This window comes from Brevundimonas sp. SL161, assembly GCF_049896985.1.
Taxonomy (GTDB): domain Bacteria; phylum Pseudomonadota; class Alphaproteobacteria; order Caulobacterales; family Caulobacteraceae; genus Brevundimonas.
In genome coordinates this window covers 53,891-164,220 of sequence record NZ_JAFCVJ010000002.1, presented here as the reverse complement: position 1 = coordinate 164,220, position 110,330 = coordinate 53,891, and the positions used below count along the sequence as shown (strand labels likewise).

Here is a 110,330-nt window from a genome sequence, read left to right as displayed (position 1 = left end):
AGAGGGAGCGGACGCGGATTCGTTCGTTGAGGCCGTGGGCGCCGCCGCCGTCGGGATCGCCGAACATGCCGGTGACGCCATAGGTCGGGATGCCCGCCGCATTGGTGAAGCGGCCGTCGGTGGCCCCCGTCGCCATGGTCGGCAGGATCGGCACGTTGGGCCACATCTCACCCGCGACCTCGCGGATCGGACCCATGACGGCGTCGGACAGCGCCGGCGGCGGGGCGGTCGGGCTGGGGCGGCCGACGGGGGTGATGGAGATGGCGGCATTGTCCATCAGCCGGGTCAGTTCCGCCTGGGTCTCGGCCACCGTATGGCCGGGCAGGATGCGGCAGTTGATGTTGGCGGTGACCTTCTGTGGCTGGGCGTTCGGGGCGTGGCCGCCGTCGATCAGGGTCGGGATACAGGTGGTGCGCAGGGTCGCGTTCCAAGACGGATTGGCGGCCGAGACGCGGGCGGCGGCCTCCGCATCGGGACCGGCGGGGGCGCTGATGGCGCGCATGTCGGCGGCGTGTTGCGGCTGGGTCCCGGCCAGAGCCGCGAAATAGGCGCGGGTGACCGGGTTCAGCTCGAGCGGAAAATCAAAGCCGCCGACGCGGGCGAGACCCGCCGCCATGGCGACGATGGCGTTATCCTTCCTCGGGCGCGAGGAGTGGCCGCCGGGGTTGGTCAGCTCGAGCGTATAGTCCTGATAGATCTTTTCGCCCGCCTGGACGGCGAGGGCGAGGCGATTGCCCTGATCGTCGAGCAGACCGCCGGCGCCTTCGTTCAGGGCGAAACCGGCCTGAAGGGTCTCGGGGTGTTCGGCCAGCAGCCATTCGACGCCGTTGTGGACGTCGGCGGTCTCCTCGCCGCAGGTCAGGGCGATCCTGATGTCACGGGCGGGGGCGAACCCCTCCTGCCTGAGCCGCACCAGGGTATCGACCCAGACCGAGGCCTGGGCTTTGTCGTCCGAGGCGCCGCGCGCGTAGAAATAGCCGCCCTCCTCGACCAGGGTGAAGGGATCGCGGGTCCAGTCGGCGGGATTGGCCTCGACCGCGTCGATGTGGGCGAGCAGCAGGAGGGCGGGCGCGTCGGGGTTCGAGCCGTGCAGGGTGGCGACCAGATTGCCGTCCTTCGGCCGGTCCGCCGGGGCGAGGACGCGGACGTCGGCGGCCGGATAACCGGCGGCGGTCAGGCGGGCGCCCATCCGCTCGGCGGCCATGGTGCAGCTGCCTTCGGACAGGGTCGTGTTGGTCTCGACCAGTTCCTCGTAGAGGGCGCGGAAGGCGAGCTGGTCGGGGCGGGGCGCCGGCGCGGTCTGGGCCTTGCTGGAGGTGGCGATGGCGAGGGCCACGCCGAAGACGACGGCGATGACGCCCACGCCGATCAGCAGGCGCTGGCGGCTCTTGCGGACCGCCGCATAGACGGGCTCATCGAGGTAGTAGAGGCCGGCCCGGGCCTGACGGATGGCGTTCTGGCGCAGCAGGCCGCGCAGGGCGAGTCTGGCCAGGTTCCTGTCGGGCGCCAGGGGGATGGCCCTGTCGGGCGAGAAGGCCTCGGCGGCCCGCAGCGCCTCGATCATCCGGCGCTCTGCCCGCATCCTCTGGGCCGCGATGACGGCGCCGGCTGTGTTCGACATGATGGATCCCTCTCGTTCGGCGTCGAAGCTAGCGTGAAGCCGCGCCCTTGTCCCGCTCCGGATCACGGCGGACTTGCATGCGGCGACATCAGGGGACTAGCGTGAAGATTCGTCAGTTCCCGGAGCGTATTTGGTGTTCGATCTGAATCTTCTGTGGCCCGTCGCTGCGGCGATGACGGCGGGCGACCTTATCGGCGTGGAGCGGACCTATCACGGCCACCCGGCCGGGTTCCGGACCCATATCCTGGTCTGTCTGACCTCGTGCCTGCTGATGCTGGCGGCGATGCACCAGTCGACCTGGGCGTTTACGGCCTTGCCGGGCCAGACGGTCGTCATCGACCCGACCCGGATGTCGCACGGCCTGCTGACCGGCATCGGCTTCCTGTGCGCCGGGGTGATCTTCCGCGAGGGGTTTTCCGTGCACGGCCTGACCACGGCGGCGTCGCTGTGGGTGACCTCGGCCATCGGGGTGCTGTTCGGAGTGGGGATGCTGGACCTGGCCCTGCTGGGGTCGGGCGCCACCCTGGGCGTGCTGGGGATCCTGCGGGTGCTGGACGCGAAGCTGCCGCATGTCGGGGTGATGGACGTAACCCTGCGCTGGAAGCGTGGCGAAGCGCCCAACGGCGTGGCCGTGCGCGAGTTGCTGCGCTTCAGGGGGGTCAAGGTGGTGCGTCTGGGGCATGTGATGAGCCACGACGGAGCCATCCATGAGCATCATCTCAAGGTGAAGGGGCATGTGCCTATCGACATCGACGGCCTGGTGACCCAGCTCAGCGCCGAGGACGGCCTGGCCGGCTTCTCGATCCTGCCGCGCGAGGAGTGACGGCGGTCATTGTCCGTCAACCTTGTTTGGGGCATGACTGGAACGAATGACGAACAGCATGATTCATCAAGGCGGGGGGACTCGAATTCTGGGACTGGACCCCGGCCTGCGCCGCACCGGCTGGGGTGTGATCGTGGCCGAGGGCTCGCGGCTGCGCTGGATCGCGCACGGGGTGGTCGCCCCGCCGGAGGGGGCGCCGCTGTCGGAACGGTTGCTGTGGCTTCTCGAGAAAGTGGGTGAGGTCTGCGCCGCCTATTCCTGCGACGAGGCGGCGATCGAGGAGGTGTTCGTCAATGTGAACCCGTCCTCGACCCTGAAGCTGGGTCATGCGCGGGCGGCGGTGATGCTGGCCCCGGCGCAGGCCGGGCTGTCGGTGGCGGAGTATTCGCCCAATCTCATCAAGAAGGCGGTGGTCGGGGCCGGCCACGCCGACAAGAGCCAGATCGCCTTCATGGTGAAGCGGCTGTTGCCCCAGTCCTGCCAAGGGGCCGCCGGGGACGTGAAGGCAGACGCCGCCGATGCGCTGGCGGTGGCCATCACCCATGCGCAGCTGCGCAAGCGGGCCCTGCTGGAGGCCCTGGCATGATCGGCCGTATCGAACTGTCTCCTCCCCGTAGCGCAGCGATGGGGAGGTGGCTCGGAGCGCAGCGGAGAGACGGAGGGGTTCTTCGTCGGCGGCAAGACCCCCTCCGTCAGCTCGCGAGGGGCTCGCTGCCACCTCCCCACGCCTGGGGCGCAGGGAGGGGACGAGGATGATCGGGCGGCTGAGAGGGGTTCTGGCCGAAGTCGAGGAGGGGCATTGCCTGATCGACTGCGCGGGGGTGGGCTATGTGGTGACGTGCGGGGCGCGGACGCTGCAGCGACTGCCGGCGCCGGGCGACGAGGCGACCCTGCATATCGAATCAAGCTGGTCGGCGGAGAACGGGCCGCGCCTGTACGGCTTCCTGACGCGGGACGAGCGGCGGGCCTTCACGACCCTGACCGGGATTCAGGGGGTTGGGCCGAAGGCGGCGCTGTCGGTGCTGGACGTCCTGCCGCCGGGCGAACTGGCGAGCGCGGTCGCGCGGGACGACAAGGCGGCGATCGGGCGAGCGAACGGGGTGGGTCCGAAACTGGCGCTGAGAATCGTGACCGAGCTGAAAGGCAAGTCGCTGGGGGATGTGTCGTTCACGCCGAGCGCGGCGGGCATGCATGCCGAGATCGCGCCGCCGGTTCCGAGCGTGACGGGCGAGGCCGTGTCGGCCCTGCTGGGGCTGGGCGTGGCCGAGGTCAATGCACGCCGGGCCGTGGATCAGGCGCTGATCCGGCTGGGCGATGACGCCGAACTGTCGGCCGTGATCCGGGCCGCGTTACAGGAGCTGGGGCGGTGAGGGACATCAACATCCCTTCTCCCCTTGCGGGAGAAGGTGGCAGCCGAAGGCTGACGGATGAGGGGTCACGCGGGCGGCTGGAGTGGGCTCGGCCAATGCAGAGGGTTGAGGTCAGCGTGACCCCTCATCCGACCTCGCTTCGCTCGGCCACCTTCTCCCGCAAGGGGAGAAGGGCAGTATGACTGACGACCGCATTATCTCGCCCGAGCCCGCCCCCGGCGAGGCCTATGACCGCGCCCTGCGGCCCCAGACCCTGTCGGAGTTCGTGGGCCAGGAGCAGGCCAAGGGCAATCTGAAGATCTTCATCGACGCGGCGCGGGGGCGGGGCGAGGCGCTGGACCATGTGCTGCTGTTCGGGCCGCCGGGACTGGGCAAGACGACCCTGGCGCAGATCGTGTCGCGGGAGCTGGGCGTGGGGTTCCGGGCGACGAGCGGCCCGATCCTGGCCAAGGCGGGGGATCTGGCGGCCATACTGACCAATCTCGAACCGCGCGACGTCCTGTTCATCGACGAGATCCACCGGCTGGCCCCGACGGTGGAGGAGATCCTCTATCCGGCGATGGAGGACCATGTGCTGGATCTGATCATCGGCGAGGGACCGTCGGCGCGGTCGGTGCGGATCGATCTGGCGCCCTTCACCCTGGTGGGAGCCACGACGCGGGCGGGTCTTCTGGCGACGCCGCTGCGCGACCGGTTCGGGATTCCGCTGCGGCTCGAATTCTACACGCCCGAGGAACTGGTGAGGGTCATCACCGGGGCCGCCCGGAAGATGGGAACGGGGATCAATGACGAGGGCGCGCGCGAGATCGCTTCACGGGCGCGAGGCACGCCGCGCGTGGCGGGGCGGCTGCTGCGCCGGGTGCGGGACTTCGCCGAGGCGGAGGGGGCGGCGGTGATCGACAGCATCGTGGCGGCGCGGGCGCTGTCGCGGCTGGAGATCGACGAGGCGGGGCTCGATGCGAACGACCGTCGCTTCCTGAAGGCCCTGATCGAGAATTACGGCGGCGGACCGGTCGGGATGGACACGCTGGCGGCGGCGATCGCCGAGGCGCGCGACGCGGTCGAGGATGTGATCGAGCCCTATCTGCTGCAACAGGGCTTCATCCAGCGCACGCCGCGCGGACGGATGGCCTGCGCGAAAGCCTATGCGCATCTGGGCCTGACAGAGCCGCCGAAGCCTCCGACGGCGCAGGGCGTGGGGCAGGGCGGCCTGTTCGAGTGAGCATCGACTTTGATCCGGCCAAGGACGCCCGCCGAAGAGGGCGACGACTGGCGTGAGCGCATGGCCGAAGCCCTGAACGAAGCAGCCCGTAAGAAACACGCCGCCTGACGGATCAGGGCGCGTTCGGGATCAGGCGGTAGTTCAGGGCCTGGATCGACCACGGCGTGGTTGTGGCCAGCAGGACCCGGCCCGAGATACGGCCGTTGGCGCAGGTCCAGTCGAAGACACCGGACACGGCGTCCTCGTCGCGTAGCTTCGGGAGGGCCAGGGCGGCGACGGTGGCGGTCAGGCTGCGATGCATGGCGTTTCCCTCCAACGGCGCACAGCTAACGCTTCGCTCGCATGGCGCGCCAGATAACTTTTGCGAGCGGCTTGCCAAGCGCCGGGCGCGGGACTTTGGTGTCGGCGAACCGGAGACAGCCCATGATCCTTCGCGCGCTTGCCGCCTTGTCCGTCATCCTCGGCGCAGGCCTGACGGCCGAACCCGCCCTCGCCGCCGATCCGGTGTTCACCGACACCGCCTGCCCGGCCGAGTGGCCGACCGGGGTGCGCGAGGTTCGCTGCGGCACGCTGACGGTCGACGAGGCGCGTGACGGGTCGAGCGAGCGGCGGATCGACGTCGCGGTGGTGATCGTCAAGGCGTCGACGCCGTATCGCGACGCGTCGGGGCATCGGCTGCCGCCGGTGGTGAATTTCCACGGCGGGCCGGGCGGGGCCTCGACGCCGGGGGTCGGGCGGATGCTGCAGGCCGCGCAGCAGAACCCGGACGCCCTGGCGGTCGATCAGGACATGATCTTCTTCGACCAGAGGGGCGGCGGGCGGGGCAAGCCATCGATGGACTGTCCGGGCGTCGAACTGACCGACGCCGGGCCGCCCTCGGACGAGGATCGCGACGGGCTGATCGCCTGTCTGCGCGACTATCAGGCTCAGGGGATCGATCTGAACTGGTACAACGCCGCCGCCATCGCCGACGATGTGCGCGACCTGGTCCAGGTGCTGGGGCTGGAGAAGATCGACCTGCGCGGCGGATCCTACGGGCCCCGGATCGAGGCCGCCGTCATCACCCATCAGCCGCAGATGGTGCGCGCCGTGGTGATGGACAGCCCGTGGCCGCCCGAGGGCAACTGGGCCGTGGGCACGCCGGAGCAGGTGTCCACGGCCGTGCGGATCATCCTCGCGAAGTGCGCGGCCCAGGCGGAATGCAGCGCCCGCTATCCCGACATGCAGGCCCGGTTCGAGACCGAGGCGCGACGCTGGCTGAGCGGGCCGGTGACCGGCAAGGACGGGCGGACCTTCAATGTCGACGATCTGTCCGCCTTCCTGATGGACACGACCTACAGCCGTGTCGGCGTGCGTCGCCTGCCGGCCGATCTGGACAGGATCATCGCCGGCGACCTGACACCCGTCGCCGAGAGCGCCGGGAACCGGACCTATTATTTCGAAGGCCAGCACATGGCCCACCTGTGCAAGGAGGAGCTGCCGTTCGAGTCGAGGGCGCGGCTGGCGGCCGGAGCGGCGGGGGATCCGGTTGCGGAGGTTCTCGTTCCATCCCTGTCGCGGCTGTTCGACGTTTGCGACGCCATCGGCGAGCGGCCGGCCGACCCGATCGAGAATGCGCCGGTCGTGACCGACATCGCGACCCTGTTCGTCGCCGCCGAGATCGATCCCGGCTGCCCGCCGGCCCTGACCGAGGCCGCCGCACGCGGCTACGCCAACAGCCAGGTCGTCATCGTGACCAACGCCACCCACGGGGTGATCAACGCCAGCCCCTGTACGCGCAGGATGGCGCGGGACTTCCTGCGCGACCCGTCGGCGCCGGTGGACCGCAGCTGTCTGCCGGCCGCCGACACGCCGCTGGACTTCACCCTGGGCCTGCCGGCCGCATGACCGACCTTCCCACCGCCGGCCGCTTCGAGGGCCGCGCGCACCTGTTGCCGCTGCGGGTCTATTACGAGGACACCGACTTCACCGGGGTGGTCTATCACGCCAACTATGTGCGGTATTTCGAGCGCGGGCGGTCGGATTTCCTGAGGCTGGCGGGCATCGGCCATGCGCAGCTGCTGGAGATCGATCCGCCGCTGGCCTTCGTGATCGCAGAGATGAAACTGCAGTTCGTCAAATCGGCGCGGATCGACGACGCCCTGGTGGTGCGCACCACCTATGACGCGATCAAGGGCGTGCGGCTGATGATCTCCCAGGTGGTCGAGCGGGACGGGCAGGCGCTGTGCCGGGCCGATGTCACCGCCGTCTGCATCCACCTGAACGGTCGGCCGCGACGTCCGACCAGGGCGCTGGTCGAGGCGGTGACGCCCTGGCTGGCGCAACCGGGCGACGCTGGCTAGACTCCGTCGGCGCCCGTTTCCGTGGCTGTCCAGCCGCAGACCGGCGGTCGTCAGGAATCGACGGCCACTCCATCGGCCCTTCGGCCATAGAACCGCCACGCCACGTGGCTCGATAGAATCCGACCGTTCTCCCCAGGATCCGCCCATGACTGTCGCCGCCACTGTCGCCTCCGAGGCCTCGATGCTTAACCCGGTGACCCTGTTCCTGACCGCCGACTGGGTGGTGAAGAGCGTCATGGTCGGGCTGGCCGTCGCCTCGGTGTGGTCGTGGACGGTCATCATCGACAAGGCGTTCCGCTTCACCGCCCTGAACACCCAGGCGAACGCCTTCGAAAAGGCTATCGCCTCGGGCCGGTCGCTGGAAGATGTGGCGGCCCAGGCGGGACCGGAGCCCGCCCACGCCCTGCCGCGCATGCTGGTGATCGCCCTGTCGGACTGGCGCGAGACGCGTCGCAAGGGTCCGATGACAGATACAGAGGGCAATCTCCTGATCTCGCGCATCGACCGCAGCCTCGATTCCCTGATCGCGCGCGAGGGCCAGCGGATCGAGGAAGGCCTGGGCGTACTGTCAGTGGTCGCCACGGCCTCGCCCTTCATCGGCCTGTTCGGCACGGTCTGGGGCATCATGAACGCCTTCGGGCGGATCGCGGCGGCGGGAAACACCAATTTGACGACGGTCGCACCGGCCATCGCCGAGGCCCTGTTCGCTACGGCCGTGGGTCTGGCGGCGGCCATCCCGGCCTATATCGCCTACAACAAGTTCTCGATCGACGCGGGCAAGTTCACCGGCCGGCTTGAGAGCTTCGCCGACGACCTGCAGGCCGCCGTGGCGCGCCGTCTGGGCGGAGGCTCGGCCCCGGTCGCTCCGCCGCCCCCGCCGCCGTCCGCTCCCGACCTGTCCTTCCGCCGGAGCGTCTGAGCCATGGCGATGGGTGGAGGCGGCGGCGGCGGCCACGTTCGGGGCCGACGCCGCGCCCGCAAGCGGCCGCTGAGCGAGATCAATGTCACGCCGCTGGTGGATGTGATGCTGGTGCTGCTGATCATCTTCATGATCTCGGCGCCGCTGCTGACCGTCGGCGTTCCGGTGGAGCTGCCCAAGACCGAGGCCAGCGCGGTCGAGACCGACAAGCCGCCGGTGACGGTGTCGATCGACCGGGAGGGCGCGATCTTCGTCCAGCGCGACGAGACGGCCTATGACGCCCTGACCGACCGGGTCGCGGATGCGGCCGATGGCGTGGACCGCAAGGAGCTGTCGATCTTCGTCCGGGCCGACGGACGCGCGCCTTACCAGGCCGTGGCGCGGGTCATGGCGCGGCTGTCGGCGGCCGGCTTCACCAAGCTGAACCTGATCACCGACACGGCGGAACCGGCTCCGGGCGGGGGAGGCTGAGCCATGGCGGCCTCGCGTCCGTCACCGGCGATCCTGGGCGCCATCCTGCTGCACGCGGGCGTGGCGGCGATGTTCCTGATCCGCTGGCCCGAGAGCGAGACCGAGATCCTGCCGACGGTGTCGTCGGTGCCGGTGTCGATCGTCTCGTCTGAAGTGATCGAGGCCGCGGCCCCCGACAATCCATCCGAGGAGCTGGTCACGGACGACGCGGCGACGGCCCCGGTCGAGGCTCCGCCCGAACCGACGCCACCCGCGCCCACGCCGCCGGCCCCGAGCCGGCCCGCGCCGCGCCCGACGCCCGCGCCGACACCGCGTCCGACGCCGCCCCGGCCCACGCCGACCCCCACGCCGCCGCGTCCGGCGCCGCCTCGTCCGACCCCGCCTCGCACGGCGCCGACCCCGCCGCGGCCAGCGCCGCCGAGTCGCACCGAGCCGTCGCTGGATCTGGATTCCCTCGCGGGTCCGCGCCGTCCCGCGCCGACTCCGGGACCCCGCGCGCCCACGGGCCAACAGGGCGCCGGCCGCGCGCCCCAGGCCACCGGGCCTCAGCTGACCGCCATCTTCAACCAAGTCTATCCGAACTGGACCCTGCCCTGCGACATCCCGGGCGCGAACCAGTTGCGGATCGAGATGGACCTGACCCTGTCGGCCGACGGGCGGATCACGGCGGGGCCGACGTTGCGCAATCCGCGCTCCGATTCCGTCTATCGCGCCGCCGCCGACGGCGCCCTGCGCGCCATTCGTCAGACCGCGCCCTTCGACGTGCCCGCAGGTTTCCCCGGCGGCGCCTATCGCCCGGTGTTCGTCACCGAACGGGCGTGCCGGAACCGCTGATTGCGATCCTGACCATCCCTGACGCTTCGCCCGGCAAAGGTTGCCGTCCCGAAAGTCGCCCCATTCGCCGCCATGCTGGCGTTTGTCACACGGTCTGGCGATAAGGACCGGGACATTCCCGCTGCGCCTGGAGACATCGATGCGTCTGAACCTGCTTCTGAGCACCGTCGCGGCTATCGGCATCGCGGCGACCTCTTTCGCGCAGGCCCAGTCCGCCCGTGACCTAAACGGTCCGTCGCGCCAGCAGACCCAGGCCCAGCCGGCCCAGACCGGGGAACCGATCGAGGTCGAGATCGACCAGGGGGTGCTGCGTCCGTTCCAGATCGCGGTCGCGCCGTTCAGCGGCCAGAACGGCACGTCGATCGCCGACGTCCTGTCGGGAGACCTGCGGCGCTCGGGCTTCTTCGAGCCGATCAACCCGGCCAGCTTCATCGAGACCGGCCTGACCCTGGCCAATGCGCCGAACTTCCAGCAGTGGACCCAGATCGGCGCCCAGGCGGTGCTTTACGGCTCGGTCACGCCGCGCCCGGACGGCCGCAACGACTTCGGCTTCCGCCTCTACGACCCCTACCGTCAGTGCCAACTGGTCAGCTACAACTTCACCGCCACGCCGGAGCAGTGGCGCCGGATCGCGCACAAGATCGCCGATGTCGTCTATGCCCGGATGACCGGCGAGACCGGCATTTTCGACACCCGAATCATCTATGTCGCCGAGAGCGGCACCGAGCTGAACCGCCTGTCGCGCCTCGCGATCGTGGACCAGGATGGGTACAACCCCGTCTTCCTGACCGATGGCTCGGAGATCATCCTGACGCCGCGCTTTTCGTCCAACCCGGACGAGATCACCTATATGGCGCTGGGCGAGGACTACAGCCGCATCTACCTCTACAACCTGACCACGGGCCGTCGTGAAAGCCTCGGCGAGTTCGACGGTCAGGCCTTCGCGCCGCGCTATTCGCCCGATGGGTCGAAGGTCGCGTTCTCGATCATCCGTGGCGGCAATACCGATGTCTATGTGATGAACCTGCGGACGCGCCAGCTGTCGCGCCTGACCAATGATCCCGGCATCGACACCTCGCCGTCGTTTTCGCCCGACGCCTCGCGCATCGTGTTCAACTCCGACCGGACGGGGACTCCGCGGCTCTATGTCATGAACGCCGACGGGTCGAACCAGCGTCCGATCTCGCGCGGCGGCGGCAGCTATACGGCCCCGGCCTGGAGCCCGCGCGGCGACCTGATCGCCTTCACCAAGTCCGGCGGCGGCCAGTTCGGCATCGGGGTAATGGGCGTCGACGGCTCCGGCGAGCGGATGCTGAGCCGGTCCTATTTCGAGGAAGGCCCGTCCTGGGCCCCCAACGGCCGCTATCTGATGTTCTCGCGCCAGACGCGCGGCGGGAACACCAACCTGTGGATGGTTGATCTGTCCGGCCGCGTCATCGCCCAGTCTGGCTACCAGGGGCGGGGGTCCGATCCCGCCTGGTCGCCTTTGCTGGACGACAGCCCCAACAACCTCGGCGTCGGTCAGGGGGCCGACAGCTGCTCTTCGTAAAAGCCGTTCGGGGGACCCGCCCGAACAACAGTGCGTTATCGCCGGAGACGGCACAGACAAAAGTCACGGTTCGCGACCTATGCTCAAGCTTCGCAGGACCGCCAATGAGGAGATGACCCGATGATGACCGCATCCAACTTGACCAGGTTCGCATTGGTCGGTCTGGTCGCCCTTTCGATGGCCGCCTGCGCGCCCCGTCGCCCGGTGACCGGCGTGGCTGACGGCACGGGCGCACCGGCGATCGACAACCCCGCCTACCCGGGTCCCGGCAACGGCGGCATCGACGGCGGCAATATCGGTTCGGGCGCGCCCGGCTCGGAACAGGACTTTGTCGTCAACGTAGGCGACCGGATCTATTTCGACCTCGATTCCTATTCGGTCAGCCCCGAGGCCTATCCGCGCCTGGACGCCCAGGCGTCCTGGCTGGCCCGCTATCCGCAGATCACGGTCCGCATCGAGGGCAACGCCGACGAACGCGGCACGCGCGAATACAATCTGGCCCTGGGCGCCCGCCGCGCCGAATCGGTCCGCAACTATCTGATAGGTCGCGGCGTTTCGGCCGGCCGGATCGACACGATCAGCTTCGGCAAGGAGCGCCCGATCGCGGAAGGGGCCAGCGAGGACTCGTGGGCCCGCAACCGTAACGGCCACACGGCGATCGTTTCAGGCGCTCAGTAAGAAGCCTGTCTCCTCCCCGTGCGCCCGTGCGCATGGGGAGGTGTCGGCGAGCCCCTTTGCGAGCTGAAGGAGGGGTTCTGAGGAGCGGCAAGAACCCCTCCGTCTCCTTCGCTTCGCTACGGATCCACCTCCCCATGGTTCGCACGGGGAGGAGACAGATCCGCCCTTGCTCGCTCCTCCGCTGCACTGCACATAGGGTGCAGCGTGCGTGGAGGGGGCGATGGTGGATATCGATGCGGCGGGCGGTCTGGCGACCGGCGCCCTGATCGCGGGGGCGGTCGAGAAGCCGGGCGGCGTCGCAGGCGACGAGCACGCCGGGACCTGCAGCGACTGCGGCGAGCCGACCACGGCCAATTTCTGCGCCAACTGCGGCCAGCCGACCCATGTGCACCGGACCCTGCTGCACCTCGGCGAAGAGCTGTTGCACGGGGTCATGCATTTTGACGCTCGCATCTGGCGCACCCTGCCGCTGCTGGTCGCCAATCCCGGTCGGCTGACGCGCGAGTGGATCGAGGGCAAGCGGACCCGCTACGTCTCGCCCCTGGCCATCTTCCTGTTCACCGTCTTCCTGATGTTCTTCGCCCTGAGCTTCGGCGGGGCCGCCCTCATGCCGACCGAGACGCGCAGCGTGGACGAGCGGATCGCCGGCACGGAGACTGCGATCACCAACCTGCGGGCCCAGATCGCCGAGGCTGAAACCAGAAACGCAGCGGACAGCCCGGGCGCAGAGGGGGCACGGGCCGGTCTGCAGGCCGGCTTGGCGGGGGCGGAAGCCGAGCTTCAGGCGCTCAAGGAGGCGAAGGCGAGCGGCCCGCGCGCCGATGGCCTGACCGTCGGCAGCTGGCAGGCGAGCATGGCCGACATGGCCCACAACGGGAACATCCGCATCGGGCTCGGCGACAAGACAATGCAGGAGAAGATCCTGCACAAGCTCGCGAACCCCGACCTGGCCGTCTACAAATTCCAGCAGACCACCTACAAGTTCGCCTTTCTGCTGGTGCCGATGTCGATCCCGTTCCTCTGGCTGTTGTTCGCCTGGAAACGGGGGTTCACCTGGTACGACCACGGGGTGTTCGTGCTGTATTCCCTGACCTTTATGTCCATCCTGTTCATGCTGCTGGGCGTTCTGGGGCGGATGAACGGCTGGTTGGCCGGGTTTCTGGGCCTTGTCGGCGCCTTGGCGGTTCCGGCGCATATGTTCGCCCAGTTGAAGGGGACCTATGGGCTGTCGATCTGGTCGGCGCTGTGGCGGACATGCTTCCTGCTGGTCTTCTGCCTGCTGGTCTCGACCCTGTTCCTCGTGGCCATTGTCGCGCTAGGCCTCGGGGCCTGACGCCTTGCGGGCGCCGCAAAACGATGAAAGCTGTAGCGTCATGAACAGCCCATTCTCCTTCCGGAACATCGCCCTCGCGACCGTGGCCCTCGGGCTTGTCGGCGGCGCGGTCATCGCCCAGACCCAGCCCCTGCCGGCCATCCAGTGGGATGTGCGCCGCCTCGACACTCTGGACCGCAACGTCCGCCGGCTCGAGCGCGCCCTGACGCAGCGCAACAGTCAGGGCGAGCCCCTGCTGGTCGAGTCCGATCCCGAACTGATCGCCCTGCAGGGACGCGTGTCCCAGATGGATCGCCGACTGCAGGACATGGAGGCGACCGTCCAGCGCGTGAACGGCGACATCGAGCGACTGACCTTCCAGCTCGACGAGAGCGACCGTGACAATGCCGCCCTGCGCGGCCGGCTGAACGATGCGGACGCCCGCGTCGAACGGATCGAGAGCGCTGCCGAGGACGCCGCCCGAGCCGCCGCCGCCGCCGCCGAGGAGGCCGCGCGCGGGCCGCGATCGCCGACCGGGGACGCGGTTTCCGACCTGGCCGCCGCCCGCGCCGTGACCGACCCGGCCGCCTCGCGCGCCGCTCTGGAGGCCGTGGCGACCAACTGGCCGGATACGCCGTCGGGCAAGGAAGCCGTCTGGCGCATCGGCGACATCATCCGCGCCACGGGAGACCAGGCCGGCGCGGTGCAGCAGTACGCCACCGCCCTCTCGGGCTGGCCGACCCTGCCGTGGGCCGGAGAAGTGACGTTGAAGCTCGCGCGCGGGCTGGAAGCGACGAACCGGGACGCGCAGGCCTGTGCGGCCCTGGGCGAATACGTCCGGCGCTATCAGGCGACCTCGACGCCGGCCCTGCGCGCCATAGCCACCGATACCCGCACGCGGGCAGGCTGCCGCTGAACCCGACCGAACCGACCGGGCTGGAAGGGCGGGTCGCGGCGCGGCTGGAGGCGCGGCTTCAGAAGGACGTCGATCATCCCGTGGCCCTGGCCCTGTCCGGCGGCGGGGACTCCATGGCGCTGCTGCGGATCGCGGCGGCCTGGGCCCGGGCGTCAGGCCGACGGCTGCTGGCGATCACTGTCGATCATCGGCTGAACCCCGACAGCTGCGACTGGAGCCGGCGCTGCGAGGCCGTGGCCCGGGCGTCGGGGGCGGACTGGATCGAGCGTCGCTGGGAGGGGGCGAAGCCGTCGACCGGCCTGCCCGCCGCCGCCCGCCGGGCCCGGCATGCCCTGATTGCGGAGGCCGCGCGCGAGGCGGGGGCGAAGGTCCTGCTGTTCGCCCACACCGCCGATGACATCGCCGAGGGCGACTGGATGCGGGAACGGGGCACGCCCCTGGGCCGGTTGCGGGAATGGTCGCCATCGCCAGCCTGGCCGGAGGGGCGGGGGCTGATGCTGCTGCGTCCGATGCTGGAGGAGGGGCGCGAGGCGCTGCGTGCCATTCTGCGCGAGGCCGGGGAGGACTGGATCGAGGACCCGGGGAATGCGGCGTTCGGGCGAGGGCAGGCGCGTGCAGCATTGAACCCTCTCCCGGGGGGAGAGGGCTTGAGGCTCGCAGAGCGTAGCGATGCGTCTTCAGCCGAAAGGGTGAGGGGCAGCCTTCGGCGGTTAGCGCCAACCCCTCACCCTTTCGCGCAAGAACGACGACCAGCCGTCGTGCGCTCAAGCCCTCTCCCTCTGGGAGAGGGAATTGAGATCGATCGATCGATTGATGCAGCAGAGCTCGCAGCGGTGTTGCTGTGCGCATCCGGTGGCGAGGTGCCCCCGCGCGGGGATCGGCTCGAGAGGCTGGCGGAACGGTTGAATGCAGGCGAAGACTTCATCGCCACCCTCGCCGGCGCGCGGGTCGAGGCGCTGGGGGAGACGGTTATCGTCGGCCGCGAGGCGGGCGAGATGCGCCGTCGGCCAGTCGCCGAGCTCGCCCTGCACCCGGGGGTGTCCGTTGTCTGGGACGGTCGCTATGAGATCACCGGACGCGAACCCGGCTGGATCGCTGCTGCCGCGCTGGGTCGTCTGAACGCCCTGTCGAAAGCGGATCGCTCTGTCGTGGCCGCCGTCCCCGCCTGGGCGCGGGCCGCCCTGCCGGTCCTGATCCGGGACGGCGGGGGTGCGCCGGTTCTTGCATGGAGAAAGGCCGAGGTTCGCACCCTGGGACCGCGCCGTCTGAGCCTCGCCCAGTGGGCGTCCTCGGGCGAAACGACGCAGGAAAGCGACCTTGCAGGAACCATCCATGGCGAAACGCCGCCGCCTGACCTATTTTGACGACAATGACGTAACATCTGCCGGCTCACGAGGTCGGCGACGAGGATTTCAGACGAATGAACCTGCGTAACCTGGCGATCTGGGGCGTGATCATACTGGGCCTGCTGGCCGTCTATGCCGCCATCAGCCAGAATGGCGGCGCGACGATGCCCGGCCAGGCCCCCGGCGCCCAGGCGCGGGGCCGGCCCGATGCGATCACCTATTCGGAACTGGTCACTGCGGTCGAAGGCCGTCAGATCAAGGACGTTTCGGTTCGCGGCGATCAGGTCACCGGGACCTATCGCAATGACACCCGCTTCGTGACCACCACCCCCTATCCGAACGAGGGTCTGGTCGAGGCCATCCGCGCCTCGGGCGCCGAGGTGGATGTGAAGACCACGCGCCAGTCGTGGTGGCAGGGGCTGCTGATCGGCCTGCTGCCGATCCTGCTGCTGGTCGGCGTCTGGATCTTCTTCATGCGCCAGATGCAGGGCGGCGCGCGGGGGGCCATGGGCTTCGGCAAGTCCAAGGCCAAGCTGCTGACCGAGCACAAGGGTCGCAAGACCTTTGACGACGTCGCCGGCGTGGACGAGGCCAAGGAGGAGCTGCAGGAGGTCGTCGACTTCCTCAAGGACCCGGCCAAGTTCCAGAAACTTGGCGGCAAGATCCCCAAGGGCGCCCTGCTGGTGGGCCCTCCGGGTACGGGTAAGACGCTTCTGGCCCGCGCCGTCGCGGGTGAGGCGGGCGTGCCCTTCTTCTCGATCTCGGGTTCGGACTTCGTGGAGATGTTCGTCGGCGTCGGCGCCAGCCGCGTGCGCGACATGTTTGAACAGGCCAAGAAGAACGCGCCCTGCATCATCTTCATCGACGAGATCGACGCTGTCGGTCGTCACCGGGGCGCGGGTCTCGGCGGCGGCAACGACGAGCGCGAGCAGACGCTGAACCAGCTGCTGGTCGAGATGGACGGGTTCGAGGCCAACGAAGGCATCATCCTGATCGCCGCCACCAACCGTCCCGACGTGCTGGACCCGGCCCTGCTGCGTCCCGGCCGCTTCGACCGTCAGGTCGTGGTGCCGAACCCGGACGTCGCCGGTCGCGAGCGAATTCTCCGCGTGCACATGAAGGACGTGCCCCTGGCCGCCGACGTGAACACCAAGACCATCGCGCGCGGCACGCCCGGCTTCTCCGGCGCCGACCTGGCCAATCTGGTCAATGAGGCGGCCCTGATGGCGGCCCGCAAGGACCGGCGCATGGTCACCCAGCGAGACTTCGAGGACGCCAAGGACAAGGTCATGATGGGCGCCGAGCGCAAATCCATGGCCATGAACGAGGAAGAGCGCCGCCTGACCGCCTATCACGAGGGCGGCCACGCCCTGGTGGCGATGAGCGTCAAGATGGCCGACCCGGTGCACAAGGCGACCATCGTCCCGCGCGGGCAGGCGCTGGGCATGGTGATGCAGCTGCCGGAAGGCGACCGCTATTCCATGAAATACCAGCAGATGATCGATCGCATCGCCATCCTGGCCGGCGGCCGCGTCGCCGAGGAGATCATCTTCGGCAAGGACAACATCACCTCCGGCGCCTCTTCGGACATCCAGCAGGCCACCAAGCTGGCGCGCCGGATGGTGACCCAATGGGGCTTCTCCGACGTCCTGGGCACCGTGGCCTACGGCGAGAACGAGCAGGAGGTCTTCCTGGGGCACTCGGTCGCCCGCAGCCAGAACATCAGTGAAGAGACCGCGCGCACCATCGACGCCGAGGTCCGCAAACTGGTCACCTCGGGCTGGGACGAGGCGCGCCAGATCCTGACGGACCGGGCTGCCGACCTGGAGACCCTGGCCCAGGCCCTGCTGGAGTACGAGACCCTGTCGGGCGAGGAGATCAAGGATCTGCTGGAGAAGGGCGCCGCGCCGAACCGCGACGAGAACAATTTCCCCAACGCCGGTCCCTCGGTCTCCGTGCCGGTTACCCCTGTGTCGGACGGCGTCAGTGTCGTGGCCTCGGAACAGCACCCGACCGTCCACTAGGCCTCCGGAACCCCGCCTTGAGAGATCAAGGCGGGGTTCTTTCTGATGAACTAGTTTGCGATCCAAACAAGTCTGTGAGAAACGGTTTCCCAACCCGAGGGGAGATCCATCATGACCACCGACATCGACCGGCCCGAGCGGCTGCACGGCCTGGACGCCCTGAGGGCGGGCGCGCTGCTTCTGGGTGTCGTCCTGCACGCCAGCCTGGCCTTCTTTCCGCAGCAGATCTGGATCGTCGCCGACGACAGCCGGTCCATCGCCGCGGCGGGGCTGTTCTTCGCCATCCACCTGTTCCGGATGACCGCCTTATTCCTGATCGCTGGCCTGTTCGCCCACATGATGCTGGCGCGTCGGGGGTGGCTGAGCTTTGCGAAGGACCGGGTGCTGCGGATCACGGGACCGCTGACTGCCTTCTGGTTCCCGGTCATGGTCGGCATCGTCGGAGCCCTGATCTGGACGTCCTACGTCAACGGCCTGGTCGTGCCGGGCGCTCCGCCGCCTCCGCCGCCGACCTACGACTGGACCAACGTCCCGCTGACCCATCTCTGGTTCCTATACGTGTTGACGCTGTTCTACGCGGCGGTCCTGATCCTGCGCGCGCCGTTCGCGATCCTGGACAAGGACGGCGGCTGGGGGCGGGTCGTGGACGGGGTCACCGGAGCCTTGATCGGCCCATGGACCCCGGCCGTTCTGGCCGCGCCGCTGGCCCTGGCCCTGTATCTGGACCCGAAATGGATCGCCTTCTTCGCCGTGCCGACGCCGGATGCGGGACTGGTTCCCCATACGGCGTCGCTGGTCGGGTTCGGCATGGCGTTCGGCCTGGGCTTCCTGCTGGACCGTCGGCGCGACCTGCTGAACCGGATCGCCGCCTGGACGCCGCTGTTCCTGGCCATCGCCGTGGTGTCGGGCGCCGCCGCCTACAGTCTGGCCGGCGGGCCGAAGATCACCCCCATGGTCGAGCTGACGGACGAGAAGGCGATCGCGGCAGCGGTGACGGCCCTGGCGGTCTATGCCTCGGCCTTCGCGGCCATGGGGCTGTGCCTTCGCTTCCTGTCGGGGCAAAGCGCGATCCGGCGCTATCTCGCCGACGCCTCCTACTGGGTCTACATCCTGCACCTGCCGCTGGTCATGCTGGCCCAGGTCTGGGTGCAGGACTGGGCGGGGCCGTGGTGGCTCAAGCTGGGCGGCGTGTCGCTGGGCGTCTTCGCCGTCTGCCTGATCACCTATGAGCTGCTGATCCGCCACAGCTTCATGGGCCGGTGGCTGAACGGGCGGCGCGTGCCGTGGCGCAAGGCTCGGCCCGTCGCGGCCGTTCCCGCCGAATAGCTTGCCAAGACGGACCGGCTCGTCCACCCCGGGCGCGCCGGTCGCAGATGAGAATCGCCCATGCCCTCCAAGCCCGCCAGCTCCACGAAGCCGTCCGCCGAGGCCGACCTCGCCTTCCTGCGCTCGATCGTCGAGGGCGGCGGCAAGCCGTCGATCACCATGGCCATCTGCTATCTGGCAGGGGGCTTGCTCTACGGGATCCAGTGTCTGTTCCACATCGGCCAGATCTTCGGCGTGATCCGCTGGCCGGACCTGGCCAACCTGGCCTTCGTTATCGGCATCACCATCGCGGTCTGCGCCACGATCGCCTGGGCCTCGATCCGTGACATGCGCAAGGGCGGCGGCAATCGCGGGCCGCTCGCGACGCGGACGCTGAACGCGGGCTTCTCCAGCGCGGGCATGGTCAATCTGGCCATGATCATCATCTTCGGCGTCGGGGCGTGGCGGGACAACGACTTCGCCCTCTGGCTCTACTATCCGGCCGTGGTGTTCGGGCTGCAGGCTGCGGCGTGGTCGGTCGCCTGGGTGCTGAAGAAGAAGGCGTGGATGCTGGCGACGGCGGCGGGCGGTTGGCTGACGGCGGTGGCGCTGGGGCTGCTGGTGCGCCAGCCGGACCAGTATCTCTATGTCTGCACAGCCGCCCTGTTCCTGCTGTTCGCCCTGCCGGGCTGGATCATGATGCGGGAAGCCCAGAGCAAGGCCGCCTGACTCCATGGCCCTGACCGATCTTGGCCGGATCGACGAGGTCATCCACGGCCGCATGCGGCTGGGGATCATGGTCTATCTGGCCGACGTAGAGACCGCCGACTTCACCGAGCTGAAGACGGTGCTGGAGGCGACCCAGGGCAATCTGTCGGTCCATCTGAAGAAGCTGGATGAGGCCGGCTATGTCGCGATTGACAAGAGCTTCCAGAACAACAAGCCCTTGACCCGCGTCACCCTGACCCCCTCTGGCCGAAAGGCTTTCGCCGCCTATCTTGAAGCCCTGGGCGGACTGATCGGAAAGAGGGACTGATGGCACCGCAGAAAAGGGCCGGGAACAGCGCATGAGTTCGATCCGGCCCCGTGTCATGGGCATCCTGAACGTCACTCCGGACAGTTTCTCCGACGGGGGCCTGCACGCCTCGGTCGAAGGCGGCCTGGCCCAGGCGATGCGGCTGATCGGCGACGGGGCGGACATCCTCGACATCGGCGGAGAATCCACGCGGCCGGGGGCCGAACCGGTCGCTGTGCACGAGGAGATCGCGCGGACGGCGCCGGTGATCGCGGCGGTGCACGCGCGCTGGCACGGGCCGATCTCGATCGACACGATGAAGCCCGAGGCGGCCCGGGCGGCGGTCGCGGCGGGGGCGACGATCTGGAACGACGTGACGGCGCTGACGTATTCCCCTGATGCGCCGGAGGTCGCGGCGGAACTGGGCTGCGACGTCGTCCTGATGCACATGCTGGGCGAACCGCGCAGCATGCAGGTCGAGCCGCGCTATGCCGACGTAGTCGCCGAGGTGCGCGACTATCTGGCCGGCCGGGCCGAGGCGGCGATGGCGGCGGGGGTGGGGCGCGAGAAGATCACGCTCGATCCCGGCATCGGCTTCGGCAAGACGATCGAGCACAATCTGGCGCTGATCGCCGGATTGGGAACGCTGGCGGAGCTGGGGTTCCCGGTGCTGCTGGGGGCCAGTCGCAAGCGCATGATCCGGAACATCGACCCGTCGGCGACGGAGGCGGGCGACCGGCTGGGCGGCTCGATCGCCCTCGCGCTGGAAGGCGCCCGTCGCGGTGCGTCGGTGATCCGAGTCCACGATGTGCGTGAAACGGTGCAGGCCCTGGCGGTTCAGGCAGCGGTGGCGGCCGCCGCCTGGTAGAGGGCGGGCCTTGCCGATTCCGCGCCGGTGACGCATCCAGCCGCCATGTCACAATCATCTTCCTTCCTCGGCCGCGTCCTGATCATCGCAGGTTCGGATTCCGGCGGCGGGGCGGGAATTCAGGCCGACATCAAGGCCGTGACCGCCATGGGCGGCTATGCGGCGACATCGATCACCGCAATCACGGTGCAGAACACGCTCGGCGTACACGGCGTGCACCCCTTGCCGCTGGATCTGATCGAAGCGCAGGCGCGGGCGGTGCTGGACGACATCGGGGCCGACGCGATCAAGACCGGCATGCTGGGCTCGGTGGCGGTGGTCGAGCGGGTCGCAGCCATTCTCGATACGTCGCGTGCGCCGGTCGTGGTCGATCCGGTCATGGTGGCCAAGGGCGGCGCGGCCCTGCTGGACAACGACGCGGTGCAGGCGGTGCGAAGCCTGATGATCCCGCGCGCGACCCTGCTGACCCCCAATGCGCCGGAGGCCGAGGCCCTGACCGGGATCGCGGTTGAGGACCTGGAGGGGCAGCGTCGGGCAGGGGCGGCGCTGCTGGAGCTCGGAGCCCGGGCGGTGCTGATGAAGGGGGGCCATGTGCCGGGGGAGACCGTCGTCGATCTGCTGGTCACGCCATCGGGTGAGACCCTGCTGGAGGGGCCCCGCCTCGAAACGACCTCGACCCACGGCACCGGCTGCAGCCTGGCCAGCGCGATCGCGGCGGGTCTGGCTCAGGGCCGGCCGCTGGAGGTCGCGGTGGCCGAGGCCTGGGCCTATGTCTCCGAGGCGATCCGGCGCGCCCCCGGCCTGGGCCATGGCCACGGCCCGCTGGATCATGGCTGGCCCCTGAGGGACGCGCGATGAGCGATCTTGAGACGCGGCTGGTCGAGATCGTCCGGGCGGACGCCGACCTGATGCATGTGCTGACGACTGTGCGCGGGCTGGACCTGCCTGACTGGCGTGTCTTTTCCGGCGCGGTCTATCAGTCGGTGTGGAACGCACTGACGGGCCGGCCCGTGGGGTATGGCCGCAAGGATTTCGACCTCGGCTATTTCGATCCAAACACATCGTGGGACGCGGAGGACGGGGTCATAAAGCGGGTCGCGGCGGCCTTCGACGAGCCCTTCCGCAGTGATGTCGAGGTGCGGAACCAGGCGCGGGTGCATCTGTGGTTCCATGACCGGTTCGGCGAGGACTATGAGCCGCTGCCGAATACCGACGCGGCCCTGGAGCGGTTCGTGGCGCCGGCCTTCGGGATCGGGGTGCGGCTGGAGGACGACGATACGATCAGCGTCGCCGCGCCGTTCGGGCTTCAGGACGTGTTCGACATGGTCATCCGGCCCAATCCGAACCGGCCGCTGGCCCGGGGTTGGGGCAAGGTCGTCGCCAGCGCCCGCTCGCGCTGGCCCGAGCTTCAGGTCGCCGGCGACAACACCGGATAGATATCCCGGTCGACGCGCTCCATATGCCGCAGAGGGTCCGCGGCTTCGAAGCCGTATTGCGAATAGAGGCCGTGGGCGTCAGCGGTGGCGAGGCCCCAGCGACGCAGATCCTGCAGTCGGGAATCGCCGAGAATCTCCTGCATCAGCTGCTTGCCCAGACCCCGGCCGCGCGCCCGCTCGTCGACGAATACGTCGCACAGCCAGGCGAAGGTGGCCTGATCCGTGATGACGCGGGCGAAGGCGAGCAGGTCTCCGTCCTCGACCAGACCAAAGCAGAGCGAACCGACAGGCCCGCTCGAACGTGGTCCACGGAATGCGGGCGCCCCAGTAGCTTTCCTCGGCGATCCAACGCCAGGCCGTGCGCAGGCGGGCCTCGTTGAAATCAGTGGTCAGGGCGGCGGTCATGGGCGGGTCCGTCTGGTCTCACCTCGCGTCCTAGCTTAAGCCCGGCGGTATGCGCCAGTGGACCGTCGACGCCTTCGCCGAACGCCCGTTCATGGGCAACCCTGCCGCCGTGCTTCAGCCGCTGGACACCTGGCCTGACACCGGGTGGATGCAGTCGCTGGCGGCGGAGAACAATCACTCGGAGACCGCCTTTCTGCGCAGCACGGCCGATCGGGCGCGTTTCGACCTGCGCTGGTTCACTCCGACAGTGGAGGTGTCCCTGTGCGGTCACGCCACCCTGGCGGCGGCGCATGTGCTGTGGCGCGAGCTGGGTGTGGAGGCGCGTCAACTGACCTTCGACACCGCGTCGGGCCCGCTGACTGTGGGGCGGTTCGGCGAGGGTTACGAAATGAACTTTCCGGCTGATCCGCTGACCCGGGTAGAGACGCCGGTGGGGCTGGCCAAGGCCCTCGGCGCCGCGCCGGTCGAGGTCTGGGCCAGTCGATACCTGATCGCGGTCATGGCGGATGCGGCGACGGTGCGCGGCCTGACCCCGGACATTCCGGCCCTGCTGACGTTCGGCGACGGGGCGATGGAGCGGGGACAGGTGATCGCTGCGGCCCTGTCGGATGACGGGGTCGATGTCGTGGATCGGTTTTTCGGACCCGGCTGCGGAATCGACGAGGATCCGGCGACCGGCTCTGCCCGGTGCGGCCTGGCGCCCCTGTTCGCGATGAAGCTCGATCGGAGCAACGTCACCTTCGAACAGGCCTATCCCGGGCGGGGCGCGCGGTTCGAGACCGAGCTTGCGGGCGACCGGGTGCTGATCCGCGGGCATGCCGTGACCGTCATGGGGTCGGTGTTGCGATTCTGATCCACGTACGGAAAGGGGGCGCGACCCTTTCGGACCACGCCCCCCGCCTTGCGAGCGACCGTGTCTTCGGCACAGCCGCCCGAAGCTCACGAACCGTTAGTGGCGACGATTGTCGCGGTCGCGGCGTTGCTCGCGGATCGAGGCCGACAGACGGTCAAAACGACGATCAAGGTCGGTCCGTTCCCAGGCCGTCAGGCCGCCGCGACGGTAATTGGCCTCCAGGCGCAGCAGGGCGTTGAACTCGCTGCGGACGCGGGTCGCCTCGCGGCGGCTCAACTGGCCGTTGCGGACGCCCTGATCGATGCGGCGGTCCAGATTGGCCTGACGCACGTTGATCGACTGCCAGCCGCCGTAGGCGCCGCGATTGTCGTTCTGGTGCTGGCCGGGACGATTGTAGTTCTGGGCCGCAGCCGGCAGGGCGGCGGCCGAGACCGCGGCGAGGACGAGGGCGGGAACAAGCATCTTCTTCATCATCGGATCTCTCCATCTCAGATCGCCACAACCGCGATCGGCTGCGTTGACCTGATGAAAGCTGATCGCCACTGAGCCGATCCTGAACGGACCGGGTCAGGTTCCGTTCATCCCCTGCGAGAGGCCCGTTTCCCCGGAAGTTAAACGTCCCTAAGCTTCGTGTTCAGCCGCCGTTCAGAGCGCCGGCCTCATAAGACGCCCCATGACCCGCCTGTCCGTCCTCCTTCTGTCCGTCCTGATCGCCGCAGCGCCGCTGAGCGCCGCGAACGCGCAGGACCGTGGCAACCGTGGCGATCGCGATCGCGGTGGGGACAGGAGCGGGCAGGAGTTCCAGCGTGAGCCGCGTCGCATCAGCGAGGCGGAGGCCCAGGGGATTGCCCAGTCGCGCGCCAGAGGCGCCCGCTTCGTCGGCTCGCTGGGCCTGCGCGGCAACAGCTACGTCTTCCGCTTCGAGCGCGACGGTCAGATCATCGACATCTCAGTCGACTCGCGCGGCTGACGGACACGAGGGACCAACACGATGCGAGTTCTCCTGGTCGAAGACGACGCCGACCTGTCGCGCCAGCTGAAGCAGGCGCTGGGCGACGCCGGCTATGCGGTCGATCACGCCGCCGACGGCGAGGAAGCCCATTTCCTGGGCGACACTGAACCCTATGACGTGGTGGTACTGGACCTGGGCCTGCCGAAGATCGACGGCGTGTCGGTGCTGGAACGCTGGCGTCGCGACGGCAAGGCGACGCCGGTCCTGATCCTGACCGCGCGCGGCGCCTGGTCGGACAAGGTTGCGGGCTTCGACGCCGGGGCCGACGACTATCTGACCAAGCCCTTCCATACCGAGGAACTGCTGGCGCGCCTGAGGGCCCTGCTGCGGCGGTCTGCAGGAATCGCCTCGGCGACCCTGGCCTGCGGCGGGCTGCGGCTGGATCCGCGCGCGGCGCGTGCGACAGTCAACGGCGAGCCCTTGCGGCTGACGTCGCTTGAGTACCGGCTGCTTCACTACATGATGATGCACCAGGGTCGGGTGATCAGCCGCACCGAACTGGTGGAGCACCTTTACGACCAGGACTTTGACCGGGATTCCAACACCATAGAGGTCTTCATCGGCCGGCTGCGCAAGAAGGTCGGGGCGGACCGGATCGAGACCGTGCGCGGCCTCGGCTATCGCCTGACGCCGCTCGCCGGGGAGTCCGAGGCGGCGTGACAGAGACGCCGGCGGTTCCAAAACCGTCCTGGGGACGCTGGTTCGGCCGGCCGGGCCGCAGCCTCACGCGCCGTCTGATCTGGCTCGCCTCGGCCTGGATCATCGTCGCCCTGATGTTAACCGGCTGGATGCTGACCAGCCAGTATCGCGAGAGCGCCCTTCGCCGTCTGGACAATCAGCTGAGCGCCGTGATCGACGACGTGGTCATCGCCAGCGTCATGACGCCCGACGGCCTGAGAGTCGCCGAAATCAAGGACGCCCCGACGCTGCGCGGCCTGTCCGGAAAATACTGGATGGTCGGAGAGGTGGACGCCGAGGGCGGCTTCGCCGTGCTGGCGAAGTCTCCGTCCCTGGCGGGTGAGAGCCTGTACGTCGATCCGGAATTGCCCGAGCGGCTGCGGGCGGCGATGGGGGCGACCCTCAGCTACAACGATCCCGGCATCCTGGCGGACGGGACCCAGCCATTGCAGATCGCGTCCAGCATGAAGTCGCTGAACGGACGGCCGTTCGTTTTCATGGCGGGTCTCGACCGGTCCGAGATCGATGTCGATACCCGCCAGTTCGCGACCTTCACCTGGACTGCGCTGCTGATCCTGGGGATCGGCCTGGTCATCGCCGTCTTCCTGCAGGTCCAGATCGGGCTGAGGCCGCTGTTCGATCTGCGCGTCGAGATCGCCAATGTACGCAAGGGCAAGGCCGCCCGGATCGAGAAGGACTATCCGACCGAGATCCAGCCCCTGGCCGAACAGGTCAACCGCCTGCTGGACCACAATCAGGAAGTCGTCGAGCGCCAGCGCACCCACGTCGGCAACCTGGCCCATGCGCTGAAGACGCCGCTATCGGTCATGCTGGCCGAGGCCGGGACCGACGCAGGGCCATTGGCCGATATAGTCCGGCGTCAGTCCGAGGTGATGAAGGGCCAGGTCGACCACCACCTGCGCCGCGCCCGCGCCGCCGCCCGCGCCGCCCACGGCCTGGGCGAAAAGACGCCGGTGGGCGAGGTGATCGACGAACTGGCGGTCATGCTGGAGCGGGTGTTCCAGTCGAAGGACGTGGAGATCGACTGGCGCGCACCCGACGACCTGGCCTTCCTCGGTGAGCGTCAGGACCTGCAGGAGATCCTCGGCAATCTGATGGAGAATGCCTGCAAATGGTCGACGCGCCGGGTGCGGGTCTCCGCCGGCGCCAGCGGCCTGGGCCAGATGATCGCCGTGGTCGAGGACGATGGACCGGGTGTCCCGGCCGATCAGCGCGACGGCATGCTGAAGCGGGGCGCCCGTCTGGACGAGGATGCGCCGGGGTCGGGTCTGGGACTGGCCATCGTCGACGACCTTACCCGCGCCTATGGCGGCCGGCTGACGCTGGCGGCCAGCGATCTGGGCGGGCTCAAGGCCGTGCTTGAACTGCCCGCAGCCGAGTCCTGAGACTGCGGGGCCGGAATCTCCGCTTCCGGAATCTTAACCTCGCGCCTTCACCGTGTTTCCTGGCCGCCGTTTCGCGGTTGACGGAGTGTGGCATGGCCGAGCTTTCGGTCGCGCAGCGTGCAGTGCTCGCCCAGATGCTGGAGCGTGTGCCCGACCGCGTGTTGACGATCCTTTCGGGCGCCGTCGCCCAGATGCCCGGAGAGCGTGCCGCCGCGCTCAGCATCATGCTGGCTGACGAAAGCATCGACCGCCGCCGCCGCGCCATCGCCTTCGCCCCCCTGTTGCCGATGTTTCAGCGGCGCCCCGACGGTGTCGAATCTCTGACCTTCCCGGCCGGCGTGCTGCCTCGCCTGTGGAAGGCGGCCTCGAGCGTGGAGCCAGAGCTGCTGCTGGCGCTCGACGACTATCGTCCGATCGAGGAAAATCCGAAGATGTGCGCGGTCGCCGACCGCATCTGCGTGGCCGCCGCTGCCGCCGTGCGCGACAAGCCGGAGGTCGTCTGGCCGTCGAACGGCAGCGACGATGCGGCCCGCATCAAGGGGCTGGACGAACTGGCCCTGTGCTTTGACCTGGCGGCCATGGCCCGGCGCGGCCTGCTGAACCTGCCCGACCTGATCCTGAGACCGACGGGCGACCAACTGGCGGAGCTGCGGCTGTTGATCCGGGACTGCGCCGAGATCACCGTCGATGGCGGGCCGCGCATGCTGGAGATCATGTTCGCCCACCTGGGCGACGCCTCCCTGATCCTGCGGCTGGTGGTGCATTCGTCTCATGCGGCGGCCAAGGAAGGCTTCCTTTCGGAATCGGAAATGGCCGGTTTCGTCAATCGCCTGATCGCCGAGGTCGAGGCTCGCATCACCCGCATCGCCTCCTACAAGCCGGGCGCCAAGGCAGACCCCGGCCCCGGGGTGCGCACCGACATCGCCTGGTGCGCCGAGACCCTGGGCGAGCTGGACGCCACGCTGAAACTGGATCCCGAGGGGGACTGGGGCAAGCAGGCGCGGGAGGCCCGTGACCGGATCAACGGCGCCCTGTCCAAGTCGCTCCGATCTCTGGACAAGGCGCTGGACCGGCTGATGCCGTCCAAGGCGGTCAAGACCACGGGCCGCATGACCCGTCAGGCACCCGATCTGGAGGCCGAGGCGCCGCCGCTGGAGGCCGTTCAGGCCGCGATCGTCCTGCTGACCCTGCTGGGCGCTATCCGCACGGCGGCCCAGGTCTTCGGCTGCGAATCCTTGCGCTATCAGCTGGTGCAGTCGGTGACCGAGCGGGTCACCGTCTATGTCGATCAGGTCGTCGAGGCGGTGAACGCCGGCGATGCGCCGGATCAGCGGAAGTCGCTCGCCCTGGTCGAGACCCTGGCCAAATGCCTGTTGCTGATCGAGGCGACCGACGCGGCCCGCACCGCCCGCCGCCGTGCCGCCGCCGCCGGCGCCCGCCCGTCGTCCGCTGCGACGCAGGAGCGCTCGCCCCGGGCCGCCTGATCCGCTAATCAGGGCGGATGATCGTTTTCTGGACCCTGGCCGGACTCGCCACGGCGCTGGCCGGGCTGCTGGTGTTGAGCGTGGCCCGGCGCCGCGCGGACCATGAGCCGCCCCTGTCTGACACCGGCGCGGCCGAGCTGGCCGAGCTGGATCGCCTCAAATCGCGAGGTGTGCTGGACGAGGACGCCTGGGCCGCCGCACGGGCCGAGGCGGGACGACGGCTGCTGACGAGCGCGTCGCCGGGCGCCGCGCCTCGCGTTGGCGGGCGGGACCGGACGATCGTTCTGGTCGGGCTGGTCGGGGCGGTCGCGGCGACTCTGGGCCTGTATCTCGTCTTCGGCGACCCGGGACTGCCGGACCAGCCCTATGAGCGCCGGATCGACGAATGGGCCTCCAGCCCGGAGACCCTCGACGCGCCCCGGATCGCCGCCGTGCTCGGCCGGGCGGTCGAACGCGAGCCGGACAACCGCACCGCCCTGATCATGCTGGGCGCGGCCCGGTTCGAGGCCGGTGATCCCATCGGCGCGTCCTCGGCCTTCCGTCGGGCTCTGGCGCTGGATGCGAACGACGCCACCAGCTGGTCCCGTCTGGGCGAAAGTCTGGTGCGGGCGCAGGACGGGGAGGTCGGTGTGGACGCCGAGGCGGCCTTCACCCGCGCGCTTTCCCTCGACCCGGACCAGTTGGGCGCGCGCTATTTCGTCGGTGAAGCGGCTCTAGCCCGGGGCGATGTGGCGAAGGCGCGGGAGGTCTGGGCGCCCCTGATCGCCGTGCTGGATCCGGCCGATCCGCGCCGGACCGATCTGGTCAGTCGCCTGGACGCGGCCGCATGACCCGTTGGAGCCCGACTGTACAGGCGCTATACGGCGCAACCTCTCCGTTTCCGGAACCCGTCGTCCGCCCATGAGCTGGCTTCCCAAATCACCGAAAGCGCGTCGTCGCCTGTGGGTCGTGGCCGCCGCCGCACCGGTGTTGGCGCTCGCCGTCGGCCTGTCGCTTTGGGCCATGCAGGACAGCGTGACCTATTTCTTCTCGCCGTCGGAGGCGACGGCGGACGCCGCGCCGGCCGGTCGGGTCATCCGCCTTGGGGGACTGGTCGAGGCCGGCAGCGTCGAGCAACACGGTACGATCGTCGCCTTCTCCGTCACCGACAATGCCGCGACCAGCCAGGTGATCTTTGAGGGCGACCTGCCGGACCTGTTCCGCGAGGGGCAGGGGATCGTTGCGCAAGGCCGGTTCGGCCCCGACCGCGTGTTCCACGCCGATACCGTTCTGGCGAAGCACGACGAGAACTACATGCCGCGCGAGGTTGCCGACCGGCTGAAGGAAAAGGGCGAATGGCGGCCTGAGGGCGGCGCATCGACGGCACGGCCTGTGCAGAGCCAAGCCCTGTGATCGTCGAATTCGGCGGCTTCGCGCTGATCCTCGCCCTGATGCTGTCGGTGCTGCAGACCGGTCTGGCGGCGACCGGCCGTTGGCGTCGCAGTCCCCTGCTGGCCGGCGGAGCAGAAGGCGCGGCGATGGGCGCAGCCCTGGCCACGGCCCTGGCGTTCGGAGCCCTGATCTTCGCCTTTGCGACGTCGGACTTCTCCGTCGCCAACGTCGCCAGCAACAGCCACACCGACAAGCCGATGCTCTACAAGGTGGCCGCCGCCTGGGGCAGCCACGAGGGGTCGCTGGTCCTGTGGTGCCTGGTCATGACCGGGTTCGGCGCGGCCCTGACGCGTGCCAGGGGGCTTCCGTTCGGGCTGAAGACCTCGGCGGTCGGGGTGCAGGGCGGGCTGGGAGCCCTGTTCCTGGCCTTTGCGGTTTTCACCTCCAACCCGTTCGCGCGGATCGACCCGGCGCCGTTCCAGGGCATGTCGCTGAATCCTCTGCTGCAGGATCCGGCGCTCGCCATCCATCCGCCCCTGCTCTACGCGGGCTATGTCGGTTTCTCGGTGACCTTCTCCCTGGCCGTCGCCGCCCTGATCGAGGGCAAGGCCTTTTCCGGCTTCTGGCCCGCATGGGGACGCTGGGTGCGGCCCTGGGCCCTGGCGAGCTGGGTCTTCCTGACGGCCGGGATCACCCTGGGCGCCTTCTGGGCCTACTATGAGCTCGGCTGGGGCGGCTGGTGGTTCTGGGACCCGGTCGAGAACGCCAGCTTCATGCCGTGGCTGGCGGGCACGGCGCTTCTTCATAGTGCGGTGGTGACCGAGCGGCGCGGGGCGCTGGCGGGCTGGACCGTGTTCCTGGCGCTTCTGGCCTTCACCTTCTCCATGCTGGGCGCCTTCCTCGTGCGATCGGGCGTCCTGACCTCCGTGCACGCCTTCGCGGTCGATCCGGAGCGGGGGCTGATGCTGCTGGGCATCCTGGGCTTCACAGCCGGGTCGGCCTTCGCCCTGTTCGCCTGGCGCGCGCCCCAGCTGAAGGGCGGCGGGCTGTTCGCCCCGGTCAGCCGCGAGGGCGCCCTGGTGCTGAACAACCTGTTCCTGACGGTCGCCGCCGTGACGGTCCTGCTGGGCACCCTCTATCCGCTGATCCTGGAGGCGGCGACGGGCGCCACCATCTCGGTCGGCCCGCCCTATTTCGCCCTGACCTTCACGCCGTTGATGGCCGTGGCCTTCCTGATCCTGCCGGCCGGGCCGCTTCTGGCCTGGAAGCGCGGCGACCTGAAGGGGGCAATGCAGAGACTGGCTCTCGCCGCGGCGCTTGCTATCGCCTGCGGCTTCGTTGGCTGGCTGGCGTTCGAGCCGAGGAAGGCCTTCGCGGCCGCGGGTCTGGCCGTCGGGGCCTGGCTGATCCTCGGGGCGCTGGCCGAGGTGGTCGAACGGGTGCGCCTGTTCCGGGCTCCGCTGGCGGAGGTCGGCCGTCGGGCCAGGGGCCTGCCGCTCGGCGCCTGGGGCATGACGCTCGCTCATGCCGGTCTGGGCCTGTTCGTGCTCGGCGCCGTGGTCGAGACCGGCTTCAAGGTCGAGGCCGCCGCCCCCCTGCCCATCGGCGGGGAGGTCCATGCGGGACGCTGGGTGGTGACGCTCGACAAGGTCGAGATCGTCGAGGGCCCCAACTATCTGGCCGAACGCGGCACGCTGACGGTGGCCTCGACCGATGGCCGCGCCGTCCCGAGCACCGTCACGGCAGAGCGCCGTTTCTTCCCCGCCGGGGGGCAGACGACGACCGAGGTCGGGCTCGATTTCCGGGGCCTGGACGACGTCTATGTCGTCATGGGCGAGCGACGTAGCACCCCTGAGGCGGCCCAGGCCTGGACCGTTCGGGTCTACTACAACCCGTGGGCGCGGCTGATTTTCCTCGGGCCGTTCGTCATGGCGCTGGGAGGGGTGCTGTCGCTGTTCGATCGACGGCTGAGGCTGGCGGTGGGCGGGCGCAGGCGGGTGGCTGCATGAGCTCCCATTCTTCCGTGCATCCCCTCGAAGGCGGGGACCCAGGTTTTAGCCAAGACTGCGGCGTCTCGGTTCACGGGCAACGCGCGCTCGGCGCCGCTGATCGCCCAAAGCACTGGATCCCCGCCTTCGCGGGGATGCTCGGATTTGTATTGGTCATATTGCTGGCAGCCCTGACCCTGTCCGGCCCCGCCCTCGCCCAGGAACCCGCCGCCCCGCCGGACCGGCCGCTGGCCTCGCCGGGTCAGGAAGCCCGCGCCCAGGCGATTTTCGAGGTCGTGCGCTGCGTCGTCTGCCAGCACGAATCCATCGCCGACAGCCCGGCCGGGATCGCCGGTGACATGCGCCGTCTGATCCGTGAGCAGATCGCCACGGGCGCCACGGACCAGGCGGTCAGGGACGATCTCGTGCGCCGCTACGGCGACTATGTCCTGTTCACCCCGCCGGTGCGGACCGGGACCTGGCTGCTGTGGTTCGGACCCGCCCTGCTGGCGCTGATCGGCGGTCTCGCCCTGTTCGTTTTCGCGCGTCGCAAGGCCGTCGAAACCGCGCTGCTTTCGCCCGATGAGGAACGTCGGCTGGCCGATCTTCTCCAAAGGGAAACGGTTCGCCCCGATCCTGACGCATCCGCGCCTCACGACGGGCGTTGAGGCGGACCAAGGGTCATGGCGCAATGGTTGGCGAAAGTCGCCATAGCCCTATATCACAAGGCGAAACGGGCGCCTGTCAGTCTTCTGGCCGGGCCCATTGAAGGATCGAAAACACACCGATGATGAAGCGTAAGGAATTCATCCTGGGGGCCGCCGTCGGCCTCGTGTTCGCCGCCGCCGCGACTGCCGGAGGCGTGATCGACTGGCCGGGCGCCAATGCCGCAGAGGCGAGCGGCCGACTGATCCCCTCCGCGGGAGCCTCGGGCCTCGCCTTCGCCCCGCCCCAGGGCGCCCCGCTGAGCTTCGCCGACATCTTCGACCAGGTGGCGCCCGCCGTGGTCCAGATCGACGTCGAGACCCCGATCGAACGCCCGCGCGGCGGAATGATCCCCATTCCCGGCCTGCCCGGCTTCGGCTTCCAGGCACCGGAGACCCAGGAGCCCGGCGAGGAGGAGGAAGCGCCCACCGCCCAGGGCGCCGGCTCCGGCTTCTTTATCTCGGGCGACGGTTTCATTGTCACCAACAACCACGTCGTGGCCAATGCGACGAAGATCACGGTGCGGATGTCCGACGGCCGTGAACTGCCTGCCCGGCTGGTCGGTCGCGACGCCGACACCGACCTGGCGGTGGTCAAGGTCGAGGGCTCGGGCTTCAACTTCGTCAGCTTCGAGGAGGCCGCGGAGCCGCGCGTCGGCGACTGGGTGCTTGCCGTCGGCAACCCCTTCAGCCTGGGCGGAACGGCCACGGCCGGCATCGTCTCGGCCCGCGCCCGCGAGATCGGCGACAGTTCGACGCCCTACACCGACTATCTGCAGATCGACGCCGCCATCAACCGCGGCAACTCGGGCGGCCCGACCTTCGACATCTATGGACGGGTGATCGGCGTGAACTCGGCGATCTTCTCTCCGACGGGCGGCTCGGTCGGCATCGGCTTCGCCATCCCGGCCTCCATCGCCAAGACGGTCACGGATCGTCTGATGAGCGGTCGCGCCATCGAGCGGGGCTATCTGGGCGCTACGATCAGCACCATCACTGATGATGAGCGCACCGCCTACGGATTCCCCGCCGATTTCGAGGCGGCCTACATCGTCGACGTCACCGCCGGAGCCCCGGCCGATCGCGCCGGCCTGCAGATCGGCGACATCGTCACCTCGCTTAACGGGCGCAAGATCACCTCATCGACCGAGCTGACCCGTGCGGTCGGTCAGGCCGCTCCGGGCGACAACCTGCGCCTGGAGATCATTCGCGAGGGCCGGAATCAGGTTATCAACGTCCGCTCAGGGACGCGCCCGGCCGATATCCAGGCGGCACAGAATGGTGCGAACTCGGGCGAGCCCGAAAGCGCCCCCGATCGCCCCGCCCCGAGCGCTGGCGAGGTGGTCGAAGGCATGACCGTCACGCCGGTAAGCGAGGCCCTGCGCAGCCGCTTCAGCCTGCCTGATACGCTGAACGGTCTGGTGATCACCGCCGCCGCTCCGACGTCACGTGCGGGTCGGATGGGCTTCGAGCCGGGCATGGTCATCGTTCTGGCGGACCAGCGGCCGGTTCGGACCGCCGCCGATCTGCGTGCCGCCATCGCGCGCGTCAGGGAAGCGGGTCGCGAGGGCATCGTGTTGCTGGTCCGCACGTCGAACGGCAACCGCCCGGTCGTTCTGCCGCTGACGACGCCCGCCGCCGCCGCAGAGTAGTCCGCAGCCTGAACAAGCCTTAACTCCCTAAGTCGCCGCCGATGGGTTACCGTCGGCGGCGATTGTGATTCCGGAGGGGCTGGCCTGTGAAAATTCTTGTGGTCGAGGACGACGCCGAGGCGGCCCAGGCGATGGTGCGCGGTCTGGCCGAGGCGGGTCACGTGGCCAGTCACGCCATCGACGGCGCCTATGGGCTGCTGGAGGCGCAGAAGGGCGACTACGACGTCTATGTGGTCGACCGGATGATGCCCCGCCTGGACGGCATCGGCATGGTCGAGACTTTGCGCAAGGACGGCGACCAGACGCCGGTCCTGTTCCTGTCCGCCATGGGCGAGGTCGAGGATCGCGTCATGGGCCTGAAGGCCGGCGGCGACGACTATCTGGTCAAGCCCTACGCCTTCGCCGAACTGATCGCCCGGGTCGAGGCCCTGTCGCGCCGGCGCGAGACCGGCGGGGTCCAGACCGTCCTCAAGGTCGGCGACCTGGAGATGAACCTGATCGCCCGCACCGTGCATCGCGGGGCCTCGGAGATCGACCTGCAGCCGCGCGAGTTCCAGCTGCTGGAGTTCCTGATGCGCCACGCCGGCCAGTCGGTGACCCGCACCATGCTGCTGGAGAAGGTGTGGGAATACCATTTCGACCCCCAGACCAATGTCATCGACGTCCACATCAGCCGCCTGCGCTCCAAGATCGACAAGGGCTTCGACAAGCCGATGCTGCAGACGGTGCGCGGGGCGGGGTATCGGCTGGAGGCTTAAGCCGAAATGCTTTCTCCCTCCCCCTCGGGGGAGGGTGGCCGCGAAGCGGCCGGGTGGGGAGGGCCAGGCGACATGGCGATCATCGCTCGGGCGCGCGAGATGCGGAAGGCCCTGACACCGGCGGAAGCTCGTCTGTGGGTCGCCCTTCGTTCGCTTCGAGCCGAAGGTCTGCATTTTCGACGGCAGTGTCCGATGCGGGGCTACTATCTCGATTTCTTTTGCTGGGCGCGGGGGGTGATCGTCGAGGTGGATGGGAGCTCACATCACAACGAGGATCGTCAGCGTCAGGATCGTGTTCGAGACGCTGTTTTCGCCAGAGAAGGCCTGCTGACTTTGCGCTACGATAATCTGATGGTGCGAGATCGGCTCAACGATGTGATCGACGAGGTGCGTGCGGCCTGCCTTGCCGCCCCCACCCGGTCTCCGCTTCGCTCCGACCACCCTCCCCCGCAGGGGGAGGGAGAATAGTTCCCTGATGCGTCTCCCCTCCCTCTTCCGCCGCACGCCCTTCCGGCTGACGCTGCTGTTCCTCGCGCTGTTCGCGGCGGCGGCCAGCGCCATCCTGGCCTATGTCTATGTCGCCTCGGCTTCGGAGGCCCAGGCGCGGGCAGAGGCCGACGTGCGGGGCGAGTTGCAGACCCTGCGTGGCGTCTATGACAGCCGCGGTCTCGATGCGCTGAATGTCGCGCTGATCGACAGGACTCTGACTCGTAGCGCCTATGTCTACCAGCTGATCGACAAGGACGGGACCCGCGGCACCGGCAGTCTCAACGTGTCACCGTTCGACGCGGCTCCGGGTGCGGAGGAATGGACCACCTTCACCATCACCGACACCGATCCGGACGGTCGGGTGATCCGGCCCCAGGTGAGGGCCGTCCAGGTGCGGCTGGCGGGCGGCGAGGGGCTGATCGTCGGGGAATCCCTGGGCGATACCGAGGCCTATCTGGGCCGGCTGACCCAGGCGCTGTGGATGGCCATGGGTATGGTCCTGCTGCTCGGCCTCGGCGGAGGTCTGCTGATCAGCCGCAATCTGGAACGCTCCATGGGTCGGCTGAACGCCGTCGTCGGCTCCGTGCAGGACGGCGACCTGAAAGCGCGGGTGGCGGTGCGGGGGTCCGGCGACGAACTGGACGAGCTGGGCCAGGGGCTGAACGGAATGCTGGACCGGCTGGAGGCCTCCATGGCCTCGATCCGTCACGCCGGCGACGCCATCGCCCACGATTTGAGGTCGCCGCTGACGCGCATGCGAGCCAGGCTGGAGGTCGCCCTGATCGACGCCGAGAGCGGGCGGGTCGACGGCGTCGACGCGCTTCAGGTCGCGCTGGACGAGGCCGACACCCTGCTCAAGACCTTCAACACCGTGCTCGCCATCGCCCGACTTCAGGCCGCGGCCGGGCGCGTACCCGATGCTGCGGTGTTCGACGCCGCCGAACTGGCCGCCGACATGGCCGAGCTGTACGAGCCGGCGGCCGAGGACAAGGGGCTCGACTTCTCGGCCGAGATCGAGCGCGGCCTGATGATCGAGGGCGCCCGGCCGTTCCTGGCCCAGGCCCTGGCCAATGTCATTGACAACGCCATCAAATACACGCCTGTCGGCGGGGCGGTCATGCTGCGCGCGCGCCGGCGGTCCTCGGGCGAGATTGAATTCTCGGTCACCGACACCGGGCCGGGGGTGCCGGAAGAGGATCGCGGCCGGGTCATCGAGCGGTTCGTCCGCCTCGACAACAGTCGCACCGAGGCGGGCTCCGGCCTGGGCCTGTCTCTGGTGGGCGCAGTCATGGAGGCGCACATGGGCCGCATCCAGCTGGATGAGGGCCCCGGCGCCTATGGCGAGTCCGGGCCGGGCCTGCGCGTCGCCTTGGTCCTGCCGCCCGCGAGCGAGGAATGAGTTCGGCTCCCCTTGGCGAACGACTGGCGGCCTGCGGGCCGGTGGCCGATGCGGAGGCGGCCGCCCGTGCCCACGAACGGTTGTCCGGCAGCGCGGCGGAGGGCGGCTGGGGCACGCTGCTGGACACTGTCTGGCCGGCGTTACAGCCCGTGTTCGCCGCCTCGCCCTATCTGTTCGGTCTGGCGCGACGGTGGCCGGAGATGCTGCACGCGATCCTGACCGATGCGCCCGAGGTTCGGCTTGACGATATCGCCGCGCGCACCATCGCCTTGACCGGCGGAGCGGACGACATGCGCTCGCCGTTGCGGGGGTTGAAGGCGGAACTGCATCTTCTGACGGCCCTGGCCGATCTCGGCGGGGTCTGGGATCTGGATCAGGTCACCGGCGCGCTGAGCAAGTTCGCCGATGTCGCCTCGCGGGCGGCCCTGTCCGGCGTGGCCGAGGATCTGCGTCGACGCGGCAAGCTCCTGACCGCAGCCGACGACACACGCGGCCCCATTCCCGGCCTGTTCGGCCTCGCCATGGGCAAGCACGGCGCGTTCGAGCTGAACTATTCCTCCGACATCGACCTCAGCCTGTTCTTCGATCCCGAACGTCTGGCCCCGGTGCTGGCCGAGGGCACAGAGGCGCAAGGCCTGATGAACCGGGTGGCGCAGGGGGTGGCGTCCCTGCTGTCCGAGCGCACCGCCGACGGCTATGTCTTCCGCGTCGATCTGCGGCTGCGTCCAGATCCCTCCTCGACCCCGCCGGTCGTCACCGTGCCCATGGCGCTGGATTACTACGAGAGCGTCGGTCAGAATTGGGAGCGGGCGGCCTTCATCAAGGCCCGCGCCATCTGCGGCGATTTCGGTGCGGCGACCGAGTTCCTCAAGGCGCTGGTCCCCTTCGTCTGGCGTCGCAGCCTCGACTATCAGGCCGTGCTCGACATCCAGTCGATCAAACGCCAGATCCACGTCCACAAGACCGGCGAGGCGATGGAGGCGGCGGGCGCCAATCTGAAGCTGGGGCGCGGCGGCATTCGCGAGATCGAGTTCTACGCCCAGACCCAGCAGCTAATCCTCGGCGGCCGCGATTCGTCGCTGCGCAGTTCACGGACGGTCGATGCGCTCGCCGCCCTGGTCGCGAAAGGGCACCTGCCCGCCGAGGTCGCCGCCGAGATGACCGGGGCCTATGTCGAACTGCGGGGCCTCGAGCATCGGGTGCAGATGCTCGAAGACGAGCAGACCCATATCCTGCCTGCCGATCCGGCGCGCCGCGCGGCCGTCGCGGCCCTGGCGGGGCAGGGCGACCTGGCTGCGTTCGATGCCGGGGTCGAGGCCGTGCTGATCGGCGTGAACCGTCGCTACGGCGCCCTGTTCGAGGGCGAGGAAGAGCTGTCGTCACTGTTCGGCAGTCTCGTCTTCACCGGCGTCGACAACGACCCGGAGACCCTGGCGACCCTGGAACGGATGGGCTTTTCCGATCCGGGTGCGGTCGCCGATACCATCCGCTCCTGGCACCACGGCCGCATCCCGGCGACGCGTTCGGTGCGGGGACGCGAGCTGTTCACCCGACTGGCCCCCCGCCTGCTGACCGCCCTCGCCCGCACCGGCGCGGCCGATGCCGCCTTCAAGCGGTTCTCGGTCTTCTTCGCGGGCTTGTCGGCGGGGGTTCAGGTCCAGGCCCTGTTCCTGAACCAGCCCGAGTTGTTCAAGCGGATCGTCGGCGTCATGGCCTTCGCCCCTCGACTGGCGCGGACCCTCGGCCGCTATCCGGCGGCGCTGGACTCGATGCTCGACGCACGGTTCGACACCGAACTCGGCGTCAACACCGGCCTCTTCGATCAGATGGCGGAGGAGGCGACCGCCGCCGGGGATTTCGAAGGGGCGATGAACGCCGTGCGTCGCCTGCATCGCGAACAGGCCTTCCGCATCGGCATGCAGACCCTCAGTGGTCGGGTGGGGCCGCAAGCGGCGGGCATGGGATTCACCAACCTCGCCGACGCAGTGATGCGCACCCTGTCATCGGCGGCCCTGACGGAAACCGAGCGGCTGGGCGGAGCGATGCCGGGCGCGGTGGCTGTCATCGCCCTGGGCAAGGCCGGGTCCGGGGAGATGACCGCGGGATCGGACCTCGACCTGATGACCGTATACGGCGCGCCGTCGGACGCCGTGTCCGCCACCAAGGGTTGGTCGCCTGACGTCTTCTACGTCCGCTTCACCCAGAGACTGATCTCGGCCCTGTCGGCGCATACGGCCGAGGGGGGGCTCTACGAGGTCGATATGCGGCTCAGGCCCTCAGGGTCGAAGGGGCCCGTGGCGGTGCCGCTGTCGGGGTTCCAGACCTATTATTCAGACGAGGCTGCGACCTGGGAATTCATGGCCCTGACCCGGGCTCGCGTCGCCTGGGCCAGCGAGCCGGGGTTCGGCGCCGAGGTGACGGCGGCCATCGAGGCGGCGCTGTGCCGTCCGCGACCCGGAGTGGACACGGCCGGCGACGTGCGGGCCATGCGCGACCTGATGGACCGGGAGCGGCCGGCCAGGGGCTTCTGGGACCTGAAGCTGGTGCCCGGCGGGCTGGTCGACGCCGAGTTCGTTGGCCAGTTCCGCCAGTTGCAGACGGCCGCCGAGGGTGGACGTCTGAGCGTCTCGATCCTGGATCAGCTGGAAAGGGATCCGCCGCTGAAGGACGCCTGGGTCCTGCACCAGGCTCTTGCGCAGCTCCTCGCCTGCGCCTTTGACGACAAGGGCGATCCGGAGGCCGAGTCGGAAACCTTCCGGACCCGCCTCGCCGAGGCGGCGGGGGAGGCGGACTTCCCGGCCCTGCGCCTCCGGCTGGAGCGCGTGCGCAAGGCCGCGCGGGGGGCGTTCGAGACGGTGCTGCCCTCCCGGAGCGACGGATAGTCCGGACTGGCCCGTTACAGTTTCAAACGGGGGTCTTGCGGACGCTTGCGCGGCCGTCCTTTTCGGAGACGAACAGATGAGGAAATCCACCCTGGCCGCCGGCGCCGCCGCTCTGGCCGTCCTGACTGCCGGCGCTGCTATGGCCCAGCAGGCGCAGACGCGGGGCGCCGGTGGCGACGCCGACGGCGACGGCCGGATCAGCCGTGCCGAGTTCGTCGACGGCCGGATCGCCGGCCTGACCGCCATCGACGCCAACCGCGACGGTTCGATCAGCGCCGAGGAGCGCCGGTCGGGCATGGACACGCGCCGAAACCAGCGCGTCTCCGCCCGCTTCGAGACGCTCGACACGGACGGCAATGGCGCCGTCAGCCGCGAGGAGTTCACCGCTGCCCGCCAGATGCGCGGCGACCGCGCAGAGGGTGGGGCCCGTCACGGCATGCGCGGCCATCGCGGCGGTCGGGGGCACGGCGGCGCACGGGGTAGTGGCTCCGAGGCGCGCGGTCCCTTGGCCATCGCCGATGTCCAGACCCGTCTGACGGCCCGGTTCGACCGGGTCGACGCCAACCATGACGGCTTCATCACGGCCGAGGAACGCACGGCGGCCCGCCAGGCCATGCGCGAGCAGCGCCACGAGCGTCGCGCCGCGCGCCGGGCGTCGCCTTCGGCGCCCGCTTCGGAGTAAGAGGGTGGGGACGGTCGCACTTCCCTGGCCGTCCCGCCCCTTCGCCCGCCTGTCTGCTCGCCCGGAAAGGGACCGTTTGGCCTCTGTCGCCGACCCCGACGAGGAACTGGTGCGCCGCGTGGGTCAGGGCGACCCGGCGGCCATTCAGGCCATGGTGGCGCGGAAACTCCCGCGCATGCTGGCCTTGGCGCAGCGGATTCTGGGCGACCCTGCCGAGGCCGAGGACGTGGCGCAGGAAGCCCTGCTTAGAGCCTGGAAACAGGCGCCGCGCTGGACGCCGGGCAAGGCGAAGTTCGACACCTGGCTGCACCGGGTGGCGCTTAACCTCTGCTACGATCGGCTGCGTCGGCGACGCGAGGTTCCGACCGGGATTTCTCCGGATCGGCCCGACGAGGGGCCAGCCCCGGATCGCGGGATCATGACGGCCCAGCTGGGCGCGCAGGTGGATCGGGCCCTGATCGCCCTGCCGCAGCGCCAGCGCGAGGCCATTGTGCTGTGTCATTATCAGGAACTGACCAATATCGAGGCCGCCGGCCTGATGTCGGTCAGTATCGAGGCGCTGGAAAGCCTGCTGTCGCGGGGTCGCAGGACCCTGAGGCAGACGCTGGCGCATCTGGCCCCCGGCGCGGAGCCGGCGGTCGAAGGAGCACTACGATGACCCGCGAGGGCATGGACGAGACGCGCATCGGCGAACTGGCCGCAGCCTATGGGGGCGATGTCCGTCGCTGGCCCGAGAGCGTGCGCGACGCCGCGCGCGCATGGATCGAAACCCATCCGCTCGAGGCCGGACGTGCGCTGTTCGACGCGCGCCAGACCGACGCCGCCCTTTTCGCATCCCCCAATCCGGCCGTGTCCATGGATCTGCGGGATCGTGTCCTTGCCTCGGCCGTAGCGGCGAACCTGAAGGCGCGCGCCGGTTGGCCTTCGCTACGCAAGCTGCTTTGGATCGGGGGGGCGAGCTGGGCCGCCGCGGCCTGCGCAGGCGTGGTCTACGGCGCCAATCTGGGCGGCCATCTGGCGGCGCAGAGCCAGGCCGACGCCGTGCTCGACCAGGCCATGTTGAGCTTCGACGAGACCGAGGTGCTGGGATGAACATGCGCACCCTCGCCATCGTTCTCGGCGTCGCCCTGGCCGCCTCGGTCGCGGTGAACCTGTTTGCCGCGACCGCCGCCTACACGGCCCTGACGGGACAGGATCGAATCGAACGCCGTATGGACGGCAAGGCGGGGGACGAGTATCGCGCCTCGCCGCGCGAGCTGGTCGCTGCGCTCGATCCCGAGGTTCGCGGCCGTGTGCGTCAGGCGTTGCGGGACGCCGGCCTCGCCGCCCGGCCCGACTTCCAGCAGGCCCGCGCGGCGCGTCGGCAGGCGATCGCCGCCGCCGCCGCCGAGCCCTATGATCCGGTGCTCGTGGAACGACTGCTGGACCAGTCCCGCGCGGCCGAGATTCGCGGTCGCCGGCGTCTGGAAGCCGACACATTGACCATCCTCGGCACGCTGGAGCCGGCCGAACGCGCCGCCTTCGCCCAGATCCTCCGTCGCGGCAAGGGCGGCGGAGACGGCGGTCACGGCGAGGGTCGTGAGGGGACCAAGCCCGCGCCGCGCTAGAGTCCAATGAGCAGTCTCAGGCGGCTTGAGCCCGGATATGTTCGACCGGCGCGCCGGGGCGTTTGATCGGGATGTCGAAGCTGACCGTGGTGCCGACGCCGGGCTCGCTTTCCATCAGCATCTGCCCCTGGTGGAGCTCGATCAGGGCCTTGGTCAGGGACAGGCCGAGGCCGGTCCCTTGTGTCGTCTTGGAATGCTGCCCCTCGACCTGTTCGAAGGGATGGGCCAGGCGTTTCAGGTCCTCGGCCGCGATGCCGATGCCGGTGTCTGTCACCGAGATCCGCACCCGGTCCGCGTTCAGGGTGTCCAGCGACACGGTGATCTCGCCGCCCTCCGGCGTGAACTTCACCGCATTGGAGATCAGGTTGAGCATCACCTGTTTCAGTCCGCGATAGTCGGCGTCGATCTCGGGCAGATCATGCGCCTGCAGCGACAGGATCAGGCCCGAGTCCTGCGCCTTCCCGCGCATCAGCCTTATGGCGTCCTCGCAGATTTCGGTCAGGGACACGGGCTCGTAGTGCAGGGTCATCTTGCCCGCCTCGATCTTGGCCATGTCGAGGATATCGTTGATCAGGCTGAGCAGGTGCTGGCCGGACTTCAGGATGTCGGCGGCGTAGCCCTTGTATCTGGCGTCCCCCAGCGGCCCGAACATCTCGCCGGCCATGATCTCCGAGAAGCCGTTGATCGCGTTCAGCGGCGTGCGCAGTTCGTGGGACATGTTGGCCAGGAACTCGGACTTGGCCTGGTTGGCGGCCTCGGCCCGCGTCATGGCGATCTCGTATTTTCGCGCCAGGAGGCTGAGTTTCTCCTGGCTGGACTCCAACTGGTCGACGGTGATCCGCAGACTGTCGGCGGCGCGCTGGCGCTCCAGTTCCTGGCGTCGGATGGCGGTCACGTCGGCGGCGGTGACGACCGTGCCGCCGTCGCCGGTGAACCGCTCGGACAGCTGCAGCACCCGGCCGTCATGCAGTTCGACCTCGCGAGCGCCGGCGCGACCCTCGGCGGAGGGGCGTTCCTCCTTGATGGCGAGGGCGGCGATACGGTTCAGCTCGTCCTTCATGGCGCCCTTGCGCACCGCCTCGTCGGCGAAGCCGAATGCGTCCTTGAAGGCCTGATTCCACAGGATCAGCCGGCCGTGCTTGTCGAACAGGACGAAGGCGTCAGAGACGCTCTCGATGCCGTCGCGCAGCCGGTTCTCGGCGGCCTGGGCCTGGGCCTTGGCGCGGCGAGCCTCGGTGATGTCCAGGGCGACGCCCAGGATGATGCTGAAGCCGTCCTCGCCGCGCGACCCGCGCGCCTGGCCGCGCGCGTCGATCCAGCGGGCTCCGCCGGTCGCCAGCGGTACGGGGAAGGTCACCTCGAAGGCGCCGAAGGTCGCGGCCTGACGCAGGGCGTGTTCGACCAGATCGCGATAGCGAGGGTGAATTCGCTCCATCACGTCCTCGGCCTTGACCGCGCCGCCGGCGGGAAGGCCCAGCAACTCCGCCATGAAGTCCGACACCACGAGTTCGCCGGCGTTCAGATCCCATTCCCAGACGCCGCAACGCGCCGCCTCGACGGCGACGCGGAAACGATGTTCCGTCTCTGCCCAGGCCTTGGACGCGCGCGCCTGTCGCCAGCGCTGAAGCAAGGCGAGGCCCAGCACCAGGACCCCCAGGCCGAGCGGCGCGATCAACAGCCACAGGTCGCTGATGATGGCGGCGGCCCCGGTCGAGTCCGGCCGCCAGGCGACGACGCTGAGGCCGGTGTCGCCCACAGGGGATGCCGTGGCCCGTACCGCTTCGTTCGGTCTGGGCGAACCGTGAACGACGGTCTGCGAGGCGGTCAGGGCCGACAGCTCGAGGCCCAGTCGCTCTTTCAGTGAGGTGCCGGCAGCGCCCGCGATGAGCCCCTCCGTCGGCGAGACGACGAGGGTGCGCTCGCCGGTCGCGCCGGCGACGGGCGTGCGGGCCACCAGACCCCCGGTCCCTGGGGCGAACGACAGAAGGGCGAAGCGATCGAGGGTCGCCCGAGGCCCAGTGGACCCGGAGGCCGCCAGCGGGCGAAACTCGGCCGGGCTCGCGCCGACGGCCGCGGTGGCGACACCGCCGGCGTCGATCACGGCGAAGGCACTGGCCGGGGCGGCGGCCCGGGCGGCTTCCAGAGCATCCAGCGGACGTTTCGGATTCGTTCTCAGGGCCTCGGCGGCAACGTTTAACCCGAGGTGGGCCCTGGCCAGTTTGGCGTCCAGCAGTGCGGCTCCCAGGTCGGAGTCGCGATGCAGCACCTCGGCCTTCAGCACCGCCGCCTCGCGCGCGGGGCGCGTACTCTCCCGCGCGAACAGGACGACATAGATGGCGAGGCCGAGCGTGAGGGCGAGAACCAGCACCCGGCCCCAGGTCGGCAAGCCTTCGGGACGGTCCTGCGACCGTCGCCCCGGCTGCTGAATGCGGCGCTCTGTGCCCCGCAAGGCGCTCTCCCGGACATGATCGCTGCGGTCCCCGCCGGGGCGGCAGGGTCAGGCGCTGGGCGATTCGACGACGGCTCGGAATCTAGGCTGCGTCGCTGAATCCTGTCGAGGTTTGGTTAACGAAAGTATTCTAGGCGGCGTGCGCGCGAACAGCGGGCGCGGTGGCCTCGGGCGCGGGGGCCAGGGCCTCGGTCACGGACTTGAGGACCTCGCGCGCCTGACGGGCCAGGGCCAGGGTCTCCGGCGGGGCGTCCTCAGGACTTTCGGCGACCGTGTCGACCAGCTTTTGCGCCAGATCCATCAGGCGCGGCGCGGCGGCGATCAGGCGGGCCTGGAATTCGATCCGCTGCGGATCGCGGTCGTACTCGGCGCCCGGCACGCGCCAGCCGCCCCAGTCCGCCGGATCGGTGACCACGACGGGATAGGTGCCGGGATAGGGGTGGTGCGGCACGTCTTCGGCCAGCTGCCACTTGTTGCGCGCCCGCAGCATGCGCCATGCGCCCAGGGCGCCGCCGGCCTCGTCCTCGGCCGGCAGCATCAGTTCGGAGGCCTGGAACTCGCGGCCGAGGCCGACGTCGTAAGTGACCTTGACCGGTTCTTCGAAGCCTTTGGCCCAGACGGGCTGGACCTTTTCGATCTGGGCCCACGCGCCCACGCACTCGACCCAGACCTTCTGGCCCTTCTGGAATTGCGCACGCGCCATGGTCGTCCTCACCCGTTCCGCTCCACCCTGCGGGATCAGCCCTTGACGCCCGGTTTCGCAAGAGGGTGAAGCAGGGATGAAGATGCGACGGAATTCAGTCCGCCGCGCGCTGAACCTACCAGACCGACGCGTTCAGCGCGGGCATCAAGCGTGGCCGTTCATCAACCTGTCTGTTACACAACAGCCGGCTCAGATGCGTGTCAGCTTTAGAGTGGTTTTCTTCACCTCGCAGCCCACCCCGGGCCAGATGAAGGAAGAAGATCATGACGACCGCCCTGACGAAGAAAGCCCTGCTTTCGCTTCTGGCGGCGTCGGCGGTCGCGATCGCGACCCCGACGCTGGCCCAGGACTACGGCCGAGGCCACGGTGACCGTGGCGGCGGCCACGGCCAGAACCACGGCGGCGGCTACAATGGCGGCTGGAACGGCGGCGGCCTGAACGGCGACCAGGCCCGTCTCGCCCAGCGTATTGATCGCGCCGCCTACAACGGCCGCATCAGCCGTCGCGAGGCCCAGAACCTGCGCTGGCAGCTGGACGAGTACCAGCGGCTGGCGTGGCGCTACGGCCGTGACGGCCTGAGCCGCTGGGAGCGCCGCGATCTCCAGGACCGCCTCGACCGGATCGAGCGTAACCTGCGCGACGAACGCCGCGACCGCGACGGCCGCCGCTGGTAAGCTGATCGCAAGCTGATCGAGGGGCCGCTTCCGAAAGGAGGCGGCCCTTTCGCTTTTCCGGTCGTGCGGCTAAGCCGCCGACATGACCGCAGCCCAGAACGCCCACGCCATCCTGACCCGCCTCAGCGTTTCCGAGGCGACCTTCGATCCCTCCGGCCTGCCCACCCGCTCGCCCATCGACGGCTCGACCGGAGCGCCCGTTCGCGTCGCCGACGCCGCCGCGCTCGAGGCCGCCCTGGCCGCCGCCACCGCCGCTTTTGACGCCTGGCGTCGCATCCCCGCGCCCCGTCGCGGCGAGCTGGTCCGGCTGCTGGGCGAGGAACTGCGCGCGTCGAAGGACGACCTCGCCATGCTGGTCACGCTCGAGGCCGGCAAGGTCACGTCCGAGGGTCTGGGCGAGGTGCAGGAGATGATCGACATCTGCGACTTCGCCGTCGGTCTCTCGCGCCAACTCTACGGCCTGACCCTGCCCAGCGAACGTCCCGGCCACCACATGCGCGAGACCTGGCAGCCTGCAGGCCCGGTCGTCGTGATTTCGGCCTTCAACTTCCCGGTCGCTGTCTGGGCCTGGAACGCGGCGCTGGCGCTGGTCTGCGGCGACCCGGTGATCTGGAAGCCGTCTGAGAAGACGCCCCTGACCGCCATCGCCACCCATGCGGTGATGCAGCGCGCCCTGGCCCGATTCGGCGATGCGCCCGTCGGTCTGGTCCAGCTGCTGGTCGGCGGTCGCGAGGTCGGCGAGGCTCTGGCCGCCGATCCGCGCGTGGCGCTCGTTTCAGCCACCGGTTCCACCCGGATGGGCAAGGCCGTCGCCACGACGGTGGCCGGACGGCTCGGGCGGTCGCTGCTGGAACTGGGCGGCAACAACGCCATGATCGTCACGCCGTCCGCCGATATGGACATGGCGGTCCGCGCTATCGCCTTCTCCGCCGTCGGCACCTGCGGTCAGCGCTGCACGACCCTGCGTCGCCTGCTCGTGCATGAGGATATCGCCGACGCCCTGATCGAACGCCTGGCCAGAGCCTACGCCACCCTGCCGATCGGCGATCCGCGCGAGGACGGGGTGCTCGTCGGACCGCTGATCGACGATGACGCGGCGAAGGGCTTCGACGCCGCGCTGAAACAAGCCTTGGAGCAGGGCGGTCAGATCGTCGTCGGCGGAACCCGCGATGGCGCCTATGTCCGCCCCGCCATCGTCCGCATGCCGGCCCAGAGCGCGGTGGTGCAGCATGAGACCTTCGCCCCCATCCTCTACGTCCTGACCTGGCGTGAGTTCGACGAGGCCGTGGCGATGCAGAATGCGGTGCCGCAAGGGTTGTCGAGCTGCGTCTTCACCGACAGCGTGCGCGAGGCCGAGGCCTTCCTCTCCGCCTGGGGCTCGGACTGCGGCATAGCCAACGTCAACATCGGCCCTTCGGGCGCCGAGATCGGCGGGGCCTTCGGCGGCGAGAAGGAGACCGGCGGCGGCCGTGAGTCCGGCTCCGACGCCTGGAAGGCCTATATGCGCCGCCAGACCCAGACCGTGAATTTCTCCGCCGCCCTGCCGCTGGCCCAGGGCGTGCGGTTCGAGGTGTGAGGAAGGGGCCTGCTTCCCTCTCCCGGCGGGAGAGGGCTTGAGCGTCCAGGAGCGCAGCGATTGGAAACGCGAAAGGGTGAGGGGCTGGCGCTAACCGGTGGGGGCACGCCCCTCACCCTTTCGGCCAAGATGCATCGCCAACGCTCTGCGAGCCTCAAGCCCACTCCCACCGGGAGAGGGAAAACAGCCCATACCCATCAACGGATCGTCGGAATCGGCCCTTGAAATCAATACCCGCGTCTAACGAGAGCCCTTTTACCCATCACCCCCTGAAACGGCCCCATACTGATCCCTTTCGCGCGGAGAGGAACATCGTGGGCGAACGCTTCGAACGCTTCGAACGCATCGGACGCTTCGGACGGGGTTTTCAAGACCGGGCCGGCTGGACTCTAGGGACGATCTGGACTCTGAATTCCCGAGTCGGCCGGGCACCGTCCTCCGGCGACGCTGAAGGAGAATTGCGACGCCGTCGCGCCTCGACAGCGCCGCAACCCGTCCCCACTGTCAAGGAATGAATCGCCGCGCCCTCCTGACCCGCGCCGTGCTCGTCGCCGCCGGTCTCGGCGGGGCGTGGTGGCTGAGGGACCATGTGCTGTGGCGCGATCCCGGCGTCGCCTTCGGACCGGAGGGAAACAGCGGCTGGCTGCCCTATGACGAACGGCGCGCCTCGGTGCCTACCGTACGGGTGACCGTCGCGGGCCAGCCGGTCCGCGCCCTGGTTGATTCCGGGGCCCAGTATTCCGTCATCGACCGCAGCCTGTTCCAGCGGCTGGGCCTGACCCAGGCCTTCGATATTCCACTGGTCGCCTATGGAGTCGGCGGCGGCGCCCAGATGGGGCGGGGGGTGACACTGGACGTGGCGGTCGGTGCGATGCGGATCGAGGCGCTCCGCACCGCCATCCTGTCGTTGGGGCCGCTGGCGGTCGGCGAAGGCCTCTCGGCTCCGCTGATCCTCGGTCAGGACCTGCTGGGCGAGACGGTGCTGGAATTGGACACCGAGGAACGCCGCATGCGGTTCCTGCCGCGTGAGGGCCACGTCCTGCCGACCAACGTCGCCGCCATCCCGGTGTCGAAGGCGAGCGGCGCCCTGACGACCGAGGTGACCGTCGAGGGCGCGACGATCCAGGCCGTGGTCGATACCGGCGCCTCGGCCCTGCTGGCCCTGTCGCGAGAGGCGGCGGAGGGCGCGGGCCTGCTGGACGGTCGGCCGTCGCAGCGTGGGAGCAGTATTGTCCTCGGCGGGTCGATCGACTCGCAGATCGTCCGGTCACGGACCATCACCGTCGGCGACCAGATCTATCGCGACGCCGACACGCCCATCTATGCCGACGTGCCCCTGCCCGGCTTCCCCGCCGCCCTGGTCGGGATGGAGGCCTTCGCGGGGCGTCGGATGGTGCTCGATCTCGGCGGGGGTCGTCTGCACGCCTCGCGACCGCTGGACCTGACCATCGGCTAGGGTCGGGTCTGGCCGGTCCCGCGCACAACGTATTTGTAGCTGGTCAGCTGTTCGGCGCCGACCGGCCCGCGCGCATGCAGGCGCGAGGTCGAGATGCCGATCTCTCCGCCGAAGCCGAACTCGCCCCCGTCCGCGAACTGGGTCGAGGCGTTCCACAGCACGATGGCGCTGTCGACGCGGTTCAGGAATTCGGCCGCCGCCGCCTCGTCCCCGGCCACGATCGCGTCGGTATGGCCAGAGCCATGGGTGTGGATATGCTCGATCGCCGCGTCCGTCCCCTCGACGATCCTGACCGCCAGGATCGGCGCCAGGAATTCATGCCCCCAGTCGTCGTCGGTCGCAGAGCGCATCTGCGGCACAAGCGCCCTGGCCTCCGCATCGCCTCGCAGCTCGCAACCGGCTGCGATCAGCGCCTCGGCCACCGGCGGCAACAGCCGCGCCGCGCCCGCCCGATCAACCAGCAGGGTTTCCGTCGATCCGCACACGGACACCCGCCGCATCTTGGCGTTGACCACGACGTCGCGCGCCATCCCCACCTCCGCCGAAACGTGCAGATAGGTGTGGTTGATCCCCTCCAGATGGCCCAGCACCGGAACCCGCGCCTCGGCTTGCACCCGGGCGACCAGGCTCTTGCCGCCGCGCGGAATCAGGAGGTCGATGGCGCCTTCCAGCCCCGTCAGGAGCGCGCCCACCGCCGCCCGGTCTGGCGTATCGACCAACTGAACCGCGTCCGCGGGCAATCCCGCCGCCGCGAGCCCCGCGACAACCGCTGCATGGATGGCCAGCGAACTGTTGAGACAGTCAGACCCGCAGCGCAGGATGGCGACATTGCCCGAACGGATGCACAGGGCCGCCGCATCGGCCGTCACATTGGGCCGGCTCTCGTAGATGATGGCCAGCACCCCGATCGGCGTCCGCACCCGGGCGAAGTCGAGACCGTTCGGCCGGGTCCAGCGTACGGTCTCGACGCCCAGCGGATCGGGAAAGGTCGCGACCTCGGCGACCGCCGTCGCCATGGCCTCGATGCGCGCGGGATTCAGGGCCAGCCGGTCGATCTGCGCCTCGGCCATGCCATTCGTCCGGGCCCGGTCGATATCGCGGGCGTTGGCCGTCAGGATGTCGTCGGCTCGCGCCCTCAGTGCCATCGATATGGCCCTCAGGGCCGCCGACCGCGTGTCGGCCGGGGCCAGTCGCACAGCGTCCGCCGCCGCCCGTGCGCGCCGTCCACGCACGCGCATCGCCATGTCCAGATCGCTCATCTGTGCAGCACCAGGTCGTCGCGGTGGATGGCCACGCCCGGTCCCTTGTAGCCGACCAGATCCTCGATCTCGCCGGAGTGATGGCCCCGGATCCGGTCCATCTCGTCGGCGGCATAGGCAGCCAGCCCCACGCCCAGCACCCCGCCATCGGCCCCGATCACGCGCACGCAGTCGCCCCGGTCGAACCGGCCCTCGACGTGTTTGACGCCTGAGGCGAGGAGGCTGCGTCCGCTCGCCAGCGCCTGGGACGCGCCGTCGTCGACGGTCAGCGCCCCTGCCGGTTCCAGACTGCCCGCGATCCAGGCCTTGTAGGCTTGCAGGGGTGTGGCGGTCGCGGTGATCAGGCTGGCGCGTGCGCCTGCGGCGACCGCACTCAGCGGCCGCGCCTCCAGTCCCGAGACGATCAGGGTCGCGCACCCGGCCGACCGGGCGATGCGCGCCGCCTCCAGCTTGGTCGCCATGCCGCCGGTGCCCACGGCGGCGTCGGCATTGGCCCCGCCCGCCATGGCGAGGATTTCGGGCCCGAGGCTCTCGATGATCGGCAGGTGCCGGGCCGCCGGATCGCGACGCGGATCGGCCGTGTACAGACCATCGACGTCCGAGAGCAGGATCAGCAGGTCCGCCCGGACCAGCTGGGCCGTGCGCGCCGCCAGCCGGTCGTTGTCGCCGTAGCGGATCTCTTCCGTGGCGACGGTGTCGTTTTCGTTGACCACCGGCACGACGCCGAGCTTCAGCAGGGCCTCCAGCGTCGCCCTCGCATTGAGCCAGCGCCGCCTGCGTTCCGTGTCGTCGCGGGTCAGCAAGACCTGTCCGGGCGTCAGGCCCGCCCCGGCCAGCGCCGCCTCCCAGGCCTGCATGAGCAGGGATTGTCCGACGGCGGCGGCGGCCTGTTTCTCGTCCAGCCGTGCATTCTTCTCCAGCCCGAGCCGACCGCGCCCGAGCGCGACGGCCCCCGACGACACGATCACGACCTGTCGCCCCTGGGCCCGCAGCGCAGCGATATCAGCGGCCAGACCGGCCAGCCACAGGGTCGCCGGGGCCTTCTGGTCCACCACGAGCGAGGACCCGACCTTGACCACGATGCGTCGCGCCGCGCGCAGGCTGGCGGCGGGGGAGGCGACTTCGGGTGTGGTCAGGGCAGGGGCGGTCACGGCGCGACCATGCCGCGCCGTGTGCGATGCAACAAGCGGCCTTTAGAGGCCTTGGAACGTATCGCAGCTCGCCGGATCGCCGGTCTGATAGCCGCGTTGCAGCCATTCCATTCGCTGGGCCGACGAGCCGTGGGTGAAGTTCTCCGGGCTGACCTGTCCGCCCGAGCGACGCTGCAGGGTGTCGTCGCCGATGGCCGAGGCAGTGCGCAGGCCCTCCTCCAGGTCGCCCTGTTCGACCGCGACCTCGCCGCCGGAGACGGAGGCCGCATTGGCGGCCCAGACCCCGGCGTAGCAGTCGGCCTGGAGCTCCAGCGCCACGGAATAGCGGTTGCCCTCGGCCTCGGAAGAGGCGCTCTGCTGCGCCCGCTGAACCTGTTCAGACGCCCCGGTCAGTGTCTGGACGTGGTGGCCGATCTCGTGGGCCAGGACATAGGCGCGCGCGAAGTCGGCGCCGGAGGCCCCGAGCTGGGTCTCCATTTCCTGCCAGAAGGCGAGGTCCAGATAGACCTGGCGATCGGTCGGACAGTAGAATGGCCCCATCGCCGACTGACCGAAGCCACAGCCCGTGGGCGTGCCTTGCTCATAGATGACGATGTTGTCGGGCGGCCGGTAGCCTTCGAGCTTCGTCGCCCAGACGTCGTTGATGTTCTTGCCCACGATATCGACGAACAGACCGGCTTGATCCTCAGGCATACCCTGGACCCCCTCTTGCGAGGTTCCCGCCTGCCCGAACTGGCTGGCGACCTGGGTGGTGGTCGAGGGGTCGATGCCGAAGACGAAATAGCCGATCAGGGCCAGCACGGCGACGCCGATGCCTCCGCCCGCAACGGCTCCGCCGCCCATGCCGCGGCGATCCTCGATCCCGCCGCCTCGCTGTCCGCCCTGCCAACGCATCGCCGTCTCCCGTATGTCCCGCTCAAGCTAGGCCGGAACGCAGCCGGAGGGGAAGGGATGCAATCCTGTCGCGGCGCCCGCTATCGCGGTTGACGCGCCAGCCAGTCGTCGATCTGACCCACGCCGGACGAGACGGCTTCACGGCGCGCCGTGGCCGCTTCGCGCGCTCGCCGCTGGGCGTCGGGCGAGGCTGGGACATCGACGAGAGGCACATAGGGCTCCGGCTGGCGCTGGGCGCGGATTTCCGCCTCGGTCAGGCGGGCGCTGAGCTGCTGCTGGCGAGCATAGGCGGCCTGTTGTTCGGACTGAAGGCGCTGGGTTTCCATCCGATCGCGCAGCCGATCGGCCATGGGGTCGCCGATATAGGGCTGGCCAGGCGAATACACCTGCGCCGACGCGGTCCCGGCGGACAGGACGGACAGCAGGATGACGGCTGCGACTTTCATGTCCATCAAGATGGGGCCAGACGCCGTTTCGACCAAGCGTGGCCGCGATCAATCCAGCGAGAAGACCGAACTGCGCTTGATGGCGAAATCCTCCAGCTCGCGCGTGGTCGGCACCTGGTATTCGGCCAGATGGGTCAGGCCGTCGGTGCGGAAATAGGTCCGGTGCGGATCGCCGATGAAGACCTGCGATCCGTGTGATCGCGCCTGTCTCAGCCAGGCCATGACCCGTTCGGTCATCGGCTTTTCATAACAGACGTCGCCGGCGCAGAGGATGTCGACCTCGGGCGGAGCCGCGTCCAGCAGGTTGGCGTCGGTGAAGGACAGGGCCACGCCGTTGGCCTTGGCATTCAGCCTTACCGCCGCTTCGCAGAAGGGGTCGATATCGGCGCACAGCACGCTCGCCGCGCCCGCCTTCATCGCCGCCACCCCGACCAGTCCCGATCCGGTGGCGAAGTCGACGACGGTCTTGCCGGCGAACGTGTCTGGGTTATCCAGCACCCAGCGCGCCAGCCCCTGTCCGCCCGACCAGGCGAAGGCCCAGAACGGGGGCGGCAGGCCCAGCTCGCCCAGTTCCTCCTCCGTCAGTTTCCAGATCGGGGTGATCTCGTCGGCCAGCCACAGGGAGATCTCCGGCGCATGCGGCACTGCCTGCAGCCGGGTGTTGGCCAGGATGAAGGCGGCGGGATCGGTGATGGTCACGCGGTCTCGGCGATCCGTCCGGACGCGGCCTGACGCAGGACGCTGACATAGCCGGGCACCACCTCCATCCGCTCGCCGGGCCCGGTCGCCCGGATCGCCTTGTGCAGGCTCGGCAGGTTCCAGCAGGCGACGTGCATGAACAGATGATGCTCGGCGTGGAAATTGACCCAGTAGGGGGCGATCAAGGCGCGCTCCCACCAACTCGCGCGGGTCGTGCGGGCGGCGCGGAAGGGATCGGTCGCCGAGCCCTCGACGCAGGCGTGTTCGGCGATGTTGCGCAGGCGCGTGACCAGCGGGAACCAGGTCGCCATGGGCAGCAGCCACAGGGCGAACCAGGCCCACCAGACGCCGGCGACGATGAAGCCTGCCAGCATCACAGCATTGACCAGCAGGAAGGGCGCGACCGAGCGGCCGGTGACGATGGCGTCATAGTCATGGGCCTCCCCGGCCGCCAATCGCTTCCGCAGCACGGCCAGCGGCAGCAGGACCAGCTGCTTGAAGAAGGTCTGGCCGGTCAGGTCGCGGATCATCTTGCGCCGCAGGGAGTCGCCGGAGACGGGGAAGGGCGCCGACAGGACCAGATCGGGGTCTTCCGGCTGCTGCGCGAAGCGGTGGTGTGACAGGTGGTAGGGGCGATAGGCGTCCAGCGACGCTCCGATCGGCACGGCGCAAAGCCAGTGGCCGAGGACATCATTGAGCTTCAGGGTCTTCGCCAGCGCCCCGTGCGCCGCCTCGTGCATCAGGATGGCGAGACCCAGCTGGCGCGTGCCGATGATCATGACGCAGAGCGGGATCAGGATCGGCTGCCAGACCCCCGCCAGGACGGCCAAGGCGATGACGCCCCAGCAGTGGACGACCAGCAGCGGCCCCTTCCACGCCGAGCGCGCCTGGAAGGGCGCCCATGCGTCGGGAGCGAAGACCTCGGCGGGCGATATGCGCGGGGCGGCGGGCATGGCGGTGATGATAGGCCGCCTCCGCGCGCCCACCAAGCTGCCTCGATGCATGTCAGCATCACCTAACAAAAGTCATGTTGACCTGACAAAATCATCGTGTAAGGTGGGCCTTACAAAAGGAGTTCGCACATGGCCTCGTGGAAGACAATGGATCCGGCGCACAAGCGCTATGTGATCCGCACCAACATGTTCATGACCGGCTATGTCCTGGTCAATGTGGCGGCCATCTTCGGCGCTTTCGACGAGATCATCGGCAAGGCGGCTGGCGTGGTCCTGGGCCTGTGCGTCGCCGCGCCGATCGCGGGGCAGCTTTGGGCCACCCTGTCGTTGATGAACGAGGCCGACGAGTTCGTGCGCGCCCTGACCGCGAAACGCTTCGTCATCGCCTCCGGACTGGCCATGGCCCTGTTCAGCGGCTGGGGCTTTGCCGAGAGCTACGGCGGCGCGTGGCATGCGCCGGGCTGGCTGATCTACCCGCTGTTCTGGGGCCTGTTCGGCCTGATCTCTCCGTTCGTGAAGAGCACGGGCCGATGAAGAACACGTTGCGCGAGTTGCGCACCGGCAAGGGCTGGACCCAGGAACAGCTGGGTCAGGCGCTGGGAGTCTCTCGTCAGGCCGTCAATGCGCTCGAGACCGAAAAGCACGACCCGTCCCTCGACCTCGCCTACCGCATCGCCGCCCTGTTCGAACGCGCGGTGGAAGACGTCTTCGACAATCCCCATGCCTAATGCATAAGTCAGCATAACCTTACAAAGGAGACTATAATGTTTTCACGCGCCTTTCCTGCGTGCCGGCGCCCCCGTGCCTGGTTCGCGATCATTGTCGGCGTCTTTGTCGCCTGTATCGTGGCCAACGACCAGGCTCACGCCGAGCCCGCTGGCGCCTCGCAAACTGCGCCCTTCGCCTCCGACCGGCTTTCGGTGGAGGTGATCGGCTCCGGCCCCGACGTCATCCTGATCCCCGGCCTGGCTTCGTCGCGCGAGGTCTGGCGTCCGCTGGCCACCCGGCTCGCCGCCACCCATCGGGTGCATCTCGTTCAGCTGGCGGGCTTCGCCGGCGAACCCTGGAACCACGGCGACGGCCCGTTCGTTACGCCCGAGGTCGAGGAACTCGCCCGTTACATCGCCGTGCTCGGCCTCGATCATCCAGCGGTCATCGGCCACTCGATGGGGGGGCTCAGTGGCCTGCTGCTGGCCCAGTCGCATCCGGATCGCGTCGGCCGACTGATGATCGTCGATGCCCTGCCGTTCTACAGCGCCATGTTCGGCCCGACCGTGACCGCTGATCAGGCTCGTCCCTTCGCCGCCCAGGCCGCCGCTGGCATCCTCGCGGCAGACGAGGCCGCCTTCCGGACGCAACAGGGTCAAACTGCGGCGAGCCTCGCCCGGGATCCGGCCATGCGCGAGCACATCATCAACTGGTCAATGGCGAGCGACCGGCACGCCTTCGCCGCCGCGATGAGCGATGTGATGACCACCGACGCCCGTCCGGGCCTGGCCGCCATGACCACCCCGGTCACAGCCCTCTACGCCACCGATCCGGACGGCGGCCCGCCGCCCGCCATGGCGCAAGGCCTGTGGGAGCGGGAATACGCCGCCCTGCCGGGCGTGAAGGTGATCCGCGTCGACGCCAGCCGCCACTTCATCATGGCCGACCAGCCGGCGCGCTTCGACGCGCTGGTGGACGAGTTTCTGAAGTAGGCCGTGATGTTTTCCCTCCCCTTCATGGGGAGGGACGATCGCGCAGCGATCAGGGTGGGGTACGAATGGCGAGTTCGCACGGACGGACAGGCCACACCCGACCTCGCTTCCCTCGGCCACCCTCCCCATAGAGGTGAGGGAGAAGATTGCGTCAGGCTTCCGGCTTGGGCTGGCCGGCGAACTCGTCGGCATAGGCGGGAGCCAGCAGGGACCGGAAGGCGCTCTGCGGGACGGTCACCTCGTAGGCGCCCTCGGAATAGGGCCCGACCATGTAGGGCCCGATCAGGAAGACCAGTCCGCCCGTCTTGTCCGGCATCGTGCCCTGGGCCAGCACGAAGGGAAGGCTCGCCGCGCGCGGGCATGTCCACATATCGCCGCCGGTCAGGGACACCGTCCGGGCCTGCGGGTCGCGCTTCCTCTTTTCCGCGTTGATGGCGGCGCACAGGGCATTGTCCAGCGCCGACAGGTCGCCGGTCTTGGTGAACAGGTCTGCCGCCGCGAGCTCGCGCTTCAGCGCCTTGTCCCAGAGGATCGCGGCGAACGACGAGTTGGGGTGCGCCCCGCCTGTGTATTCCGAATCCGTGCGGATCAGGCTGAACAGCTTGCCGGTCTCGGCGCCGGGCGTGATCTCGATGGACTTGTTGTAGGCGCCCATGCCCGCGTCGCCGCCGGCCTCGGTGCGGTCGGCCTGGGCCCCTTCGGAGAACTCGCGCAGGTCGCGGATGGCGGCGGCGTAGAGGCGGGCGTGAAGGTCCGGCTGGGCCTTGATCGCGACAGGCAGGGTCAGGCTGACCTCGGCGAAGGCGGTCTTGGACTCAAAGGCCATCGGGGCGGCGGCGTCGGCCGGGGTCACGATTGCGCCGGTTCCAGCGGTGGCGGCCGGCGGGGCGGGCTCGGCCGCCTTGTCGCGGTTGCAGCCGGCCAGGGTCGCGGCGACGGCGAGGCTCAGAACGGCGAGACGAAACGGCATGGTCATGGCGATCTCCTGACTAGACGGGCAGTGATACGGCGCCGAGGGCGATGGCCGCCAGCAGGATCAGCCCCGCTTCCCGGTTCGACTTGAACAGTTTCAGCGCCAGGGCGCCGTCGGCGGGCCTCAGGGTGCGCACCTGCCAGGCCAGATGGGCGGTGTAAACGAGGAGGCCGACGTAGAAGGCCACGCCCAGTCCGGCGACCGCCCCGGCGGCTACGGCGGACAGCACGGCCAGCCCGTAGAAGGCGGCGACTCCGGTCTTAACGCCCTTGCCCAATCGGCGTGCCGAGGACTTCACCCCGACCATGGCGTCGTCCTCGATGTCCTGCAGGGCGTAGAGGGTGTCGTAGCCGAGGGTCCAGAACACGCCGCCGACGTAGAGCAGGATGGCCGCGATCGTCAGTTCTCCGTTCACGCCCGGCGCGACGGCGAAGGTCAGCCAGTCGCCTGTCACGACCTTCCATTGGCCATTGGCCCAGACGAGGAAGGACAGGGCGCCGGTCGCGGCGCCGTAGCCCATCAGCGCGCCCCAGGTAAACGTCAGCCCCAGCCAGGCCTGCGGCCACCAGGTGATCCGCTTCATGAAGGGATAGGCCGCCACCAGCGCCAGCGACCCGACGCCGAGAAGCACCGCCGTCAGGTTCAGCGTCAGCAGGATCGACAGGCTGACCAGGCTGCACCCGATCACGAACCGCCACGCCTGCCGCACGCTGATCCGTCCTGACGGGATCGGCCGCGCCGCCGTCCGCGCGACCTTCAGGTCGATCTCGCGATCGACGATGTCGTTAAACGCGCAACCCGCCGCCCGCATCAGACAGGCGCCGACGGCGAAGCCGACGAACAGCCACAGCTCATGGAGGTCGGGTATCGTCCTGTACTGGGCCAGCGCCAGGGTGATCCCCTGCCACCCGGGCAGCAACAATAGCCAGATCCCGATCGGCCGGTCGAACCGCCCCAGCTTCAGCCAGGGCTTCAGGCCTTCGGGCGCTCGGGCGTCGACCCAGTTGCGGCCGGCGTCGGGGAGGGGGGCTGACATGGCGGACGGATAGCACTCCGTCCGCCCGGCGTCAGGTCACAGGTCGAGCCGTTTCCACGCGTCTAGCGCCAGATAGACGCAGATGGCCAGAAGCCCGACGTCCTTGGTGAGGAACTGCCCGGTCGAGCCCAGGGCGGGGAAGCCGTAGCCGTCCTGCCAGATGCCGGGTGCGGTGAAGAAGAAACTCAGCGTCACGACAAAGGTCGCCACCCCCATCAGCGCGCCAGGCAGTCCCGCCCACGGGAAACGGCCGCCTAGGGCGATCAGGACGCCTGCCGTGACCTCCAGCACGCCGATCACCGCGGAGGCGCCGCCCACGCCGACCAGCGGATAGAGCCAGCTGAACAGCCAGTAGTGTTCGGCGATGCCGCGAACGCCCTCGGCCTCGTAGGGCAGGAACTTCATGTAGCCGAACCACAGCAGGATCAGGGCGATGCCGAACCGCAGGGCGGCGCGGCCGTCGAGGCGAGGCGGGGACAGGGATTCGATCATGGAGGCTCCGGTGAAGGTTCCCCTCCGGTTCGCCGCCAGGCTCGAAACGGTTACAGCGCGCCTAGCTCCGGCGCACCAGAATGACGCCGCCGATGACCAGGGCCACGCCCGCGATCCGGCCCAGATTGACCGGGGCGCGCGGCACGCCGAAGGCGCCGAAATGATCCAGCGCCAGGCTGATGATTAACTGGCCCGCCACCATCAGGGTGATGGTCATGGCCACGCCAAGCCGGGGCACGGCCCAGGTCGCGGCGACGACGAAGATCGCGCCGTACAGGCCTCCGACCCAGGCGTACCAGGGCAGACCCTTGGCCGCCGTGATGTCCGGCCGCGTGTGCAGAATGGCCGCGAGGATACCCAGCGCGGCCGTGCCGACGGCGAACGAGACGAAGGCCGCGTTGACCGGGCTGACCAAGGCTGTCGCCAGCCGGGCATTGGTCGGGGCCTGAAGCGCGGTGGCGCCGCCGGCGAGGACGACCGCCAGCATGGCGATCCAGGGTGCGAAGTTCATACGTTCAGCCTCTACCAGCGCGGATCGACGGGCGCACCGCCGAACATCTCGGCCATCCGGTCACGGGTCGACCGGTGCGCATCCTCGGGCAGGCTCCGCGGATCGAACCAGCCGGTCTCGGCGATCTCGCCATGGTGGGTCAACGCGCCCGCCTCGAAGGCGTCGAAGCGATAGACCAGGACATGATCCCCCTTGAAGAACCGCTCGTTGGAATGGACCGAGACCAGCCGGCCGGGCGTGGTCGCCCTCAGCCCCGTCTCCTCGAACAGCTCGCGCGCGGCGGCGTCCATGGTGGTCTCGCCGCGATCGACACCGCCGCCCGGAAGCCACCAGCCGGCCAGATAGGTGTGTTTCACCAGCATGACCCGCCCCTGGGCATCGACCGCCACGGACCGCACGCCTAGCGTCATGCCGCGCTGCAGGCGCGAGTAGGTAAAAAACAGCGGCCGGGTGAAGGGCTCGATTCGGACGCGCCAGTTCATGCGGCGACGCTACAGGACGACGACCTCGCCGTCCTCCTTGACGAACCGTTCGGGCCGCCGGTCCAGGACCTCGAACACCCGCTCCGACGGCCGCCCCATCACCACGCCCAGCGGCGTCTCGACGATCGGCCGGTTTACGAGGATCGGATGCTCGACCATGGCCGAGATCAGGGTCTCATCGGACACCGCCGGATCGAGCAGACCCAGCGTTTCGGCGGGCGTGCCTTTCTCGCGCAGGACGGCGCGGGCCGGAACGCCCATGCGCGCGATCAGATCGGTCAGTTGCGACGCCGTCCAGCCGCTCTCGAGATAGAGCACGACCTTCGGCGCATAGCCCTGGTCGAGAATGGCCCGGAGCACATTGCGAGACGTGCTGCAGTCCGGGTTGTGGAAGATGGTCACGGGAAAGTCGGTCATGGCCGCCTTGTCCGACAGGGACGGCCGACGATCAACGCCTGCGTCAGACCGCCGGGATCGTGCGGCCCGTTCCGCCGCCCGGATGGCCGCCCGCTCGCTGGGGCAGTAACAGGATCAGCCCCACGATCACGACGGCGAGCACGGCCGATGCGACAGGTCGGCCAAAGGCCAGTCCGCCGTGGTCCAGCGGCTTGTCGAGGAAGTCGCCCACCGTCGCGCCCAGCGGTCGCGTCAGAATGAAGGCCGCCCAGAACAGCAGCACCCGATTGACGCGCGTCCACAGCGCCAGCCCGGCCACGACCGCCAGCAGGGCTCCGAACACCGCTGCCGCGCCCAGGTAGCCCAGCCCGCCGGTGTCCGCCGTCCAGTCGCCCAGCGCCGTGCCCAGGGTCTGGGACAGAGTGATGGTCACCCAATAGAAGATCTCGGCGCGGGGCGAGCTGACGGTGTCGGACTGAATCTCGCCCTCGACCCTTCGCCAGACGAACAGCGACGCCAGCACTGCGGCCAGCAGCAAGGCCGAACCACCCGTATAGCCGATCCCCAGCGACCGCGTGGCGAAGTCGGCCAGGGTGGTCCCGGCAGTGGTCGAAGCGATGATCGTCGCCCAGTACAGGAACGGGTGAAACCGCCTCGCCCGGATCTGCGCCGCCACCAGCACCAGCAGGATCGTGGCGAAGATCGCCGTGCCGGTCAGATACCCCAGCCCCATCGACATACTGACGGTATCGCCGCCGGTCTCGCCCAGGGTCGTGGCCAGGATCTTGATCAGCCAGAAGCCGGCGGTGATGGCCGGGACCTTGCTCAGGATATCGCGTTCGCTAGGGTTCACGGCGGTCGCCTTGTTTGTTCGTCACAACGCTGATCTTCAATCGGGGCTTTGTTGCGTTCCAGGCCTTGCTCGCATCGACACCTTGAACCGTTCGACTGCGCCCTCTATTCCGGCGTCACAATCAGGAGCTCCCCATGCTGGCCCTCTACATCATCCTCGGCTTCGTCGCCGTTCTCGGCGCCATTAACCTGTTCGAGTTCGGCCGAGTTGACTGAACCCCAGCGCGGCGCGGCGCTCGTCACGGGCGGTGCGCGCCGGATCGGCCGCGCCATCGTGCTGGCTCTGGCCGCGCGCGGCCATGACGTCGCTATCCACCATCGGGATTCGGTCGCGGACGCGGAGCAGTTGGCCGAAGAGGTGCGCGCGCTCGGTCGCCGCGCCGCGGTCCTGCCCGCCGACCTGACCGACGAGGCCGGGACCCGCGCCCTGATCCCGGCGGCGGTCGAGGTGCTCGGCCCGATCTCCATCCTGGTCAACAATGCCTCAGTGTTCAAGGATGACCGCGTCGGCAGCCTGTCCCGCGAGACCTGGGACCTGCATCTGGAGACCAACCTTCGCGCCCCCCTCGTCCTGGCCGAGGCCTTCGCCGCCCAGGCTCCCGACGGCGCCTCGATCGTCAACCTGCTGGACCAGCGGGTGCTGAAGCCCGACCCGCGCTTCTTCTCCTATGCCCTGTCGCGAAACGGCCTGTGGTGGGCGACGCGGACCCTGGCCCAGGCGCTGGCCCCTCGCATTCGCGTCAATGGCGTCGGCCCCGGTCCGACCCTGGCCTCGATCCATCAGTCGGAGGCCGAGTTCGCCGCCGAACAGGCCGCCATGCTTCTGGGCCACGGCCCGTCGTCCGAGGACATCGCCGGAGCCGTCGTCTATCTCGTTGACGCCCGCTCGGTCACCGGCCAGATGATCGCCGTGGACGGCGGCCAGCACCTGGCCTGGCAGACCCCCGACATCGCCGAGTGAAACCCGCCGTGATCCAACCCCTTTCGGCCGCCCGGCGCGCCAACCTGACCGTTTTCGTCAAGGGCCTGCGGGTCGAGGCCGGTATCGGTGTCTACGACCACGAGCACGGCCGGCTGCAGACCCTGGTCATCGACGTGACCCTCGATCTTGGCCCCGCCGAGGTCCACGGCCTTTCCGACACCATCAACTACGAAACCGTCGCCGCCTCCGCCCGCCGCATCATCGCCGAGGGCCACGTTGGCCTGGTCGAGACCTTCGCCGAGCGGCTGGCCCTGCACTGTCTGGAGGATGCCCGGGTGCTCGGCGTGACCGTGCGGATCGACAAGCCGGACGCACTGGAGGCCGCCGACGGGGCCGGGTGCGAACTGACGTACAGACGCTGAAGGGTCTCGTCCGAAGGACAAGGGGGCTGCTGATTCGGCTCCAGCCTTGCCTTTGCCGGCTTTCGGCACGACATGTCGCCGCGCAATGCCCCAGGTTCGTTTCACCCGCCGTTTCTCGATGGCCCACCGCCTGCTCTCCGACCCCGCGTCGCGGTGCGCGGTGCCGCATGGCCACAACGAGTTCGTCCACGTCGTCCTGGCCACGGAGGCGGAGATGGATTTCGGCGCCTCGAACTTCGTCACTTCGTTCGAAACGCTGAAGGGGCGCTGGCACGGCTTCATCGACAAGGCCGTGGATCACGCCTTCCAGCTGAACGGCGCCGATCCCATGCTGGCCTGGTTCCAGGCGAATGAGCCTCAGCGGGTCGCCCGCCTGATGGTGTTCGACGGCGATCCGACGACCGAGGCCTTTGCGGTCGCCCTGCGTCGCAAGCTGGACGCCATCCTGGCCGACGACGGCTCCCCCTACCGCTGCGTGGAACTCACCCTGGAAGAGACTCCGACCAACGCCATCATCATCGGCGAGCACCTGAGCGCCGCCGAACGCGCCTGGGCCGCCGGAAGCTGGATCGATCGGGCGGATCTGTCGATCAACGACCTGAAGGGGTAAGGTTACGCGCGGTTCGGCTTGCCTCCGACCGGCGGCCCCGCCATTGTCCTGACCATGAACGCGAGGACCCCGATGGCCGAGCCCGGCGATCCCAATGCGCCCCAGACCTCTGATCCGGAGCTGCATGACGACGACCTGATCGGTTTTGCCTCGCCCGCCGCGCTGGAGGGTCAGATGCGCGCGCCCGCGCCGCACCCGGTCGAGCCTGAATCTGAAGCGCCGGCTCCCGAGCCCGAGCTTTTCGTCGCGAAGCCCGGCCCGGTGGACGCCCCGGTTCCCGAGATCGCCGCGCCGAAGCCGATCCCGAGTCCGCCGATCACGGCGGAACCGATGCCGCAATGGGCCCGCGAGACGCCGATGCCCGAACAACCCGTCGGCGTTTTTGCGAGTCGCCGCCAAGAGCCCGCGCCGATCGACGGCGCCATGGGCATCTATGCCGTCTATGCCCTGATCCTGTTCGCCGTGCCGACCCTGGGCGTCTCGGCCCTGATCGCTCTGCTGGCCGTCACCGGCCGTGCAGGTCCGCAAGGCGAAGTGGCCGCCAGCCATTTCATGTTCCAGCAGCGCACCCTGTGGGCCGGCGCCGTCGTCGCCCTGCTCGGCGCCATCCTGATCGCTGTGGGCCTGGGCGTCTTCGTCCTGTTCGTCCTGGCGGTGTGGTTGATCCTTCGCGGGGCCGGCGGCGTTCTGAAACTCAAGGCGGGCCGTCCGATCGAGCGACCGCGCGCCTGGCTGTTCTAGGAGAGTCCCCATGTCCGACGCGTCGCAACCTCGGCTCGAGCCCGGCCACGAGGCCGAGGGCAAGCCCGCCGCCCTGATCGCCTGGGGCCTCTACATCCTGTCGATTCCGTCGGCCAATGTGCTGGTCCTGGTCGGCTTGGTCGTCGCCTACGCCGCGCGCGGCTCCGCCACCGGTCTCCCGCGCCAGCATATCGAGGCCCAGATCGCGCTGTTCTGGTCGGTCTTCTGGTGGACCATCGCCCTGTGGGTGCTGATCGCGATCAGCATGGCGGCGTCGATCATCCTGATCGGCATCCCGTTCCTGCTGCTGTTCGGTGCCCTGTGGTTCCTGCTCAGCATCTGGTTCACGGTGAAGAGCATTCTCGGCGTCGTGAACCTGATGTCGGACAAGCCCGCCTGATCAGGCGTGACCATACGGAACGGTGCGTCGACCCAGGGGGTTTGACTGCCGTGCCGAGGGGATACTCATGACCGAGTTCTGCGACGTCGTGGCCGAGCAACGGTACGAACAGGGCTTTACCGACGCCGACGGCGAAACCCGTCGCGTCTGGGCCGATTATTCGGTTCAGGGGAACCGTCGCGCCATCCTTCACGTCGAGGCCGAGGACGAACTGCGCGGCTCCGGCGCAGCGGGCAAATTCATGCAGAGCCTCGCCGACCACGCCCGCGCCGGGAACCATAGACTGACGCCGGTGTGCAGCTATGCGGTCGCCTGGTTCAGGCGGCATCGGGACTACGCCGACGTGATCGGCTAAACCTTTCGGGGCGCTACGTCATTCGCCCGGCAACGGACCGGCAGGAGCAGGATGGACAGCATCGACCTTCAAGCCGTTCAGCAAGGGCTCGGCGCCGCTGCCGGTCCGCTCCAGACCTGGGTCCTGCCTGCCCTGCTGGGGCTCGGCCTCGCTTCGGCGACCGGGCTGCGCACCTTCCTGCCGCTGCTGATGCTGGCCCTCGCCGCGCGGTTCGGCCTGTTCGGCATCCAGTTGAACGACCAGATGGACTGGCTGGCGGACTGGCCCGCCATTGCGGCGCTTGGCGTCGCTGCGGTCGTCGAGTTCGCGGGCGACAAGATCCCCGTCGTCGATCACGGCCTCAACGTACTGGGCGCCTTCACCAGACCGGTCGCCGGAGCGGTCGCGGCGGGCAGTGTGTTCGCCGGCCTCGACCCGACCACGGCCGCCATCGCCGGGGTCATCGTCGGCGCCCCGACCGCCTTCGCCTTCAACGCCGCCCAGGGAGGAGCCCGCCTGACCTCCACCGCGACGACCGGCGGCGTCGGCAATCCGGTCCTGTCCCTGATCGAGGACGTGCTGGCCTTCTGCACGGTGATCCTGGCCTTCCTGGCCCCGATCCTCGTTCCGGTGGTGCTGATCGTCCTGGCGGTTCTGGTGTTCCGCCTCGCGAAGCGCCTGCGGCAGAGGCTTTACGCCCGTGACGGCGTCACGGCAGGCGCGACACGATCGCCTTGATGGTCTGGGCCTTGGCCGGCAGGTCCTCGGCCAGGCGCGACGCGATTTCCCTTGCCCCGACCGGATAGGCGTCGCCGCCCTTGGCGATCTCGTCGGCCAGGGTCGCCGCGTCGTTCAGGATTTTTTCCAGCGCCTCGACCTGCTCAATGGCCAGGGCGCGTGCTTCCATCTGTAGGCGCCTGACCCGCTCGCTGGTGCTTTCGGGGGCGCGCATGAGGTCATAGACCTCGGATTCGACGACGAGTCTCAGGTCGGGCTTGTTCGGCTTCTTCGTCGGCATCGGCAATCCTCTTTCACGGAGGACAATGGTGATGTGGTCAAGCTGTTCCTCGCCTTCGCGGAGCGTTGTGTTTGTCGTCCCGACTGTTGCCGGGGCGCCGCAGCAGGGGCTGACTCCCGCGGCCCAAACGGCTAGGCTTGAGCAGTCCGGAGGGAAACCATGCGTGTGTTTCAGGCGGGAGTCGGGGTGGCGCTGGGTCTGATCGCGGGGGCCGCGAGCGAGCCCGCGGCGACGCAGGAACGCGTAGTCACGGAAATTCCCTATATCACCTGTGACGGCTCGCTGTGGCGGGCGCGTCTCGACGGCGAACGGTTTCTGCATACGGCTAGAGACGCCGATGCGGGGCACGAAGACACCGTCATTTATTATCAAACCTGGGACGGAGGCTGCTGGCGTGCGAGGTGGGACGCCGATGCACGCCGGTTCGACCATTCGCCCTTCGGCGCGGGGTCGGCCCATCCCGACGCGATCCTGAACTTCCTCGACTGGGAAGGTGTGCCCTGGACCGCCCGTCGCGACGGTGACGACTGGATCGTCACGCGACCCTAGAGCCCACAGAACATCGCGCGGGTTCGGCCGGCGACCTCAGGCCTCTTCCTGTTGCCGCTCTCGCTCCTCGGCGGTCATGACCTCGGCGGCGTCCTCGTTCAGGGCCTGGGCCTCGCGCCGCGGCTTGACGTAGGGCTCCGGCTGCGGCGTCGTCGTATTGTTGCGCCACAGATTGCGGCCGGCCTGCAGCCCGCCCGAGACCTGCAGCACCAGCCTCTCCTCGTCGCGACGACGCACGTCCTCGATGGTCTCGCGCGCCTCGTCCTCGGAGAAGCCGAGGTCCTTCAAAACATGCTCGCCGAACGCGAGAGCGCTTTCGAAGGTCTCGCGGATATGGAACTCCACGCCCGCGTTGATCAGCCGGATCGAATGACCCCGATCATAGGCGCGCACGAACAATTTGGTCAGCGGGAACTCGGCCTTGACCAGTTCCACGATCCGGTCCGCCGCCTCAGGCTTGTCGACGCAGACCAGGATGGTCTCGGCCCCCTCGGCGCCCGACGCGCGCAGCACGTCCAGGCGCGAGCCGTCACCGTAATAGACCTTGAAACCGAACTTTCCGGCGGCCTGGATCATCTCCACATCCATGTCGATGATCGAGACATCGACGTCGCGGGCCAGCAGTGGCTGCGCCACGACCTGGGCGAACCGGCCGAAACCGATGATCAACACCCGCTCGCGCAGGTTCGCGGCCCGGTCCACGCCATCCGCCGTGTCCGGATCCAGCGCCTCGTCCGGTCTCAGCCTGTCGGCGATAAACAGCCGAAGCGGTGTCAGGGCCATCGACAGAATGACCATCGCCGACAGGATCGCCGCCGTGCGCGGATCGAACAGGCCGGCCGCCCCCGCCGTCGCATACAGGACGAAGGCGAACTCCCCGCCCTCGCCCATCAGGGCGGCGCGCAACAGCCCTTCGCCGTGGCTCTGTTTCAGCCGGGCGACGGCATAGACGCCGATCATCTTCAGCGCCGAGAAGGCTACGACCCCGCCCAGCACCCAGGCCCAGTCGCGCACGACCACGGCGAGGTCCAGCGACATGCCGATGGCCAGGAAGAACAGGCCGAGCAGGATGCCGCGGAACGGCTCCACATCGGCCTCCAACTGGTGCCGGAACGTCGATTCCGACAGCAGCACGCCGGCCAGAAAGGCGCCCATGGCCATGGATAGTCCGCCCAGACTGACGGCAAAGGCGGAGCCCAGCACCACGACCAGCGCGCCCATTGTCATGACCTCGCGCCCGCCGTAGCGCGCCAGAAGGCGGAACAGCGGGTTCACCAGCCAGCGCCCCGCGACATAGACCCCGGCCACGGCCGCGACCGCTGACCCGATGGTGATCCAGACCGGCCTCGCGGCCTCCACGGCCGTCCCGTAGGTCGCGGCCAGGGCGGCGACGATCGCCAGCAGCGGCACGATGGAGATGTCCTCGAACAGCAGCACCGACACGACCCGCTGGCCCGCCGGTCCGGATTTCTCGTTCCGCTCGTCAAGCAACTGCATGACGATGGCCGTGGACGACAGGGCGAAGCCGAAACCGGCGATCACCGCTGCATACCAGGGCAGACCCGCCAGCAGGGCGGCCCCGGTCAGAAGGACGGCGCAGGTCATCACCTGCACGGCGCCGAGGCCGAAGATTTCCCGCCTCAGGCTCCACAGCCGCGCCGGGCGCATCTCCAGCCCGATGATGAACAGGAACAGCACGATGCCGATCTCGGCCACATGCAGCATGGTCTCTGGCTCACGCACGACGCCCAGGGCCGACGGTCCCAGGATCAGACCGGCCGCCAGATAGCCCAGCACGGCGCCCAGGCCGAACCGCTTGAACAGGGGCACGGCGACGACCGCCGCCGCCAGCAGCGCCACCGCGTGGCCCAGACCCATTCCCGTCGGTTCCGCCATGATCCGTCCCGTGCCCCGAGCCCCTATAGTGGCGACGCTTTGCCGCGATTGCGAGGGGCTTCAGGCTTTCGCTAGCTCCACGATCCGCTTCACCAGCCCGCTCTCCGGGTCGCCCAGCGGGTCCAGGACGGTAAAGTGATTCAGGCCCGGCAGGGCCTCGAACCGCGCCTCCACTCCCTTGCCGCCCCAGTCGTCCGCCATGTCCCGCGACTGGCGCACGAACTCGCTCGTTTCGTCCGCCCCGACGACGCAATCCAGAACCGTCCCGCCCGGCGTCGATCCGTTCGGGACCGGCCAGTGAACCGGCGACAGGGCGGCCGCCTCGCGCGCGTCCAACCGCAGCGCCTCGTTGAGCGAGGTCGGGATCAGCGGCTCCAGATCGAACAGGCCCGAGATCGCGACGGCCGCCGAAGCCCGTCCCTCCGACAGCATGCAGGCCGCCAGATGCCCGCCGGCGGAATGGCCGAACACCACCGGCCGCCTGCCGGTCCGTGTGCGGATCAGCGCCACCGCATCCCGAATCTCGCCGATGATCCGCCCCAGCCGCACATCGGGGCACAGGTCATAGGACGGCACGGCCAGGCTGACGCCATGCTTCAGAATCGCCGGCGCGATCCAGCTGAACCACGATCGATCCAGCGCCTGCCAGTATCCGCCATGGATGAAGACCGCGACCGGCGCGTCCGGCCCGGCCTCGAACAGGTCCATGGCCTCACGCTTGCCGGGGCCGTAGGACAGGGCGGTCGGCGGATGGAGCACGCGCGCCGCCTCCGCATCCGCCTTCCACCGGGCCATGACGACGGGGTGATCGGGCACGGCGGCCCGGTTGTTGTATCCGGCTTCGAGATCCAAGTCTGATTGGGGGGGCTTATCGCTCACGTGCGCATCCGCTACTCAAGCCCCCGAACACCGGAGCCCACGACCATGATGACCGCCATCTTCGTCTTCATCAAATGCGAGCTGGGCCACGCCAATGACGTCGCCGCCGACATGGTCGACAATGTTGAATATGTCTCGGAGGTCTATTCCACCTCGGGCCAGTACGACCTCCTGGCCAAGTTCCAGCTGCCCCGGGAGATGGACATCGGCACCTTCGTCACGAAGTCGGTCCAGACCCGCCCCCACATCCGCGACACCTTCACCGTCATCACCTTCTCGCCCTTCCTGCCGACGAAGTGACGCCCGGCGTCTCCTCCCTGTCGCGCAGCGATGGGGAGGTGGCTCGGAGCGAAGCGGAGAGACGGAGGGGTTCTTGCCGCCGTCTGGAGCCCCTCCGTCTGCTCGCAAGAGCTAGCATCCACCTCCCCATCGCGAAGCCGCGACAGGGAGGAGACAAAACGCTCGAAGCTGACGCGGCGTCACGGTGGCTTCTCCAGACTGATCGCTGCTAACCTGTCCGTCTGAGGCGCAGGCACAGGCGTCAGGGAGCGAACCATGGCCGATCTGGAAACCTTCCGCGCGGAGACGCGCGCCTGGCTCGAGGCGAACTGCCCGGCGGAATGCCGCGGTCCGCTCGACAATGACGAGGACCGCGTCTGGGGCGGCCGCAACGCGACCTTCAAGACCCCGGCCCACAAGCGCTGGATGGACGCCATGGCCGCGCGCGGCTGGACCGCGCCCCAATGGCCGACCGAGTACGGCGGCGGCGGTCTTGACCGGGAACAGGCCAAGGTCCTCGCCTCGGAGATGCGCCGCATCGACGCCCAGATGCCCCTGTCGTCCTTCGGCATCTGGATGCTGGGCCCGGCGCTGCTGCAGTTCGGAACCGAGGAACAGAAGAAACGCTTCCTGCCCGAGATCGTGCGTGGCGAGATTCGCTGGTGCCAGGGCTATTCCGAACCCGGCGCCGGTTCCGACCTGGCCGCCGTCCAGACCCGTGCCGAGGACAGGGGCGACCACTGGATCATCAACGGCCAGAAGATCTGGACCTCCTACGCCGACAAGGCCGACTGGATCTTCTGCCTGATCCGCACCGACCCTGAGGCACCGAAACACCTCGGCATCTCCTTCGTCCTGTTCGACATGGCCACGCCCGGGGTGACGACACGGCCGATCGAGCTGATCTCGGGAAAGTCCGCCTTCTGCGAGACCTTCTTCGACGACGTCCGCGTCGAGAAGGAAAACCTGATCGGGACGCTCAACCGCGGCTGGGACGTGGCCAAGGCCCTGCTTGCGCACGAGCGGACGATGATCGGCGCCGTCGGCGACATGGGTCGTCCGATCAGCCAGGTCGCGACGGATTCCATCGGCCTCGACGATGCGGGTCGTCTCGACGAACCGATGCTGCGCACGAAGATCGCCGAGCTGGAGATCGACGCCGCCGCCTTCCGCCTGTCGATGGAGCGGGTCGGCGATCAGGTGAAGGCCAAACAGGTCTCTCCGGCCATCGCCTCGATGCTGAAATACTATGGCTCGGAGCTGAACAAGCGCCGCCACGAGCTGGCCATGGCCGCCGGCGGCTCGGACGCCCTGGAGTGGGAAAGCGAGCGCTCGCACAAGGGCACGCCGGCCCGCGACTGGCTGCGCACCAAGGCCAATTCGATCGAAGGCGGCACCTCCGAGGTGCAGCTGAACATCATCGCCAAACACCTGCTTCAGCTGCCGGGAGCCTGAGCCCATGCCCCTGATCCTGACTGAAGAGCAGACCATGCTGAAGGACGCCGCCGACGGCTTCCTCAGCGAAAACGCGCCCATCGCCCACTTCCGCAAACTGCGGGACACGAAAGATGCTGATGGCGTGTCGCGCGACCTGTGGAAGGCGTTCGGCGAGATGGGATTCGCCGGCGTCATCATCCCCGAGGAACACGGCGGCTCCGGCCTCGGCGCGGTCGAGGCGGGCATCGTGGCCGAGGGTCTGGGCCGCACCCTGACGCCTTCGCCCTTCTTCGGCTCGTCGATCCTGGCCGCCCGCATCCTGATCGACGCGGCTTCCGCCGATCAGCAATCCGCCTGGCTACCGAAGATCGCGGCCGGAGAGGCCATTCTGTCACTGGCTCTCGATGAGGGGCCGAAACACCAGCCGTCGCGGATCGCCACCACGGCCGAACGCAGCGGCAACGGCTTCAAGCTCAACGGCGCCAAGGGCTTCGTCCTCGACGGCCACATCGCCGACGCCCTGATCGTGGCGGCCAGGACCGACGCCGGCCTGACCCTGTTCCTCGTCGATCCGAAGACCTCTGGCGTCGAGATCGAGCGCACTGTCATGGTCGACGCCCACAACGCCGCCCGCATCACCCTGACCGACGTCCACGTCGACTCTGACGCCGTCATCGGCGACGTCGATGCGGGCGAGGCGGCCCTCGAGGGCGCACTGAACCTTGGCCGTGCCTGCGCCGCAGCCTGCCTGACCGGCGCTGGCGACCAGGCCTTCCTGACCACGGTCGAATACCTCAAGACCCGCAAACAGTTCGGCAAGCTGATCGGCGAGTTCCAGGCCCTGCAACACCGCGCCGCCCACCTGTTCACCGAGCTGGAGCTGGCCAAGGCCGCCGTCCTCGGCGCCCTGCAGCGCCTCGACGCCGGCGCGCCGAAAGCCTACCTCGCCGTCTCCATCGCCAAGGCCAAGGCCGGCCGCGTTGCGGAGCTGGCGGTCCAGGAAGCGGTCCAGATGCACGGCGGCGTCGGCATGACCGAGGCGTACGATGTCGGCCTCTATATGAAGCGGGTGCGGGTGCTGAACGAACTGCTCGGCGACGCCGGCTTCCACGCCGAGAAGCTGGCGCGGGCTGGGGGATACTAAACCCTCCCTCTCCCGGCGGGAGAGGGCTTGAGGCCCGCAGAGCGATAGCGATGCGTCTTGGCCGAAAGGGTGAGGGGCTGGCGCTAACCGGTGAGGGCACGCCCCTCACCCTTTCACGCAAGGACGCCGGCAAGCCGTCGTGCGCTCAAGCCCTCTCCCGCCGGGAGAGGGTGACGCGCTGAACCACCCCCGCTAAACCTCCCGCCAAGGGAGACTCCGCATGACGCTGAACAGCGCGACCTATCTGACCGGTTTCGGCAACCACTTCGCCACCGAGGCCGTCCCCGGCGCCCTGCCGATCGGCCGGAACTCGCCACAGAAGACGCCGATGGGGCTCTATGCCGAGCAACTCAGCGGCACGGCCTTCACCGCCCCGCGCGCCGAGAACCGCCGCAGCTGGCTCTATCGCCTGCGCCCTTCGGCCCAGCATCCGGCCTATCAGCCGTTCGATCGGGGTCGCGTCCGCTCCGGCCCCTTCCACGACGCCCCGCCCAGCCCGAACCGCATGCGATGGGACCCTCTGCCCCTGCCGACCACGCCGACCGACTGGGTCGAGGGTCTGGTCACCTATGGCGGCAATGGCGATGCGGAGGCCCAGGTCGGCGTCGGCATCCACCTCTACGCCGCCAACCGGTCGATGACGGACCGCGTCTTCTACGACGCCGACGGCGAGCTGCTGATCGTGCCGCAGGAGGGCGACCACGCCTTCGTCACCGAGTTCGGACGGATCGAGGCCAGCGCCGGCCATATCGTCGTCATCCCGCGAGGCGTTCGCTTCCGCGTCGAGTGCAGCGGCCCCATCCGCGGCTATGTCTGCGAGAACTACGGCGCGCCGTTCCGCCTGCCGGACCTGGGCCCCATCGGCTCGAACGGCCTGGCCAATCCGCGCGATTTCGAGACCCCGGTCGCGGCCTTCGAGGACGTCACCCGCCCTACGGAATGCGTGCAGAAATATGCCGGCCGCCTGTGGGTCACGACCTTCGATCACTCGCCGCTCGACGTGGTCGCCTGGCATGGCAACAACGCGCCCTACCGCTGGGACACGGCCCGATTCAACACCATCGGGACGGTCAGCTTCGACCACCCGGACCCCTCGATCTTCACCGTCCTGACGTCGCCATCGGACACGGTCGGCACGGCCAACTGCGACTTCGTCATCTTCCCGCCGCGCTGGATGGTGGCCGAGGACACCTTCCGTCCGCCGTGGTTCCACCGCAACGTCATGAGCGAGTTCATGGGTCTGGTGACCGGCGCCTATGACGCCAAGGAGGGCGGCTTTGCCCCCGGCGGCGCCTCGCTGCACAACTGCATGAGCGGCCACGGCCCGGATCAGGCAAGCTACGAAAAGGCGGTCTCGGCCGACCTCAAGCCGCACAGGCTGGACAATACCCTGGCCTTAATGTTCGAGACCCGTTTCCCGATCCGCACCACGGAATGGGCGCAAACCACGCCGACGATGCAGCTCGACTACGACGACGTCTGGACCGGCTTCGCCAGGGGCGACGTCTCCAAGTAAGCAAGGACTATTCATGCGCATCCTGATCGTCGCCCTCGCAATGTTGTCCGCAGCCTGCTCGCCGATGGCTGAACAGGCCCCGGATGCCGCCGCCCCGACCCAGACCGCGGGGGCGGCCTGCGCCGCGCGGGGCGGGGAGATCATGCGCGTCGGCCGGTTGCAGACCTCGCGCTGCGTCGTGCCCTTCCCGGACGCGGGCAAGGTCTGCCGCGACGGTGACGACTGCCTCGGCGACTGCCGCGCCGAGACCGCGGGTCCGCGCGAGGGAGCGGTCACCGGCGTCTGCGCGCCAAATGACCTGCCGTTCGGTTGCAACACCCCGGTCGAGAACGGCCGCGCCGGCCCGACCCTGTGCGTCGACTGACGGCCCCCAAGGTACAGGACGCATCCGTGCAGGTCATGCTAGCGTTTCTGTCGCATGACCCTGCCTGAACTCGCCGCCCTGCTGGGCCTCAACCTCGCCCTGCTCGCCGTGACGATGCTGGCCCTGTGGGGACTGGCGCTGCGGCTGAAGGATGTCAGCTTCATCGACGGCGTCTGGCCCTTGGGGATGCTGCTCCTGGCCCTGATCACCTTCCCCCGCACCGATGGCGATCAGACCCGAAAATTCCTGCTGCTCTGGCTCTGCGCCGTCTGGGCCGTCCGCCTGGCCTGGCACCTGCTGCGCCGGTGGCGCGCGAACGGCGTCGACGGCCGCTACGCCGAGATCGTCGAGACCCAGGAGAGGGAGCACGGCTGGAGCTTCGGCAAGACCGCCCTGCTGTTCGTCTTCCTGCCCCAGGCGTTTCTGGGGTGGCTGACCTCCCTGCCGGTGCAACTGGGCCAGGTCGAACACGGGCCGATCGGCTGGCTCGGCTGGATCGGGGCCCTCGTCGTCGTGGTCGGAATCGGTTTCGAGAGCGTCGGTGACGCCCAGCTGGCCGCCTTCCGCAAGGATCCGAAAAACAAGGGCAAGGTGCTGGACACGGGCCTGTGGCGCTACACCCGCCACCCCAACTATTTCGGCGACGCCTGCGTCTGGTGGGGGCTGTGGCTGATCGCGGCCGAGACCGGCTGGGTCGGGATCGCCTCGGTGGTCGGGCCGATCTTCCTGACCTTCACCCTGACCCGCTGGTCGGGGATCGGCATCACCGAGAAGGCTATCGGAAAGTCTCGGCCCAAATACGCCGACTACATCCGCCGGACGAGCGCCTTCATCCCGATGCCGCCGAAGAAGACATAGCGAAAACCCCCGCCGCTTTCGCGACGGGGGCTCCGTAGTCTTCTGAAGGCTAGTCGGGGTTCATGACACCCCGTGCCGATCGGCTTAGTGGGCCGGGGCTTCTGGAGCCGAAGGCGAGGTGTTCGGCGTGTTGGCGGTGGTCATGCCGCCATCGGCGTTACCGGCCTGTTGCTCGATGCGGTCGGCTTCAGCGTTCAGGGCAGTTTCCTGGGCTTCGGTCGGAGCGGCCGCAGCTTGCTGCTCCAGGGCGTCGGCCTGGACTTCGGCTTGCTTGTCGGCAGCCGATTCGCCGCAGGCGGCGAGCGAGCCGGCCAGGGCAATGGCGGCGGAGGCGATGATCAGTTTACGCATGGGGAATCCCTTCCAGTGAAGCCGAAAAAATGCACCACCTCACGGAAGGTTCACGGGTGCGTGAAGAAAATTTTGATCGACGCTACGCGATGTCTGCAAAGGCGACGCGTGCGGCCCCGAGCAGGGCGGCATGTTTGTGGGTGATCACCCAGGTCGGGATATCGGCCATATAGTCCTGGAACCGGCCCTTCCTCTCGAACCTCTCACGGAAGGGGCTGGCCTTCAGGAAGGGCAGGATGCGCGGCGCGATTCCTCCGGCGATATAGACCCCGCCCCGCGAACCCATCGTCAACGCCACGTCGCCGGCCACGGCGCCCAGAATGGCGCAGAACCGGGCCAGGGTAGCGCCACAGTGGCTGCGCGGATCGGCCATAGCCTCGTCCGTGATCTGGGCAGGATCATCGATATGGGTCTCGCGGCCGTCGATCTGGGCCAGCGCCCGGTGCATGTTGAGCAGGCCCGGACCGCAGACCAGCCGCTCGATCGACACCCGATCGTAGCGCTGACGCAGGATGCGCAGGATCTCGTCCTCGACAGGATCGCCCGGCGCGAAACAGGCGTGGCCGCCTTCGGACGGCAGGGCGATCTCCCGGCCGTGGATGTCCCGTGCAAGGGCCGACACGCCGAAGCCGGTGCCCGGGCCCAGCACCGCGATGGCGGAATGCGGATCGCCATGGGTCGGGCCGCCCAGATGAGCCAGATCCGCCGCAGGCACGACCGGTGCGCCCCAGGCCAGCGCCTCGAAGTCGTTGATCAGCCGCACAGGGTTCAGGCCAAGTGTCTGAAGCTCGGCCTCCGACACCGCCCAAGGGCTGTTGGTCAGGTCGATGGCGCCGTCCGTCACCGGTCCGGCCACAGCGATGACGCCTCCCGAGGGTTTGACCTCGCAGCCATCGACGAAGGCCGCGACCCCCTTCAGGAAGGTCGGATACTGTTCGGCCGGGAAACTCTCGTGGTGGTCCAGCGTGATCTGGCCGTCGACCATGCGGGCGAGGGCGAAGCGGGCATTCGTTCCGCCGACATCGCCGACGAGAAGGGTGCTGTCGCTCATGCGTCGATCTCCCGGTTCTGCACATTGGGATCGGCGACATCGCGGATCTCGGGTTGCCGCTGCGTCGGTTCGGCCGCGAAACAGATTGAGGCGCCGCGCTCGGCCGACGACACGGCCGCGCGGAAGGCGCCGAACAGCTCGCGGCCATAGCCCCAGCTCTGCACCGAGTTCGGCCGCGCCCGCTCGCGCGTGCTCAGGTCGGCGTCGATGGCCAGGACCCCGGCCTCGGCGTCCAGTCGGACGATGTCGCCCTCGAGCACATAGGCCAGCGGCCCACCCTCCAGCGCTTCCGGCGTCACATGGATGGCCGCCGGGGTCTTGCCCGAGGCGCCCGACATCCGTCCGTCGGTGACGAGGGCGATCGGCACGCCGCGATCCTGCAGCACGCTCATCAGGGGCGAGAGGGAGTGCAGCTCCGGCATGCCGTTGGCTCTGGGCCCCTGGAAGCGCAGGACGATCACGCCGCCCCCGTCCAGCGCGCCCGCCTGGAAGGCCGCCAGGACGTCTTCCTGGGCGTCGAAAACCCGCGCGGGGCCTTCGACCCTGCGATGCTGCGGCTTCACGGCCGAGATCTTGATCACCGCCCTGCCGAGGTTGCCCTTGACCAGCCGCAGGCCGCCCTCGCTGTCGAAGGGGTCGGAGGCGGGACGCAGGATGTCGCGGTCCAGGCTCTCGGCCACGCCATCCTTCCAGACCAGCTCGCCGTCGATCATCGCCGGCTCCTGGAAATAATGATGGATGCCCCGGCCCATGATGGTGGTGACGTCGGAATGGATATGACCCGCCTGGGCCAGTTCCCGCGCCACGAAGGCCACGCCGCCCGCCGCCTGGAAGGCGTTCACGTCGGCTGATCCATTCGGATAGATCCGCGCCAGCAACGGGGTCACGGACGACAGCTGGTCCATGTCGGTCCAGTCGATCAGGACGCCTGCCGCCCGCGCCATGGCCACCAGATGGATGGCGTGGTTGGTCGAGCCGCCGGTGGCCAGCAGGGCCACGATCATGTTGACGATGGATTTCTCGTCGATCACGTCGGCCATCCGGCAGTCGCCGGACTGAGCCAGCTCGACCGCCCGTTTCGCCGCCGCCGCCGTCAGGGCGTCGCGCAGGCCGGTCTCCGGGTGGACGAAGGCGGTCGACGGCATGTGCAGCCCGCCCAGCTCCATCATCATCTGGTTGGAGTTGGCGGTGCCGTAGAAGGTGCAGGTGCCGGGCGAGTGGTAGCTGCCGATCTCGCTGGCCAGCAGGACGGACCGGTCGACCTTGCCTTGCGCGTATTCGGCTCGCACCCGCGCCTTTTCGGCATTGGGGATGCCCGAGGGCATGGGTCCGGCGGGGGCGAAGACGACGGGCAGGTGGCCGAACGCCAACGCCCCCATGAACAGGCCCGGCACGATCTTGTCGCAGACGCCCAGCATCATGGCGGCATCGAAGGCGTCGTGGGTCAGGGCGACCCCAACCGACATGGCGATGACGTCGCGGCTGAACAGCGACAGTTCCATACCCGGCCGCCCCTGGGTGACGCCGTCGCACATGGCGGGCGTGCCGCCGGCGACCTGGGCCGTCGCGCCGACCTCGCGGGTAGCCTTGCGGATCACATCCGGGAAGCGTTCGAACGGCTGATGCGCCGACAGCATGTCGTTGTAGGCGGTGACGATGCCGACGTTGGGCGTCTTGCCGTCCATCACCTTCAGCTTGTCGGCGATGGTCTGGCCCGCGAAGGCATGCGCCCAGTTGGCGCACGACAGCTTGGCGCGACCGACGCCCGCGTCCCGCGCCGCGTCCATGCGGCGGGTGTAGTCGGTCCGCGTCTCTCTCGAGCGCTCGATGATGCGTTGGGTGACTTCCGCCACGACAGGGTGAAGAGCCATCAGTTCGCCTCCGTCCAGACGACTTCGAGCGGGACATTTGCGGCGATCATCGCCGCGATCGGTTGCACGGCCGGATCGCCCTGGGCCTCCCGCTCGAACACCGAACGCTTGGCTGCGCCTTTGAGGGCCAGGATCACCCGACCCGCCGACATCAGGTACGGCAGGTTGATCGAGATCCGCTCCAGGCTCGGCGCTATCCCGTCCCGCCCGTGCGGCACGCCCAGCACCGTGGGCTTCAGCGTCGGCGATAACAGGGTCTTCAGCGTCGGGCTGCCGGGGAACATCGAACAGATGTGCCCGTCCTCGCCCATGCCCAGAAGCACTGCGTCGAACCGCTCGCCGACCGCGGCCAGCCTGTGCGCCGCCACCGCCGCCGCCCGGTCGACGGTGACCTCGGAATGGTACAGCGGAAGGAAGGTCGCCTGTGACGCCGGCCCCTGCAGCAGCACGGCCTTGATCAGCCGCGCGTTCGATTCCGGGTCGGTCTCGGGGACATAGCGCTCATCCACCAGGGTGACCGCGACCCTGTCCCAGCCGATATCCGCCTGGGCCAGGCGGGCATAGACAGGTGAGGGGGTCGACCCGCCGGAGCCGGCGAATAGGGCCCGGCCGTCGGCGAGGACGGCGGCGGCCAGCGATTCTTCGATGCGGCCGGCGATCGTAGTCGACCAGGCGTCGAGGGTGGGGAAGGTTTCGATTTCGGTCATCTTATTTCCGTGCATCCCCGCGAAGGCGGGGACCCAGTTCTGTCGTGAGGCACACGGTCCGTTGGCGGCTGTGCTCACACGGCGCCGCTGATCGCCCAAAGGCCTGGGGCCCCGCCTTCCCGGGGATGCACGGAGCGAAGCGGGTCATGCCTGCGTGTTCCAGTCCCGGCCCGTGCGGGCCATCAGCATGTCAGCGGCATCCGGACCCCAGGTGCCCGCCCGATAAGGCTGCGGCCTGACCTTGCCGTCGACCCAGGCCTGCGACACGCCGTCGACCCACTCCCAGGCCTTTTCCGCCTCGTCGCGGCGCACGAACAGGGTCGAATCCCCGTTCAGCGCATCGAGCAGCAGCCGCTCATAGGCGATGCGCCGACGCGGGGGCTTGTCGCTCTTGCCGCCAACGCCCCACGACAGGCTCATCTGGATCGGCTGCAGCTGCATTCGCTGATCCAGTCCCGGCTTCTTGTTCATCACCGTCAGGGAGATGTCCTCTTCGGGCTGAAGCTCGATGACCATACGGTTGGCGGCATCCTCGTCGCGGGCGTCCTGGCCGAAGATGGAGTGGGGCACCGGCTTGAACTGGATGACGATCTCGGTGCGCTTCTCGGGCAGGCGCTTGCCGGTGCGCAGGAAGAAGGGCACCCCGGCCCAGCGCCAGTTGTCGATGTCGACGCGGATGGCGACGAAGGTCTCGGTGTCGGAATCCGCGCCGCGCTCCTCGTCGTAGCCCGGAACGCGCTGGCCCTTGACGGTGCCCGAAACATACTGGCCGCGCACGGTGGTGCGCTCGGCGTCCTCGTCGGTGATCGGGCGCAGCGAGCGGATCACCTTGACCTTCTCGTTGCGCACCGAATCCGGATCGAGGTCCGAGGGCGGCTCCATCGCCACCAGACACAACAGCTGCAGCATGTGGTTCTGCAGCATGTCCCGAAGCGCGCCGTATTCGTCGTAGTAGGGCCAGCGGTCGCCGACCCCGACGGTCTCGCCGACCGTGATCTGGACATGGTCGATCGACAGATTGTTCCACAGCGGCTCGAAGATGGCGTTGCCGAAGCGCAGGGCGATCAGGTTCTGCACCGTCTCTTTGCCCAGATAGTGGTCGATGCGGAACACCTGCTGTTCCGAGAAGGCGTCGGCGACCGCGTCATCGATGGCGCGGAAGCTCTCGAGATCGCGCCCGACCGGCTTCTCCAGCACCACGCGGTCTTCGGGCTCGGCCAGACCCGCCGCACGCATGGCCGTGACGATCTTCGCATAGAGGGACGGCGAGACGGCCAGGAAGCTGGTGCAGGCCCCGTCGCCCACCTTGTCCTTCAGCGGCTTCAGGCTCTCCGCGGAGGTGGCGTCGACGGCGAGATAGTCGAGGCGCGCCTTCATCCGGCTCCAGCTGGCGTCATCCCAGGCGTCGTCCGCCTTCGCCTTGCCCTCGACGGCCGCGCGGACCTTCTCGATATACTCGTCCCGGCTCTCCTCGGAGCGGGCCGCGCCGATGATTTTCAGCCCGTCCGGCAACAGGCCGTCGTGCTCGAGGAAATAAAGCGAGGGCAGCAGCATGCGCATCGCCAGATCGCCACCGCCGCCGAACAGCACCAGAGCCGTCATGCTTGCCTGTCTCCCTGTCGGGGACGAGGCCCCGTCGTCTATTGTGGTTGTTTGGCCGGTCGCTCGCGCGAGGCCAACACGTCCAGCACCGCCTGAAACGACAAGTGACGCGCCCGTAACAGAACGAGCAAGTGGTAGATCAGGTCCGCCGCTTCGGATGCGACCTCTTCATCAGGCCCGGCGGCGCCGGCCAGGGCCGTCTCCACGCCCTCCTCGCCGACCTTCTGTGCGGCCCGCTTGGGCCCCTGCGCCAGGAGCTTCGCCGTCCAGCTGCTTTCCGGATCGGCGCTCGCGCGTTCGGCGATGGTCCGTTCCAGACGCGCGATCCGGCCCAGGCCCGGCGCGTCCGCATCGCCGAAACAGCTGGTCGTCCCGAGGTGACAGGCCGGCCCCATCGGCCGCACCGCCAGCACCAGGGCGTCGCCGTCGCAGTCGGGCGTGATCGACACGACCGTCAGCCGGTTGCCGGACGTCTCGCCCTTGCGCCAGCGGCCGCCCCGCGAGCGCGAGAAGAAGGTCGCCTCGCCGCTCTCGATTGTCTCCTCCAGCGCCGCCCGGTCCATATAGGCGAGCGTCAGCACCTGGAGGGTGTCGGCGTCCTGCACCACGGCCGGGATCAGGCCGGCGCCCTTTGCGAAGTCGAGGTTGGATGGATCGATCATCTTAGGTTCCATGCATCCCCGCTAAGGCAGGGATCCAGTTCTTTCGTGACGCACGGCGTCCGGGATTGATGTGAGGCACGCGCCGGGTCTGCCCGATCGTCTGAAAACCGGGGTCCCCGCCTCCGCGGGAATGCATCGAGAGGGTGGTCACTGCCGCACCTCAACACCCGCGCCCGCCAGGAATGCCTTCAGATCAGGCACCGCGATCTGTCCGGAGTGGAAGACGCTGGCCGCCAGCGCGCCCGACACGTTCGCCCGGTCGAACACGTCGAGGAAATGAGACGCCGCCCCGGCCCCGCCCGAGGCCACCAGCGGGACGGTCAGTCGCGCCCGCGCATCGGCCAGCTGCGCCGTGTCATAGCCCTTGCGCACCCCGTCCTGGTCGATGCAGTTCAGCACGATCTCGCCGGCGCCGCGCTCCTGCGCCTCGACGATCCAGTCCATCGTCCGTCGCCCGGCGAGGCGCCGCGCATCGGGATCGCCGGTGTATTTGTGCACGACATAGGTGCCGTCCTCGCGCCGACTATCGACGCCGACGACGACGCACTGCGACCCCAGCCGCTCGGCTATCTCGGAGATCAGCTCAGGCCGCTCCAGTGCCGGCGAGTTGATCGAGACCTTGTCCGCCCCGTTGTCGAGACAGGCCGCCGCCTGATCCACGCTGCGGATTCCGCCCGCCACGCAGAAGGGGATGTCCAGTAGCCTGGCGATATCCCGCACCCAGCCATAGTCCAGCGTGCGCCCCTCGGGGCTCGCGGTGATGTCATAGAAGACCAGTTCGTCGGCGCCCTCGTCGCGATAGCGGGCGGCAAGTTCGCCGGCGTCGCCCATGTCGACATGCCCCTCGAACCGCACGCCCTTCACGACCCGGCCGTCCTTGACGTCGAGGCAGGGGATGATGCGTCGAGCCGTCATTGGACGACTCGCTTCTTGAGAAGGGATGCGGCGGTCAAGTCACAGCCTCGATCGCCTGTCGCGCGGTGAACCGGCCCTCGTAGATCGCGCGCCCGACGATGGCGCCGTCGCAGCCGATGGCTTTCGCCGCCAGCAGGTCCTCCAGCGAGGAGACCCCGCCCGATGCCTGCACCTTCAGCTCCGGCCGCCGTTTCAGCACTTCGGCCAGCAGCTTCAGATTCGGCCCGGTCAGCGCACCGTCCCGACCTACGTCGGTGATCAGCACATGTTTCAGCGTCCCGACCGGATAGCGATCCAGCGCCGCCCAGAGGTCCAGCCCCGCGGCCTCGGTCCAGCCCTTCAGCGAGGGTACGGGAACCCCGTCCTCGCCGACTCGAACGTCGAACGCCAGAGTGATCCGATCCGGGCAGAATCGCTCCAGCCATCCCGCCACCACGACCGGATTGCTGACGGCCAGCGATCCGACCACGACCCGCGACACGCCCGCAGCCAGCAGCCGCTCCACATCGTCCACGTCGCGCACGCCGCCGCCCGACTGGATCTTGACGTCGATACTGCCGGCCAGTTCGCCGACCAGGGCTTGCTGCACCGCGCGGCCGGCCTCAGCGCCGTCCAGGTCGACGATGTGGACCCAGGTCGCGCCCTCGGCGACGAACGCCGCCAGCCGCGCGGCCGGGACCTGATCATACTCGGTCACCTGATCGAACCGGCCATGCATCAGCCGCACGCAGACGCCGTTCCGCAGATCGATGGCGGGATAGACGATCATGCGTCGAGCTCCAGGAAGTTTCGCAAGATTTGTGCGCCGGCCTTCGCCGAACGCTCCGGGTGAAACTGGCAGCCCCAGCGATTGCCTTGTCGCACCATGGCCGGAACCTCGGCGCCGTAGTCGGCGCAGGCGATGGTCGCATCGGTATCGGGACAGACGTAGGAATGCACGAAATAGGCATAGTCGCCCTCGCGAACGTCCTGCAGGATCGGGTCGTCGGCCAGCCCATGGAGCTGGGACCAGCCCATGTGCGGCACCGGCAGGTCGTCGCGGACAGGCATCCGGGTGACCCTTCCGGGAATGAACCCGAGCATAGTCGCCCCGCCGTTCTCCTCGCTCTCGGCGAACAGCAGTTGTTGGCCGAGGCACAGGCCCAGCAGCGGCCGTTCGAACCTTTTGATGATGTCGGTCAGGCCGAGGGCGCCCATCCGCTCCATGGCGTAGCCCGCAGCCCCGACGCCCGGCAGGACGACCCGCTCGGCCTCCGCGATCACGGCGGCGTCCGAGGTCACGACGACTTCGGCGCCCAGCCGCTCCAGCGCGAACTGGACGGACGCGGTGTTGCCCGCGCCGAGGTGTACGATGGCGATCAAGATCCTTCTCCCCTCGGGGGAGAAGGTGGCTCGCGGAGCGAGACGGATGAGGGGGCTCTGTCCGCACGCTCGATTGCCGAAGGCCGATTCGCTGAAGCGGCCCCCTCATCCGAGCCCTTCGGGCCCACCTTCTCCCCCGAGGGGAGAAGGAAACCGGATGCGCTCATCACAGCACCCCCTTGGTGCTCGGCACGGCGTCGCCCTCGACCCTAATGGCCTGCCGCAGCGCCCGGCCGAAGCCCTTGTAGACGGCCTCGGTCTTGTGGTGGTCGTCGTCGCCGGTGACCGAGATATGCACCGCCGCCCCCATGGCCTCGGCCAGCGAGCGGAAAACGTGGGCCGTCAGGTCGGTGCGATACTCGCCGATGAAGGGCGTCGCGAACGTCCCCTCGAACAGGGGGTAGGGCCGTCCCGACAGGTCGATGGCCACTTTGGCCTCGGCCTCGTCCATCGCCAGGACGAAGCCGTACCGCTGGATGCCGCGCCGTTCGCCGAGCGCCTGTTTCAGCGCCTGGCCCAGGGCGATGGCGCTGTCCTCGATCGTGTGGTGCGGATCCGTGTGCAGATCGCCTTCGCATTGCAGGCGCAGCGAGAACCCGCCGTGCGCCGCCACCTGTTCCAGCATGTGGTCGAAGAAGCCGACGCCGGTCTCGATCCGGATCGGCCCGGTCGCGTCGAGATCGACGGCGCAGACGATGCGCGTCTCTTTCGTGTCGCGCACGGCCTGCCCGACCCGGTGCGGCCGCGTCTTGGCCGGCGCCAGACCGAGCGCCGTCAACAGCCGGTCGTTGACCTCGGGCTTGATCGAAACCGGCAGCCTCAGCCGATCGCGATCTCCGGTTTTGGGCCGGTCCGCCGCCACAGCGTATCTGGTCAGTTCGGCCAGCGTCGCCTCGATGTCCGACGGCCGCGCCATCAGGATCGGCCCGACGCCGCTCTCGACGACCATGGCCCGGCCGATCTCGCGCACCAGCCGCTCGCGTTCGCGCCGCACGGCCGCGATCCGCTCCGTCGTCTCGATCATCCGCGACGGGTCCAGGGCCTGGATCGCCAGTCGCACCAGAGGCTCGGGCAGGGCGTAGGGTTCGACCACATCCGCCAGCCGGGCCAGGGTGTGCGCCTGCGCCAACGCCGCCCCGACCCGCGCGCCGGCGAGCCCATAGGCCAGCGACAGGCTGCGCAGGATGACCAGATTGGCGTGGTCCGCGATCAGGGTCGTCGCCGACGGCGCATCCGCGAACTCGACCAGCCCCTCGTCGACGACCAGCAGGGCCGGCGCGACCCGTTCCGCCATCTCGGCCACGGCTTCCGCAGAGCCCAGAGCGCGGATCACCACCGCCGCCCGTTCGCCGTCGCGGGCGCGATAGATGCGGCTCAGTCCGGCATAGGGCTCGGCGTCGGGCGCCTCGACCGATCGGCCCTCGCGCGCCGCCAGCCGCCAGACCAACTCCAGCCCGTGCGTCAGGCCGCGCACCGCCAGCACCTCATCGGGCGCGACGCCGTAGATCTGCGCCATGCGCGCCTGCAGGGCGGACGCGTCACCGGGATAGTTCTCAAGCCCGTCGCCGCCGGCGACGAGGGGGGAATAGGGGGCCGGCAGGGTCACGGCACGCTCCTCAGATCCGCCGCCCGGGCGTGGGCTTCCAGCCCCTCCAGCCGCGCCAGCCGAGCCGCGATCGGCCCCAGCCGTTCGGCGCCGGCCTCGGTCACCGTCTGCACCGACATGGAGGTCATGAAGCTGGACGTCGTGATCCCGCCCAGCGTCCGCGCCCCGCCGTCGGTCGGCAGGACGTGGCTCGGCCCCGCCGCATAGTCGCCGAGGGTCTCGGCAGCCCAGCGCCCGACGAAGACCGCGCCCGCCGCCCGGATCGAGGGCACCAGCTTTTCGGCGTCCTCGACATGCAGCGCCAGGTGTTCGGGGCCGTAGAGGTTCGACACTGCGACCGCCTCGGCCAGATCGCCGACCAGCACCGCCCGCGCCTCGGCCAGCGACGCGCGCGCGATGGCTTCGCGGGGCAGGGTGGAGACCTGCTCCTCGACCGCTTCGAGCACTGCGTCGATCGTCGCGGCCCGCTCGGCGACCAGAACGACCTGGGCGTCGGCGTCGTGTTCGGCCTGGCTCAGCAGGTCGGCCGCGACCAACTCCGGATCGGCGAACCGGTCGGCGATGACCAGCAGTTCCGAAGGCCCAGCCGGCATGTCCGCCGACGGCCCGCCGGGCAGGGACGACGCATAGCGCTTGGCCTCGGCCACATAGGCGTTGCCCGGCCCGAACAGCTTGTCGCAGGCGGGAATCTCGCCGTCGTCGAGCGTCACACCGAAGGTCATGGCGGCGATCGCCTGGGCTCCACCCAGCAGCCACAGGGCGTCGAGCCCGGCCTCGGCGGCGGCGAGGATCATCGCCGGATGCGCCGAACCGTCCTTCGACGGCGGGGTCACGGCGACGCGGGTCGTCACGCCCGCGACGCCCGCCGGAATGGCCAGCATCAACAGGGACGAGAACAGCGGCGCCGTGCCGCCGGGCGCATAGAGACCGGCCGCGCCGATGGGTCGCCAGACGATCCGCGAGGTCACGCCCGGCGTCGTCTCGACCCGTTTCGAATCCTCGGGCGTCGTGGCCTGATGGAAGACACGTACATTCTCCGCCGCGACCCGCAGCGCCCGCGTATCCGCCGGGGGCAGGGCATTGCGCGCCTCGGCGACCACGGCGTCGGTGATGGCGATGCGCCGCGGTGGCGCGCCGTCCAGCTTGATCGCCCACTCGGTCACGGCCTCGCCGCCGCGCGCCTGCACGTCGTCAAAGATCGCGCGCACGACGTCGCCGACACGCGTTTCCGAGCGCCGTTTCGGCCGGGCGAGGGCGTCTTTCCGCCCCGCCGCATCCAGCGATGACCAGTCGAACCGCTTCATCACATCATCTTCTCGATCGGCAGGACCAGGATGGCCGAGGCGCCCGCCCGCTTGAGCTTCTCCAGCGTCTCCCAGAAGACGGCCTCCTGACACACGGCATGGACCGCGACTGCATCATCCCGGCCCATCAGCGGCATCACCGTCGGCGCGCCGGCGCCGGGCAGGATCGCCGTGATCTCGTCCAGGGCTGAGCGCGGGGCGTTCAGCATGACATATTTGGCCCCCTGCGAGGACACCACGCCGGCCATCCGCTCGATGATCGAATCCAGCAGATGCTGCAGCCCCGGCTCTGGCGCCACGGGCGACCGGATCAGCACGGCCTGGCTTTCGAACACCGTCTCCTTGGCGATCAGGCCGTTGGCTTCCAGCGTTGCGCCCGTGGAGACCAGGTCGCAGATCGCCGCGGCCAGTTTCAGCCGGGGGGCTACCTCGACGGCCCCGCGCATGACGACGGTCTCGGCTCGGATCCCACGCTCATCCAGATAACGCCTGAGGATCTTCGGATAGGAGGTCGCGATCCGCAGCCCCTCCAGAGAGGCCGGTCCAGCGTAGTCGAGCGTGGGCGGACAGGCGAGCTTCAGCGTGCACTTGCCGAAACCCAGCGGCATGATCACCGAGGCGTTCGCGCCACCATTCTTGCCTTCCTCCAGCACGTTCTCGCCGACGATGCCAAGGTCGCAGACCCCATCCGCCACAAAGGTCGGGATGTCGTCGTCGCGCACCCGCAGCAGGTCGATCGGGTAGTTCTCGACCTTGTAGAGCAGGTCGTTGGCGCCCTTCACGACGCGAAGGCCGGCGTCCCGCACCAGGTCGAGGCTGCGGTCGGCCAGGCGGCCGGATTTCTGCACGGCGATGCGAAGTCGCCCCTGTACTGTACTCATCGGGAAATCAGGCTTTCTTGTTCATTCGGTCCAGGACGAGGCGATAGCCCTGATGGTTCATTTCGCGCAGGAAACGCGCGACGCGGACGACCGTTGTCGGGCTGGCGCCCGCTTCTACGGCGATTTCGCGATAGGTCCTGGACTTCTCGTCCAGCAGTCTCGCCACGGCCCAGCGCTCGGCGAAGGCGCGCAGTTCGGCGGGGGTGCACAGGTCGGACAGGAAGGCGTCCAGCTCGGCAGGCGTCTTCAGCGACAGGAGGGCGTCGTACAGCGCCATCCGGTCGTCGGCGGCCTTGTTCACGGCCTTGCGGGAAAGAGGGTCGGACATCTGAGCGTTCCACTATGCTGTAACAGTGGAACGGTCAAGGGCTGAGTCACGACCCTCCCTCTTGCGGACGAGGGCGTAGCCTTCCTGCTCCAGAGCCGCTTCCTGGCAGAGCTTGCCGCGATGTTCCGGGATGTCTTGACCCGTCAGAAGTCCCACCGTCAGGGAAGGTGGCGCGGCGCGTGTTCGCGACATGACGAAGGGGCCCCGCCGCAGATTCGGTGTCGGGGGCTGGTCCCGTCCACCACAGCGCAAACGCGCTGCGGTCCCCATCCCTCGATGGGGGAGGAATAATTCCGCACCGCAACAAAACTGTTGCGTATCGGTTGTCGCCCGGTCCACGCTGCCCGATCACCAAAGTGGCCGCCAGGTTCGGGAGCGACCGTCACGTTCGACGAAATGTCAGGCCATGCCGGATCCCAGGAGGTCCGAAAGAGCTACCGGACGCTTGCCCGGTGGCTCGAAACCGCGCCGCCGGACCTGCTCCAGGCCCGGTCGCGTCAGGCGGAGTTGTTCTTCCGCCGCATGGGCGTGACCTTCGCGGTCTATGGCGACGTTGAATCCAACGAGCGTCTCATCCCCTTCGACGTGGTGCCGCGCATCATCGGCAAGTCCGAATGGGATGAACTGGAAAAGGGGCTGAAGCAGCGCGTCAGCGCGATCAACGCCTTCCTGAAAGACATCTACGGCCCGCAGGAGTGCATCCGCGCCGGCATCGTCCCGGCCGAACTGACCTTCACCAACCCCCACTATCGGCCGGAGATGCAGGGCCGGCGTCCGCCGGGGGACATCTGGACCCACATCTGCGGCGTCGACCTCGTCCGGACGGGCGAGGACGGGTTCGTGGTGCTTGAGGACAATTGCCGCACGCCGTCGGGCGTCTCCTACATGCTGGAGAACCGCGAGATGATGATGCGGTTGTTCCCTGACCTCTTCGCCGAGCACCGCATCCGCCCGGTCGAGACCTATACCGACATGCTGCTGGCCAGCCTCCGCGCCAGCGCCCCGGACCACGCCGGCGCCGATCCGAACGTCGTCGTCCTGACGCCCGGCCCCTTCAACTCAGCCTACTACGAACACAGCTTCCTGGCCGACAAACTGGGGGTCGAGCTGGTCGAGGGCGGGGACCTGTTCGTCAATGACGACATCGTCTTCATGCGCACGACCGAGGGCCCAAAGCGGGTCGACGTCATCTATCGCCGCGTCGACGACGACTGGATCGATCCCCTGACCTTCCGTCCGGACTCCACGGTCGGCGTGCCCGGGCTGATGGCGGCCTACACCGCCGGAAACGTCACCCTGTCGAACGCGGTCGGCACCGGCGTCGCCGACGACAAGGCCGTCTACACCTACATGCCTGAGATCATTAAGTTCTTCTCGGGCGGCGACCCGATCCTGGGCAACGTTCCTACCTGGCGCTGCCGCGAGCCGGACGCGCTCAAGGAGGTGCTCGACAAGCTGCCCGAACTGGTCGTCAAGGAGGTCGGCGGCTCCGGCGGCTACGGCATGCTGGTCGGCCCGGCCGCGACCAAGGCCGAGATCGAGGTCTTCCGGGCCAAGCTGATCGCCGACCCCGACGATTTCATCGCCCAGCCGACCCTGGCGCTGTCGACCGCCCCGACGCTCGACAGCAGCGGCGGCCTGTCGCCCCGCCACGTCGACCTGCGCCCGTTCGTCCTGTCCAGCCCCGCCGGCATCCGCGTCGCTCCGGGCGGCCTGACGCGCGTGGCGCTGAAACAGGGCTCGCTGGTGGTCAACTCCAGCCAGGGCGGCGGGACCAAGGACACCTGGGTGCTGGATGACTGAGCTGCGCAACATGTTTCCTCCCCGTCGCCGCTTGGCGATGGGGAGGGGGACCGCCCGCCGCTTGGCGGGTGGTGGAGGGGCTTTTGACGCAAGCACATCGGGTTCGCGTCAAGAAAGAACCCCTCCGTCTTTCCGCGACGCTCCGAGCCACCTCCCCATCGCCGCGCGACAGGGAGGAGACGCTTCGTGCTGAGCCGCACCGCAGAGAGCCTGTACTGGACCGGCCGATATATGGAACGCGCCGACTTCCTGGCGCGCATCCTGGAGGCGGCCGTGCGTCTGGCCGCGCTGCCGGCCCGCGACGGCGCCGCCGCCACGGCCTGGGCCTCGGCCATCGCCTCGGCCGGCGTCTCGCGCCAGTTCGCGGCCAGTGCCCGCACCCCGTCGGAGAAGTCGGTCCGCGAGTATCTGGCCTTCGCGCCGGACAATCCCTCCTCGATCCGGGCCTGCATCACTGCGGCCCGCACCAACGCCCGGTCGGTCCGCACCGCCCTGACCATCGAGCTGTGGGAGGCCATCAACGGCGCCTGGAACGGGCTCAACGAGTTCGGCGAACCGACCAAGCGCGACGACTTCATCCGCTATCTGGAGTGGGTCAAGAACGTCTCCCTCGCCGTCGAGGGCGCCTCGTCGCGGACCATGTTGCGCAACGACGCCTACTGGTTCCTCCGTCTGGGCATGGCGATCGAGCGGGCTGACAACACGGCCCGCCTGCTGGACGTCAAATATCACCTGCTGCTCCCGGCCGGAGAGCGGGTCGGCGGCCAACTCGACTATTTCCAGTGGACGACGCTTCTTCGCGAGGTTTCCGCCCTGACCGCCTACCGTTGGGTCTATCGCGAGAGCGTCCGCCCCTGGCTGGTCGCCGATCTGATGGTGCTGAACCGCCAGATGCCGCGCTCCCTGGCCAGCTGTCAGGGGATGATCGTTAGCTATCTGGACCGGCTGGCCACCGACTACGGGCGACGCGGACCCGCCCAGCGCATCGCCTCGGCGCGGCTGACGCGGTTCAACGAGACCAATATCGAAGAGATCTTCCAGTCCGGCCTGCACGAATACATCCTCGCCTTTCTGAGTGAGAACAACGCCCTGGCAGCGGCCGTCCACGATCAGTACCTGGTGTAGGATGCGCATCCGGATCGACCACGAAACCCGTTACGCCTACGACCGCGCCGCCCGGTTCATCGTCCAGGTGCTTCGCCTGACGCCGCGCTCGACCGAAGGCCAGCAGGTCCGCGACTGGCGCATCGAGACCGACGTCGACGCCCACCTGCGTCGCTCCGAAGACGCCTTCGGCAACATCGTCCACACCCTCTATACCGAGCGGCCCACCAACGCCCTGATGGTGCGGGTGACCGGCGAGATCGCGACCGTGGACACCGGCGGCGTCCTGCGCGGAAGCCCCGAGCGGCTCTCGCCTCTCGTCTTCCTGCGCGACACTCCTCTGACCCATGCCGACGGACCGTTGCGCCAACTCGCCGCCGAGGTCGGGGAGCAGGGTGACACGCTCGCCCGCCTGCACCGTCTGATGCAGGCCATCAACAGCACGGTCGCCTTCATGGTCGGCTCGACCACCGCCGACCACACCGCCGCCGACGCCTGGGCCCAGCGTCAGGGCGTCTGCCAGGACCACGCCCAGATCTTCATCTCGGCCGCCCGCCGCATGGGCATCCCGGCCCGCTACATCTCCGGCCACCTGCACCGCACCGACGGGATAGAGAACCAGGAGGCCGCCCACGCCTGGGCCGAGGCCTGGGTCGAGGATCTGGGCTGGGTCGGCTTTGACGCCGCCAACGGCATCAGCCCGACCGAACACTATGTCCGCGTCGCCTGCGGTCTCGACGCGCTCGGGGCCTCGCCCATTCGCGGCATCAGCTACGGCGGGGGGCGCGAGACCATGACCGTGGCGCTGCGTGTGCGCGAGATGCAACAGACCCAGCAGCAACAGCAGTCGCAGGCCTGATCATGAACGCCGTTAACCTCGTGTTGAATCCCGAATCTGTTAACGTGACTGTTCCATTCGGATGGAGGCCCCGGTTCGGGGCCAGTCTTTCTCTATGACTTACTGCGTCGGCATGATGGTGGATGAGGGTCTGGCGATGATCGCCGACACCCGCACGAACGCCGGTGTGGACAACATCTCCTCCTACAAGAAGCTGCACGTCACCGAGATCACCGGCGACCGCGTCATCTCCATCGCCACCGCCGGCAACCTGTCGGTGACCCAGACGGCCCTGGCCATGCTGGCCGAAGGCGTGCTCATGCCCGGTCACGACGTGCCGGAAACGCTCGAGACCTGCCCGACCCTGTTCCGCGCGGCCCAGCTGGTCGGCTACTGCCTCAACCAGGTGCGCCAGGACCTTCAGCCGACAGTGGCTGCTGATGCGCTGAAGGTCACGGCCTCCATGCTGCTCGGCGGCCAGATCAAGGGCGGCAAGATGGGCCTCTACCTGATCTACGCGCAGGGCAATTTCATCGAGTGCGGGACCGATACCCCCTACCTCCAGATCGGCGAGCTGAAGTATGGCAAACCCATCCTGGACCGGGCCCTGCACCCTGACACCCCGATGTCCGAGGCGGTCAAACTGGGGCTGATCAGCTTCGATTCGACCATCCGCTCGAACATCGCGGTCGGACCGCCCTTCGACATGATCGTGATCCCGCGTGACACCCTGCACGGCGACCAGCGCCGCATCGAGGCCGACGATCCCTACTTCAAGGATCTCGGCCGCCGCTGGTCCGAAGCCCTGGCCGAGGCGCATCGGTCCATGCCCGCCCCGCCGTGGATGGAACCGACCCTCGCCGCGCGACCCTGTATTTCGGTGGTGGGATAAGCTTCCCCTCTTCCTCGGGAAAGGAGGGCCATCCGGTGTTGAAACTGCGACTAACTCGCAAATTGCCTTGCCTGCTCCGGCCAGGCTGCTATTGCGACCGCATCGCAGTTTCAACACCGGATCGCCGCATTGTCCCTCCCCAACGCTACCGCTCTCCGTGCTCTCCTCAGCGCCTCTACCGCCGCCGGCATGCTCTGTGCAGGGCCCGCCTTCGCCGCCGAACCTGAGGTCATTATCAGCACTGATCCGGCGACCGATGCGCTGCAGGCCCAGACCTCCACGCTGGAAACCGTCGATGTCGAGGGTCGGCGCGTCCGCCGTGAGCCCGCCTCGCCCCGCTTCACCGCCGATGTCGTCGATACGCCCCGCGCCGTCACCGTGATCCCGCAACAGATCATCGAACAGACCGGCGCCACCTCGCTGCAGGACCTTCTGCGCACCTCCCCGGGCATCACCTTCGGGGCGGGCGAGGGCGGCCAGCCCTTGGCGGACCGGCCCTTCATCCGCGGCCAGGCCTCGGCCAACAATGTCTTTCTCGACGGCATCCGCGACACGGGCGGCCAGCAACGCGAGGTCTTCGCCCTGGAACAGGTCGAGGTGATCAAGGGCCCGGATTCGGTCTACGCTGGCCGCGGCTCGGGCGGCGGGTCGATCAACCTTTCGACCAAGCGTCCGCGTCTGGAACAGTTCACCAACGTCTCCCTCGGCGGAGGTACAGACGGCTACCTGCGCGGCACGGTCGACTGGAACGCGCCGCTGGGCGAGACAGCGGCCCTGCGCATCAACCTCATGGGGGCCCGGGGCGACGTCCCCGGTCGCGACGCCGTCGACTATGACAGGTGGGGGGTGCTCGTCTCGGCCGGGATCGGCCTGGGCACGGACACCAGCCTGACGGCCAGCTACTACCACCTGACAGCGAACGCGATGCCCGACTACGGCATCCCCCTGTTCACGAAGATCGGCGTGCGCACGACGCCGTCGGGCGTGCTCGACGTGCCCTACGACAGCTTCTACGGCCTGACAGCGCGCGACTATCTGACCGGCGAGACCGACGCCTTCACCCTCGACTTCCAGAAGCGGCTGTCGGACGCGATCACCGTCCGCAACGTCACCCGCTATTCCGAGACCCTGAACGACTATATCGTTACCAACCCGGGTGACGGCGGCAATATCACCAACAACGGCGTGGCCCTCATCAGGGGGACCTACTGGATGAAGCGCGGCCTGAAGTCGCGCTGGAACCCGACGAGGACGCTGGCCAATGTCACCGACATCTTCGGCACGGTCTCCGTCGGCGGCCTGAGACACTCGTATGACGTCGGCGTCGAGATCAGCCGCGAGCGCAACAGCAACGCGTCGTGGACCGTCGCCACCCTGACCGGCTCGGCCTGCCCCGCGCCCCTGACCGGCCTCGACTGCACCCCCCTGTATGATCCGAACCCGTCCGATCCCTGGACCGGTACCATCGTGAAGGGCGTGGTCTCGACCAATCTAGCGGAGACGGTCGGCCTTTACGCCTTCGACTCCATCGCCATCGGAGAGCGGTGGGTCGTCAACCTCGGCGTCCGTTACGATCAGTATTCTGTCGAGGGTACGGACGCGACCGGCACGATCGCGGCGCCCGTCTACACCCCGCGCAACGGCGACTGGGACTTCGTCAACTACCAGGTCGGCGTGGTCTACAAGCCCAGCCGCAACGCGTCGATATACGCCAGCTACTCCACCTCCTCGACGCCTCCGACGATTGCGGCCGGCGACCAGAACGCGGGCAACGGCCAGGGCAGCGGCAATCTCGTCAATGTCCTGCTCGAGCCGGAAGAGACCACCAGCTACGAGATCGGCGGCAAGCTCAGCCTGTTCCGCCAGCAGCTTCTGCTGTCGGCTGCGGCGTTCAAACTGACACGCGAAGACGCCCAGATCCAGATCGCGACGGGCGTCTTCGCCCAGGTCGGCGAGGTCGAGGTCCAGGGCATCGAGCTCGGCGCCTCGGGCAACCTCACCACCCGATGGCAGGTGTTCGGCGGCTATACCTTCATGGACTCCGAACTGGTCCGCGGCGCCTTCAGCGGCATCAACCAGGGCGACCCCCTGGCCAACACGCCCGAGCACTCGTTCAGCCTGTTCTCGACCTACACTGTCACGGACCGCGTCTCGGCGGGCGGCGGCGTCTACTATGTGTCGAAGAGCTTCGGCGGCAACCAGGGCGGCGCCGGCGGCGGCGCCAATCGCATCTACGCTCCGGAATACACCCGCGTGGACCTGTTCGCATCCTACGATCTGACCGACCGCGCCACCCTGCAACTCAATGTGCAGAACGCGGGTGACGAACAGTATATCGTCCGCACCAACGGCGTTCACCACGCCGACGTCGCCCCGGCCCGTTCGGCCACCCTGGCGCTGAACATCCGATTCTAGGAAACGACCCGGAGACCCCGTCCTTGCTCCTTCATATCCCCGAAGTCTTCAGCAAGGACGAGGTCGCCCGTCTTCGCGCGATCCTCGATGCCGGTCCGTGGACCGACGGCAACGTCACCTCGGGCCACCAGTCGGCCCGCGCCAAGAACAACAGCCAGCTGCCAGAGGATTGCCCGCAGGCCCGCCAGGTCGGCGCCCTGATCCAGCAGGCGCTGGCCGCCAATCCGATGTTCGTCTCGGCGGCCCTTCCGCACACGGTCTTCCCGCCGCTGTTCAACCGCTACGAGGGCGGTCAGGCTTTCGCCGCCCACGTCGACAACGCGATCCGCCTCCACCCCTCGGGCCTTCGCATCCGCTCCGACCTGTCGGCGACCCTCTTCCTGTCGGAACCCTCGGACTACGACGGCGGCGAGCTGACCATCGAGACCGCCTACGGCACCCAGACCGTCAAACTGCCCGCCGGCGACATGGTCCTCTATCCGTCCCGCAGCCTGCACCGCGTGACCCCGGTCACCCTGGGCGCCCGCGTCTCATCATTTTTCTGGATCCAGTCGCTGGTCGCCGATGATCAGGACCGCGAGACCCTGTTCCAGCTCGACATCGCCACCCAGCGCGTCGCCGTGGACAGGGGGCCGACCGATCAGGCCGTGCTCGAACTGACCGGCGTCTACCACAACCTGCTGCGGCGCTGGTCGGAGGTCTGAGCGCCCCTTTTTCCGTGCACCCCGGCGAAGGCCGGGGTCCACGGACGGGCGTCACCAGCTCAGCGTCAGCCCCGCGCGGACGGTCCTCGGCGGCCCATACCCCGCCACCCCGTCGCCCGTTTCAGACACCTGGACCTCGGCGTCAAACAGATTGTCCGCAGCTACCCAGGCGACCACCCCGGTCCGTACCTCGAACTCGGCCCGCGCATCCAGCGTCGTCGCCGCGTCCAGCACGCGGCTGTTCAGATCGTCCTCAAAGCGGCGGCTCTCGTACCGCACCCGGCCGACCAGCGTCAGCCGGTCGACGACGCGCCACTCCGCCCCCGCCGAGACGCTCCACTCCGGCGCCTGGGCCGGCCGCAGTCCCGTCAGCTGCGCCGCCGACGTTCCGCCATCGACCTCCGCATCCGTCCACGACAGAGCCCCATCGAAGGACAGCCGCTCGCCGACCCGATGCTTGGCCGTCAGCTCGACGCCGGTCGCCTCGATCGTCCCCGCGTTCTGCCTCTGCCTCAGCACCCCGCCCGCCGGCACGAAGCCCGCCCTCGGGAAGGCGCCCGGCCCGACCCCGATGGTCACGTTGATGATGGCGTCCTCGATCCGGTTCCAGAACACCGTCGCCCCGAGTGATGTCGTCTCATCCTCCCAGGCCAGCCCGGCCTCGACTCCCTGGAGCTCTTCCGGAACCAGCGCCGCATTCGCCTCGGTCAGGTCGTTGCCGACCCGGAACGGTCGGTGCAGTTCGTTCAGCGTCGCTGGCCGGAAGCCGGAATAGGCGGCCGCCCGCGCCGCCAGCCCGCCGCCCAGATCGCGCCGCGCCGCCAGCCGCGCCGAGAACACCTCGCCCGATCGATCCGGCGAACCCTCGTCCAGGGTCGGTTGACCGGTCGTCAGATCACGCTCGAGCCGCCGGCCGTTCGAATTCGCCCAGCCATCGAGCCTCAGACCGCCGGCCACCAGCCACGGCCCTGCCGTCCACGACGCCTCGCCATAACCGCCGATCACCGAGGCCTCCCCGCCCGCGACCCGATCCCGCGTGAAGCTCCCGGCCATGAAACGGAACAGCTCCCGCGTCTCGCCCTCGTTGAACCGGGCGTCGGCGCCCAGCTCCCACTCCAGCAAACCGCCGCCCAGAGCGACGGCCACTCGCCGCAGGGCGACATTGGCGCCCCAGCCCTCGGCCGGGGTCGCGAACTGGTCATTGGCCGGGGTGGTCGATCCCCGCCCGGCCGCCACTGCGACCGAGGTGTTGGCGAAGTCGCTCTCGCGGCGCCATAGCTGAGCCCGCCAGCCCGGCCGTTCGGCCGAGGGCGTCCTCGAAACAGTCGCCGACCAGCTCTGCCCCATAGCCGACGACCGCGCCCCGGCCAGGCCCGACCCGCGATTCTCCTCATAGGCGGCGGCCCGCAGCGACAGCGCCGTCGCCGGATCAATCGCCACGTCCGCCCGCAGAGATCCGCTCAGCGTCGCCAGATCCAGCGGCGTATCGACCGCGCCGGCCGCCGCGCCGCGGACGGGGACATAGCCGTCGCTCAACTCCCGTTGCACCACCCCGGTCAGGGCGAACCGCCCCGCGCTCAGCGTCGTCGCGGCCGCCAGCCTCCGCCCGCCATACTCTGCGCCGGACACGTCCAGCGCTCCGCCGTCTCCGTCGCGTTCACGCAGCTGGATCACCCCGGTCAGGGCGCCCGCCCCATAGGGTCCGGCTCCTGAACCGCGCACGATGTCGAGCCCCGACAGACTCTCCGGCGCCACTTGCGACCACAGCACCCAGCCGCCGAACGGATCGTTCAGCGGCACGCCATCCAGCGTCACCAGTGTCCGTCCAGCGCCCGACGGCGCGATGGCCCGGAGCGATATCCCCTGGGTCGTCGGATTGGCCGCCAGGCTCGAGGTCCGCCGGAACAGGCTGACCGCGAGTACGGTCTGCAGCGCCTCATCGATCCGCCTCGCCCGGCCCAGCACCCCCTCGTCCAGCCGGATCACGGAGAAGGCCGCGTCTCCCGCAGCGGGCGGCAGACGCGCGGCGGTGACGACGATGTCGGGAAGGTCGGCGGGGATGTCTTGCAGCATGCGACTCTTTCTTGGATCCAACCGGCTGGCCAGCGACCGCGCCCCTGTTCCGTGCATCCCCGCAAAGGCGGGGAGCAAGTTTGGGCTCTCTTACCGACAGCTGATCATCAGCGCTTTCAGGCATGGTGACACATGAAAGCTTGGGGTCCCACCTTCGCGGGGATCCTGGGATCCGGAAAGGCCTAGACGCGCAACCGTTCCAGCAGCTCCGCCGCGAACGTGGACAGAGTATCGTCCCGCGCCCCCATGACGATGATCCGGTCGCCTGGCTTCGCCAAAGCCACGATCCGGTCGCCGCAGGCCGCGCGGTCGAGCAGGGCCTCTGCGTTCCGGCCCTCGGCGCGGACGCCCGAGGCGATGTCCTCCGACCCCACGCTGCGATCCGTGGTGCCGCCGTAATAGACCGGCTCCGGCATCAACAGCAGGTCGTCGGGCTTCAGCAGGCCTGCGAAGGTCTCGATGAACTCCCGCTTCATCAGTTTCAGCGGCCCGAAGCCGTGCGGCTGGAACAGGACCAGCAACCGTCCGTCGAAGGCGTGCAGCGTCTTCACCGTCGCCGCGATCTTGTCCGGGTTGTGGGCGAAGTCGTCCAGCACGGTGATCCCGTTCGCGACGCCCACGACCTCCATCCGCCGCCTGATCCCGGCGAAGGTCTCCAGCGATGTGACCGCCGCCTCCAGCGGCACGCCCAGCGCCCGCACCGCCCCCAGCGCCGCCAGCGCATTGGCGACATTGTGCGCGCCTGGAACGTTCAGCGTCGCCGCGATCCGCGCCCCGCTCGACCGCTCCGTCAGGTGGAAGGTCATGCCGGCGGGAAGGGGTTTCAGGTCGTGCGCCGCATAGTCCGCCGCCTCATTCCCAAGGGCGAAGGTCAGAACCGTCGCCGCCCGCCCGTCGTCCACCATGGTTTGCGCCAGAGCCGCCGTCTCGACGTTGTCGAGGTTGAGCACTGCGGTCCGCGCCCCGCCCGTGAAGCCGCCGAACAGGTCGCGCAGCTCCTCCATCGACTTGTGGTCCAGCGAGATGTTCGACACCACCGCCACCGTCGGATCGTAGCGCGCGATCGAGCCGTCTGATTCATCCACCTCGGCCACGAACAGGTCTGCGCCGCCCACCAGGGCGCTGGCGAACGGATGGTCGGCATCAGCGAAGTTGCGCATCACCGCCCCGTTGATCACGGTCGGCTCGCGCCCCGACTGGCTCAGAATCCAGGCGATCATGCCGGTTATGGTCGACTTGCCGCTGGTCCCCGCAACTCCCACCGAAGTTGGGGCCGCGTTGAAGATCTGGCTCAGCAGCTGCGGCCGGGTGACGATCTCGGCGCCCACGCGCTTGGCCGCCCCTATGTCCGGCACCGTGTCCTCGACCGCCCCTGTCGCGACCATGATCTGTCCGCTGCGCACGCCCGACCCGTCCTGCGGATGCAGAACCACGCCGTGCGCCCTCAGCCAGTCGAACTTCTCCGGCGTGCGGCCCTGATCCAGCGCCCGGTCCGAGCCCTCGATCGCCGCGCCGCGCGCCTGTACGATCATGGCCAGGGGCAGCATGCCCGACCCACCGACGCCGCAGAAGAAATAGGATGGTTCGCTCATGGTCCGGTGACTAAAGAGGAGAAGCCGGGGAGGGAACACAAGAATGAAGATCGGGGTCGTCGCTGTCTCGTCCCGCTTCGCGAAGGAGCGCGCCGAGGCCATCCAGGCCTGGTTCGACCTGAAGTTCCCGACGGGCGAGGTGACCGTCGCCTTCCATCCCAACAGCTTCGCCAAGTCGGGCCATTTCGCCGGCGATGACGCCGCCCGCGCCGATGCCTTCGTCGAGTTCGCCAACGACCCGCGTCTGGATCACATCTGGTTCGCGCGCGGCGGCTACGGCTCGTGCCGCATCGCCGAAGCGGTCATGCTGCGCCTGACCGATGTGGCGAGGCGGAAACGCTACCTCGGCTATTCCGACGTCGGCTCGATGCTGGCCATCCTCTACAAGAACGGCTTCGAGGTCGCCCACGGTCCCATGGCCTCGGACGGCGTGCGCAACGATCCGACGGGCTTCCGCTCTCTGAACTGGCTGCGCAAGAGCGAGACCGAGGGGCTGGAGCCATCGCTCCTCACCGACCCGCGCCCGGCCGTCGCCTTCAACCTGACGGTCCTCGACCAGCTGCTGGGCACGCCGCTGGAGCCCGACCTGACCGGCCACATCCTGATGCTCGAGGACGTGTCCGAGGCCGCCTACCGCATCGACCGGATGATGTTCCACCTGACCAGCCAGCCGTCGATCCGCCGCCTCGCCGGCATTCGCGCCGGACGCTTCACCGACGTTACGGTCAATGAGCCGGACTTCGGCCTGACCGGCGAACAGATCGTCCAGTTCTGGTGCGAGCGCTCGGGCATTCCTTACCTCGGCCTCGCCGACATCGCCCACGACCGCGAGAACAAGGTCGTGCCGTTCGGGCCACGGCCTTAACCCTATCGCTCCCGCCTCCGGGGAACCCTATCGACATCGAACGCGGGTGTGAGTCACATGCCGCCCGATGGGGCGTAACGGATACCTGACCCTGCCGGCATGGACACGGGCGGCCATGGTCGGCGTGCTGGGCGGAGCCGTTCTCGCGAGTGCGACGGCCGTATCGGGGGATGCGGTCGCGGCGGCCGAGAGCCGCAGTTTCATCACTTCCGACGGGGCCCGCCTCCACTATCTGGAGGCGGGTCCTTCGGAGGGCCGGACCGTGGTCTTCGTGCCCGGCTGGACCATGCCCGGCTGGATCTTCGAGGCGCAGATCGACGCCCTGTCGGACCGCTACCACGTCCTCGCCCTGGACCCCCGTGGCCAGGGGGAGAGCGAGGTGACCCGCTTCGGCTACACCCATGAGCGTCGCGGCCGGGATATCGGCGAGCTGATCGACCATGCCGCCGAAGGTCCGGTCGTTCTCGTCGGCTGGTCGCTCGGCGTGCTCGACAGCCTGGCCTGGGTCGCGGACGGCGGGGCCGACCGGATCGCCGGCCTCGTCCTGATCGACAACTCCATCGGCGAAGAGCCGGCGCCGCGCGCCGCCCCGGCTCCGCCGCGGTCCGCCACCCCGCCGCCCGAGCCGACGCCACAGGAACGCCGCGCCCGCCGCGCCGCCTTCGTCGCCTCCATCTTCGCCCATGATCCGGGGACGGACTATCGCGCACGGCTGACCGATCAGGCCCTGCGCATGACCGTCGAGGACGAGCGTCGGCTGCTCGCCTACGACGTCCCCCGCGAGTACTGGCGCGCCGCCGTCCATTCCACCGACCGCCCCGTCCTCTATGTCGTCCGTCCGCGCTGGAGGGAGCAGGGCGAGACCCTTGTCCGCACCCATCCGAACGCCTCGATGACGATCTTTGAGGGCGCCGGCCACGCCCTGTTCGTCGATGAGCCGAAGCGGTTCAACACCCTGCTGCTCGACTTCCTCGACACCCGCGTCACCAGGACGGTCCATTGACCGCCGCCGCTCCCGACCTGACCAGCAAGACGCGCGCGGCCCTGATCCCGCTGTTCCTGATCGCCATGGATGTGGTCGGGATCGAGAACGCCCTGACCCGCTATTTCGCGGTCGCGAAATGGTCGGAGTACGGCTACTGGATTATTTCCATCGTCATGGCCGGGTTCGCGCTCTCGGGCGTCGTCACGGCCCTGTTCCGCGACAGCGTCGCCCGGCACGGCGTGATCCTGAGGACCATTCTTCCGGCGGCGATGGTGATCGCGGCGGCGGTCGGATACCAGCTGGTCACGGCCAATCCGTTCAATCCGCTGCAGCTTCAGAACCCCACCACCTGGCCCGATCAGGTGAAGAACATCGGCCTCTATTACGCGGCCCTGCTGCCCTTCTTCTTCCTCGCCGGCCTCTACATCAGCCTGATCTTCGTCCTGAATCACCGGGAGATCGGGCGGGTCTATGGGTACGATCTAATCGGCGCAGGCCTCGGCGCGGCCCTGGCGCTGGGCCTGATGTTCGTCGTCCATCCCTTCCTTCTGGCCCCGGTACTGCTTGTGCCGCTGGCCCTCTCGACCCTGTTCCAGCCCGGCCGGCTAAACTGGCTGGGCGCGGGTCTCGCCGGCGCGGCCCTCGTCGCCGGAGAGGCCATCCTCTTCCTCGGCGCGCCCCCGGCCTTCTCCGAGTTCAAGGCCATCTACGCCCCGCTCAATACGCCCGGCGCCGCCGTCGTCGCCGAGATCCGCCAGCCGCGCGGCCACTATCTGCTGCTCGAGAATTTCACCGAGCGGGTCGATGCCGACGTCTCCAACAACGCCGGCCTGATGGGGATCGCGGGCCCGCCCTCGACCTACGGCCTCTACCGCGACGGCAATCGCATCGCCTCCCTGCCCAAGGCCGGCCCGCTCGACGCCGCCTATGCGCCGAGCGCGCTCAGTGCCGCCCCCTACGCCCTGCGCCGGTCGCCCACCGTCCTGCTCGTCGGCCTGTCCGGCGGCTTCCGCGTCGCCGAGGCCCTGACGCTCGGAGCCTCCCGCATCGACGGCATTGAGGGCGAACCCGTCCTGCGCCACGCCCTGAGCGCCGGTCTCGGCCCGTCGCCCGCGCTCGCTGCCGATGCCAGAGTGACCCTGCTGGACGGAGGCCCCATCGCCGCCGCCTGGCGCGCGGGGCCGAATTCCTACGATATCATCGACGTCTCCGCCGACTTCGTGGATGCCGCCCCCGCCAATGTCACGGGCGTCACGGAGGAGGCGCTCGCCGCCTATCTCGCCGCGCTGAAACCCGGCGGCGCCGTGTCGATGTCCGTCTCCATCCGCGACTTCCCCGTCTACGTTCTGAGGGTCCTCTCGACCGCCCGCCAAGCGCTGCTGGCCAAGGGTATCGTCGATCCGTCCGCCCACGTCCTGATCTACCGTTCCGCCTGGAACGCCCGCATCCTGATCAGCCCGACCGCCTGGTCGCCCGCAGACGTGGCCGCGCTTCAGGCCTGGTGCGCCGAACGGTCGTTCGACGTCTCCTGGCGTCCCGGCATGGATGTGGTCGCCGCCCGCGCGGCGCTGTTCAACGACCTGCCGAGCGTCTCGTTCGAGACCGGCCAGATGACCTCCGACGGTCCCGACGACGCCATCGCCAACGAGGTTGCCGCCGTCCTCGTCGGTCGCCCGTCGCCGTCGTCCGAGGCCTTCCACGTCCGCCCCGCGACTCTGGACCGCCCCGCCTTCTATTCGTCCCTGCGCCTCGAACGCCTCGACACCTTGATCAAGCGGCTCGAGGTCCTGCCCCAGGCCGAGATCGGCGCCCTGGTGAACATCGCCGTTCTGGGTCAGGCCATCGTCATCGCCCTTCTGGTCCTGGCCGCGCCCGCCCTGTTCCGTCGTCGCGCGGGCGGGGCACGCGAGAAGACGAAGCTCTGGCCGGCCCTGTATTTCCCGGCGCTCGGCCTCGGCTTCCTGCTGGTCGAGATCTTCCTGATCGACAAGGCGGCCTTCTATCTCAACGACTATTCGTCGGCCTTCGCCCTGGTCCTGACGGCCATGCTGATCTTCTCCGGCCTCGGCAGCATGATCGCCGGCAAGTGCGCCGCCATGCCCAAGGTCGCCTCGATGATCGGCCTGATCGTCGTCCTCGCCTGGATCGGCGCCATGCTGGTCGGCGCCGAGGACTTCATGATGCGCACCCTCGACCAGTCGTGGGCGATGAAGGCCGGTCTGGTCGTCCTCGCCGCCGCCCCAGTGTCACTGGCGCTTGGCCTGCCGTTCCCGCTCGGCCTGATCCAGGTCGGAGACGGCCGCGCCCTGCCCTGGGCCTGGGGGCTGAACGGCGCCTTCTCGGTGGTCGCCACTCCCCTCGCCAATCTGATGAGCCGCGACGTCGGCTTCTCGTCCCTGCTGATCGTGGCGGCGGGCCTCTACGCGCTCGCCTTCCTCGTCCTGCCGGTCGCTGCGGCTGTCCGAAAGACCGTTCCGGTGTTCGAGCCTGCCGTCCCGACCAATCCCTTCGCCGACCTGCCGGACCCCGTTCCCGCCCGCCTTGACCCCTTCCCGGACCAGAACGGTTCGAGCCAGACGAGCCCCGCATGACCCCTGATCGCACGATGATGGACCGCCGCACCCTGCTGACCACCGGCGGCGTCGCGACCCTGACCGGGCTCGCCGGCTGTGACGAGACCACGATGAAGTCCGTCCAGGCGCGCCTCAACCCGACGCAGGCCTCGGGCGGGGCAGGGGCTGCCGTGCCCGCCGCCCCGACAACGGCCGCCGCTGGCGAGGCCTCCGCCGTCTCCGCGACGGTCCGTATGCCGAGCGAGCCCTGGACCTTCGCCCGTTTCAATACCGCCATGTCGGCGTCCCAGCGTCCACACTCGATCACCGAGACCCAGTTCACCGAGATCCAGGCCCGCAAGCCCGCCGCCATCGAACGCATCAGGACCTATCTCGACGGCCGCTTCGGGGCCCATGATCCAAACGTGATCCAGGCCTTCGAAAGCCTGCCGCGCGAGTATTTCCACTACGCCTACGCGTCGGACGCCTCGACCGCGTATCAGGCCTATGAGGCCAATCCCAAGCCCTGGGCCATCGGCCACGGCAGCGTGCTCTCCGACTATCTGGGTCAGGCCTATATGACCCAGCTGGCGGCTCCGAAACCGACCGATGTGACGCTGGAGATCGGCACCGGTTCAGGCTTCCAGTCGTCCCTGCTCAGCCGCGTCGTCCGCGACAGCTACACCATCGAGATCATCCAGCCGATCGGCGAGGCGGTCGGCAAGATCTGGGCCCCGCTCGGCTACGACAACGTCCACGGCAAGGTCGGCGACGGCTATCTCGGCTGGCCCGAGGTGACCGAGGGTTTCGACACCATCATGCTGACCTGCGTCGCCCAGTACGCCCCGCCGGAACTGTTCCGCCAGCTCAAGCCGGGCGGCAAGCTGATCATCCCGATCGGCCAGCCCTTCCGTCGCGGACAGGTCCTCTATGTCTACACCAAGGATGCCGACGGCCGGGTCCATTCACGCCGCGACGTGGGAGTCTTCTTCATCCCCATGACCGGCGCGATGCAGAACCGTCCACAGCCTGCGTAACGGCGATTGAATCCATTTCGCGGGTAACGCGTTGATCCTGCGGAGGAGGAGCTTTCCCATGCCCCAGGCCGCCCGTTACGTCGCCCACACCGAGTCCGGTCACTGCCACATCCTAGAAGCCCGCAGCTTCGAGGATGCGGCCCTGACCTTCGCCGAGGCCCATTCGCCATGGGCCGAGGACGACGCCCTGCGCGTGATCGTCCAGTCCGAGGACGGCGGGCCCGAGCATTGTTTCGTCATCCATCTCGAAACCGAGGCGGTCGAGGCCTGCGCCTAGGCTGGCAAGCGTCACGGTTCAAGGCTAACGCTCCGGGGCAAACCGGAAAAAGCCATGCCCAATGCCCGCCCGATCCCATGGTCGATGATCCTGCGCCAGACCCACACCGTGGTGGGCATGGTCATCGCGCCCTCGATCCTGATGTTCGCGGTGACCGGCGGGCTGCAGATCTTCCGCCTGCAGGAAAGCCACCCCGGCTACACGCCCGCACCGCTGATCGAGAAGCTGGGCCGGGTGCACAAGGACCAGGTCTTCGCGGTGCAGCCCCCGCGCCCGCCCCGGCCCGAGACGGCCCGTCCGGCCGGAGCCGCGGCGCCGCAGGAGGTCGGAAAACCCGCGACCCCGCTCTCGAAGAGCCTGCTCCAGTGGTTCTTCGTTCTGGTCGCGGTCGGCCTGTTCCTGTCGACCCTGCTGGGCGTCTGGATGGGCGTGACGATGGGCCGGCTGAAGATCGTCGCGCGCTGGGCGCTGCTCGCCGGGACGGTGATCCCGGTCGCGATCCTGCTGATCCCCTAGGAGGCCCGCGCCCGATCCCCGAACGCCGCTCATTCCCGCGAAGGCGGAGACCCAGTGCTTAAGTGAGGCTCGGCGTCTGGGTTCGTCTCATGCGTGCCGGCGAGAGTCATCGTCCAAAGACCGGGGCCCCGCCTTCGCGGGGATAAGCGGATGACGGATGCACTCGCGCCCGCGAAGGAGAATTTATCCTCCATCCGGGCTTGCGCTGGCCGCGTGCGACGATCACGTCTCGACCGGGTCTTTGAAACCGTCAGGTGATGCCTCCGCATGCTGCATTTCGCTGTCGGCAGAGTCGCACGCATCGAAACGCCAACCTGCTGATTTTATTCAGATCGGCCGCGACTCTGTAGACTCTGTCGACTCCATTTTTGGAGTCTCACTCCGAACGATCAGGCCGCCTCCGCCCGGACCTCCGCCAGAGCATCCAGCGCCTGGATCAGGTCGGCGATCAGGTCATCCTCGTGCTCCAGACCGACCGACAACCGCAACAGGCCGTCGGTGATCCCGGCGACGACGCGCGCTTCCGGCGTCATGGCGGCGTGGGTCATGGTCGCCGGGTGGGCGATCAGGCTTTCGACCCCGCCCAGCGACTCGGCCAGGGTGAAGGTCTCCAGCGTCTCCACCAGCTGGCGCACGGCATCGACGCCGCCGGCCAGCTCGAAGCTCAGCATGGCGCCCGGCCCCTGTTGCTGGCGCGCGGCCAGGGCGTGGTTCGGGTGCGACTTCAGGCCCGGATAGTGGACGATCGAGACCGCCGGGTGGGCTTCGAGCAGGTCGGCGACCTTGCCTGCCGTCGTCTGCTGCCGTTCGATCCGTGCAAAGAGGGTCCGCACCCCGCGCAGGGTCAGATAGGCGTCGAACGGCGAGCCGGTGACGCCCAGGCAGTTGGCCCACCAGGCCAGCTCCGCATGGTCCGCCGGATCGGCCGCGATCACCGCCCCGCCGACCACGTCGGAATGGCCATTGATGTATTTGGTCGTCGAGTGGACCACGATGTCGGCGCCCAGTTCGATCGGCCGCTGCAGCGCCGGCGACAGGAAGGTGTTGTCGACCACCACCTTGGCCCCGACCCGGTGGGCGCGGGTGCAGATGTCGGCGATGTCGACCACGCGCAGCAGGGGGTTCGACGGCGTCTCGATCAGGACCAGCCTGGGGTTCAGGGCCAGCGCCGCATCCAGTGCGACGGTGTCGCCCTGATCGACCCACAGGACCTCGAAATGCCCCTTCTTGGCCCGGGCGCACAGCAGGCGGTGGGTGCCGCCGTAGCAGTCGTGCGGCGCGATCAGCAGATCGCCGGGCTCCAGCAGGCTCAGCGGCAGATCCACCGCCGCCATCCCGGTCGCCGTGACCACGCAGCCGGCTCCGCCTTCCAGCTCGGCCAGGGTCTCGGCCAGGACGTCGCGGGTCGGATTGCCGGAGCGGCTGTAGTCGTATTTTCGCTTCTGCTCGAAGCCCGCGAACGAATAGTTCGAGGACAGATACAGCGGCGGCATGACCGCGCCGTGGGCCGTGTCCGTATCGACGCCGGAGCGGGCGCAGGTGGTGCGGACGTCATGCGGCCGCTTGCCGGTGGGACGGGTCATTGGTCGATCTCCTTGAGCGCGGAACGGAGGATGGCGGCGACCGCCTCGTCCTCCTTCAGAAAGGCGTCGTGGCCGTACAGGGACGGGGCCTCGACCAGACGCCACAGGGCGGGCAGGCGAGCGCCGAGCTCGCGGATGTCGTCGATCGGCACCAGCCGGTCCGAGGTGAAGCCAACCAGGGTCACCGGGGTCCGGATCGCCTCGGGCGTGACGCTGTGGCGGTCGATCGAGTCCGACAGCGACAGCCAACGGGCCGGCGTCGTGTGGGTCCGGTAGGCCTTGCCGCGCGCGGTCAGGTATTCGCACACCGGATAGGCCTGCCCCGCCGCCGCGGGGGCCTCGGTCTCGAACCGCTCGCCGAACTCCTCGGCGGTGCGATAGGTGGTCATGGCCAGTTCACGGGCCAGGGCGACCCCGTCCTCGGGCCGTCCGGCGGCCTCGGCCAGCTGCAGGATGCGCCGCTGGATCCCGCGCCACGCGGTCGCCTGCGGATGGGCCCGGTGGGCGGCGGAGACCACAACCAGCTGCTCGACACGCTCGGGGAACAGCTCGCAGAAGGCCAGGGCGATCATGCCGCCATAGGAGCAGCCGACGAAGGCCGAAACGACGGGATCGCCGATCTCTTCGAGGATCAGCCGCAGCAGCCGCGCCTGGTCATGGGTGGTGATGGTGACCGGCTTCATCCCGTCGGCGGCCTCCGGCGCATAGTCGAAGGCCAGGACCTGGAAGCGGCTCAGGTCGATCGGCCCGCGGATCGAGACCGCGCCCGACCACCAGCCCAGGCCGTTGGTCTCGGTCCGGTGCACGAACCGCCCCGCCGAGATGCCGCCCGCCACCACAACCAGCGGCGCCCCGGCCCGGCCGTGCAGCCGCCCAACGATCTGGCGCTGGCCCAGTCGCTCGCCCGACTTGAGGCGGAAGTCGACCGGGATGTCGACGGTGATATCGACCGCACCGCCGCCCTTGCGGGCAAGGATCGCAGTCGAGCGCGCTGTCGGACGACAGAGGGGTTCTGCGGAAATCTGTTGAGTGTCGAAAGCCATGGCGTCGTCTGCATCGTCCCGCCCAGCAAGGCTCCGGATGCGATGACAGATCGTGGAGACGTCGCCTCGTCGACGCTCCACTCATCTCTCGCGGACCCTTCGAAAAGGATCCTCGCAGGAGTTGGCACCGTTCGGCTGGAAACCGATGGTTGCCCCGACGTCAAAGGGCCTATCCCTCGGTCGGTCTTGATGAGTGGATTTACGTTGCGGGTGCGAAGACCGCCGGTCAAGAGAAAAAATCTACCCCATTGATCCGGTCTGACGGATAGGCTGTGACTGGAAGGTAGCTAAAGGGCCGGCAGACGCAAAAAAGATGCTCGAACCGGGTTGACGACGGTCGTTTCTCCCGACACTCTGCGACCAACAATTTTTACAGGAACTCGCCCGTGTCCCGTCTCGGCAGCATCGCCGTTTCGATCTCGACCACCGCCCTCGCGGTGCGCTCGATGACCCTTGCGACTCTCATTTCGACCACGACCGGTATGACCATCACCGGCCCCTCGCGGGCGGGAACAGGTTAGCGCGCAGGTCGAAAACACCTCAGCCAACCCAGACCCGCCCGGCCCCGGCCAGGCGGGTTTTCTATTGCCCTGATCCCAACTCCTCCCCGAACGGACCATCCATATGCCCCACTCCAGCGCCCGCCTCGCCGTCGTCGAGAAACCGATCGCCGAGCCTTCGCCCACCGCCGAAGTGGTGGTGCTGAAGTTCGGCTCCTCGATCCTGCAGGACCAGTCCTGCGCCCCCGCTGTCGCCTCCGAGATCTATGGCCACGTCCGCGCGGGCCGGAAGGTGATCGCCGTGGTCTCGGCCCTGGGCGGCCACACCGACCGGCTATTCGCTGACGCGCGCGCCCTCGGCCTCGATCACGAGAACGACCTCCTTCCCGGCTATGTGGCGCTGGGTGAGGAGAAGGCGGCGGCGCTAGTGGCTATCGCCTGCGACCGGATCGGCCTGGATGCGGCGGCATTGTCCGTGCGCGAACTGGGCATTGTGGCCGACGGCCCGGCCGAGCATGCGCATCCGGTCTCGCTGCGCAGCGACGCTCTGTGGAAGGCGCTGGCGGACCATCAAGTCGTCGTGGTTCCGGGCTTCGGCGCCGTGGGTGAGAAAGGGAAGGTGGTGCTGCTGGGGCGCGGCGGTTCAGACCTGACGGCGGTCTTCCTCGCGGCCGAACTGGGCCTCAGCCGCGTGCGTCTGGTGAAGGATGTCGACGGCCTCTACGACCGCGATCCGGCTTCGGCCTCGGGCAAGCCGCTGCGCTATCGCCGGGCCAGCTGGGACGACGCCCGTCGCCACGGCGGCGCCCTGGTCCAGCACGACGCGATCGACATGGGTCAGCAGCGGTCGGTGGAGATCGAGGTGGCCGCGCTCGGTCGCGCCGATTGCACGGTGGTCGGAGACCATTCCGCGCCTCCCGGGCCGTCGATCCCTGATGCGCCTCTGAAGGTGGCCATCGCGGGCTGCGGCGTCGTCGGCGGCGGCCTGCTGCAACGGCTGCTGAAGGATAACCGGTTCCAGGTCGTCGGCGTGCTGGTGCGCGATCCATCCAAGCCCCGGGATGTGGAGGCGCCCGCCGACCTTTTCACGTCAGACCGTGAGGCGCTGCTGGCGCTTCGACCCGACATCCTGCTGGAGGCCCTGTCAGAGGGCGCTGCCGGTCACGACCTGATCCGTGCGGCCCTGGAACGCGGCATCGATGTCGCCAGCGCCAATAAACAGGCGATCAGCCGGGACCCGGCCGGTCTCGCGGACGCCGCCCGTGCTCACGGCTCGCACCTCGCCTATTCGGCGGCGGTCGGGGGCGGGGCGCCGATGATCGAGACCCTGCGCGTGGCCAGGGCGGCCGGGCCAGTGAATGGATTCGAGGCGGTGCTGAACGGCACGGTCAACTTTATGCTGACGCGGCTTCAGGCCGGCGCCGATTTCGCCGACGCTCTGGCCGATGCCCGGGTCGCGGGCTTCGCCGAGGAGGATCCGTCGTCGGATCTTGAGGGCCGCGATTCGGCCGCCAAGGTCCGGTTACTGGCTTTCGAGGCCTTCGGGCGGACGCCGGCCGAAGCCGACGTACCCTGCGCCGTCCTGTCGGAGGCGTTCAAGCCGGCCGGGCCGGTCCGCCAGATCGGCGCCTGTGTTCGGGACGGGGAGGGGCTGAAGGCGTCGGTTTCGCTTGACGTGGGGCTCGACGATCCGCTCTTCCAGAGCCTGGACGGGGAGCGCAACGCCTTGAAGGTCTATGGCGAGGACGGTCGGGTTTGGTCGTGCAAGGGCCGCGGCGCGGGCCGCTGGCCGACGACCGAGAGCGTGCTGGCGGACCTCGCCGACATCGTTCGCGCGCGCCATGCGTCGCTGGGTCACCACTAGCGCGTGGCAGTTTTCACCCCGGTCACCGAAGATGACGCGCGCGCGTTCCTGGCGGACTATCCGCTGGGCGCATTCGCGTCCCTGCATCCCATCGCCGAGGGAGTGGAGAACACGAACTATCGGCTGGAGACCAAGGGCGCCCGTCATGTCCTGACCCTGTTCGAGGCGCGCACCGACGCAGCATCTCTGCCGTTCTGTCTGGGCCTGCCCGACCATCTGGCGGGCCGAGGACTTCCGGCCCCGAGGCCGGTCCGGAGTAAGTATGGTGCCTGGGTCGGGACGCTGAACGGCCGGCCGGCGGCGGTGATCGAATGGCTTCCGGGCGCCTGGTTAAGGGACCCGTCTTCGGCCGAGGTCGAGGCAGCGGGGGCGATGCTGGCGCGACTGCATCTGAAGGCCGGGGGCTTCCCGATCCAGAGGGCCAACCCTGTCGGGCCCGTAGTCTGGCGGGCGCTGGCGGATCGGGCTGCGACGGTGGCCAGAGGGGAGGACCGCGAGATCCTGGACGGCGTTGAAGTGGCCCTGGCGCGGCTTGGTAACCCGTGGGCGGAGGATTTGCCCCGCGGACCGATCCATGCCGACTATTTCCCCGACAATGTCCTGTTCGACGGAGGTCAGGTATCCGGCGTGATCGACTTCTATTTCGGCTGCACGGACCTGTTGGCTTACGACCTTGCTATTGCTCTGAGCGCCTGGGGATTTGATGGCTCGGGCGTCGCCATCTCCGGTTCGGTCGACGCCTTCCGGCGCGGATACGAGGCTGTGCGCCCCCTGACCCGGGCGGAGGCTGTCGCGCTGCCGACGCTCGGCGAGGCCGCCGCGATCCGCTTCACCCTGACCCGGCTTCACGACCGCGTCTTCCACGACCCGACCAAACTGGTGACACCCAAGGACCCGGCCGCCTTCTTCCGGCGGGCGGCGTGGTGGCGCGAGGCGGCCTGATCGTTTCGGCACGACTCCGACTTACACCCTTCGGCGAACCCGCTTCGCCGAACCGAACCAGAATGACGATGGCCCAGACTTCCGAACGCTATGTTTCGACCCGAGGCGAGGCCTCCGGCAGCGACTTCGCCGAAGTCTTGCTGCGCGGCATGGCTCCTGACTGTGGCCTCTACTTGCCGGGAGCCTGGCCCAGCCTCTCGCCCGAGAGCTGGGCGGCCGGGCTCGGCTATGTCTCGATCGCGACACGAGCCATGGCGCCCTTCATCGGCGAAGCCTTGCCAGCTGGAGCGTTGGACCGCGGGCTGGCTCGACTGACGGCGGGCTTCGAGCCGGCCGAGGTGACGCCGCTGCGTTGCCTTGAGGACGGCCTCTATATGCTGGAGCTGTTCCACGGTCCGACCGCCGCATTCAAGGACCTCGCGATGCAGCTCGCGGCGGCGCTTTCGTCCGAGGCGCTGGCAGCGTCGGGCGAGCGACTGACCCTGGTTACGGCGACCAGCGGAGACACCGGCGCGGCCGCCGTGGCTGCCTTCGCCAATGCCGATCGGGTCCGGCTGATCGTGCTCCACCCGCATGAGCGGGTCTCGGCCGTCCAGCGCCGCCAGATGACCAC

114 protein-coding genes and 1 riboswitch (2 of these 115 running past the window's edge) are annotated in these 110,330 nt (G+C 68.8%); of the genes, 75 read left to right on the top strand and 39 right to left on the bottom strand.

Annotated features, from left to right (window positions below):
• Window positions 1-1,621: the 5' portion of a M20/M25/M40 family metallo-hydrolase gene (locus ACP7AU_RS03245; protein WP_426050510.1), read on the bottom strand. Its footprint begins 56 nt before the window's first position; only the first 1,621 of its 1,677 coding nucleotides appear in the window; it begins with the start codon at window positions 1,619-1,621; its stop codon lies beyond the left edge, outside the window.
• A 133-nt stretch (window positions 1,622-1,754) separates the two neighbouring features.
• On the opposite strand from ACP7AU_RS03245, the gene ACP7AU_RS03240 reads away from it, so the two are divergent.
• The 4 genes from ACP7AU_RS03240 (at window position 1,755) to ruvB (ending at window position 5,036) form a co-directional block, all read left to right on the top strand.
• On the top strand, window positions 1,755-2,444 hold the full coding sequence (locus ACP7AU_RS03240; RefSeq protein WP_426050509.1) for an MgtC/SapB family protein: 690 nt from the start codon (window positions 1,755-1,757) through the stop codon (window positions 2,442-2,444).
• A 58-nt stretch (window positions 2,445-2,502) separates the two neighbouring features.
• Window positions 2,503-3,030, top strand: coding sequence for a crossover junction endodeoxyribonuclease RuvC (gene ruvC / locus ACP7AU_RS03235; RefSeq protein ID WP_426037111.1), 528 nt, complete (start codon window positions 2,503-2,505; stop codon window positions 3,028-3,030).
• A 166-nt stretch (window positions 3,031-3,196) separates the two neighbouring features.
• On the top strand, window positions 3,197-3,814 hold the full coding sequence (ruvA, locus tag ACP7AU_RS03230) for a Holliday junction branch migration protein RuvA (protein ID WP_426037113.1): 618 nt from the start codon (window positions 3,197-3,199) through the stop codon (window positions 3,812-3,814).
• 178 nt (window positions 3,815-3,992) lie between these two features.
• A complete protein-coding gene (gene ruvB, locus ACP7AU_RS03225) occupies window positions 3,993-5,036 on the top strand; it encodes a Holliday junction branch migration DNA helicase RuvB (RefSeq protein WP_426037115.1) in 1,044 nt (347 codons plus the stop codon).
• Window positions 5,037-5,148: 112 nt separating this feature from the next.
• Here ruvB and ACP7AU_RS03220 read toward each other — a convergent pair whose 3' ends face one another.
• Entirely contained in the window at window positions 5,149-5,337 is a 189-nt protein-coding gene (locus ACP7AU_RS03220) for a hypothetical protein (RefSeq protein WP_426037117.1), read from the bottom strand.
• 122 nt (window positions 5,338-5,459) lie between these two features.
• On the opposite strand from ACP7AU_RS03220, the gene ACP7AU_RS03215 reads away from it, so the two are divergent.
• From ACP7AU_RS03215 to ACP7AU_RS03135, 17 genes are all read left to right on the top strand, one after another.
• Complete coding sequence (locus ACP7AU_RS03215) at window positions 5,460-6,923, top strand: alpha/beta hydrolase (RefSeq protein ID WP_426050508.1); 1,464 nt, start codon at window positions 5,460-5,462, stop codon at window positions 6,921-6,923.
• Complete coding sequence (locus ACP7AU_RS03210; RefSeq protein WP_426050507.1) at window positions 6,920-7,378, top strand: YbgC/FadM family acyl-CoA thioesterase; 459 nt, start codon at window positions 6,920-6,922, stop codon at window positions 7,376-7,378. The genes ACP7AU_RS03215 and ACP7AU_RS03210 overlap by 4 nt, the downstream gene beginning before the upstream one ends.
• A 145-nt stretch (window positions 7,379-7,523) precedes the next feature.
• A complete protein-coding gene (gene tolQ, locus ACP7AU_RS03205) occupies window positions 7,524-8,297 on the top strand; it encodes a protein TolQ (protein ID WP_426050506.1) in 774 nt (257 codons plus the stop codon).
• 3 nt (window positions 8,298-8,300) lie between these two features.
• Entirely contained in the window at window positions 8,301-8,768 is a 468-nt protein-coding gene (locus ACP7AU_RS03200) for an ExbD/TolR family protein (RefSeq protein ID WP_426037125.1), read from the top strand.
• 3 nt (window positions 8,769-8,771) lie between these two features.
• Window positions 8,772-9,602, top strand: coding sequence for a hypothetical protein (locus ACP7AU_RS03195; protein ID WP_426037127.1), 831 nt, complete (start codon window positions 8,772-8,774; stop codon window positions 9,600-9,602).
• A gap of 139 nt (window positions 9,603-9,741) precedes the next feature.
• Complete coding sequence (gene tolB / locus ACP7AU_RS03190; RefSeq protein ID WP_426037129.1) at window positions 9,742-11,151, top strand: Tol-Pal system beta propeller repeat protein TolB; 1,410 nt, start codon at window positions 9,742-9,744, stop codon at window positions 11,149-11,151.
• A 123-nt stretch (window positions 11,152-11,274) separates the two neighbouring features.
• On the top strand, window positions 11,275-11,829 hold the full coding sequence (gene pal, locus ACP7AU_RS03185; RefSeq protein WP_426037726.1) for a peptidoglycan-associated lipoprotein Pal: 555 nt from the start codon (window positions 11,275-11,277) through the stop codon (window positions 11,827-11,829).
• Window positions 11,830-12,049: 220 nt separating this feature from the next.
• Window positions 12,050-13,162 carry a DUF3667 domain-containing protein gene (locus ACP7AU_RS03180; RefSeq protein ID WP_426050505.1) on the top strand — a complete coding sequence of 371 codons (1,113 nt, stop codon included), beginning with the start codon at window positions 12,050-12,052 and terminating at the stop codon, window positions 13,160-13,162.
• Between the two features lie 40 nt (window positions 13,163-13,202).
• Window positions 13,203-14,057: a tol-pal system protein gene (locus tag ACP7AU_RS03175; protein ID WP_426037133.1), complete on the top strand. Its 855-nt coding sequence runs from the start codon at window positions 13,203-13,205 to the stop codon at window positions 14,055-14,057.
• Window positions 14,058-14,137: 80 nt separating this feature from the next.
• Window positions 14,138-15,421 carry a tRNA lysidine(34) synthetase TilS gene (gene tilS, locus ACP7AU_RS03170; RefSeq protein ID WP_426050504.1) on the top strand — a complete coding sequence of 428 codons (1,284 nt, stop codon included), beginning with the start codon at window positions 14,138-14,140 and terminating at the stop codon, window positions 15,419-15,421.
• A gap of 56 nt (window positions 15,422-15,477) precedes the next feature.
• Complete coding sequence (ftsH, locus tag ACP7AU_RS03165) at window positions 15,478-17,427, top strand: ATP-dependent zinc metalloprotease FtsH (RefSeq protein WP_426050503.1); 1,950 nt, start codon at window positions 15,478-15,480, stop codon at window positions 17,425-17,427.
• A gap of 111 nt (window positions 17,428-17,538) precedes the next feature.
• Entirely contained in the window at window positions 17,539-18,753 is a 1,215-nt protein-coding gene (locus ACP7AU_RS03160) for an acyltransferase family protein (protein ID WP_426050502.1), read from the top strand.
• A gap of 60 nt (window positions 18,754-18,813) precedes the next feature.
• Window positions 18,814-19,461 (top strand): hypothetical protein, encoded by a 648-nt coding sequence (locus ACP7AU_RS03155; protein ID WP_426037141.1) that lies wholly within the window; start codon window positions 18,814-18,816, stop codon window positions 19,459-19,461.
• Between the two features lie 4 nt (window positions 19,462-19,465).
• Entirely contained in the window at window positions 19,466-19,768 is a 303-nt protein-coding gene (locus tag ACP7AU_RS03150) for a winged helix-turn-helix domain-containing protein (RefSeq protein WP_303694190.1), read from the top strand.
• A 31-nt stretch (window positions 19,769-19,799) separates the two neighbouring features.
• Window positions 19,800-20,615, top strand: coding sequence for a dihydropteroate synthase (gene folP / locus ACP7AU_RS03145; RefSeq protein WP_426037143.1), 816 nt, complete (start codon window positions 19,800-19,802; stop codon window positions 20,613-20,615).
• 45 nt (window positions 20,616-20,660) lie between these two features.
• Window positions 20,661-21,473 carry a bifunctional hydroxymethylpyrimidine kinase/phosphomethylpyrimidine kinase gene (thiD, locus tag ACP7AU_RS03140; RefSeq protein WP_426050501.1) on the top strand — a complete coding sequence of 271 codons (813 nt, stop codon included), beginning with the start codon at window positions 20,661-20,663 and terminating at the stop codon, window positions 21,471-21,473.
• The gene (locus tag ACP7AU_RS03135; RefSeq protein WP_426050500.1) at window positions 21,470-22,051 is read left to right on the top strand and encodes a nucleotidyltransferase family protein; all 582 of its coding nucleotides are present in this window, start codon (window positions 21,470-21,472) and stop codon (window positions 22,049-22,051) included. The genes thiD and ACP7AU_RS03135 overlap by 4 nt, the downstream gene beginning before the upstream one ends.
• On the opposite strand, the gene ACP7AU_RS03130 is transcribed toward ACP7AU_RS03135, so the two are convergent.
• A complete protein-coding gene (locus ACP7AU_RS03130) occupies window positions 22,024-22,317 on the bottom strand; it encodes a GNAT family N-acetyltransferase (protein WP_426050552.1) in 294 nt (97 codons plus the stop codon). The two genes, ACP7AU_RS03135 and ACP7AU_RS03130, sit on opposite strands and share 28 nt — an antisense overlap.
• A gap of 188 nt (window positions 22,318-22,505) precedes the next feature.
• Here ACP7AU_RS03130 and ACP7AU_RS03125 point away from each other — a divergent pair, with 188 nt between their 5' ends.
• Window positions 22,506-23,309, top strand: coding sequence for a PhzF family phenazine biosynthesis protein (locus tag ACP7AU_RS03125; protein ID WP_426037151.1), 804 nt, complete (start codon window positions 22,506-22,508; stop codon window positions 23,307-23,309).
• Window positions 23,310-23,405: 96 nt separating this feature from the next.
• Here ACP7AU_RS03125 and ACP7AU_RS03120 read toward each other — a convergent pair whose 3' ends face one another.
• Window positions 23,406-23,783, bottom strand: a complete 378-nt coding sequence (locus ACP7AU_RS03120) for a hypothetical protein (protein ID WP_426037153.1) — start codon at window positions 23,781-23,783, stop codon at window positions 23,406-23,408.
• A gap of 199 nt (window positions 23,784-23,982) precedes the next feature.
• On the opposite strand from ACP7AU_RS03120, the gene ACP7AU_RS03115 reads away from it, so the two are divergent.
• The 17 genes from ACP7AU_RS03115 (at window position 23,983) to ACP7AU_RS03035 (ending at window position 41,421) form a co-directional block, all read left to right on the top strand.
• Window positions 23,983-24,279 carry a hypothetical protein gene (locus ACP7AU_RS03115; RefSeq protein WP_426037155.1) on the top strand — a complete coding sequence of 99 codons (297 nt, stop codon included), beginning with the start codon at window positions 23,983-23,985 and terminating at the stop codon, window positions 24,277-24,279.
• Between the two features lie 21 nt (window positions 24,280-24,300).
• The gene (locus ACP7AU_RS03110) at window positions 24,301-24,981 is read left to right on the top strand and encodes a response regulator transcription factor (RefSeq protein ID WP_426037157.1); all 681 of its coding nucleotides are present in this window, start codon (window positions 24,301-24,303) and stop codon (window positions 24,979-24,981) included.
• Complete coding sequence (locus ACP7AU_RS03105; protein ID WP_426037159.1) at window positions 24,978-26,405, top strand: sensor histidine kinase; 1,428 nt, start codon at window positions 24,978-24,980, stop codon at window positions 26,403-26,405. The genes ACP7AU_RS03110 and ACP7AU_RS03105 overlap by 4 nt, the downstream gene beginning before the upstream one ends.
• A 92-nt stretch (window positions 26,406-26,497) precedes the next feature.
• Window positions 26,498-27,889, top strand: coding sequence for a hypothetical protein (locus ACP7AU_RS03100; RefSeq protein ID WP_426037161.1), 1,392 nt, complete (start codon window positions 26,498-26,500; stop codon window positions 27,887-27,889).
• 17 nt (window positions 27,890-27,906) lie between these two features.
• Window positions 27,907-28,719 (top strand): c-type cytochrome biogenesis protein CcmI, encoded by an 813-nt coding sequence (ccmI, locus tag ACP7AU_RS03095; RefSeq protein WP_426050499.1) that lies wholly within the window; start codon window positions 27,907-27,909, stop codon window positions 28,717-28,719.
• A 70-nt stretch (window positions 28,720-28,789) separates the two neighbouring features.
• Window positions 28,790-29,281: a cytochrome c maturation protein CcmE gene (ccmE, locus tag ACP7AU_RS03090; protein WP_426037165.1), complete on the top strand. Its 492-nt coding sequence runs from the start codon at window positions 28,790-28,792 to the stop codon at window positions 29,279-29,281.
• Entirely contained in the window at window positions 29,278-31,269 is a 1,992-nt protein-coding gene (locus ACP7AU_RS03085) for a heme lyase CcmF/NrfE family subunit (RefSeq protein ID WP_426037167.1), read from the top strand. Before ccmE ends, ACP7AU_RS03085 begins: the two co-directional genes overlap by 4 nt.
• Before the next feature lie 149 nt (window positions 31,270-31,418).
• Window positions 31,419-31,916, top strand: a complete 498-nt coding sequence (locus ACP7AU_RS03080) for a cytochrome c-type biogenesis protein (protein ID WP_426050498.1) — start codon at window positions 31,419-31,421, stop codon at window positions 31,914-31,916.
• A gap of 119 nt (window positions 31,917-32,035) precedes the next feature.
• Entirely contained in the window at window positions 32,036-33,604 is a 1,569-nt protein-coding gene (locus ACP7AU_RS03075; protein ID WP_426037171.1) for a trypsin-like peptidase domain-containing protein, read from the top strand.
• 86 nt (window positions 33,605-33,690) lie between these two features.
• A complete protein-coding gene (locus tag ACP7AU_RS03070; protein WP_426037173.1) occupies window positions 33,691-34,362 on the top strand; it encodes a response regulator transcription factor in 672 nt (223 codons plus the stop codon).
• A 72-nt stretch (window positions 34,363-34,434) separates the two neighbouring features.
• A complete protein-coding gene (locus ACP7AU_RS03065; RefSeq protein ID WP_426037175.1) occupies window positions 34,435-34,830 on the top strand; it encodes an endonuclease domain-containing protein in 396 nt (131 codons plus the stop codon).
• Between the two features lie 7 nt (window positions 34,831-34,837).
• Window positions 34,838-36,250, top strand: a complete 1,413-nt coding sequence (locus ACP7AU_RS03060) for a sensor histidine kinase (protein ID WP_426050497.1) — start codon at window positions 34,838-34,840, stop codon at window positions 36,248-36,250.
• Window positions 36,247-39,132, top strand: a complete 2,886-nt coding sequence (locus ACP7AU_RS03055; RefSeq protein ID WP_426050496.1) for a bifunctional [glutamine synthetase] adenylyltransferase/[glutamine synthetase]-adenylyl-L-tyrosine phosphorylase — start codon at window positions 36,247-36,249, stop codon at window positions 39,130-39,132. The genes ACP7AU_RS03060 and ACP7AU_RS03055 overlap by 4 nt, the downstream gene beginning before the upstream one ends.
• A gap of 76 nt (window positions 39,133-39,208) precedes the next feature.
• The gene (locus tag ACP7AU_RS03050; protein WP_426050495.1) at window positions 39,209-39,814 is read left to right on the top strand and encodes an EF-hand domain-containing protein; all 606 of its coding nucleotides are present in this window, start codon (window positions 39,209-39,211) and stop codon (window positions 39,812-39,814) included.
• 76 nt (window positions 39,815-39,890) lie between these two features.
• Complete coding sequence (locus ACP7AU_RS03045) at window positions 39,891-40,472, top strand: RNA polymerase sigma factor (protein WP_426050494.1); 582 nt, start codon at window positions 39,891-39,893, stop codon at window positions 40,470-40,472.
• A complete protein-coding gene (locus tag ACP7AU_RS03040; protein WP_426037185.1) occupies window positions 40,469-40,906 on the top strand; it encodes a hypothetical protein in 438 nt (145 codons plus the stop codon). Before ACP7AU_RS03045 ends, ACP7AU_RS03040 begins: the two co-directional genes overlap by 4 nt.
• Window positions 40,903-41,421: a periplasmic heavy metal sensor gene (locus ACP7AU_RS03035; RefSeq protein ID WP_426037187.1), complete on the top strand. Its 519-nt coding sequence runs from the start codon at window positions 40,903-40,905 to the stop codon at window positions 41,419-41,421. The genes ACP7AU_RS03040 and ACP7AU_RS03035 overlap by 4 nt, the downstream gene beginning before the upstream one ends.
• Window positions 41,422-41,437: 16 nt before the next feature.
• On the opposite strand, the gene ACP7AU_RS03030 is transcribed toward ACP7AU_RS03035, so the two are convergent.
• Both ACP7AU_RS03030 and ACP7AU_RS03025 read right to left on the bottom strand, forming a co-directional pair.
• The gene (locus ACP7AU_RS03030; RefSeq protein WP_426037189.1) at window positions 41,438-43,870 is read right to left on the bottom strand and encodes a PAS domain-containing sensor histidine kinase; all 2,433 of its coding nucleotides are present in this window, start codon (window positions 43,868-43,870) and stop codon (window positions 41,438-41,440) included.
• Window positions 43,871-44,000: 130 nt separating this feature from the next.
• Window positions 44,001-44,573, bottom strand: a complete 573-nt coding sequence (locus ACP7AU_RS03025) for a hypothetical protein (protein ID WP_426037191.1) — start codon at window positions 44,571-44,573, stop codon at window positions 44,001-44,003.
• A gap of 263 nt (window positions 44,574-44,836) precedes the next feature.
• Here ACP7AU_RS03025 and ACP7AU_RS03020 point away from each other — a divergent pair, with 263 nt between their 5' ends.
• The 3 genes from ACP7AU_RS03020 (at window position 44,837) to ACP7AU_RS03010 (ending at window position 48,279) form a co-directional block, all read left to right on the top strand.
• Window positions 44,837-45,247: a hypothetical protein gene (locus ACP7AU_RS03020; RefSeq protein WP_426050493.1), complete on the top strand. Its 411-nt coding sequence runs from the start codon at window positions 44,837-44,839 to the stop codon at window positions 45,245-45,247.
• 82 nt (window positions 45,248-45,329) lie between these two features.
• Complete coding sequence (locus tag ACP7AU_RS03015; RefSeq protein ID WP_426050492.1) at window positions 45,330-46,823, top strand: aldehyde dehydrogenase family protein; 1,494 nt, start codon at window positions 45,330-45,332, stop codon at window positions 46,821-46,823.
• A 511-nt stretch (window positions 46,824-47,334) separates the two neighbouring features.
• Window positions 47,335-48,279: an aspartyl protease family protein gene (locus ACP7AU_RS03010; RefSeq protein ID WP_426037197.1), complete on the top strand. Its 945-nt coding sequence runs from the start codon at window positions 47,335-47,337 to the stop codon at window positions 48,277-48,279.
• Here ACP7AU_RS03010 and ACP7AU_RS03005 read toward each other — a convergent pair.
• The 6 genes from ACP7AU_RS03005 to ACP7AU_RS02980 all read right to left on the bottom strand — a co-directional run bounded on the left by ACP7AU_RS03005 (window position 48,276) and on the right by ACP7AU_RS02980 (window position 53,681).
• Window positions 48,276-49,538, bottom strand: a complete 1,263-nt coding sequence (locus ACP7AU_RS03005) for a glutamate-5-semialdehyde dehydrogenase (protein WP_426037199.1) — start codon at window positions 49,536-49,538, stop codon at window positions 48,276-48,278. The two genes, ACP7AU_RS03010 and ACP7AU_RS03005, sit on opposite strands and share 4 nt — an antisense overlap.
• Window positions 49,535-50,689: a glutamate 5-kinase gene (proB, locus tag ACP7AU_RS03000; protein WP_426050491.1), complete on the bottom strand. Its 1,155-nt coding sequence runs from the start codon at window positions 50,687-50,689 to the stop codon at window positions 49,535-49,537. The genes ACP7AU_RS03005 and proB overlap by 4 nt, the downstream gene beginning before the upstream one ends.
• Window positions 50,690-50,731: 42 nt before the next feature.
• Window positions 50,732-51,583: a KPN_02809 family neutral zinc metallopeptidase gene (gene ypfJ, locus ACP7AU_RS02995; protein WP_426050490.1), complete on the bottom strand. Its 852-nt coding sequence runs from the start codon at window positions 51,581-51,583 to the stop codon at window positions 50,732-50,734.
• An 80-nt stretch (window positions 51,584-51,663) separates the two neighbouring features.
• The gene (locus ACP7AU_RS02990) at window positions 51,664-52,029 is read right to left on the bottom strand and encodes a hypothetical protein (protein WP_426037203.1); all 366 of its coding nucleotides are present in this window, start codon (window positions 52,027-52,029) and stop codon (window positions 51,664-51,666) included.
• 48 nt (window positions 52,030-52,077) lie between these two features.
• A complete protein-coding gene (locus tag ACP7AU_RS02985) occupies window positions 52,078-52,728 on the bottom strand; it encodes a class I SAM-dependent methyltransferase (RefSeq protein ID WP_426037205.1) in 651 nt (216 codons plus the stop codon).
• Complete coding sequence (locus tag ACP7AU_RS02980) at window positions 52,725-53,681, bottom strand: fatty acid desaturase family protein (protein WP_426050489.1); 957 nt, start codon at window positions 53,679-53,681, stop codon at window positions 52,725-52,727. Before ACP7AU_RS02980 ends, ACP7AU_RS02985 begins: the two co-directional genes overlap by 4 nt.
• A 129-nt stretch (window positions 53,682-53,810) precedes the next feature.
• Between ACP7AU_RS02980 and ACP7AU_RS02975 the strand changes: the two genes are divergently transcribed.
• Genes ACP7AU_RS02975 through ACP7AU_RS02965 form a run of 3 tightly spaced genes read left to right on the top strand, consistent with a single transcriptional unit; the run spans window position 53,811 to window position 55,381 of the window.
• Window positions 53,811-54,215 (top strand): hypothetical protein, encoded by a 405-nt coding sequence (locus tag ACP7AU_RS02975; RefSeq protein WP_303694155.1) that lies wholly within the window; start codon window positions 53,811-53,813, stop codon window positions 54,213-54,215.
• Window positions 54,212-54,409: a helix-turn-helix transcriptional regulator gene (locus ACP7AU_RS02970; protein WP_426037209.1), complete on the top strand. Its 198-nt coding sequence runs from the start codon at window positions 54,212-54,214 to the stop codon at window positions 54,407-54,409. The genes ACP7AU_RS02975 and ACP7AU_RS02970 overlap by 4 nt, the downstream gene beginning before the upstream one ends.
• A gap of 36 nt (window positions 54,410-54,445) precedes the next feature.
• Entirely contained in the window at window positions 54,446-55,381 is a 936-nt protein-coding gene (locus ACP7AU_RS02965) for an alpha/beta fold hydrolase (protein ID WP_426050488.1), read from the top strand.
• Between the two features lie 151 nt (window positions 55,382-55,532).
• Here ACP7AU_RS02965 and ACP7AU_RS02960 read toward each other — a convergent pair whose 3' ends face one another.
• The 7 genes from ACP7AU_RS02960 to ACP7AU_RS02930 all read right to left on the bottom strand — a co-directional run bounded on the left by ACP7AU_RS02960 (window position 55,533) and on the right by ACP7AU_RS02930 (window position 60,124).
• Window positions 55,533-56,357: a DUF3298 domain-containing protein gene (locus tag ACP7AU_RS02960; protein ID WP_426050487.1), complete on the bottom strand. Its 825-nt coding sequence runs from the start codon at window positions 56,355-56,357 to the stop codon at window positions 55,533-55,535.
• Window positions 56,358-56,370: 13 nt separating this feature from the next.
• Entirely contained in the window at window positions 56,371-57,390 is a 1,020-nt protein-coding gene (locus ACP7AU_RS02955) for a UbiA family prenyltransferase (protein WP_426050486.1), read from the bottom strand.
• Between the two features lie 36 nt (window positions 57,391-57,426).
• On the bottom strand, window positions 57,427-57,882 hold the full coding sequence (locus ACP7AU_RS02950; protein WP_426037219.1) for a YkgB family protein: 456 nt from the start codon (window positions 57,880-57,882) through the stop codon (window positions 57,427-57,429).
• A gap of 61 nt (window positions 57,883-57,943) precedes the next feature.
• Entirely contained in the window at window positions 57,944-58,393 is a 450-nt protein-coding gene (locus ACP7AU_RS02945) for a DMT family transporter (protein WP_426037221.1), read from the bottom strand.
• Window positions 58,394-58,404: 11 nt separating this feature from the next.
• Window positions 58,405-58,875, bottom strand: coding sequence for an NUDIX domain-containing protein (locus ACP7AU_RS02940; protein ID WP_426037223.1), 471 nt, complete (start codon window positions 58,873-58,875; stop codon window positions 58,405-58,407).
• Window positions 58,876-58,884: 9 nt separating this feature from the next.
• Complete coding sequence (arsC, locus tag ACP7AU_RS02935) at window positions 58,885-59,292, bottom strand: arsenate reductase (glutaredoxin) (protein WP_426050485.1); 408 nt, start codon at window positions 59,290-59,292, stop codon at window positions 58,885-58,887.
• Between the two features lie 43 nt (window positions 59,293-59,335).
• On the bottom strand, window positions 59,336-60,124 hold the full coding sequence (locus ACP7AU_RS02930) for a hypothetical protein (RefSeq protein ID WP_426050484.1): 789 nt from the start codon (window positions 60,122-60,124) through the stop codon (window positions 59,336-59,338).
• Window positions 60,125-60,331: 207 nt separating this feature from the next.
• Between ACP7AU_RS02930 and ACP7AU_RS02925 the strand changes: the two genes are divergently transcribed.
• The 7 genes from ACP7AU_RS02925 (at window position 60,332) to ACP7AU_RS02895 (ending at window position 64,290) form a co-directional block, all read left to right on the top strand.
• The gene (locus ACP7AU_RS02925; protein ID WP_426050483.1) at window positions 60,332-61,084 is read left to right on the top strand and encodes an SDR family oxidoreductase; all 753 of its coding nucleotides are present in this window, start codon (window positions 60,332-60,334) and stop codon (window positions 61,082-61,084) included.
• 8 nt (window positions 61,085-61,092) lie between these two features.
• Window positions 61,093-61,467: a dihydroneopterin aldolase gene (gene folB, locus ACP7AU_RS02920; RefSeq protein ID WP_426037231.1), complete on the top strand. Its 375-nt coding sequence runs from the start codon at window positions 61,093-61,095 to the stop codon at window positions 61,465-61,467.
• A gap of 85 nt (window positions 61,468-61,552) precedes the next feature.
• A complete protein-coding gene (locus tag ACP7AU_RS02915) occupies window positions 61,553-62,077 on the top strand; it encodes a 6-pyruvoyl trahydropterin synthase family protein (RefSeq protein WP_426037233.1) in 525 nt (174 codons plus the stop codon).
• A 72-nt stretch (window positions 62,078-62,149) separates the two neighbouring features.
• The gene (locus tag ACP7AU_RS02910) at window positions 62,150-62,818 is read left to right on the top strand and encodes a hypothetical protein (RefSeq protein ID WP_426037235.1); all 669 of its coding nucleotides are present in this window, start codon (window positions 62,150-62,152) and stop codon (window positions 62,816-62,818) included.
• A 10-nt stretch (window positions 62,819-62,828) separates the two neighbouring features.
• Window positions 62,829-63,218 carry a hypothetical protein gene (locus tag ACP7AU_RS02905; protein ID WP_426037237.1) on the top strand — a complete coding sequence of 130 codons (390 nt, stop codon included), beginning with the start codon at window positions 62,829-62,831 and terminating at the stop codon, window positions 63,216-63,218.
• Window positions 63,219-63,285: 67 nt separating this feature from the next.
• Window positions 63,286-63,573 carry a GNAT family N-acetyltransferase gene (locus tag ACP7AU_RS02900; RefSeq protein WP_426037239.1) on the top strand — a complete coding sequence of 96 codons (288 nt, stop codon included), beginning with the start codon at window positions 63,286-63,288 and terminating at the stop codon, window positions 63,571-63,573.
• A gap of 51 nt (window positions 63,574-63,624) precedes the next feature.
• Window positions 63,625-64,290: a DUF4126 domain-containing protein gene (locus ACP7AU_RS02895; protein ID WP_426037241.1), complete on the top strand. Its 666-nt coding sequence runs from the start codon at window positions 63,625-63,627 to the stop codon at window positions 64,288-64,290.
• Here the strand turns inward: ACP7AU_RS02895 and ACP7AU_RS02890 are convergent.
• Window positions 64,262-64,570, bottom strand: a complete 309-nt coding sequence (locus ACP7AU_RS02890) for a hypothetical protein (RefSeq protein ID WP_426037243.1) — start codon at window positions 64,568-64,570, stop codon at window positions 64,262-64,264. The two genes, ACP7AU_RS02895 and ACP7AU_RS02890, sit on opposite strands and share 29 nt — an antisense overlap.
• Window positions 64,571-64,729: 159 nt before the next feature.
• Between ACP7AU_RS02890 and ACP7AU_RS02885 the strand changes: the two genes are divergently transcribed.
• Entirely contained in the window at window positions 64,730-65,119 is a 390-nt protein-coding gene (locus ACP7AU_RS02885) for a hypothetical protein (protein ID WP_426037245.1), read from the top strand.
• A gap of 36 nt (window positions 65,120-65,155) precedes the next feature.
• Here ACP7AU_RS02885 and ACP7AU_RS02880 read toward each other — a convergent pair whose 3' ends face one another.
• Entirely contained in the window at window positions 65,156-67,015 is a 1,860-nt protein-coding gene (locus ACP7AU_RS02880; RefSeq protein ID WP_426037247.1) for a monovalent cation:proton antiporter-2 (CPA2) family protein, read from the bottom strand.
• Between the two features lie 60 nt (window positions 67,016-67,075).
• Window positions 67,076-67,894, bottom strand: coding sequence for an alpha/beta hydrolase (locus tag ACP7AU_RS02875; RefSeq protein WP_426050482.1), 819 nt, complete (start codon window positions 67,892-67,894; stop codon window positions 67,076-67,078).
• Window positions 67,895-67,939: 45 nt separating this feature from the next.
• Between ACP7AU_RS02875 and ACP7AU_RS02870 the strand changes: the two genes are divergently transcribed.
• The 6 genes from ACP7AU_RS02870 (at window position 67,940) to ACP7AU_RS02845 (ending at window position 73,492) form a co-directional block, all read left to right on the top strand.
• Window positions 67,940-68,194, top strand: coding sequence for an Lrp/AsnC family transcriptional regulator (locus tag ACP7AU_RS02870; RefSeq protein WP_303694133.1), 255 nt, complete (start codon window positions 67,940-67,942; stop codon window positions 68,192-68,194).
• A 255-nt stretch (window positions 68,195-68,449) separates the two neighbouring features.
• Complete coding sequence (locus ACP7AU_RS02865) at window positions 68,450-69,628, top strand: acyl-CoA dehydrogenase family protein (protein WP_426037251.1); 1,179 nt, start codon at window positions 68,450-68,452, stop codon at window positions 69,626-69,628.
• A gap of 4 nt (window positions 69,629-69,632) precedes the next feature.
• A complete protein-coding gene (locus ACP7AU_RS02860) occupies window positions 69,633-70,754 on the top strand; it encodes an acyl-CoA dehydrogenase family protein (protein WP_426050481.1) in 1,122 nt (373 codons plus the stop codon).
• A 220-nt stretch (window positions 70,755-70,974) separates the two neighbouring features.
• Window positions 70,975-72,270: a homogentisate 1,2-dioxygenase gene (gene hmgA / locus ACP7AU_RS02855; protein WP_426037255.1), complete on the top strand. Its 1,296-nt coding sequence runs from the start codon at window positions 70,975-70,977 to the stop codon at window positions 72,268-72,270.
• Between the two features lie 13 nt (window positions 72,271-72,283).
• Window positions 72,284-72,634, top strand: coding sequence for a hypothetical protein (locus ACP7AU_RS02850; RefSeq protein ID WP_426037257.1), 351 nt, complete (start codon window positions 72,284-72,286; stop codon window positions 72,632-72,634).
• Between the two features lie 54 nt (window positions 72,635-72,688).
• Window positions 72,689-73,492, top strand: coding sequence for a DUF1295 domain-containing protein (locus ACP7AU_RS02845; RefSeq protein ID WP_426037259.1), 804 nt, complete (start codon window positions 72,689-72,691; stop codon window positions 73,490-73,492).
• Window positions 73,493-73,576: 84 nt separating this feature from the next.
• Here the strand turns inward: ACP7AU_RS02845 and ACP7AU_RS02840 are convergent, their stop codons facing one another.
• The 13 genes from ACP7AU_RS02840 to ACP7AU_RS02780 form a co-directional block, all read right to left on the bottom strand.
• A complete protein-coding gene (locus ACP7AU_RS02840) occupies window positions 73,577-73,843 on the bottom strand; it encodes a hypothetical protein (RefSeq protein WP_426037261.1) in 267 nt (88 codons plus the stop codon).
• Window positions 73,844-73,925: 82 nt separating this feature from the next.
• Window positions 73,926-74,894 carry a glucokinase gene (gene glk / locus ACP7AU_RS02835; RefSeq protein WP_426037263.1) on the bottom strand — a complete coding sequence of 323 codons (969 nt, stop codon included), beginning with the start codon at window positions 74,892-74,894 and terminating at the stop codon, window positions 73,926-73,928.
• Window positions 74,891-76,765: a phosphogluconate dehydratase gene (gene edd / locus ACP7AU_RS02830; protein WP_426037265.1), complete on the bottom strand. Its 1,875-nt coding sequence runs from the start codon at window positions 76,763-76,765 to the stop codon at window positions 74,891-74,893. Before edd ends, glk begins: the two co-directional genes overlap by 4 nt.
• On the bottom strand, window positions 76,765-77,472 hold the full coding sequence (gene pgl, locus ACP7AU_RS02825) for a 6-phosphogluconolactonase (RefSeq protein ID WP_426050480.1): 708 nt from the start codon (window positions 77,470-77,472) through the stop codon (window positions 76,765-76,767). Before pgl ends, edd begins: the two co-directional genes overlap by 1 nt.
• A gap of 144 nt (window positions 77,473-77,616) precedes the next feature.
• Complete coding sequence (gene zwf, locus ACP7AU_RS02820) at window positions 77,617-79,074, bottom strand: glucose-6-phosphate dehydrogenase (protein WP_426050479.1); 1,458 nt, start codon at window positions 79,072-79,074, stop codon at window positions 77,617-77,619.
• A gap of 38 nt (window positions 79,075-79,112) precedes the next feature.
• Window positions 79,113-79,736, bottom strand: coding sequence for a bifunctional phosphoribosyl-AMP cyclohydrolase/phosphoribosyl-ATP diphosphatase HisIE (gene hisIE, locus ACP7AU_RS02815; protein ID WP_426037271.1), 624 nt, complete (start codon window positions 79,734-79,736; stop codon window positions 79,113-79,115).
• Window positions 79,737-79,883: 147 nt separating this feature from the next.
• Entirely contained in the window at window positions 79,884-80,651 is a 768-nt protein-coding gene (gene hisF, locus ACP7AU_RS02810) for an imidazole glycerol phosphate synthase subunit HisF (RefSeq protein WP_426050478.1), read from the bottom strand.
• A 34-nt stretch (window positions 80,652-80,685) separates the two neighbouring features.
• Window positions 80,686-81,420, bottom strand: a complete 735-nt coding sequence (gene hisA, locus ACP7AU_RS02805) for a 1-(5-phosphoribosyl)-5-[(5-phosphoribosylamino)methylideneamino]imidazole-4-carboxamide isomerase (RefSeq protein WP_426037275.1) — start codon at window positions 81,418-81,420, stop codon at window positions 80,686-80,688.
• Window positions 81,417-82,013: an imidazole glycerol phosphate synthase subunit HisH gene (hisH, locus tag ACP7AU_RS02800; RefSeq protein ID WP_426037277.1), complete on the bottom strand. Its 597-nt coding sequence runs from the start codon at window positions 82,011-82,013 to the stop codon at window positions 81,417-81,419. The genes hisA and hisH overlap by 4 nt, the downstream gene beginning before the upstream one ends.
• 166 nt (window positions 82,014-82,179) lie before the next feature.
• Entirely contained in the window at window positions 82,180-83,619 is a 1,440-nt protein-coding gene (gene hisB / locus ACP7AU_RS02795) for an imidazoleglycerol-phosphate dehydratase HisB (protein WP_426050477.1), read from the bottom strand.
• Window positions 83,616-84,923, bottom strand: a complete 1,308-nt coding sequence (gene hisD / locus ACP7AU_RS02790; protein ID WP_426037281.1) for a histidinol dehydrogenase — start codon at window positions 84,921-84,923, stop codon at window positions 83,616-83,618. Before hisD ends, hisB begins: the two co-directional genes overlap by 4 nt.
• Entirely contained in the window at window positions 84,923-85,804 is an 882-nt protein-coding gene (gene hisG / locus ACP7AU_RS02785) for an ATP phosphoribosyltransferase (protein ID WP_426037283.1), read from the bottom strand. The genes hisD and hisG overlap by 1 nt, the downstream gene beginning before the upstream one ends.
• A gap of 7 nt (window positions 85,805-85,811) precedes the next feature.
• Window positions 85,812-86,132 (bottom strand): YerC/YecD family TrpR-related protein, encoded by a 321-nt coding sequence (locus tag ACP7AU_RS02780; RefSeq protein ID WP_303694114.1) that lies wholly within the window; start codon window positions 86,130-86,132, stop codon window positions 85,812-85,814.
• Between the two features lie 396 nt (window positions 86,133-86,528).
• Between ACP7AU_RS02780 and ACP7AU_RS02775 the strand changes: the two genes are divergently transcribed.
• The 6 genes from ACP7AU_RS02775 to ACP7AU_RS02750 all read left to right on the top strand — a co-directional run bounded on the left by ACP7AU_RS02775 (window position 86,529) and on the right by ACP7AU_RS02750 (window position 93,888).
• The gene (locus tag ACP7AU_RS02775) at window positions 86,529-87,935 is read left to right on the top strand and encodes a circularly permuted type 2 ATP-grasp protein (protein WP_426050476.1); all 1,407 of its coding nucleotides are present in this window, start codon (window positions 86,529-86,531) and stop codon (window positions 87,933-87,935) included.
• 186 nt (window positions 87,936-88,121) lie between these two features.
• Entirely contained in the window at window positions 88,122-89,060 is a 939-nt protein-coding gene (locus tag ACP7AU_RS02770) for an alpha-E domain-containing protein (protein ID WP_426037287.1), read from the top strand.
• Window position 89,061: 1 nt separating this feature from the next.
• Window positions 89,062-89,898: a transglutaminase family protein gene (locus ACP7AU_RS02765; protein WP_426037289.1), complete on the top strand. Its 837-nt coding sequence runs from the start codon at window positions 89,062-89,064 to the stop codon at window positions 89,896-89,898.
• A 94-nt stretch (window positions 89,899-89,992) separates the two neighbouring features.
• Window positions 89,993-90,769 (top strand): peptidase, encoded by a 777-nt coding sequence (locus ACP7AU_RS02760; RefSeq protein WP_426050475.1) that lies wholly within the window; start codon window positions 89,993-89,995, stop codon window positions 90,767-90,769.
• 189 nt (window positions 90,770-90,958) lie between these two features.
• Window positions 90,959-93,184 carry a TonB-dependent receptor gene (locus tag ACP7AU_RS02755; RefSeq protein WP_426050474.1) on the top strand — a complete coding sequence of 742 codons (2,226 nt, stop codon included), beginning with the start codon at window positions 90,959-90,961 and terminating at the stop codon, window positions 93,182-93,184.
• Window positions 93,185-93,207: 23 nt separating this feature from the next.
• Window positions 93,208-93,888 carry a Fe2+-dependent dioxygenase gene (locus ACP7AU_RS02750; protein WP_426037293.1) on the top strand — a complete coding sequence of 227 codons (681 nt, stop codon included), beginning with the start codon at window positions 93,208-93,210 and terminating at the stop codon, window positions 93,886-93,888.
• A gap of 51 nt (window positions 93,889-93,939) precedes the next feature.
• Here the strand turns inward: ACP7AU_RS02750 and ACP7AU_RS02745 are convergent, their stop codons facing one another.
• Together ACP7AU_RS02745 and ACP7AU_RS02740 are read right to left on the bottom strand one after the other, a co-directional pair.
• Window positions 93,940-95,961 carry a TonB-dependent receptor gene (locus tag ACP7AU_RS02745; protein ID WP_426050473.1) on the bottom strand — a complete coding sequence of 674 codons (2,022 nt, stop codon included), beginning with the start codon at window positions 95,959-95,961 and terminating at the stop codon, window positions 93,940-93,942.
• Window positions 95,962-96,143: 182 nt separating this feature from the next.
• Window positions 96,144-97,553: a Mur ligase family protein gene (locus ACP7AU_RS02740; protein ID WP_426050472.1), complete on the bottom strand. Its 1,410-nt coding sequence runs from the start codon at window positions 97,551-97,553 to the stop codon at window positions 96,144-96,146.
• Window positions 97,554-97,596: 43 nt separating this feature from the next.
• Here ACP7AU_RS02740 and ACP7AU_RS02735 point away from each other — a divergent pair, with 43 nt between their 5' ends.
• The 6 genes from ACP7AU_RS02735 (at window position 97,597) to ACP7AU_RS02710 (ending at window position 103,785) form a co-directional block, all read left to right on the top strand.
• Window positions 97,597-98,418, top strand: coding sequence for an LD-carboxypeptidase (locus ACP7AU_RS02735; RefSeq protein WP_426037299.1), 822 nt, complete (start codon window positions 97,597-97,599; stop codon window positions 98,416-98,418).
• Window positions 98,419-98,485: 67 nt separating this feature from the next.
• Complete coding sequence (locus tag ACP7AU_RS02730) at window positions 98,486-99,421, top strand: alpha/beta fold hydrolase (protein WP_426037301.1); 936 nt, start codon at window positions 98,486-98,488, stop codon at window positions 99,419-99,421.
• A complete protein-coding gene (locus tag ACP7AU_RS02725) occupies window positions 99,418-101,994 on the top strand; it encodes a hypothetical protein (protein ID WP_426050471.1) in 2,577 nt (858 codons plus the stop codon). Before ACP7AU_RS02730 ends, ACP7AU_RS02725 begins: the two co-directional genes overlap by 4 nt.
• The gene (locus ACP7AU_RS02720) at window positions 101,991-102,992 is read left to right on the top strand and encodes a protein-L-isoaspartate O-methyltransferase family protein (protein WP_426050470.1); all 1,002 of its coding nucleotides are present in this window, start codon (window positions 101,991-101,993) and stop codon (window positions 102,990-102,992) included. The genes ACP7AU_RS02725 and ACP7AU_RS02720 overlap by 4 nt, the downstream gene beginning before the upstream one ends.
• A 58-nt stretch (window positions 102,993-103,050) precedes the next feature.
• Window positions 103,051-103,269: a DUF5961 family protein gene (locus tag ACP7AU_RS02715; protein ID WP_426050469.1), complete on the top strand. Its 219-nt coding sequence runs from the start codon at window positions 103,051-103,053 to the stop codon at window positions 103,267-103,269.
• A 54-nt stretch (window positions 103,270-103,323) separates the two neighbouring features.
• Window positions 103,324-103,785 carry a hypothetical protein gene (locus ACP7AU_RS02710; protein ID WP_426037309.1) on the top strand — a complete coding sequence of 154 codons (462 nt, stop codon included), beginning with the start codon at window positions 103,324-103,326 and terminating at the stop codon, window positions 103,783-103,785.
• Between the two features lie 389 nt (window positions 103,786-104,174).
• Here ACP7AU_RS02710 and metB read toward each other — a convergent pair whose 3' ends face one another.
• On the bottom strand, window positions 104,175-105,368 hold the full coding sequence (metB, locus tag ACP7AU_RS02705; protein WP_426050468.1) for a cystathionine gamma-synthase: 1,194 nt from the start codon (window positions 105,366-105,368) through the stop codon (window positions 104,175-104,177).
• On the bottom strand, window positions 105,365-106,411 hold the full coding sequence (metX, locus tag ACP7AU_RS02700; protein WP_426037313.1) for a homoserine O-succinyltransferase MetX: 1,047 nt from the start codon (window positions 106,409-106,411) through the stop codon (window positions 105,365-105,367). The genes metB and metX overlap by 4 nt, the downstream gene beginning before the upstream one ends.
• A 78-nt stretch (window positions 106,412-106,489) precedes the next feature.
• Window positions 106,490-106,607, bottom strand: a riboswitch (SAM riboswitch).
• A 190-nt stretch (window positions 106,608-106,797) separates the two neighbouring features.
• Here metX and ACP7AU_RS02695 point away from each other — a divergent pair.
• The 4 genes from ACP7AU_RS02695 to thrC all read left to right on the top strand — a co-directional run.
• Window positions 106,798-106,932, top strand: coding sequence for a hypothetical protein (locus ACP7AU_RS02695; RefSeq protein WP_426050467.1), 135 nt, complete (start codon window positions 106,798-106,800; stop codon window positions 106,930-106,932).
• 103 nt (window positions 106,933-107,035) lie between these two features.
• Window positions 107,036-108,775, top strand: coding sequence for a homoserine dehydrogenase (locus tag ACP7AU_RS02690; RefSeq protein ID WP_426050466.1), 1,740 nt, complete (start codon window positions 107,036-107,038; stop codon window positions 108,773-108,775).
• 3 nt (window positions 108,776-108,778) lie between these two features.
• Complete coding sequence (gene thrB, locus ACP7AU_RS02685; RefSeq protein WP_426050465.1) at window positions 108,779-109,717, top strand: homoserine kinase; 939 nt, start codon at window positions 108,779-108,781, stop codon at window positions 109,715-109,717.
• 68 nt (window positions 109,718-109,785) lie between these two features.
• On the top strand, window positions 109,786-110,330 hold the 5' portion of the coding sequence (gene thrC, locus ACP7AU_RS02680) for a threonine synthase (RefSeq protein WP_426050464.1). It continues 859 nt past the right edge of the window; the window shows 545 of its 1,404 coding nt (coding positions 1-545); it begins with the start codon at window positions 109,786-109,788; the stop codon falls past the right edge of the window.

Coding starts and splice junctions, on each gene's coding strand:
- ACP7AU_RS03160 (WP_426050502.1), top strand. CDS start 17,539: ATGACCACCGACATCGACCGGCCCGAGCGGCTGCACGGCCTGGACGCC.
- ACP7AU_RS03005 (WP_426037199.1), bottom strand. CDS start 49,538: ATGAGCGATCTGGACATGGCGATGCGCGTGCGTGGACGGCGCGCACGG.
- ACP7AU_RS03175 (WP_426037133.1), top strand. CDS start 13,203: ATGAACAGCCCATTCTCCTTCCGGAACATCGCCCTCGCGACCGTGGCC.
- ACP7AU_RS02915 (WP_426037233.1), top strand. CDS start 61,553: ATGCCCCAGGTTCGTTTCACCCGCCGTTTCTCGATGGCCCACCGCCTG.
- ACP7AU_RS03035 (WP_426037187.1), top strand. CDS start 40,903: ATGAACATGCGCACCCTCGCCATCGTTCTCGGCGTCGCCCTGGCCGCC.
- ftsH (WP_426050503.1), top strand. CDS start 15,478: ATGAACCTGCGTAACCTGGCGATCTGGGGCGTGATCATACTGGGCCTG.
- ACP7AU_RS02890 (WP_426037243.1), bottom strand. CDS start 64,570: ATGCCGACGAAGAAGCCGAACAAGCCCGACCTGAGACTCGTCGTCGAA.
- ACP7AU_RS03180 (WP_426050505.1), top strand. CDS start 12,050: ATGGTGGATATCGATGCGGCGGGCGGTCTGGCGACCGGCGCCCTGATC.
- ACP7AU_RS02880 (WP_426037247.1), bottom strand. CDS start 67,015: ATGGCGGAACCGACGGGAATGGGTCTGGGCCACGCGGTGGCGCTGCTG.
- ruvA (WP_426037113.1), top strand. CDS start 3,197: ATGATCGGGCGGCTGAGAGGGGTTCTGGCCGAAGTCGAGGAGGGGCAT.
- ACP7AU_RS03025 (WP_426037191.1), bottom strand. CDS start 44,573: ATGGCGCGTGCGCAATTCCAGAAGGGCCAGAAGGTCTGGGTCGAGTGC.
- hisF (WP_426050478.1), bottom strand. CDS start 80,651: ATGACGGCTCGACGCATCATCCCCTGCCTCGACGTCAAGGACGGCCGG.
- ACP7AU_RS02740 (WP_426050472.1), bottom strand. CDS start 97,553: ATGAGCGAACCATCCTATTTCTTCTGCGGCGTCGGTGGGTCGGGCATG.
- pal (WP_426037726.1), top strand. CDS start 11,275: ATGACCGCATCCAACTTGACCAGGTTCGCATTGGTCGGTCTGGTCGCC.
- ACP7AU_RS02870 (WP_303694133.1), top strand. CDS start 67,940: ATGATGACCGCCATCTTCGTCTTCATCAAATGCGAGCTGGGCCACGCC.
- ACP7AU_RS03010 (WP_426037197.1), top strand. CDS start 47,335: ATGAATCGCCGCGCCCTCCTGACCCGCGCCGTGCTCGTCGCCGCCGGT.
- ACP7AU_RS02720 (WP_426050470.1), top strand. CDS start 101,991: ATGACCCCTGATCGCACGATGATGGACCGCCGCACCCTGCTGACCACC.
- ACP7AU_RS02945 (WP_426037221.1), bottom strand. CDS start 58,393: ATGAACTTCGCACCCTGGATCGCCATGCTGGCGGTCGTCCTCGCCGGC.
- ACP7AU_RS03215 (WP_426050508.1), top strand. CDS start 5,460: ATGATCCTTCGCGCGCTTGCCGCCTTGTCCGTCATCCTCGGCGCAGGC.
- ACP7AU_RS02755 (WP_426050474.1), top strand. CDS start 90,959: ATGCTCTGTGCAGGGCCCGCCTTCGCCGCCGAACCTGAGGTCATTATC.
- ACP7AU_RS02970 (WP_426037209.1), top strand. CDS start 54,212: ATGAAGAACACGTTGCGCGAGTTGCGCACCGGCAAGGGCTGGACCCAG.
- ACP7AU_RS02940 (WP_426037223.1), bottom strand. CDS start 58,875: ATGAACTGGCGCGTCCGAATCGAGCCCTTCACCCGGCCGCTGTTTTTT.
- ccmI (WP_426050499.1), top strand. CDS start 27,907: ATGATCGTTTTCTGGACCCTGGCCGGACTCGCCACGGCGCTGGCCGGG.
- ACP7AU_RS03015 (WP_426050492.1), top strand. CDS start 45,330: ATGACCGCAGCCCAGAACGCCCACGCCATCCTGACCCGCCTCAGCGTT.
- metX (WP_426037313.1), bottom strand. CDS start 106,411: ATGGCTTTCGACACTCAACAGATTTCCGCAGAACCCCTCTGTCGTCCG.
- ACP7AU_RS02900 (WP_426037239.1), top strand. CDS start 63,286: ATGACCGAGTTCTGCGACGTCGTGGCCGAGCAACGGTACGAACAGGGC.
- pgl (WP_426050480.1), bottom strand. CDS start 77,472: ATGACCGAAATCGAAACCTTCCCCACCCTCGACGCCTGGTCGACTACG.
- ruvC (WP_426037111.1), top strand. CDS start 2,503: ATGATTCATCAAGGCGGGGGGACTCGAATTCTGGGACTGGACCCCGGC.
- ACP7AU_RS02735 (WP_426037299.1), top strand. CDS start 97,597: ATGAAGATCGGGGTCGTCGCTGTCTCGTCCCGCTTCGCGAAGGAGCGC.
- ACP7AU_RS02965 (WP_426050488.1), top strand. CDS start 54,446: ATGTTTTCACGCGCCTTTCCTGCGTGCCGGCGCCCCCGTGCCTGGTTC.
- ACP7AU_RS02905 (WP_426037237.1), top strand. CDS start 62,829: ATGTCCGACGCGTCGCAACCTCGGCTCGAGCCCGGCCACGAGGCCGAG.
- ACP7AU_RS03210 (WP_426050507.1), top strand. CDS start 6,920: ATGACCGACCTTCCCACCGCCGGCCGCTTCGAGGGCCGCGCGCACCTG.
- ACP7AU_RS03220 (WP_426037117.1), bottom strand. CDS start 5,337: ATGCATCGCAGCCTGACCGCCACCGTCGCCGCCCTGGCCCTCCCGAAG.
- ACP7AU_RS03060 (WP_426050497.1), top strand. CDS start 34,838: ATGCGTCTCCCCTCCCTCTTCCGCCGCACGCCCTTCCGGCTGACGCTG.
- hisG (WP_426037283.1), bottom strand. CDS start 85,804: ATGAGTACAGTACAGGGGCGACTTCGCATCGCCGTGCAGAAATCCGGC.
- ACP7AU_RS03115 (WP_426037155.1), top strand. CDS start 23,983: ATGACCCGCCTGTCCGTCCTCCTTCTGTCCGTCCTGATCGCCGCAGCG.
- hisA (WP_426037275.1), bottom strand. CDS start 81,420: ATGATCGTCTATCCCGCCATCGATCTGCGGAACGGCGTCTGCGTGCGG.
- ACP7AU_RS02765 (WP_426037289.1), top strand. CDS start 89,062: ATGCGCATCCGGATCGACCACGAAACCCGTTACGCCTACGACCGCGCC.
- edd (WP_426037265.1), bottom strand. CDS start 76,765: ATGGCTCTTCACCCTGTCGTGGCGGAAGTCACCCAACGCATCATCGAG.
- hisIE (WP_426037271.1), bottom strand. CDS start 79,736: ATGATCGATCCATCCAACCTCGACTTCGCAAAGGGCGCCGGCCTGATC.
- ACP7AU_RS02780 (WP_303694114.1), bottom strand. CDS start 86,132: ATGTCCGACCCTCTTTCCCGCAAGGCCGTGAACAAGGCCGCCGACGAC.
- ACP7AU_RS03020 (WP_426050493.1), top strand. CDS start 44,837: ATGACGACCGCCCTGACGAAGAAAGCCCTGCTTTCGCTTCTGGCGGCG.
- tolQ (WP_426050506.1), top strand. CDS start 7,524: ATGACTGTCGCCGCCACTGTCGCCTCCGAGGCCTCGATGCTTAACCCG.
- ACP7AU_RS02715 (WP_426050469.1), top strand. CDS start 103,051: ATGCCCCAGGCCGCCCGTTACGTCGCCCACACCGAGTCCGGTCACTGC.
- ACP7AU_RS02840 (WP_426037261.1), bottom strand. CDS start 73,843: ATGCGTAAACTGATCATCGCCTCCGCCGCCATTGCCCTGGCCGGCTCG.
- glk (WP_426037263.1), bottom strand. CDS start 74,894: ATGAGCGACAGCACCCTTCTCGTCGGCGATGTCGGCGGAACGAATGCC.
- ACP7AU_RS02980 (WP_426050489.1), bottom strand. CDS start 53,681: ATGCCCGCCGCCCCGCGCATATCGCCCGCCGAGGTCTTCGCTCCCGAC.
- ACP7AU_RS03065 (WP_426037175.1), top strand. CDS start 34,435: ATGGCGATCATCGCTCGGGCGCGCGAGATGCGGAAGGCCCTGACACCG.
- tolB (WP_426037129.1), top strand. CDS start 9,742: ATGCGTCTGAACCTGCTTCTGAGCACCGTCGCGGCTATCGGCATCGCG.
- folP (WP_426037143.1), top strand. CDS start 19,800: ATGAGTTCGATCCGGCCCCGTGTCATGGGCATCCTGAACGTCACTCCG.
- ACP7AU_RS03195 (WP_426037127.1), top strand. CDS start 8,772: ATGGCGGCCTCGCGTCCGTCACCGGCGATCCTGGGCGCCATCCTGCTG.
- ACP7AU_RS02960 (WP_426050487.1), bottom strand. CDS start 56,357: ATGACCATGCCGTTTCGTCTCGCCGTTCTGAGCCTCGCCGTCGCCGCG.
- ypfJ (WP_426050490.1), bottom strand. CDS start 51,583: ATGCGTTGGCAGGGCGGACAGCGAGGCGGCGGGATCGAGGATCGCCGC.
- hmgA (WP_426037255.1), top strand. CDS start 70,975: ATGACGCTGAACAGCGCGACCTATCTGACCGGTTTCGGCAACCACTTC.
- ccmE (WP_426037165.1), top strand. CDS start 28,790: ATGAGCTGGCTTCCCAAATCACCGAAAGCGCGTCGTCGCCTGTGGGTC.
- ACP7AU_RS02910 (WP_426037235.1), top strand. CDS start 62,150: ATGGCCGAGCCCGGCGATCCCAATGCGCCCCAGACCTCTGATCCGGAG.
- ACP7AU_RS03150 (WP_303694190.1), top strand. CDS start 19,466: ATGGCCCTGACCGATCTTGGCCGGATCGACGAGGTCATCCACGGCCGC.
- ACP7AU_RS03110 (WP_426037157.1), top strand. CDS start 24,301: ATGCGAGTTCTCCTGGTCGAAGACGACGCCGACCTGTCGCGCCAGCTG.
- ruvB (WP_426037115.1), top strand. CDS start 3,993: ATGACTGACGACCGCATTATCTCGCCCGAGCCCGCCCCCGGCGAGGCC.
- ACP7AU_RS03155 (WP_426037141.1), top strand. CDS start 18,814: ATGCCCTCCAAGCCCGCCAGCTCCACGAAGCCGTCCGCCGAGGCCGAC.
- ACP7AU_RS03100 (WP_426037161.1), top strand. CDS start 26,498: ATGGCCGAGCTTTCGGTCGCGCAGCGTGCAGTGCTCGCCCAGATGCTG.
- ACP7AU_RS03120 (WP_426037153.1), bottom strand. CDS start 23,783: ATGATGAAGAAGATGCTTGTTCCCGCCCTCGTCCTCGCCGCGGTCTCG.
- ACP7AU_RS02690 (WP_426050466.1), top strand. CDS start 107,036: ATGCCCCACTCCAGCGCCCGCCTCGCCGTCGTCGAGAAACCGATCGCC.
- ACP7AU_RS02955 (WP_426050486.1), bottom strand. CDS start 57,390: ATGTCAGCCCCCCTCCCCGACGCCGGCCGCAACTGGGTCGACGCCCGA.
- arsC (WP_426050485.1), bottom strand. CDS start 59,292: ATGACCGACTTTCCCGTGACCATCTTCCACAACCCGGACTGCAGCACG.
- thiD (WP_426050501.1), top strand. CDS start 20,661: ATGTCACAATCATCTTCCTTCCTCGGCCGCGTCCTGATCATCGCAGGT.
- ACP7AU_RS02975 (WP_303694155.1), top strand. CDS start 53,811: ATGGCCTCGTGGAAGACAATGGATCCGGCGCACAAGCGCTATGTGATC.
- ACP7AU_RS03075 (WP_426037171.1), top strand. CDS start 32,036: ATGATGAAGCGTAAGGAATTCATCCTGGGGGCCGCCGTCGGCCTCGTG.
- ACP7AU_RS02990 (WP_426037203.1), bottom strand. CDS start 52,029: ATGAAAGTCGCAGCCGTCATCCTGCTGTCCGTCCTGTCCGCCGGGACC.
- ACP7AU_RS02950 (WP_426037219.1), bottom strand. CDS start 57,882: ATGATCGAATCCCTGTCCCCGCCTCGCCTCGACGGCCGCGCCGCCCTG.
- ACP7AU_RS03040 (WP_426037185.1), top strand. CDS start 40,469: ATGACCCGCGAGGGCATGGACGAGACGCGCATCGGCGAACTGGCCGCA.
- ACP7AU_RS02845 (WP_426037259.1), top strand. CDS start 72,689: ATGACCCTGCCTGAACTCGCCGCCCTGCTGGGCCTCAACCTCGCCCTG.
- ACP7AU_RS02865 (WP_426037251.1), top strand. CDS start 68,450: ATGGCCGATCTGGAAACCTTCCGCGCGGAGACGCGCGCCTGGCTCGAG.
- zwf (WP_426050479.1), bottom strand. CDS start 79,074: ATGACGGCTCTGGTGCTGTTCGGCGGCGGTGGCGATCTGGCGATGCGC.
- ACP7AU_RS02885 (WP_426037245.1), top strand. CDS start 64,730: ATGCGTGTGTTTCAGGCGGGAGTCGGGGTGGCGCTGGGTCTGATCGCG.
- ACP7AU_RS02895 (WP_426037241.1), top strand. CDS start 63,625: ATGGACAGCATCGACCTTCAAGCCGTTCAGCAAGGGCTCGGCGCCGCT.
- ACP7AU_RS02850 (WP_426037257.1), top strand. CDS start 72,284: ATGCGCATCCTGATCGTCGCCCTCGCAATGTTGTCCGCAGCCTGCTCG.
- ACP7AU_RS03125 (WP_426037151.1), top strand. CDS start 22,506: ATGCGCCAGTGGACCGTCGACGCCTTCGCCGAACGCCCGTTCATGGGC.
- ACP7AU_RS03050 (WP_426050495.1), top strand. CDS start 39,209: ATGAGGAAATCCACCCTGGCCGCCGGCGCCGCCGCTCTGGCCGTCCTG.
- ACP7AU_RS03200 (WP_426037125.1), top strand. CDS start 8,301: ATGGCGATGGGTGGAGGCGGCGGCGGCGGCCACGTTCGGGGCCGACGC.
- ACP7AU_RS02745 (WP_426050473.1), bottom strand. CDS start 95,961: ATGCTGCAAGACATCCCCGCCGACCTTCCCGACATCGTCGTCACCGCC.
- ACP7AU_RS02860 (WP_426050481.1), top strand. CDS start 69,633: ATGCCCCTGATCCTGACTGAAGAGCAGACCATGCTGAAGGACGCCGCC.
- metB (WP_426050468.1), bottom strand. CDS start 105,368: ATGACCCGTCCCACCGGCAAGCGGCCGCATGACGTCCGCACCACCTGC.
- ACP7AU_RS02710 (WP_426037309.1), top strand. CDS start 103,324: ATGCCCAATGCCCGCCCGATCCCATGGTCGATGATCCTGCGCCAGACC.
- ACP7AU_RS03135 (WP_426050500.1), top strand. CDS start 21,470: ATGAGCGATCTTGAGACGCGGCTGGTCGAGATCGTCCGGGCGGACGCC.
- ACP7AU_RS03055 (WP_426050496.1), top strand. CDS start 36,247: ATGAGTTCGGCTCCCCTTGGCGAACGACTGGCGGCCTGCGGGCCGGTG.
- ACP7AU_RS02775 (WP_426050476.1), top strand. CDS start 86,529: ATGTCAGGCCATGCCGGATCCCAGGAGGTCCGAAAGAGCTACCGGACG.
- hisD (WP_426037281.1), bottom strand. CDS start 84,923: ATGAAGCGGTTCGACTGGTCATCGCTGGATGCGGCGGGGCGGAAAGAC.
- ACP7AU_RS02760 (WP_426050475.1), top strand. CDS start 89,993: ATGACTTACTGCGTCGGCATGATGGTGGATGAGGGTCTGGCGATGATC.
- ACP7AU_RS02730 (WP_426037301.1), top strand. CDS start 98,486: ATGGGGCGTAACGGATACCTGACCCTGCCGGCATGGACACGGGCGGCC.